The organism is Tropicimonas marinistellae (assembly GCF_001509585.1).
In the GTDB taxonomy this organism is placed as follows: Bacteria; Pseudomonadota; Alphaproteobacteria; order Rhodobacterales; family Rhodobacteraceae; genus Tropicimonas; species Tropicimonas marinistellae.
Window position 1 is genome coordinate 1 of the sequence record NZ_LNCI01000013.1, and the last position, 111464, is coordinate 111464.

Annotated in this window: 112 protein-coding genes (1 of these 112 running past the window's edge); 61 read left to right on the top strand and 51 right to left on the bottom strand. The window is 64.8% G+C overall.

Annotation, left to right across the window (positions count from 1 at the left end; all coding sequences use genetic code 11):
- Positions 1-189: 189 nt before the first annotated feature.
- Positions 190-834: a sulfotransferase family 2 domain-containing protein gene (locus ARC39_RS22000; protein WP_068118022.1), complete on the bottom strand. Its 645-nt coding sequence runs from the start codon at positions 832-834 to the stop codon at positions 190-192.
- Between the two features lie 81 nt (positions 835-915).
- Positions 916-1467 carry a hypothetical protein gene (locus ARC39_RS22005; protein ID WP_149866520.1) on the bottom strand — a complete coding sequence of 184 codons (552 nt, stop codon included), beginning with the start codon at positions 1465-1467 and terminating at the stop codon, positions 916-918.
- 134 nt (positions 1468-1601) lie between these two features.
- Between ARC39_RS22005 and ARC39_RS22010 the strand changes: the two genes are divergently transcribed.
- Positions 1602-2360 (top strand): pyridoxine 5'-phosphate synthase, encoded by a 759-nt coding sequence (locus ARC39_RS22010; RefSeq protein WP_068118028.1) that lies wholly within the window; start codon positions 1602-1604, stop codon positions 2358-2360.
- An 18-nt stretch (positions 2361-2378) separates the two neighbouring features.
- On the opposite strand, the gene ARC39_RS22015 is transcribed toward ARC39_RS22010, so the two are convergent.
- Positions 2379-3275 (bottom strand): LysR substrate-binding domain-containing protein, encoded by an 897-nt coding sequence (locus tag ARC39_RS22015; protein ID WP_068118032.1) that lies wholly within the window; start codon positions 3273-3275, stop codon positions 2379-2381.
- Between the two features lie 273 nt (positions 3276-3548).
- Here ARC39_RS22015 and acpS point away from each other — a divergent pair, with 273 nt between their 5' ends.
- The 4 genes from acpS (at position 3549) to ARC39_RS22035 (ending at position 6313) form a co-directional block, all read left to right on the top strand.
- Positions 3549-3959 carry a holo-ACP synthase gene (acpS, locus tag ARC39_RS22020; protein ID WP_068118035.1) on the top strand — a complete coding sequence of 137 codons (411 nt, stop codon included), beginning with the start codon at positions 3549-3551 and terminating at the stop codon, positions 3957-3959.
- Positions 3960-4179: 220 nt separating this feature from the next.
- On the top strand, positions 4180-4956 hold the full coding sequence (lepB, locus tag ARC39_RS22025; RefSeq protein WP_068118037.1) for a signal peptidase I: 777 nt from the start codon (positions 4180-4182) through the stop codon (positions 4954-4956).
- Positions 4953-5636, top strand: a complete 684-nt coding sequence (gene rnc / locus ARC39_RS22030) for a ribonuclease III (RefSeq protein WP_068118039.1) — start codon at positions 4953-4955, stop codon at positions 5634-5636. Before lepB ends, rnc begins: the two co-directional genes overlap by 4 nt.
- A 179-nt stretch (positions 5637-5815) precedes the next feature.
- Entirely contained in the window at positions 5816-6313 is a 498-nt protein-coding gene (locus ARC39_RS22035) for a bacterioferritin (protein ID WP_068118041.1), read from the top strand.
- Positions 6314-6346: 33 nt separating this feature from the next.
- Here the strand turns inward: ARC39_RS22035 and ARC39_RS22040 are convergent, their stop codons facing one another.
- Positions 6347-7588 carry a DEAD/DEAH box helicase gene (locus ARC39_RS22040; RefSeq protein ID WP_068118047.1) on the bottom strand — a complete coding sequence of 414 codons (1242 nt, stop codon included), beginning with the start codon at positions 7586-7588 and terminating at the stop codon, positions 6347-6349.
- Between the two features lie 364 nt (positions 7589-7952).
- Between ARC39_RS22040 and era the strand changes: the two genes are divergently transcribed.
- The 5 genes from era (at position 7953) to ARC39_RS22065 (ending at position 11353) form a co-directional block, all read left to right on the top strand.
- Positions 7953-8861, top strand: coding sequence for a GTPase Era (gene era / locus ARC39_RS22045; protein WP_068118048.1), 909 nt, complete (start codon positions 7953-7955; stop codon positions 8859-8861).
- Entirely contained in the window at positions 8858-9184 is a 327-nt protein-coding gene (locus tag ARC39_RS22050) for a DUF1491 family protein (RefSeq protein WP_068118051.1), read from the top strand. The genes era and ARC39_RS22050 overlap by 4 nt, the downstream gene beginning before the upstream one ends.
- A gap of 61 nt (positions 9185-9245) precedes the next feature.
- The gene (gene recO / locus ARC39_RS22055) at positions 9246-9980 is read left to right on the top strand and encodes a DNA repair protein RecO (protein ID WP_068118056.1); all 735 of its coding nucleotides are present in this window, start codon (positions 9246-9248) and stop codon (positions 9978-9980) included.
- Complete coding sequence (locus ARC39_RS22060; protein WP_068118060.1) at positions 9977-10642, top strand: DNA-3-methyladenine glycosylase I; 666 nt, start codon at positions 9977-9979, stop codon at positions 10640-10642. The genes recO and ARC39_RS22060 overlap by 4 nt, the downstream gene beginning before the upstream one ends.
- 90 nt (positions 10643-10732) lie before the next feature.
- Positions 10733-11353, top strand: coding sequence for an NUDIX hydrolase (locus ARC39_RS22065; RefSeq protein WP_068118066.1), 621 nt, complete (start codon positions 10733-10735; stop codon positions 11351-11353).
- A gap of 512 nt (positions 11354-11865) precedes the next feature.
- Here the strand turns inward: ARC39_RS22065 and ARC39_RS22070 are convergent.
- Entirely contained in the window at positions 11866-12825 is a 960-nt protein-coding gene (locus ARC39_RS22070; protein ID WP_078059416.1) for a proline dehydrogenase family protein, read from the bottom strand.
- Between the two features lie 200 nt (positions 12826-13025).
- A complete protein-coding gene (locus tag ARC39_RS22075; RefSeq protein WP_068118068.1) occupies positions 13026-14723 on the bottom strand; it encodes an acyl-CoA dehydrogenase family protein in 1698 nt (565 codons plus the stop codon).
- 152 nt (positions 14724-14875) lie between these two features.
- On the opposite strand from ARC39_RS22075, the gene ARC39_RS22080 reads away from it, so the two are divergent.
- Complete coding sequence (locus ARC39_RS22080) at positions 14876-15649, top strand: sulfite exporter TauE/SafE family protein (RefSeq protein WP_068118071.1); 774 nt, start codon at positions 14876-14878, stop codon at positions 15647-15649.
- A gap of 28 nt (positions 15650-15677) precedes the next feature.
- Here the strand turns inward: ARC39_RS22080 and modC are convergent, their stop codons facing one another.
- The 5 genes from modC to ARC39_RS22105 all read right to left on the bottom strand — a co-directional run bounded on the left by modC (position 15678) and on the right by ARC39_RS22105 (position 22066).
- Positions 15678-16763: a molybdenum ABC transporter ATP-binding protein gene (modC, locus tag ARC39_RS22085; RefSeq protein WP_068118072.1), complete on the bottom strand. Its 1086-nt coding sequence runs from the start codon at positions 16761-16763 to the stop codon at positions 15678-15680.
- Positions 16760-17506 carry a molybdate ABC transporter permease subunit gene (gene modB / locus ARC39_RS22090; RefSeq protein ID WP_068118076.1) on the bottom strand — a complete coding sequence of 249 codons (747 nt, stop codon included), beginning with the start codon at positions 17504-17506 and terminating at the stop codon, positions 16760-16762. The genes modC and modB overlap by 4 nt, the downstream gene beginning before the upstream one ends.
- Positions 17460-18233 carry a molybdate ABC transporter substrate-binding protein gene (gene modA, locus ARC39_RS22095; RefSeq protein WP_068118078.1) on the bottom strand — a complete coding sequence of 258 codons (774 nt, stop codon included), beginning with the start codon at positions 18231-18233 and terminating at the stop codon, positions 17460-17462. The genes modB and modA overlap by 47 nt, the downstream gene beginning before the upstream one ends.
- A gap of 144 nt (positions 18234-18377) precedes the next feature.
- Positions 18378-19976, bottom strand: coding sequence for a phosphoenolpyruvate carboxykinase (locus ARC39_RS22100; protein WP_068118080.1), 1599 nt, complete (start codon positions 19974-19976; stop codon positions 18378-18380).
- A gap of 221 nt (positions 19977-20197) precedes the next feature.
- Positions 20198-22066, bottom strand: a complete 1869-nt coding sequence (locus ARC39_RS22105) for a phosphoenolpyruvate carboxykinase (GTP) (RefSeq protein WP_268874356.1) — start codon at positions 22064-22066, stop codon at positions 20198-20200.
- Between the two features lie 335 nt (positions 22067-22401).
- Here ARC39_RS22105 and ARC39_RS22110 point away from each other — a divergent pair, with 335 nt between their 5' ends.
- The 7 genes from ARC39_RS22110 to ARC39_RS22140 all read left to right on the top strand — a co-directional run bounded on the left by ARC39_RS22110 (position 22402) and on the right by ARC39_RS22140 (position 27892).
- Positions 22402-23103: a response regulator transcription factor gene (locus ARC39_RS22110; RefSeq protein ID WP_068118084.1), complete on the top strand. Its 702-nt coding sequence runs from the start codon at positions 22402-22404 to the stop codon at positions 23101-23103.
- Positions 23072-24814 carry a sensor N-terminal transmembrane domain-containing protein gene (locus tag ARC39_RS22115; RefSeq protein WP_078059417.1) on the top strand — a complete coding sequence of 581 codons (1743 nt, stop codon included), beginning with the start codon at positions 23072-23074 and terminating at the stop codon, positions 24812-24814. Before ARC39_RS22110 ends, ARC39_RS22115 begins: the two co-directional genes overlap by 32 nt.
- Before the next feature lie 57 nt (positions 24815-24871).
- Positions 24872-25348 (top strand): HPr kinase/phosphorylase, encoded by a 477-nt coding sequence (locus ARC39_RS22120; RefSeq protein WP_078059418.1) that lies wholly within the window; start codon positions 24872-24874, stop codon positions 25346-25348.
- Positions 25345-26271 carry an RNase adapter RapZ gene (gene rapZ, locus ARC39_RS22125; RefSeq protein ID WP_068118090.1) on the top strand — a complete coding sequence of 309 codons (927 nt, stop codon included), beginning with the start codon at positions 25345-25347 and terminating at the stop codon, positions 26269-26271. Before ARC39_RS22120 ends, rapZ begins: the two co-directional genes overlap by 4 nt.
- A gap of 1 nt (position 26272) precedes the next feature.
- On the top strand, positions 26273-26674 hold the full coding sequence (locus ARC39_RS22130) for a PTS sugar transporter subunit IIA (protein WP_068118091.1): 402 nt from the start codon (positions 26273-26275) through the stop codon (positions 26672-26674).
- Positions 26675-26953 (top strand): HPr family phosphocarrier protein, encoded by a 279-nt coding sequence (locus ARC39_RS22135; protein ID WP_068118094.1) that lies wholly within the window; start codon positions 26675-26677, stop codon positions 26951-26953.
- An 81-nt stretch (positions 26954-27034) separates the two neighbouring features.
- Entirely contained in the window at positions 27035-27892 is an 858-nt protein-coding gene (locus ARC39_RS22140) for a lysophospholipid acyltransferase family protein (protein ID WP_068118097.1), read from the top strand.
- Positions 27893-27995: 103 nt separating this feature from the next.
- On the opposite strand, the gene ARC39_RS22145 is transcribed toward ARC39_RS22140, so the two are convergent.
- On the bottom strand, positions 27996-28871 hold the full coding sequence (locus tag ARC39_RS22145; protein ID WP_068118100.1) for a 3-hydroxybutyryl-CoA dehydrogenase: 876 nt from the start codon (positions 28869-28871) through the stop codon (positions 27996-27998).
- 184 nt (positions 28872-29055) lie between these two features.
- On the opposite strand from ARC39_RS22145, the gene ARC39_RS22150 reads away from it, so the two are divergent.
- A complete protein-coding gene (locus ARC39_RS22150; protein WP_068118103.1) occupies positions 29056-29874 on the top strand; it encodes a DUF6473 family protein in 819 nt (272 codons plus the stop codon).
- 72 nt (positions 29875-29946) lie between these two features.
- Here the strand turns inward: ARC39_RS22150 and ARC39_RS22155 are convergent, their stop codons facing one another.
- The 6 genes from ARC39_RS22155 to ARC39_RS26310 form a co-directional block, all read right to left on the bottom strand.
- Positions 29947-30873, bottom strand: a complete 927-nt coding sequence (locus tag ARC39_RS22155) for an electron transfer flavoprotein subunit alpha/FixB family protein (protein WP_068118105.1) — start codon at positions 30871-30873, stop codon at positions 29947-29949.
- Positions 30873-31634, bottom strand: coding sequence for an electron transfer flavoprotein subunit beta/FixA family protein (locus ARC39_RS22160; RefSeq protein ID WP_068118107.1), 762 nt, complete (start codon positions 31632-31634; stop codon positions 30873-30875). Before ARC39_RS22160 ends, ARC39_RS22155 begins: the two co-directional genes overlap by 1 nt.
- A gap of 349 nt (positions 31635-31983) precedes the next feature.
- The gene (locus ARC39_RS22165; protein WP_068118110.1) at positions 31984-32556 is read right to left on the bottom strand and encodes a cob(I)yrinic acid a,c-diamide adenosyltransferase; all 573 of its coding nucleotides are present in this window, start codon (positions 32554-32556) and stop codon (positions 31984-31986) included.
- Positions 32557-32558: 2 nt separating this feature from the next.
- Positions 32559-32762 carry a twin transmembrane helix small protein gene (locus tag ARC39_RS22170; RefSeq protein ID WP_068118114.1) on the bottom strand — a complete coding sequence of 68 codons (204 nt, stop codon included), beginning with the start codon at positions 32760-32762 and terminating at the stop codon, positions 32559-32561.
- 59 nt (positions 32763-32821) lie between these two features.
- Complete coding sequence (locus tag ARC39_RS22175; RefSeq protein ID WP_068118118.1) at positions 32822-33652, bottom strand: SDR family oxidoreductase; 831 nt, start codon at positions 33650-33652, stop codon at positions 32822-32824.
- 59 nt (positions 33653-33711) lie between these two features.
- Positions 33712-34413, bottom strand: coding sequence for an SH3 domain-containing protein (locus ARC39_RS26310; protein ID WP_068118121.1), 702 nt, complete (start codon positions 34411-34413; stop codon positions 33712-33714).
- A gap of 140 nt (positions 34414-34553) precedes the next feature.
- Here ARC39_RS26310 and ARC39_RS22185 point away from each other — a divergent pair, with 140 nt between their 5' ends.
- A complete protein-coding gene (locus ARC39_RS22185; RefSeq protein WP_068118123.1) occupies positions 34554-36902 on the top strand; it encodes a DNA topoisomerase IV subunit A in 2349 nt (782 codons plus the stop codon).
- A 171-nt stretch (positions 36903-37073) separates the two neighbouring features.
- Here the strand turns inward: ARC39_RS22185 and ARC39_RS22190 are convergent, their stop codons facing one another.
- The 4 genes from ARC39_RS22190 to folK are packed head-to-tail and all read right to left on the bottom strand — an operon-like array spanning position 37074 to position 40995.
- On the bottom strand, positions 37074-37781 hold the full coding sequence (locus ARC39_RS22190) for a DUF2062 domain-containing protein (RefSeq protein WP_068118125.1): 708 nt from the start codon (positions 37779-37781) through the stop codon (positions 37074-37076).
- A gap of 17 nt (positions 37782-37798) precedes the next feature.
- Complete coding sequence (locus tag ARC39_RS22195) at positions 37799-39934, bottom strand: RelA/SpoT family protein (protein WP_068118128.1); 2136 nt, start codon at positions 39932-39934, stop codon at positions 37799-37801.
- A gap of 39 nt (positions 39935-39973) precedes the next feature.
- On the bottom strand, positions 39974-40330 hold the full coding sequence (gene rpoZ / locus ARC39_RS22200; RefSeq protein ID WP_068118132.1) for a DNA-directed RNA polymerase subunit omega: 357 nt from the start codon (positions 40328-40330) through the stop codon (positions 39974-39976).
- A gap of 38 nt (positions 40331-40368) precedes the next feature.
- Positions 40369-40995, bottom strand: a complete 627-nt coding sequence (gene folK, locus ARC39_RS22205; RefSeq protein WP_236545355.1) for a 2-amino-4-hydroxy-6-hydroxymethyldihydropteridine diphosphokinase — start codon at positions 40993-40995, stop codon at positions 40369-40371.
- Positions 40996-41087: 92 nt separating this feature from the next.
- Here folK and ARC39_RS22210 point away from each other — a divergent pair, with 92 nt between their 5' ends.
- From ARC39_RS22210 to rnhA, 6 genes are all read left to right on the top strand, one after another.
- Entirely contained in the window at positions 41088-41666 is a 579-nt protein-coding gene (locus ARC39_RS22210; protein WP_068118137.1) for a LabA-like NYN domain-containing protein, read from the top strand.
- A gap of 136 nt (positions 41667-41802) precedes the next feature.
- On the top strand, positions 41803-42756 hold the full coding sequence (gene ispH, locus ARC39_RS22215) for a 4-hydroxy-3-methylbut-2-enyl diphosphate reductase (protein ID WP_068118139.1): 954 nt from the start codon (positions 41803-41805) through the stop codon (positions 42754-42756).
- Entirely contained in the window at positions 42753-43367 is a 615-nt protein-coding gene (locus tag ARC39_RS22220) for a LysE family translocator (protein WP_068118140.1), read from the top strand. Before ispH ends, ARC39_RS22220 begins: the two co-directional genes overlap by 4 nt.
- On the top strand, positions 43364-43816 hold the full coding sequence (locus ARC39_RS22225) for a DUF3429 domain-containing protein (RefSeq protein ID WP_068118144.1): 453 nt from the start codon (positions 43364-43366) through the stop codon (positions 43814-43816). The genes ARC39_RS22220 and ARC39_RS22225 overlap by 4 nt, the downstream gene beginning before the upstream one ends.
- Positions 43816-44409: a class I SAM-dependent DNA methyltransferase gene (locus ARC39_RS22230; RefSeq protein WP_068118147.1), complete on the top strand. Its 594-nt coding sequence runs from the start codon at positions 43816-43818 to the stop codon at positions 44407-44409. Before ARC39_RS22225 ends, ARC39_RS22230 begins: the two co-directional genes overlap by 1 nt.
- 39 nt (positions 44410-44448) lie before the next feature.
- On the top strand, positions 44449-44901 hold the full coding sequence (rnhA, locus tag ARC39_RS22235) for a ribonuclease HI (protein ID WP_068118149.1): 453 nt from the start codon (positions 44449-44451) through the stop codon (positions 44899-44901).
- 224 nt (positions 44902-45125) lie between these two features.
- Here the strand turns inward: rnhA and fmt are convergent, their stop codons facing one another.
- From fmt to def (ARC39_RS22255), 4 genes are read right to left on the bottom strand one after another with little or no spacing between them, the layout of a single operon-like run.
- On the bottom strand, positions 45126-46025 hold the full coding sequence (fmt, locus tag ARC39_RS22240) for a methionyl-tRNA formyltransferase (protein WP_068118152.1): 900 nt from the start codon (positions 46023-46025) through the stop codon (positions 45126-45128).
- A 3-nt stretch (positions 46026-46028) separates the two neighbouring features.
- Positions 46029-46526: a peptide deformylase gene (def, locus tag ARC39_RS22245; protein WP_068118153.1), complete on the bottom strand. Its 498-nt coding sequence runs from the start codon at positions 46524-46526 to the stop codon at positions 46029-46031.
- Complete coding sequence (def, locus tag ARC39_RS22250; protein ID WP_068118156.1) at positions 46523-47017, bottom strand: peptide deformylase; 495 nt, start codon at positions 47015-47017, stop codon at positions 46523-46525. The genes def (ARC39_RS22245) and def (ARC39_RS22250) overlap by 4 nt, the downstream gene beginning before the upstream one ends.
- A 5-nt stretch (positions 47018-47022) precedes the next feature.
- Positions 47023-47544: a peptide deformylase gene (def, locus tag ARC39_RS22255; protein ID WP_068118329.1), complete on the bottom strand. Its 522-nt coding sequence runs from the start codon at positions 47542-47544 to the stop codon at positions 47023-47025.
- A gap of 103 nt (positions 47545-47647) precedes the next feature.
- Between def (ARC39_RS22255) and ARC39_RS22260 the strand changes: the two genes are divergently transcribed.
- Both ARC39_RS22260 and ARC39_RS22265 read left to right on the top strand, forming a co-directional pair.
- Complete coding sequence (locus ARC39_RS22260; RefSeq protein WP_068118160.1) at positions 47648-48817, top strand: MalY/PatB family protein; 1170 nt, start codon at positions 47648-47650, stop codon at positions 48815-48817.
- Positions 48817-49359, top strand: a complete 543-nt coding sequence (locus tag ARC39_RS22265; RefSeq protein ID WP_068118163.1) for a L,D-transpeptidase family protein — start codon at positions 48817-48819, stop codon at positions 49357-49359. Before ARC39_RS22260 ends, ARC39_RS22265 begins: the two co-directional genes overlap by 1 nt.
- A 12-nt stretch (positions 49360-49371) precedes the next feature.
- On the opposite strand, the gene ARC39_RS22270 is transcribed toward ARC39_RS22265, so the two are convergent.
- Positions 49372-49725 (bottom strand): hypothetical protein, encoded by a 354-nt coding sequence (locus ARC39_RS22270; protein WP_068118166.1) that lies wholly within the window; start codon positions 49723-49725, stop codon positions 49372-49374.
- 142 nt (positions 49726-49867) lie between these two features.
- Complete coding sequence (locus ARC39_RS22275) at positions 49868-50233, bottom strand: response regulator (RefSeq protein ID WP_068118168.1); 366 nt, start codon at positions 50231-50233, stop codon at positions 49868-49870.
- A 191-nt stretch (positions 50234-50424) separates the two neighbouring features.
- Between ARC39_RS22275 and cobD the strand changes: the two genes are divergently transcribed.
- A complete protein-coding gene (gene cobD, locus ARC39_RS22280; RefSeq protein ID WP_236545357.1) occupies positions 50425-51402 on the top strand; it encodes a threonine-phosphate decarboxylase CobD in 978 nt (325 codons plus the stop codon).
- A 199-nt stretch (positions 51403-51601) separates the two neighbouring features.
- Positions 51602-52813, top strand: a complete 1212-nt coding sequence (locus ARC39_RS22285; RefSeq protein ID WP_068118171.1) for an aminopeptidase P family protein — start codon at positions 51602-51604, stop codon at positions 52811-52813.
- Positions 52814-52819: 6 nt separating this feature from the next.
- Here the strand turns inward: ARC39_RS22285 and ARC39_RS22290 are convergent, their stop codons facing one another.
- The 4 genes from ARC39_RS22290 to uxuA all read right to left on the bottom strand — a co-directional run bounded on the left by ARC39_RS22290 (position 52820) and on the right by uxuA (position 57258).
- Positions 52820-53956 (bottom strand): MFS transporter, encoded by a 1137-nt coding sequence (locus ARC39_RS22290; RefSeq protein ID WP_068118173.1) that lies wholly within the window; start codon positions 53954-53956, stop codon positions 52820-52822.
- Positions 53949-54716 carry a DeoR/GlpR family DNA-binding transcription regulator gene (locus tag ARC39_RS22295; protein ID WP_068118176.1) on the bottom strand — a complete coding sequence of 256 codons (768 nt, stop codon included), beginning with the start codon at positions 54714-54716 and terminating at the stop codon, positions 53949-53951. Before ARC39_RS22295 ends, ARC39_RS22290 begins: the two co-directional genes overlap by 8 nt.
- 139 nt (positions 54717-54855) lie before the next feature.
- A complete protein-coding gene (locus ARC39_RS22300; RefSeq protein ID WP_068118179.1) occupies positions 54856-55989 on the bottom strand; it encodes an alpha-hydroxy acid oxidase in 1134 nt (377 codons plus the stop codon).
- A gap of 57 nt (positions 55990-56046) precedes the next feature.
- Positions 56047-57258 (bottom strand): mannonate dehydratase, encoded by a 1212-nt coding sequence (gene uxuA, locus ARC39_RS22305; protein WP_068118181.1) that lies wholly within the window; start codon positions 57256-57258, stop codon positions 56047-56049.
- A gap of 141 nt (positions 57259-57399) precedes the next feature.
- Between uxuA and ARC39_RS22310 the strand changes: the two genes are divergently transcribed.
- From ARC39_RS22310 to ARC39_RS22335, 6 genes are all read left to right on the top strand, one after another.
- Positions 57400-58119: a GntR family transcriptional regulator gene (locus ARC39_RS22310; RefSeq protein WP_068118333.1), complete on the top strand. Its 720-nt coding sequence runs from the start codon at positions 57400-57402 to the stop codon at positions 58117-58119.
- Positions 58116-59093, top strand: a complete 978-nt coding sequence (locus ARC39_RS22315) for a TRAP transporter substrate-binding protein (RefSeq protein WP_068118184.1) — start codon at positions 58116-58118, stop codon at positions 59091-59093. The genes ARC39_RS22310 and ARC39_RS22315 overlap by 4 nt, the downstream gene beginning before the upstream one ends.
- Positions 59094-59159: 66 nt before the next feature.
- Complete coding sequence (locus ARC39_RS22320) at positions 59160-59666, top strand: TRAP transporter small permease (protein ID WP_149866521.1); 507 nt, start codon at positions 59160-59162, stop codon at positions 59664-59666.
- A gap of 4 nt (positions 59667-59670) precedes the next feature.
- Positions 59671-60948, top strand: a complete 1278-nt coding sequence (locus ARC39_RS22325; protein ID WP_068118186.1) for a TRAP transporter large permease — start codon at positions 59671-59673, stop codon at positions 60946-60948.
- A 9-nt stretch (positions 60949-60957) separates the two neighbouring features.
- Positions 60958-61998 carry an L-idonate 5-dehydrogenase gene (locus ARC39_RS22330; RefSeq protein WP_068118189.1) on the top strand — a complete coding sequence of 347 codons (1041 nt, stop codon included), beginning with the start codon at positions 60958-60960 and terminating at the stop codon, positions 61996-61998.
- 194 nt (positions 61999-62192) lie between these two features.
- Positions 62193-62576, top strand: a complete 384-nt coding sequence (locus ARC39_RS22335; RefSeq protein ID WP_068118192.1) for a DUF6165 family protein — start codon at positions 62193-62195, stop codon at positions 62574-62576.
- 56 nt (positions 62577-62632) lie between these two features.
- On the opposite strand, the gene hisG is transcribed toward ARC39_RS22335, so the two are convergent.
- Genes hisG through hisS form a run of 3 tightly spaced genes read right to left on the bottom strand, consistent with a single transcriptional unit; the run spans position 62633 to position 65925 of the window.
- Positions 62633-63331, bottom strand: a complete 699-nt coding sequence (gene hisG, locus ARC39_RS22340) for an ATP phosphoribosyltransferase (protein WP_068118195.1) — start codon at positions 63329-63331, stop codon at positions 62633-62635.
- Entirely contained in the window at positions 63328-64440 is a 1113-nt protein-coding gene (locus tag ARC39_RS22345; protein ID WP_068118338.1) for an ATP phosphoribosyltransferase regulatory subunit, read from the bottom strand. Before ARC39_RS22345 ends, hisG begins: the two co-directional genes overlap by 4 nt.
- 6 nt (positions 64441-64446) lie before the next feature.
- Positions 64447-65925, bottom strand: coding sequence for a histidine--tRNA ligase (hisS, locus tag ARC39_RS22350; RefSeq protein WP_068118198.1), 1479 nt, complete (start codon positions 65923-65925; stop codon positions 64447-64449).
- Positions 65926-66009: 84 nt separating this feature from the next.
- Between hisS and ARC39_RS22355 the strand changes: the two genes are divergently transcribed.
- On the top strand, positions 66010-66222 hold the full coding sequence (locus ARC39_RS22355; protein WP_068118201.1) for a SlyX family protein: 213 nt from the start codon (positions 66010-66012) through the stop codon (positions 66220-66222).
- On the opposite strand, the gene ARC39_RS22360 is transcribed toward ARC39_RS22355, so the two are convergent.
- A complete protein-coding gene (locus tag ARC39_RS22360) occupies positions 66188-66727 on the bottom strand; it encodes a GNAT family N-acetyltransferase (protein ID WP_078059421.1) in 540 nt (179 codons plus the stop codon). The genes ARC39_RS22355 and ARC39_RS22360 overlap by 35 nt on opposite strands.
- A 176-nt stretch (positions 66728-66903) precedes the next feature.
- Here ARC39_RS22360 and ARC39_RS22365 point away from each other — a divergent pair, with 176 nt between their 5' ends.
- On the top strand, positions 66904-67572 hold the full coding sequence (locus ARC39_RS22365; protein WP_068118204.1) for a DUF8692 domain-containing protein: 669 nt from the start codon (positions 66904-66906) through the stop codon (positions 67570-67572).
- A gap of 20 nt (positions 67573-67592) precedes the next feature.
- Here ARC39_RS22365 and ARC39_RS22370 read toward each other — a convergent pair whose 3' ends face one another.
- A complete protein-coding gene (locus tag ARC39_RS22370) occupies positions 67593-69176 on the bottom strand; it encodes a lysine--tRNA ligase (RefSeq protein ID WP_068118341.1) in 1584 nt (527 codons plus the stop codon).
- Between the two features lie 144 nt (positions 69177-69320).
- Between ARC39_RS22370 and ARC39_RS22375 the strand changes: the two genes are divergently transcribed.
- Complete coding sequence (locus tag ARC39_RS22375; RefSeq protein WP_068118206.1) at positions 69321-69743, top strand: tellurite resistance TerB family protein; 423 nt, start codon at positions 69321-69323, stop codon at positions 69741-69743.
- 16 nt (positions 69744-69759) lie between these two features.
- Here ARC39_RS22375 and dacB read toward each other — a convergent pair whose 3' ends face one another.
- Both dacB and ARC39_RS22385 read right to left on the bottom strand, forming a co-directional pair.
- Entirely contained in the window at positions 69760-71268 is a 1509-nt protein-coding gene (gene dacB, locus ARC39_RS22380; protein ID WP_068118213.1) for a D-alanyl-D-alanine carboxypeptidase/D-alanyl-D-alanine endopeptidase, read from the bottom strand.
- A gap of 107 nt (positions 71269-71375) precedes the next feature.
- Entirely contained in the window at positions 71376-71972 is a 597-nt protein-coding gene (locus tag ARC39_RS22385; protein ID WP_068118215.1) for a nicotinate-nucleotide adenylyltransferase, read from the bottom strand.
- A 130-nt stretch (positions 71973-72102) separates the two neighbouring features.
- Between ARC39_RS22385 and ARC39_RS22390 the strand changes: the two genes are divergently transcribed.
- Positions 72103-73062: an MBL fold metallo-hydrolase gene (locus ARC39_RS22390; RefSeq protein WP_068118217.1), complete on the top strand. Its 960-nt coding sequence runs from the start codon at positions 72103-72105 to the stop codon at positions 73060-73062.
- Between the two features lie 93 nt (positions 73063-73155).
- Here the strand turns inward: ARC39_RS22390 and ARC39_RS22395 are convergent, their stop codons facing one another.
- Entirely contained in the window at positions 73156-73632 is a 477-nt protein-coding gene (locus ARC39_RS22395) for a cupin domain-containing protein (RefSeq protein WP_068118220.1), read from the bottom strand.
- A 156-nt stretch (positions 73633-73788) separates the two neighbouring features.
- On the opposite strand from ARC39_RS22395, the gene ARC39_RS22400 reads away from it, so the two are divergent.
- From ARC39_RS22400 to ARC39_RS22410, 3 genes are all read left to right on the top strand, one after another.
- Entirely contained in the window at positions 73789-75378 is a 1590-nt protein-coding gene (locus ARC39_RS22400; RefSeq protein ID WP_068118221.1) for a winged helix-turn-helix domain-containing tetratricopeptide repeat protein, read from the top strand.
- 401 nt (positions 75379-75779) lie between these two features.
- Positions 75780-77435 carry an energy-dependent translational throttle protein EttA gene (gene ettA, locus ARC39_RS22405; protein ID WP_068118226.1) on the top strand — a complete coding sequence of 552 codons (1656 nt, stop codon included), beginning with the start codon at positions 75780-75782 and terminating at the stop codon, positions 77433-77435.
- 605 nt (positions 77436-78040) lie between these two features.
- Positions 78041-78937, top strand: a complete 897-nt coding sequence (locus tag ARC39_RS22410; RefSeq protein WP_068118229.1) for a GIY-YIG nuclease family protein — start codon at positions 78041-78043, stop codon at positions 78935-78937.
- A 413-nt stretch (positions 78938-79350) separates the two neighbouring features.
- Here the strand turns inward: ARC39_RS22410 and ARC39_RS22415 are convergent, their stop codons facing one another.
- The gene (locus ARC39_RS22415; RefSeq protein ID WP_068118231.1) at positions 79351-79593 is read right to left on the bottom strand and encodes a hypothetical protein; all 243 of its coding nucleotides are present in this window, start codon (positions 79591-79593) and stop codon (positions 79351-79353) included.
- 320 nt (positions 79594-79913) lie between these two features.
- Between ARC39_RS22415 and ARC39_RS22420 the strand changes: the two genes are divergently transcribed.
- The 3 genes from ARC39_RS22420 (at position 79914) to ARC39_RS22430 (ending at position 81674) form a co-directional block, all read left to right on the top strand.
- Positions 79914-80495, top strand: coding sequence for a beta-class carbonic anhydrase (locus ARC39_RS22420; RefSeq protein ID WP_068118234.1), 582 nt, complete (start codon positions 79914-79916; stop codon positions 80493-80495).
- Positions 80496-80695: 200 nt separating this feature from the next.
- Entirely contained in the window at positions 80696-80902 is a 207-nt protein-coding gene (locus tag ARC39_RS22425) for a cold-shock protein (protein ID WP_068118238.1), read from the top strand.
- 184 nt (positions 80903-81086) lie between these two features.
- The gene (locus ARC39_RS22430) at positions 81087-81674 is read left to right on the top strand and encodes a L,D-transpeptidase (protein ID WP_068118240.1); all 588 of its coding nucleotides are present in this window, start codon (positions 81087-81089) and stop codon (positions 81672-81674) included.
- Here the strand turns inward: ARC39_RS22430 and ARC39_RS22435 are convergent.
- A complete protein-coding gene (locus ARC39_RS22435) occupies positions 81661-82557 on the bottom strand; it encodes a YegS/Rv2252/BmrU family lipid kinase (protein ID WP_068118243.1) in 897 nt (298 codons plus the stop codon). The two genes, ARC39_RS22430 and ARC39_RS22435, sit on opposite strands and share 14 nt — an antisense overlap.
- Positions 82558-82636: 79 nt before the next feature.
- Entirely contained in the window at positions 82637-83023 is a 387-nt protein-coding gene (locus ARC39_RS22440; protein WP_068118245.1) for an acyl-CoA thioesterase, read from the bottom strand.
- A gap of 318 nt (positions 83024-83341) precedes the next feature.
- On the opposite strand from ARC39_RS22440, the gene ARC39_RS22445 reads away from it, so the two are divergent.
- The gene (locus tag ARC39_RS22445; RefSeq protein WP_068118248.1) at positions 83342-84109 is read left to right on the top strand and encodes a metallophosphoesterase family protein; all 768 of its coding nucleotides are present in this window, start codon (positions 83342-83344) and stop codon (positions 84107-84109) included.
- Positions 84110-84128: 19 nt separating this feature from the next.
- On the opposite strand, the gene parA is transcribed toward ARC39_RS22445, so the two are convergent.
- A complete protein-coding gene (parA, locus tag ARC39_RS22450) occupies positions 84129-84767 on the bottom strand; it encodes a ParA family partition ATPase (RefSeq protein WP_068118251.1) in 639 nt (212 codons plus the stop codon).
- Between the two features lie 96 nt (positions 84768-84863).
- Positions 84864-85481, bottom strand: coding sequence for an SOS response-associated peptidase (locus tag ARC39_RS22455; RefSeq protein ID WP_068118253.1), 618 nt, complete (start codon positions 85479-85481; stop codon positions 84864-84866).
- A 99-nt stretch (positions 85482-85580) separates the two neighbouring features.
- Between ARC39_RS22455 and ARC39_RS22460 the strand changes: the two genes are divergently transcribed.
- Together ARC39_RS22460 and ARC39_RS22465 are read left to right on the top strand one after the other, a co-directional pair.
- Complete coding sequence (locus tag ARC39_RS22460) at positions 85581-87458, top strand: autotransporter assembly complex protein TamA (protein ID WP_068118256.1); 1878 nt, start codon at positions 85581-85583, stop codon at positions 87456-87458.
- Positions 87458-92005: a translocation/assembly module TamB domain-containing protein gene (locus ARC39_RS22465; protein ID WP_068118259.1), complete on the top strand. Its 4548-nt coding sequence runs from the start codon at positions 87458-87460 to the stop codon at positions 92003-92005. Before ARC39_RS22460 ends, ARC39_RS22465 begins: the two co-directional genes overlap by 1 nt.
- Before the next feature lie 152 nt (positions 92006-92157).
- Here the strand turns inward: ARC39_RS22465 and uraH are convergent, their stop codons facing one another.
- Positions 92158-92511 (bottom strand): hydroxyisourate hydrolase, encoded by a 354-nt coding sequence (uraH, locus tag ARC39_RS22470; RefSeq protein WP_068118262.1) that lies wholly within the window; start codon positions 92509-92511, stop codon positions 92158-92160.
- A gap of 101 nt (positions 92512-92612) precedes the next feature.
- On the opposite strand from uraH, the gene puuE reads away from it, so the two are divergent.
- Positions 92613-94031, top strand: a complete 1419-nt coding sequence (gene puuE / locus ARC39_RS22475) for an allantoinase PuuE (protein WP_068118266.1) — start codon at positions 92613-92615, stop codon at positions 94029-94031.
- Positions 94028-94519: an ureidoglycolate lyase gene (locus ARC39_RS22480; RefSeq protein WP_068118268.1), complete on the top strand. Its 492-nt coding sequence runs from the start codon at positions 94028-94030 to the stop codon at positions 94517-94519. The genes puuE and ARC39_RS22480 overlap by 4 nt, the downstream gene beginning before the upstream one ends.
- A 20-nt stretch (positions 94520-94539) precedes the next feature.
- Here ARC39_RS22480 and ARC39_RS22485 read toward each other — a convergent pair whose 3' ends face one another.
- From ARC39_RS22485 to ARC39_RS22495, 3 genes are all read right to left on the bottom strand, one after another.
- Positions 94540-95988, bottom strand: coding sequence for a TRAP transporter large permease (locus tag ARC39_RS22485; RefSeq protein ID WP_068118271.1), 1449 nt, complete (start codon positions 95986-95988; stop codon positions 94540-94542).
- 3 nt (positions 95989-95991) lie between these two features.
- Positions 95992-96792 carry a TRAP transporter small permease subunit gene (locus ARC39_RS22490; RefSeq protein ID WP_068118274.1) on the bottom strand — a complete coding sequence of 267 codons (801 nt, stop codon included), beginning with the start codon at positions 96790-96792 and terminating at the stop codon, positions 95992-95994.
- Positions 96793-96900: 108 nt separating this feature from the next.
- Complete coding sequence (locus tag ARC39_RS22495) at positions 96901-97947, bottom strand: TRAP transporter substrate-binding protein (protein ID WP_068118277.1); 1047 nt, start codon at positions 97945-97947, stop codon at positions 96901-96903.
- A gap of 745 nt (positions 97948-98692) precedes the next feature.
- Here ARC39_RS22495 and ARC39_RS22500 point away from each other — a divergent pair.
- The 4 genes from ARC39_RS22500 to arsB all read left to right on the top strand — a co-directional run bounded on the left by ARC39_RS22500 (position 98693) and on the right by arsB (position 103198).
- Entirely contained in the window at positions 98693-99550 is an 858-nt protein-coding gene (locus ARC39_RS22500; protein ID WP_068118279.1) for a metalloregulator ArsR/SmtB family transcription factor, read from the top strand.
- Positions 99551-99628: 78 nt separating this feature from the next.
- Positions 99629-100639: an ArsJ-associated glyceraldehyde-3-phosphate dehydrogenase gene (locus tag ARC39_RS22505; RefSeq protein ID WP_068118281.1), complete on the top strand. Its 1011-nt coding sequence runs from the start codon at positions 99629-99631 to the stop codon at positions 100637-100639.
- Positions 100639-101907 (top strand): organoarsenical effux MFS transporter ArsJ, encoded by a 1269-nt coding sequence (arsJ, locus tag ARC39_RS22510; RefSeq protein ID WP_068118284.1) that lies wholly within the window; start codon positions 100639-100641, stop codon positions 101905-101907. The genes ARC39_RS22505 and arsJ overlap by 1 nt, the downstream gene beginning before the upstream one ends.
- Positions 101908-102163: 256 nt before the next feature.
- On the top strand, positions 102164-103198 hold the full coding sequence (gene arsB, locus ARC39_RS22515) for an ACR3 family arsenite efflux transporter (RefSeq protein ID WP_068118293.1): 1035 nt from the start codon (positions 102164-102166) through the stop codon (positions 103196-103198).
- 29 nt (positions 103199-103227) lie between these two features.
- Here the strand turns inward: arsB and ARC39_RS25735 are convergent, their stop codons facing one another.
- Both ARC39_RS25735 and ARC39_RS22525 read right to left on the bottom strand, forming a co-directional pair.
- Positions 103228-104199 carry an NUDIX domain-containing protein gene (locus ARC39_RS25735; RefSeq protein WP_068118296.1) on the bottom strand — a complete coding sequence of 324 codons (972 nt, stop codon included), beginning with the start codon at positions 104197-104199 and terminating at the stop codon, positions 103228-103230.
- Between the two features lie 72 nt (positions 104200-104271).
- A complete protein-coding gene (locus tag ARC39_RS22525; RefSeq protein ID WP_068118345.1) occupies positions 104272-105459 on the bottom strand; it encodes a GAK system CofD-like protein in 1188 nt (395 codons plus the stop codon).
- 73 nt (positions 105460-105532) lie between these two features.
- On the opposite strand from ARC39_RS22525, the gene ARC39_RS22530 reads away from it, so the two are divergent.
- The 6 genes in view from ARC39_RS22530 to ARC39_RS22555 are tightly spaced (at most 10 nt apart) and all read left to right on the top strand, a layout consistent with a single transcriptional unit that may run on beyond the window.
- Entirely contained in the window at positions 105533-105982 is a 450-nt protein-coding gene (locus tag ARC39_RS22530; RefSeq protein WP_236545359.1) for an NUDIX domain-containing protein, read from the top strand.
- Entirely contained in the window at positions 105975-107609 is a 1635-nt protein-coding gene (locus tag ARC39_RS22535; RefSeq protein WP_068118302.1) for an aminoglycoside phosphotransferase family protein, read from the top strand. Before ARC39_RS22530 ends, ARC39_RS22535 begins: the two co-directional genes overlap by 8 nt.
- Positions 107606-108490: a GAK system ATP-grasp enzyme gene (locus tag ARC39_RS22540; RefSeq protein ID WP_068118304.1), complete on the top strand. Its 885-nt coding sequence runs from the start codon at positions 107606-107608 to the stop codon at positions 108488-108490. Before ARC39_RS22535 ends, ARC39_RS22540 begins: the two co-directional genes overlap by 4 nt.
- The gene (locus ARC39_RS22545) at positions 108487-109593 is read left to right on the top strand and encodes an HprK-related kinase B (RefSeq protein WP_068118309.1); all 1107 of its coding nucleotides are present in this window, start codon (positions 108487-108489) and stop codon (positions 109591-109593) included. Before ARC39_RS22540 ends, ARC39_RS22545 begins: the two co-directional genes overlap by 4 nt.
- Complete coding sequence (locus ARC39_RS22550; protein ID WP_068118313.1) at positions 109590-110291, top strand: histidine phosphatase family protein; 702 nt, start codon at positions 109590-109592, stop codon at positions 110289-110291. The genes ARC39_RS22545 and ARC39_RS22550 overlap by 4 nt, the downstream gene beginning before the upstream one ends.
- 10 nt (positions 110292-110301) lie before the next feature.
- Positions 110302-111464, top strand: the 5' portion of a protein-coding gene (locus ARC39_RS22555) for a metallophosphoesterase (RefSeq protein ID WP_236545360.1). The gene runs 163 nt beyond the window's last position; the window shows 1163 of its 1326 coding nt (coding positions 1-1163); the start codon lies at positions 110302-110304; its stop codon lies beyond the right edge, outside the window.

A 111464-nucleotide genomic window follows, 5' to 3' on the forward strand; every position in this document is an offset into this window, starting at 1 on the left:
TACGCTCAAACTTTTCCTTTGCCATTTGCGTGGCGCCTCGTCGTTAGGGGGCTCCCTGCGGCCCGGTTCTACATCGCGCGCGAAGTATTGCGTATGGGCCGGAAAATCAAGCGCCTTCGGCGTGCCGGGCGCGGAAAGACAGCCGCGAAGCGGCCAATCCGCCTGCCGCGCCCCCGGCGCCCGCGCGGGCTAGAAAAACGCGCCGAAAATCTCGCGATCTTCCGCGAACATCTCGTCGACGCGCTGCCGGTCAGCCTCGGTCAGCTCCGCGGCCGCGGCCCGGCTCCGGCTTTTCTGCGAATGGCGCAGGTCCGGGACATCGCCGACGATCGCGCGCACGTAGTCGCAAAGATCGGGCAGTTCGCGCAACGAGAACAGGCGGTCGAAATAGGCCGGGTCGCGCCCGAGAAAATGCGACAGCGGCTGCGAATGGTGCCGGATACCGGGCGCCGCATTCTGGTACAGGGGAAGGTCCTGGATGAACTGCCCGACCGTCGGCATCGAGGGCATGTCACGCTCCTCGAGGAACGCCGCGGAACCCGGCCGCTCCAGAAGACGCTCGTCCACGACCTTGTTGGCATAACACGAAACCACGCGGTCGACCGGATCGCGGACGACGGCGATCTTGCGGTGACCGCGCATCTGTTTCTTTTGCAGCGCGTCGAATGCCACGCTCTTGGCAAATTGGTGAATGTAGTAGCTGTGGCCGTTCAGCCTGAATCGCCGGAATTCGAACCCGTTGCTGATTTGGAAGAAAAAATGCTTCAGCGACGTGCATCCGCATTTCGGCACGCTCACATAGGTCAGCGCGTGCTTGGGCAGGTAAATCGTCATGGCCTAGTTCCTGGGAGTATTCGGAGTACCGACACCAGGCCCGGCAGACCTGCGCGGTTGTTCATTCCGGCGCGACACCGGTCACTCTTTCCGTTCAAACCAACCCTCGTTTTCCCGCATCCACTGCTCGATCTGGTAGGCTGCATTCGCCGACAGGTTGGCAACCTGCTCGGACTTGCTCTTGGTCAGCCCCGACCCGACAACGAAGTTCTCGTCCACCGATTCAAAAATCGTGAACTGGCGCGGTTCCGCGTTGATCTTCCCGCCGGCGGCATCGTCCCAGATCGACGCCTCGATCACCATCACCGATTTCGGCGCCATCACCACCGGCACACCGGGGACGGCCACCGAATAGCCAAGCACCGCGACGGCGATATGATAGAACTGGTCGCCCGGGTACCCGGAGAACCGCTGCTCCAGGGCGCTCTTCATGGCGCTCTCCCACTCGTCGATCGACACGTCGCGGGAGGGTTGAACGCGCTGCACATTGTCGGCCACGACAACGACGTGGCCCAACTTGAACGCTCCGAGCGGATCCCGCTCCGCCATACCGGCCATGTCCGACGTATTCGCACACCCCGCGAGCAACGCGGCGGCGGACAGAGTAAAGAGGCGTCGGGAGAGTGCTTTCATCTTGGGCTCACGGCTGGCGTCGGGCGCATCGTCCATCCGCAATAGCCGAGCCACTGGCGAGGTGCAATTTCACCTTCGGACTTTCGCCTGTCCGCAGGCGGGTTTATGTCTGCCGGGCAACATGGAGGAACCGGATGAGTGACGCGGGATTCGTCGGGCGGCTGCGCCTTGGAGTGAACATCGACCATGTTGCGACGGTGCGGAACGCGCGCGGTGGCGCCGTCCCCGATCCGCTGCGCGCGGCCCGGCTCGCCGAAGCCGCAGGCGCCGACGGCATCACGGCGCACCTGCGCGAGGACCGCCGCCACGTCACCGATACCGATATCGAGGGGCTCGCGCGCGACCTGACCGTGCCGCTCAATTTCGAAATGGCAGCAACCGAGGAGATGCAGGCCATCGCCCTGCGCCATCGCCCCCATGCCGTCTGCATCGTTCCCGAAAAGCGCGAGGAACGGACGACCGAAGGCGGGCTCGAGGTCGCGCAGGACGAAAACCGGCTGGCGCATTTCATCGCGCCGCTGCGGGATGCCGGCATACGGGTGTCGATTTTCATCGCCGCCGACGCCCGGCAGATCGAAGCCGCCCACCGGATCGGCGCGGCCGTGGTGGAACTCCACACCGGCGCATATTGCGATGCCCATGCCGAAGGCCGGTTCGACGACCGCGACGCGGAACTTGAACGCCTCCGCAAGATGTCCGCCTTCGCCCATTCGCTCGGGCTCGAAGTGCACGCCGGACATGGGCTCACCTATGACACCGTGCAGCCGATTGCGGCCTTCCCGGAGGTCGTGGAACTCAACATCGGCCATTTCCTCGTGGGCGAAGCGATTTTCGTGGGGCTGGAAGCGTCGATCCACGAAATGCGGCGGCTGATGGACGCGGCGCGCGACTAGCGCGGCGCCGCTCCTGCCTTACGCGCCCAGGCCGCTGGCCGCGAGCTCCCCCTTGATCCAGCGGCGAAACGCCCGCTGTGGCGCGGTGCGCGGCCCCTCTGCCCCGGTGATCAGCCAGTAGGCGAAGCCGCTCGGCCGGCGGCAGCCGGGGAACGGCTCGGCAAGGTTGCCCCGGTCCAGCTGGTCCTGTGCCAGCGTCTCCCAGGCCAGAAACACACCTGCACCCGTCATGACCGCGTCCAGGCACATCCCCGCGTCGGAAAAGGCCGGGCCATCCCGCAGGATCTCGCTGGTCAGCCCTTCGGGTCCGAGCCAGTCGGCCCAGTCAAACATCGTCCCGTCGTCGCGCACCACCGGAACCTTCGCCAGATCGGCCGGCACGGAAAGGCGCTCCGCCGTCGCCCTGGAGCAGACGGGAAACACGCGGTGGCTCAGCAATCGTTCCGCTGTCACCCCCGGCCAGCCGCCGCGCCCGACGCGGATGCAGAGGTCGATATCGGCAATATCCGGGTTGAGGTGCTCGGAATCGGCCGACAGGCGCACCTTGATGTCCGGATATTGCTCCGAGAACCGCGCCAGCCGATAGACGAGCCACCGGGCGGCAAAGATCGGCGGTGCGGAAATGGTCAGCCGCGCATCCGCGCGTTCGAATCCGCGCCCGACTGCCTTGGCAATGCGCGCGAACCCCGCGGAAAGGTGGGCAGACACCTCGACGCCGAGGTCGGTCGGCACCATGCCCGTCTGGCGGCGGTCAAAGAGCTTCGCGCCGAAGATCCGTTCCACGCGCATGACCTGCTGGCTCACCGCCCCCGGCGTCACGCCAAGTTCCGCGGCCGCACGGGACAACGAGCCGCAACGGGCCACCGTCTCCACGGCGCGCAGTCCGGACAAGGGAATACGGTTCAGAGTATCCATATAGAAATACTAAACCCTCCTTGAGCGCGTTTCGATCATCTGTTGCGGTTTATCGGGCATATTCTCTGAGACATGAAGCATGCACTTTCAACTTTTCTCAAGTTCCTCCGGACCCGCGCCATACCGGCGCGCGCCCCCTGCCCCGATCCTGCCGATCACCCGGCTCTGAAGAATATGTCCCTGCGCGAACTTGCGGATCTGCCCATGCCGCGGCCCGCATCGGCCGAGTTCGATAGCTGTTGACGGCCCGGCTCGTTTGACCCACCAAAGGGCATGATCCTGGGCATCGGCACCGACCTTGCGAATATCGAGCGTATTGCCGGCACGCTGGAGCGTTTCGGCGACCGGTTCCGCAACCGCGTCTTCACCGAGATCGAACAGCGAAAGGCAGAGCGGCGGGCCGATACTCCCGGCACCTATGCAAAACGCTGGGCGGCGAAGGAGGCCTGCTCGAAGGCGCTCGGAACCGGCCTCCGGATGGGCATTGCCTGGAAGGATATGGCGGTCAGCAACCTCGAAACCGGCCAGCCGGTCATGACCGTCACCGGATGGGCCGCGGAACGTCTGGCAGAGATGACCCCGCCCGGCCACGAGGCGATCATCCACGTCACGCTGACCGACGATCATCCCTGGGCGCAGGCCTTCGTGGTTATCGAAGCCCGCCCCCTGGCCCCGGCGGGCTGACGCGCGCGCCCCCCGGTAATCGGCCGAAGGCCGGCGAAACTCGGCGCTTCGCGCCGGTCAGCCGGTGTGGAAAAGCAGGGGCGGCACACCCACCGGGGCCGTGCCTGAGTGGGTTCCGGCCCGCCCCGGCCCGCGCGAGCCGCTTGACAGTCTCACCTCCCCTGCCCATGAAGCGCCGTGTCCGATGCAACGGACAGGACAGGCATGAGCAGGACAAAACATGGGCAACGCGGTCGAAGGCATCTGGGAAACGATCAAGACGGTCTTCTGGGCCCTTGTGATCGCGGGCGTATTCAGAACGCTGTTCTTCCAGCCCTTCTGGATTCCCTCCGGCTCGATGAAGGACACGCTGCTCATCGGTGACTTCCTGTTCGTCAACAAGATGGCCTACGGCTATTCCCGCTACTCCTGCCCCCTCGGGCTCTGCCCGATCGACGGGCGGCTGCTCGGCTCCGAGCCGGAGCGCGGCGACGTGGTGGTCTTCCGCCACCCGGTCAACGAGACCGACTTCATCAAGCGGCTGATCGGCCTGCCCGGCGACCGGGTCCAGATGAAGGACGGCGTGCTGCACATCAACGACGCGCCGGTGCAGATGGATCCCGACGGCCTCTTCATCGAGGAAATGGCGCCGCAAGGCCCCCAACAGCTCATGCCGCGCTGCGCGAACGGGCCGGTCGGGGCTGGCGGCACCTGCGAGAAGCAACGCTACACCGAGACCCTGCCCAACGGCGTCAGCCACTCGATCCTGGATATCGGCCTCGGCCCCAATGACAACACCCCGGTCTTCACCGTGCCCGAGGGCCATTACTTCTTCATGGGCGACAACCGCGACAATTCCACCGACAGCCGGGTGAACCAGCTCGCCCGCGGCGTCGGCATGGTCCCGGCCGAGAACCTCATCGGCCGCGCCGACCGGATCATGTTCTCCTCCGCCGGCCGCTCGCTCTTCTTCGTCTGGACCTGGCGCGCGGACCGTTTCTTCAAGAGGATCGATTGAAGCTCTCGGCGGATCTGAAAGATTTCGAACAGCGCCTCGGGCACCGGTTCACCCGCCCCGAGCTGCTGGTGCGCGCGCTGACACACCCCTCTCTCGCCTCGCAGACCCGGCCGTCCAACCAGCGGCTCGAATTCCTCGGCGACCGCGTGCTGAACCTGGTGATCGCCGAAGCGCTCTTCCGGCACGACCGGCTGGCCGACGAGGGCCAGCTCGCGCCGCGCTACAACGTGCTCGTGCGCAAGGAGACCTGTGCCGATGTCGCCCGCCAGATCGACCTCGGAGCGGCGCTGAAGCTCGGACGCTCGGAAATGATGTCCGGCGGCCGGCGCAAGAACGCCCTGCTGGGCGACGCCATGGAGGCGGTCATCGCGGCGATCTACCTCGACGGTGGGCTGGAGGCCGCCAAACCCATCGTGCTCCGGCTCTGGGGAAAGCGCATCGAAGCCGCGGAAGATCAGGCGCGCGATCCCAAGACGGCGCTGCAGGAATGGGCGCAGGCACGCGGCATGCCGCCGCCGCGCTACGTGGAAACGGCGCGCTCCGGGCCCGACCACGCGCCGCAATTCACCATCGCCGCGCGGCTCGAAAACGGCGAGGAGGAAATCGCCACCGCCGGTTCCAAGCGGCAGGCCGAACAGGTGGCGGCAACCGCGCTGCTCTCCCGGCTCGAAGGCGACTAGGCCCGGACGGGCATGGAGTGCCCCGCCTCGCGGGCACGGGTGCGGGTGCGGCCGTGCCGGGCCGGACCGTCACCTGCGACAAGATGAGTAAATGATATATCTTTGATGCGACATATATCGACCCGTGTCGATACCCGCTGCCCGTGCAGGGCGGCGCAACGTTTTCACGGGAGATCCAGATGTCCAACGACCAGACGATCCAGAACCTCCAGACCGCGCTGGAGATGGAAATGACCGCCGCCCACCAATACCAGTTGCATGCGCAGGTGCTCGACGACTGGGGGCTCAACCTGCTGGCGGCAAAGATGCGCGAGGAGATGCAGGAGGAGATCGGCCATTCCGACCTCTTCATGGAGCGCATCATCTACCTCGGCGGCACCCCCGAGCTGCGTTTCCAGAAACAGCCGAAACGCGCGGAGACGCTCCAGGAGATGTTCGAAATGGACGCCGCCGACGAGCAGGAGGCGATCGAGGTCTACACCAAGGGCGCCCAGCAGGCCGGCGAAGTCGGCGACATCGGCAGCCGGGTGCTGTTCGAGAAAATCGTGCTCGACGAGGAAGGCCACAAGGGCTGGCTCGACCTGCAACTCAGCCTGCTCGCACGGCTCGGCGAGCGAGCCTTCAGCGCGAAGTGGATCGCGTTGGGTGACACAGGGGCCGCGCCGGCGGAGGCGTAACTCCGCCAGACTCCGGCTCGCTGCAGGCCGCGATCACGCGGCCTTGCGTCCGCGCGACCGGCGGCGGGGGCGTCGCTTCGCACCGGCATTGCCGCCCGCGCCCTTGCCAGCCTTGCCACCCCGGCGCGGCGCCGGCGCGTCGCCGCCGCCCCAACGGGTGCCGCCATGCACCGGGATCTCGCGGCCCATGGTCTTCTGGATCGCCTTCAGCTCCGACATCTCCGCCGGCGCGCAATAAGCAACGGCCCGGCCATCCCGCCCGGCGCGCGCCGTGCGGCCGATCCGGTGCACGTAATTGTCCGGCACGTTCGGCAGGTCGTAGTTGTAGACGTGCCGCACGCCGGGAATGTCGAGCCCCCGCGCCGCCACGTCGGTGGCCACCAGCACCTTCAGCTTGCCCGCCTTGAAGGCGTCGATGGCGCGCTGCCGCTGCCCCTGGGACTTGTTGCCGTGAATCGCATCGACCGCGTAGCCCGCCCCGTCCAGCGCCTTCATCAGCCGGTTTGCACCGTGCTTGGTGCGCGTGAAAACGAGTGCGAGCTCTTCGCGGTGCGCGTCGAGATGCTCGATCAGCAGCGGCGTCTTGCCGGCCTGCTCGACGAAGTGCAGCCCCTGGTCGATCTTGTCCGCCGGCTTGCCCGGCGGTGCCACCTCCACGCGCACGGCGTCGGTCAGGTAGGTGCGCGACAGCTCTTCCATCAGCTTCGGCATGGTGGCCGAGAACATCATCGTCTGCCGCTGCTTCGACAACAGCGGCGCGATCCGGCGCAGGGCATGGATGAACCCCATGTCGAGCATCTGGTCGGCCTCGTCGAGCACCAGGAACTGCGTCTGGTCGAGCCGCACGGTCTTGCGCTCGATATGGTCGATCAGCCGCCCCGGCGTCGCCACCAGCAGGTCGGTGCCCCGATGCAGCCGGTTGGACTGCGCGTTGAGCGAGGCGCCGCCTACCACGAGATTGACCTTGAGGTGGGTGTCGCCGGTATAGGCAGCGAGATTGTCGGCGATCTGCTTGGCCAACTCGCGGGTCGGCGCCAGGATCAGGCCGCGCACCGTCTTCGGCTCGGGCTTGCTGCCGGCCTTGATCAGCCGATGCGCCATCGGCAGGCCGAAAGCGGCCGTCTTGCCGGTGCCGGTCTGGGCAATGCCCATCACGTCGCGCCCTTCCAGCGCGAGCGGAATCGCCTGTTTCTGGATCGGCGTCGGGTCGGTGATGCCCTGCTCGGCAAGGCGTCGGACGAGGCGGGGCTGCAGCCCCATGGTGTCGAAAGTCATAAGCGTAGAATCCTAGGGCCGAACGGCGATACCGCGGCCGGAGTTGGTCGCCGCCTCACCCCGAACGGGCGGACGGTCGCATTGGGGTTGCGCGACATGCGGGCCGGGGGCCGGATTGCCCGAACGGCCGTCATCGCGCCGGACCCCTGCGTGACGTGGGAACCTGGGAAGATGGTGTCGTTTCGCGCCAACCGCTTCGGGTGGCTGCTTGTTGCTCACGCGGCAGAAACGACCCGCCGCACATGCGGGCTGCCAGCGGACAAGTCAAGGCTTTTCGCGTAAACGCATCTTGCGCGCTGGCGCTTTTTCGCACGATCCGCTAGACCCGGTGCCTGCATTCGAGGTCTTCACCCATGAGCACATTATGAGCACACGTTGCGGATTCGTCGCCCTGATCGGGGAGCCCAACGCCGGCAAGTCGACGTTGATGAACCACATGGTCGGGGCAAAGGTCTCGATCGTCACCCACAAGGTGCAGACGACCCGCGCGCGCATCCGGGGCGTGGCGATCGAGGGCGACGCGCAAATCGTCTTCGTCGATACGCCCGGCCTCTTCCGGCCGCGCCGCAGGCTCGACCGCGCCATGGTGGCCGCGGCCTGGGGCGGCGCGGCGGATGCCGATCTGGTGGTGCTGCTGATCGAGGCGCACCGCGGCCTGACCGACGGCGTCCGGGCGATTGTCGAGGCGCTCAACGAGCGCGGCGGCACGCAGCCCGTGGCGCTGGCGATCAACAAGATCGACAAGGTGAAATCCGAGACCCTGCTGGCACTCACGCAGGAGATGAACGACGCCTACCCGTTCCAGCAAACCTTCCTGATCTCCGCCGAGAAGGGCTACGGCGTGCAGGATCTGCGCAACTGGCTGGCCGAGAGCCTGCCCGGCGGGCCGTGGCTCTACCCGGAAGACCAGATCGCCGATCTGCCGATGCGGATGATCGCCGCCGAGATGACGCGCGAGAAGCTCACCCTGCGGCTGCACCAGGAGCTTCCCTACCAGCTCACCGTGGAGACCGAGAACTGGGAGGAGCGCAAGGACGGCTCGGCGCGGATCGACCAGGTGATCTATGTCGCCCGCGACGGGCACAAGGGGATCGTGCTCGGCAAGAAGGGCGAGACGATCAAGGCCGTGAGCCAGGCGGCGCGCGCGGAACTGGAGGAATTCCTCGACCGGAAAATCCACCTGTTCCTGCAGGTGAAGGTGCGCCCGGGCTGGCTCGAGGAGGCCGAGCGCTATTCCGAGATGGGGCTGGATTTCAAGGACGGCAACGCGTGAGCCGACTGGCCGCGAGCCTCTGGGTGCAGGCCTACCTGATGCGGCTGCAAATCGAGGCGATCCCGGCCTATGTGCTGGCCCACGGCGACGACACCGCCGGCGCGATCCTGGTGAAACTCGCCCCGCGCGACGGCACCGCGCGGCTCTTCCAGCGGGTGATGGCGATGGACGGCTCGCGGCCCTGGGACGTGCTGGCCGAGGGGGCGGAGGACGAGGTCGACGCGGCCATCGCGCGGCAGCGCCGCTCCGACCCGGATCTCTGGGTGATCGAGGTCGAAAGCCCGGCCGGGCGCCACATGCTGGACGAACCGGGCCTGGAGTGACAGGCTGCGCCGGAGTTTTCTTGCCTCCGGCGGGGATATTTCCGGACAGAAGAAGGGCGCGATGGACTGGCGGGACGAAGGCGCGTTGCTGGCGGTACGGCCGCATGGCGAGAGTGCCGCGATCATCGAGGTCTTCACCGCCGCGCATGGCCGCCACGCCGGCGTGGTGCGCGGCGGCGCCTCGCGGCGGATGGCGCCGGTGCTGCAGCCCGGCGCTCAGCTCTCGGTGGAATGGCGGGCGCGGCTGGAGGATCATCTCGGCGCCTACCGGGTGGAGTTGCTGCGCTCCCGCGCCGGGGCGGTCATGGCGGAGCGGCGGGCGCTTTACGCGCTCGGGGCCGCCTGCGCGCTCCTGAGCTTCGCGCTGCCCGAGCGGGAGCCGCATTCCGGGCTCTACGGCGCGACCCAGCATCTCTTCGATGCCTTTGGCACCGATCCGCGCTGGCCGGCGCTCTACCTGCTCTGGGAGAAGGCCTTGCTGGAGGAGCTCGGCTTCGCGCTCGACCTCTCCGCCTGCGCGGCCACCGGCGCGACCGACGATCTGGTCTATGTCTCGCCGAAATCCGGCCGGGCGGTGAGCCGCGCGGGCGCCGGTCAATGGGCCGACCGGCTGCTGCCGCTGCCCGGCGCGTTGCGGGGGGAGCCGGTGAATGCGCCGGGCGACATACTGGAAGGATTGCGGACGACCGGCTATTTCCTGGAGCATTGGCTTGCACCGTCGCTCGGCGACCGCCCGCTTCCCCCGGCACGCGCGCGGTTCGTACATTACCTGGCACGCAACGAGGACCGGACATGAAACGTTTCGCGGAAATCCATGAGATGGCGCTCGCCCGCAAGGGCGCCGCCGAGCTGGAAGCCCTCCTGCCCGCGCCCCCCGCGCAGCCGCTGCGGGATCTGCCGGACGACCGCATCCTGTCGGATTTCACCAAGCGGATCTTCCAGGCCGGGTTCAACTGGGCGCTGATCGAAACCAAGTGGCCGGGCTTCGAGGAGGCGTTTCACGGCTTCGACATCGGCCGCAACGCGATGATGTCGGATGAGGATCTCGATGCGCATCTGAAGAACACCGCCATCGTGCGCAACGCCGCGAAGATCCTGACGGTGCGGGACAACGCCATCTTCCTCGGCGATCTGGCGCGGGAACACGGGTCGGCCGCCCGGTTCTTCGCCGATTGGCCGGTGGAGGATACCGTGGGGCTCTTCGAACTTCTCAAGAAACGCGGTGCGCGGCTCGGCGGGCTGACCGGGCAATATGCGCTGCGGTTTCTGGGCTACGACGCGCTCATCCTGTCGAAATCCGTCGTCGCCGGGCTCAACATGGCCGGCGCGATCGAGGGCGCGGCAACCTCCAAACGCGCGCAGCGCCAGGCGCAGGAGGCGTTCAACGCCTGGCACGCCGAAAGTGGTGCGCCCTATGCTGTCATCAGCCGGACACTGGCGCTCGCCGTTCCGGACTAGCCGCGCGTGCCGTGGCGAATGGCAGCATTGCCCGCGCGCCGCGCCGGCCGCAGGAGATGCATAACGAAACCGCAGACCGGGAGGCCCCCCGTGGAAGACATCTGGCTCGGCTATGCCAAACGTTTGCAGGCGCTCGCCGCCACCGGGCTGCATTACAGCCCCGACGCCTTCGATCAGGAACGGTTCGCCGAGATCGACACGATTTCCCGCGAGATGATCGCGCGCCTCGGCCAGGTGCCAATCGGCCACCTCAAGGGGCTCGCGGAACCGCACGAAGGCTATGCCACGCCCAAGATCGACATTCGGGCCGCTGTCTTCCGCGACGAGAGGATCCTGCTCGTGCGGGAGAAGGTGGACGGCAAATGGACGATGCCGGGCGGCTTTGCCGATATCGGCTACACCGCCGGCGATGTCGCGGTGAAGGAGACCTGGGAAGAAGCGACGCTCCGGGTCCGGATCGCGAAACTCTACGAGATCCGTCATCGGGCCAGGCAACCGGGCGAGCCCGATCACCGGGATTTCTACAAGCTGTTCTTCCTCTGCACGCCCGAGGATGACGCTCCCCCGCAGCCCGGCCCGGAGACCACCGACGCGCGGTTCTTCGAGACCGATGCGCTGCCGCCGATGTCCGTCGGCCGCTCGAACCCGAGAGACGTGGCGCGCGCACGTGAGCATCTCAATGCCCCGGAAACGCCGACCGACTGGGACTGACTGACCGGCCGCGCTCGGACGCGCATTCGGTCTCTCGCCAACGGAGCAAGCCGCGCGTCGACGGTCCGCGGGGCGGCGATGCTCGGATGGGTGCTGGTGCTTTATGCCCGTGTTCCTGGAAGACCTCGGAGCGTTGCGATGACGGTAACGTATCGCCGGCCCGTCCGGGCGGACCGGCGACGCGCGGCGGCCTGACGGCCTTGTTCCGCGCGGGAAGCGGAGTGCCGAGACGGGGTCTACGCTCGCGGTTTCGCATCCGGTCCAGCCGCGTCCCGTGCAAACCGCGCATCGGCGGTCCGGGGGGCGGCGACCGGCATTGGGCCAGCAGCGGTTTATCCGCGTTTTCCCGGAAGACCTGATAGCTTCGCGCAAGCGTCAACGTATCGCCGGCCCGTCCGGGCGGACCGGCGATGCGCGGCGGCCTGACGGCCTTGTTCCGCGCGGCGACAAAGGAGGAGATTCTGCGCCCGGTCATCCCGCCCGATGGCGACAGACATGCCAAGGCGCCGTCCCTATCCGCCCAGCAGCGAGCGCGCCAACAACAAGGCGTTGCCCGGATACTCCCCGATCCGGCGCACCGCATGGGGCCACCAGTTTTCGCCGAACGGCACGTAGAGCCGCACTTGCTCGCCCCGCCCGGCCAGCGCGCGGGCCACGTCCTCGCGCACGCCCAGCAGCATCTCGAATTCGTAGCTGCCCTTGGGCCAGCCGCCCGCTTCCGCCGCGGCAATCGCGTGGTCGTGCAACGCCGTGTCATGCGTCGCCACGATGGGGTAGAACCCTGCCGCCCGCGCCTCGGCGGAAAACATCGCATCCAGCAGCCGCCGATAGCTGTCCTTGATGTCCGGCGTCGTGGTGTAGGCAATCTCGCGCCCCTCGGCAAAGGCGCCCCGCACGAGCCGCACGCGGCTGCCGCGCGCTGCCTGTGCCGCCATGTCGGCCTCGGTTCGCCGCAGGTAGGCCTGCAATGTCAACGCGGTTGGCAGGCCGGCGTCCTGCAACGCGTCATGCATCGCGATGGTCGGGCCGGTGACGCTCGCGTCTTCCATGTCGAACATCAGGCAGGTTACGCCGCCGCGCCCGTCCGCCCGCTCGGCCATCGCCCGCGCGATGCGCTCGGCACGCGGCTGAACCAGCGACGGGTCGATCTGGTAGCCGATCTGGGTCGGATCGACGGAGACGTGGATATCGAGCGTCGTCGCGCCGAGCGCGTCGACCGCCGCCAGTTTCTGCGCGACGTTCTCTTCGACCAGGTCGAGCCGGTCGACATATTCGCCCATGTAGAAGAGGGAGGACCGGATGCCGGCCTCCTCCATCAGGCGCCGCGCCCGCGCCACGCCGTCGGCGGCCGTCTTTCCGGCGACGTATTTGTCGGCAAGGAAGGACGTCGCGCGCGAGGTTTGCATGAAGTGCTTGATCCGCGGCGACCGGGCCGCCGCGATCATGGACGATTGCCAGGCCCGTCTCAGCATACCCGCCTCTCCTGTCGCCGTGATGCGAGGCGACCCTATTGCCGCCTGCGCGCCGAGCGAAACGTGTCGGGATGCCGCGCCGCCGCCTCGCTGCCAGCCGCCGTCACCGGCACAGGTTAAGATCCGGTTAAAGAGATCTCGTAACCCATTGAAACATATGGGGCCGGACGGTGTCTCACGGTGAGACACCCAGGTCCGGCTCAGCCCAGCAGCCGCCGCGCGATCACCTGCGCCTGAATCTCTGCGGCCCCCTCGAAGATGTTCAGAATCCGCGCATCGCAAAGCACCCGGCTGATCGCATATTCCTGCGCGAAGCCGTTGCCGCCGTGGATCTGCAAGCCATTGTCCGCCGCCGCCCAGGCGACGCGCGCCCCCAGAAGCTTGGCCATGCCTGCCTCCAGGTCGCAACGCTGGTCGTGATCCTTCTCCCAGGCCGAGAAATAGGTCAACTGCCGGGCAATCATGATCTCCACCGCCATCATCGCCAGCTTGCCCGAAACACGCGGAAACTCGATCAACGCCTTTCCGAATTGCTTGCGATCCTGCGCGTATTGCATGGCGATATCGAGCGCCGACTGCGCCACGCCGATGGCACGGGCGGCGGTCTGGATGCGCGCCGCCTCGAAGGTCTTCATAAGCTGCTTGAAGCCCTGCCCCTCGACACCGCCGAGCAGGTTCTCGCCCTTGACGTGAAAATTGTCGAAGCCGAGCTCGTATTCCTTCATGCCGCGATAACCCAGCACCTCGATCTCACCGCCGGTCATGCCCTCGGTCGGGAAGGGGTCCTCATCCGTACCCGGCGTCTTCTCGGCCAGGAACATGGAGAGCCCCTTGTGATCGGTCGTGTCCGGATCGGTCCGGGCGAGCAGCGTCATCACATGGGTCCGCGCGGCATGGGTGATCCAGGTCTTGTTGCCGGTCACCGTGTAGTCGCCATTCTCGTCCTTCACCGCGCGGGTGCGCAGGGAACCGAGATCGGAGCCGGTGTTCGGCTCGGTGAAGACGGCGGTGGGCAGGATCTCGGCGCTGGCCAGCTTCGGAAGCCAGTGTTCCTTCTGCGCGTCCGTGCCGCCCGCCAGGATCAACTCGGCCGCGATTTCGGAACGCGTTCCGAGCGATCCGACCCCGATATAGCCCCGCGAAAGCTCCTCCGAGACGACAACCATCGAGGCTTTCGTGAGGCCGAAGCCGCCGAACTCCTCCGGAATGGTCAGGCCGAAAACCCCCATCTCGGCCAGTTCCTCGATGATCTCCATCGGGATCAACTCGTCCTTGAGGTGCCACTCGTGGGCATTCGGCTCCACACGTTCGACCGCGTAGCGGCGGAACTGCTCGCGGATCATCTCCAACTCGTCGTCGAGCCCGGTCGCGCCGACGGTGATATTCGCCGCCTGCTCCTGCATCAGCTCCACCAACCGCGTGCGCGCGCGCTGCGAATTGCCGTTCTGGCAGAGGCGCGTGATCTCGGTCGTGTGCAGCCGCTGCAGGTCCTCCAGCTCGTCCAGCCCCATGTCGCGCACCCGGACGATCTCCGTCTGGCTCATCGGGATGCCGCCCTGGATCTGCAGAAGATATTCGCCAAAGGCGATCTGGTGGAGGAGCTGTTCGATCTCGCCGAATTTCCCATCGGCCTCCAGACGTTCCGCCCAGGCCTGCATCTGGGTGAGCGACTGCGCATAGGTTGCCAGCCACGCCAGCGCATGGGCGGCGGTCTGGTTCTGTTCAAGAAGCGCGCCCGAGACCCGATCCCCGTCAACGACACGCGCCTTGACCGCCACTGTTGCGGCATCGACCAACTCGTTTACGGGTGAAATCGCCGCCCTCGTCAGCGTCAGCAGATCGTCGAGAATAGCGCTCCCGGCCTCCGCCTGGGGCAGGTCTTGTCCATCATGCGGCATGACTCGAATCCTTCATCTTCGCGTTCCGTAAGGACATAGGTTGTTTGCAGGTGCAGCGCAACATAATTTCAATTACGGCCGATATTTACACCCTTTATGTCTCGTTGGATTTTGCAAGTGCGAGATCGCAGCGGATCGGCTAAGGGCAGCCCATGATTGCAGCTTTGTCCGCCGACGGCCTCACCCCCGCGTTTCTGGCCCTTGCACTCGGCATCACGTTTGTCGCCGGTTTCGTGAAGGGAACCACCGGATTCGCCATGCCGATGATCATGATATCGGGCCTGGCATCCTTCCTGTCGCCCGAACTGGCGCTGGCCGGGCTGATTCTTCCGACATTGGTGACGAATGTGATGCAGGCATTGCGTGACGGCATTGCCGCCGCGTGGCGGGCGGTTCGCCGTTTCAGGATCTATTTCGCTGTTGGCGGCGCGTGCATCCTGCTGGCTGGGCAATTGGTGACAGCCTTGGACCCGCGCATTGTCTATGCCCTCATCGGCATTCCGATCACGGGGTTCGGGCTCCTGCAGATCGTGGGTTGGCGGCCGCGGATCGCGCCGGAGAACCAGCGGGTCGCAGAGGTCGGTCTGGGCGCGGCGTCCGGGATCGTCGGCGGTATTTCCGGCGTCTGGGGACCGCCGCTCGTGATGTACCTCACCGCGCTTGGCACGCCCAAAGCCGAACAGGTGCGCACGCAAGGCGTCGCCTTCGCTCTGGCTGCGGTGCTGTTGGTTGCCACACACCTGCAATCCGGCGTCCTGAACACGCGCACATTGCCCTTTTCCGGGCTCATGCTTGTGCCCGCCCTCGCGGGAATGTGGATCGGGCAAAGGGTTCAGGACGGGCTGGATCAGGAAATGTTCCGCAAGGCGACGCTTGTCGTTCTGATGCTGGCCGGGCTCAACCTGCTCCGCCGGGCAATCATGTGACCCCGCAAATCGCCGATAGGGCGAGAGGTCATTCTGTCATGCCGGACCGTGCAACCGCGACTGATTTCACGATTGCGTGGCATGCGACGCCGGGTTCCAGGGCCAGCGCGCGCACCGAACGGCGCGTAATGCGCGACAGCAGCCGGTCGCGGCCGGATGCGAGCTGAACGACAACCCCGCCGTCGCCATCGTCGCGCATCGCAATGACAGTCGCAGGCAGGATGTTGAGCGCCGACAATCCCTCCGGGCGCGCGCGCGACAAGATGACCTCGTGCGCGGGGATACGTACGCGCAGCAAACGCCCGGGCGGGCCGGAGACCCCCGGCAGAAGGAGGGTCCCCTCCGAGGTGCGCAATTCGCTCAGACCGTCCCCGTGGTGCGCAACGATCCGGGCCTCAAGCACGGCGCCGGCGGCCCGCGGACCGAAGCTCGGCACGACGTCGGGATCGGAAAGGACCTCCGCGGTGGAACCGGCGCGAACCACCCTGCCCTGTTCCAGCACCACGACGGTTGTCGCAAGGCGCGCCACCTCGGGCAACGCGTGGCTGACGTAGAGGATTGGCAGACGGATCTCGTCGCGCAGGCGTTCGAGAAACGGCAGGATCTCGGCCTTCCGAGCCTCGTCCAAAGCGGCCATGGGCTCATCGAGCAGCAGGAGACGCGGCCGGGCGAGCAGAGCGCGGCCGATGGCGACCCGTTGTTTCTCACCGCCCGAGAGCCCCGCAGGCCGCCGCGCGAGCAGGTGCGCTATTCCGAGCATTTCAATGATGCGGTCGAACGCCTCGCTATCGGGAGATCGACGTTGCGCGCGCAATCCGTAGGCCAGATTGCTTCGAACGTTCATATGTGGAAACAGCCGCGCATCCTGAAAGACGTAGCCGACACCACGCCGATGCGGCGGCAGCCATTTCCTGGCGGATGTGTCCCCCATGACCCAACCGTCCACAGCGACGTAGCCTTCCTCGGGCCGGAGAAGGCCGGCGACCGCCTGCACGATGGTCGTCTTGCCGGCACCCGAATGGCCGAAAAGCGCCGTCACCCCGTCTGGCGCGTCGAATGCCGCGTCGAGATAGAACCCCGGCAGGCTGTGACGGAGGCGGATCACGAGCGTCATTGCCCCTCCATTCGCCGCCGGACCCGTCGGGCGAGCAACTCGGAGGCGAGCAACGCGCCCATGGCAAGGCAGATCGAGATCCCCACAAGGATCGCAGCCTGAACCTCGGCGCCCGGAACCTGCAGGAACGTGTAGACAGCCGACGGCAAGGTTTGAGTCTGGCCGGGGATGTTCGAAACGAAGGTAATCGTGGCTCCAAACTCGCCCATAGCCTTCGCAAAGGCGAGAATGGCGCCGGCGATTATCCCCGGCAGAATGAGCGGCAGGGTGATGGTGGCGAAAACACGAAGCCGCCCCGCCCCGAGCGTGGCCGCGGCTTCTTCGAGACCGGAATCGACGGCCTCTATGGACAGCCGGATCGCCCGCACCATGAGCGGAAACGCCATGATGGCCGCCGCGAGCGCCGCCCCCTTCCAGTTGAAGGCGAAGGTAATGCCGAAGGTGTCGTAGAGAAATGCCCCGACGGGGCCTCGTCGTCCGAAGGCGAGAAGCAACAGGTAGCCGGTGACAACCGGTGGCAGGATCAATGGCAGGTGCACCACGCCGTTGAGCAATTGCCTCCCGGGAAAACTGCCGCGTGCCAACAGCAGCGCCACCGCGATTCCCAGCGGCAGGCTTGCCAGCATGGCCCAAAACGAAACCTTGAGCGAGAGCGCAACGGCTTCCCAGGCCTCCGGAGACAACCCGCCCGCCACGTCAGCCGTCCGCCCCAGCGAGCCCGAAACCGTGGGCAACAAAGGCATGGCCCGCCGCAGGGCTTGCGAGATACTCCGCGAAATCCTCCGCCACCCTCGACGTGCCGTCGTGCAACAGGACCATGGGGTAAACAATTGGCGGGTGGCTTTCCGGTGGAAATACTCCAATCGGCGTTACCCGTGGTTCCGCGAGCGCATCGGTTGCGTAGACAATCCCGAAGGGCGCCTCTCCGGTCGCGACGAGCGCCAGCGCGGCACGCACGTTATCGGCCTGTGCGACGTTCGGTGAGATTTCCTCCCACCATCCCAGCGATTGCAGCGCCGCCTTGCCGTAAACCCCGGCAGGGACGGCCTCCACGAGCGCCATGGCGAGGCGGTCGTCACCGAGGCGCAAGGCGAGATCATCGTTGCTCTCGAAATCCAACGGTTTGGCGGCGGGATCGTGGGCCACCACGACAAGCGAATTTGTGAGCAGATCGCGCCGGCCCTCCTCCCGGACCAGCCCTTTTCGCCCGAGCGCGTCCACCCAGGCCGCGTTCGCCGAAATGAAGAGATCGGCGGGAGCACCCGCTTCGATTTGACGGGCAAGCGTCGAGCTTCCAGCGAGCGAGAGGATTACCCTGTTCCCCGTTGCCCGTTCCCAATCCGAGGCGACCGCCTGCATGGCATCGCGCAAGCTCGCCGCGGCGAAGACGAGCACCTGCCCGGCATGCGCAGGCAGCGCCACCGAAATGACCAACAGGATGGCCAGCAGGATTGAAGGACTTGATCTCATAGGGCGTTCACGAGGGCGAATGGCCGCCAAAGTGTGCGCTGCCAGTCAGCCCGCGGCAAGGGCGCTCCGGTGTCGCACGGCGGCAGACGGAAAGAGACGGCCCGGAAAAACCGGGCCGTCCGAATGCGCAGAACGCGGAGGGGATCAACCGATCGCGACGGCTTTCACGTCATCGCTCACGTAAGGCATGTATTGTTCGAAGTTGTCCTTGAACATGCCCACGAGCTTTTCGGCCTGCACGTCGAAGGCGGCCTTGTCCTTCCAGGTGTCGCGCGGGTGCAGCAGGTCGGTCTCAATACCAGGTACTTCCACCGGCACGTCGAAGCCGAAGAACGGATCCTTCTTGAAGGCAACGGATTTGAGCGTGCCATCGAGCGCGGCGGAAAGCAGCGAGCGGGTGGCCTTGATGGGCATCCGCGAACCGGTTCCGTAGGCGCCACCGGACCAGCCGGTGTTGACCAGCCAGCAGGTCGCGCCGCTGTCGGCGATCTTCTTCATCAGCAGGTCGCCATAAACTTCCGGACGCCGCGGCATGAAGGGCGCGCCGAAGCAGGTGGAGAAGGTCGGCTGCGGCTCCGTGATGCCCCGTTCGGTACCGGCCACCTTGGAGGTGAAGCCGGACAGGAAGTGGTACATGGCTTGCTCCGGCGACAGCTTAGCGATCGGGGGCAGCACACCGAAGGCGTCGCAGGTCAGCATGATAACGTTCTTGGGCTGGCCGGCAACGCCCGTCGCCGAGGCATTGTCGATATAGAACAGCGGATAGGCGCAACGCATGTTCGGCGTCAGGCTGTCGTCGTCGAAATCCAGCTTCAGGCTGTCCTCGTCGTAGACCATATTCTCGATAACCGTCCCGAACATCCGCGTTGTGGCGTAGATCTCGGGTTCGGCCTCGGGCGAGAGGTTGATGGTCTTGGCGTAGCAACCGCCCTCGAAGTTGAAGATGCCCTTGTCGTCCCAGCCGTGCTCGTCGTCACCGATCAGCACACGTTTGGGGTCGGCAGAAAGCGTGGTTTTGCCGGTGCCGGACAGGCCGAAGAACACCGCCGATTCCTCGGTTTTTCCGACGGCGTGGTTCGCCGAGCAATGCATCGCCATGACACCCTTCTCGGGCAGCAGGTAATTCAACGTTGTGAATACCGATTTCTTGTTTTCGCCGGCATACTCGGTGCCGCCGATCAAGATCAGCTTTTCCTTCAGGTTCAGCGCGATCACGGTCTCGGAGCGGCAGTTGTGGCGCTCGGGATTCGCCTGGAACGACGGGCAGTTGATGACGGTTAGTTCAGGCACGAATGCGTCGAGTTCGACGCGGGCCGGACGGCGCAGCATGTGGCGCATGAAGATACCATGCCAGGCAAACTCGGTGACCATCCGGACATTGAGCCGGTGCACGGGATCGGCGTTGGCGTAAAGGTCTTCGACGTAATAGTCTCTGCCCTTCATGTGCTCGAGCATGTCGGCCTTGAGGTTGGCAAACCCCTCTTCCGTCATCGCCGTGTTATTTTCCCACCAGATGGTGTCTTCGGTCACGTCGTTGCGGACCACGCGCTTGTCCTTTGGGGACCGTCCGGTGAATTTCCCGGTATTGACTAGCACGGTGCCGCCAAGGCCGATGTGGCCTTCGCCCTTCGAGACCGTGTGCTCCAGAAGCTGCGAAACGAGAAAGTTGTAATACACATTGCCGAGGCCAGTGATACCCTGGTCCTCCAGGCGCATCGCCGGGTTAACACGTCCGTTCGTCATGTGATCGCTCCTATGGACCGCACCAGCGGTCGTCCATTTTCAGTCTAAACGGCTGGCGGGAAATGTGCCTGCCAGCAAGGCCACCTCGGCCCGGCAGGACCCGTATAGCACTGCGGATTCGATCTTGGACTGCGACAAGTGCCACGCGTTAGCGCGAACACGGCGGCCTTTCGGCCGCCGTGCAGGAAATCGGCGGCGGACTGAGCCGCCGCCAATCGAGTTTACTTCGTGGGTTCGCCACGCGGCGTCGCCAGTTCCCAGTGATCCGGGGAGCGCCACAGCCGCGAGCGAAGGAGTTCGCGCTCGAAGATGAATTCCTTCGGCAAGCGGTCGAAGAACTTGTCGAATTGCTCTTCGTGGGCATGCGCTTCCTTGGCACCCGCCTCGCGACCGACTTCCATCAGCTCGTAGAACGTCTCAGCCGGGAAATCGAGACCGGCCCATTCGATGTCCTCGTGACGCGGCATCCAGCCGATCGGGCTCTCGACAGCGTTTCCACGGCCGTGGACACGGTCGACGATCCACTTCAGCACGCGCATGTTCTCGCCGAAGCCCGGCCAGATGAACTTGCCGTTTTCGTCCTTGCGGAACCAGTTGACGCGGAACATCCGCGGCGGGTTCGAGACCTTGCGGCCGACGTTCAGCCAATGGGAGAAATAGTCGGCCATGTTGTAGCCGCAGAACGGCAGCATCGCCATCGGGTCGCGCCGCATGGCGGCTTGACCGATCGCAGCGGCCGTAGCTTCCGATCCCATGGTGGCGGCAAGGTAGACGCCGTGGCTCCAGTTGAAGGCCTGGTAGACCAGCGGCATTTCCTTGGACATCCGGCCGCCGAACACGAAGCCGGCAATCGGAACGCCTGCGGGATCTTCCCATGCGGGGTCGACGGACGGGCAATTGGCAGCCGGCGCCGTGAAGCGGGCGTTCGGGTGCGCGGCCGGGGTCTCGCTTTCGGGAGTCCAGTCGTTGCCTTTCCAGTCGATCAGGTGCGCGGGCTTCTCCTTCGTCATGCCTTCCCACCAGACGTCGCCGTCGTCAGTGAGCGCGCAGTTGGTGTAGATGACGTCCTTCTCGATCGTGTCCATGGCGATCGGGTTCGTCGCACGGTTCGTACCCGGAGCCACGCCGAAGAACCCGGCCTCGGGGTTGATCGCGCGCAGTTCGCCTTCCGGACCCTTCTTGATCCAGGCGATGTCGTCGCCCACCGTCGAGACCTTCCAGCCATCGAAACCCTTCGGCGGCAGCAGCATGGCCAGGTTGGTCTTGCCGCAGGCGCTCGGGAAGGCGGCGCCAAGATAGGTCTTCTCGCCTTCCGGCGACTCGATGCCCATGATCAGCATGTGCTCTGCGAGCCAGCCTTCGTCGCGGGCCATCACCGAGGCGATCCGCAAGGCCAGGCATTTCTTGCCGAGCAGCGCGTTGCCGCCATAGCCGGAGCCGTAGGACCAGATTTCGTAGGTCTCGGGGAAGTGGACGATGTACTTTTTCTGGATGTCACTTTCGCAGGGCCACGGCACGTCTTCCTGTCCGGGCTCGAGCGGCGCGCCAACCGAGTGAATGCATGGGATGAAGTCGCCGTCCGCGCCGAGCGCATCCAGCACTTCCTGGCCCATGCGGGTCATGATGCGCATGTTGGTGACAACGTAGGGGCTGTCGGTGATCTCGAACCCGATCTTCGAGATCGGCGAGCCGATCGGGCCCATGGAGAAGGGAATGACGTACATCGTACGGCCCTTCATACAGCCGTCGAACAAGCCGTTCAGGGTTTCCCGCATCTCGGCCGGCGCTGCCCAGTTGTTGGTGGGGCCTGCATCGTCCTTGTTATTGGAGCAGATGAAGGTCCGGTCCTCGACCCGGCCGACGTCGGACGGGTGGGAGCGCGCGAGATAGCTGTTGGGTCGTTTCTCGGGGTTGAGGCGGATGAACGTTCCGGCATCTACCATCGCTTGGCAAAGCCGGTCGTACTCTTCCTGGGAACCGTCACACCACACGACCTGATCGGGCTTACACAGGGCCTGCATGTCGTCGACCCATTTGATCAGCCGGGCATTGGTGGTTGGTGCTTCCATGCTTTCCTCCTCGGATTGCAGTCAGATTGCGCAGGGGGGGGACCTGCCGGCCTGGGCCACCTTGGCCCGGCGAGGCTCGTATAGCAGCGCCAAAGTGAGAATGGACTGCGACACGACCGGCATGTTACCGCTAACGACGCACTTTCGGGCCTGTCGAATGGCGGGGTTTCCTTTGCTGCATGCCGTGGTACATTGTGGGTTCGGGGCAATGTGATGCAAATTAGTCATTCGCATCCGAAATAGCGGCCACCGCCGACACCGACCCGCATGCGATTCGCATTCCTTGTTGATTCCGCAGCGTCGAAGCGAGAAAATGTGCCGAAAAATGGATCATGAGCAGTACAAGGAACACCGCCATGTCGCGTATCGCGCTCGTTGACGACGACAGGAATATCCTGACCTCGGTATCCATGACCCTCGAGGCGGAGGGTTTCGAGGTCGAGACCTATAACGATGGACAGTCTGCACTGGACGCTTTCAACCGAAGGCTTCCGGACATGGCCGTGCTCGACATCAAGATGCCTCGAATGGATGGGATGGACCTTTTGCAGAGGCTCCGACAGAAGACCGCGATGCCGGTGATCTTCCTGACGTCCAAGGACGACGAGATCGACGAGGTACTCGGACTTCGCATGGGCGCCGACGACTACGTCAAGAAGCCCTTCTCGCAGCGCCTTCTGGTCGAACGGATCCGGGCCCTGCTTCGCCGTCAGGAAGCCATCAACGCGGATGAGGCCGGTGAGCCCGACACGGCGCAGATCATGGTGCGCGGCGACCTTACGATGGACCCGCTGCGCCACGCGGTGAGCTGGCGGGGTCTCGACGTCTCGCTCACGGTCACGGAGTTCCTTCTGCTGCAGGCGCTGGCCCAGCGGCCGGGGTTCGTCAAGAGCCGCGATCAGCTGATGGATGTCGCCTACGACGACCAAGTATATGTCGACGACCGGACCATCGACAGCCACATCAAGCGCCTGCGCAAGAAGATGCGTAGCGTTGACCCAGAATTTTCCGCAATCGAAACACTTTATGGTATTGGGTACAGGTATAACGAGGAGTGATCCTCAAGCCCCGAAGGGGAATACGCGCGTGCGCGATAGTCGCAATGTAGTGAATAGTGACGTCGTTCTTGGCGAGGACTGGGTGAGCCCGGACGCCTCGGATGCCGATGTGCGCCGCAAGCGCGAGAGGCGGGGGTACCTGACCCTCAACCGCTCGCCGTTGGCGCGCAAGATCATCACATTCAACCTGATCGGGCTGCTGATCCTTGTCGGCGGCGTCTTCTACCTGAACCCTTTCCGGGACAGCCTGACGGAACAGCGGGTCAGCGGACTGCATTCCGAAGTCGGGCTGATCGCCAACGTCTTCGAGGCACAATTGCCGCGAAATGCGCCGGTCAGTCTGGCCGGCGGGGACGGGATAAACCCGCAGGCTACGCTCGACGCGCTGGCACTTTCGCGCGGAGTGGAGGTCTACGTTTTCGACACCGCCGGGCAAAAGGTCGCCCACCGCTCCGGCCCGCCTCTCGATCTGGAATCGCCGGGCGGCGTGACGATCATCACGGACTTCCTGAACGCGATCTGGGAAGGCACGTCGCGATTGCTGACGCCCGACAGCCGGGAGACCACGGGCGCCGATGGCGAGGCTCTGGCGCAAACGCTTGTCGATGACATCGCATCAGACCCGTCGCCGTTCGCGACCGGTCAGGACGCCGCGGGCGAGACGCTCTTCGCGGTCGCGGCGCCTGTGCTGCAGGGCGAAAACCTCGTCGCGTCTGTCGCTGTCTCCTCCGCCGCGGGCGAAATCGATTATCTCGTCCGCAAGGAGCGCGAACAGGTCTTGCAGATGTTCGTCATCGCAATTCTCGTATCGATCGGCCTGAGCCTGGTGCTCGCGTCGACGATTGCCAACCCGCTCTCCGACCTTGCTGCGGCGGCTGAAATCGGACGCGACCGCAACGCCCGCAAGATGACGCCCGGCCGCGTGCGCATCCCTGATCTGACCGGCCGGCCCGACGAAATCGGGCGGCTGTCTGGCGCACTTCGCGGAATGGTCGCGGCGCTCTACGACCGGATTGACGCAAATGAGCAATTCGCGGCCGACGTGGCACACGAAATCAAGAACCCGCTGGCCTCGCTGCGCTCGGCGGTGGGCACCATGCGCGTCGCCAAGCGCGATGACCAGCGGGAAAAGCTGCTTGACGTTATCGACCACGACGTGCGCCGCCTGGACCGGCTGGTCAGCGACATTTCCAACGCCTCGCGTCTGGATAGCGAACTCGTCCGGGAAGACGAGGAGCGGTTCGACCTCCTGCACATGTTGACGAACCTGACCGACTACCTCGGTCAGGAAGCCAACGAGAAGGGTGTGGAGTTCATCACCGATCTTCCGCGGCAGCCAATCATGGTGTTCGGCCTGGAGGCGCGCCTTGCTCAGGTTTTCGTCAACCTGATCACCAATGCCATCAGCTTCTGCGAGGAAGGCGACGCGGTGCGCGTCTGGGTCCGCAAGCGCGAGAACCGGGTTCTCGTGGTGTTCGAGGACACCGGCCCGGGTATCCCGGAACAAGCATTGACCAAGATCTTCAACCGCTTCTACTCCGAGCGGCCCGCCGGTCAGTTCGGCGATCACTCCGGGCTCGGCCTTGCGATCTCAAAGCAGATTGTCGAAGCCCATGGCGGCGTCATCTGGGCGGAAAACATTCGCCCGACCGAAGCGGACATTACCTCAGATCCCCTGGGAGCCCGTTTCGTGGTCGGTTTGCCGATCTGACCCATGACCGGGCCGGCGTCGCCTCCTCCCCCACAGGGTGACAACGTGCGGACCGACATGGCCAATGGGTCCAACTCTGAAAAGGCATCGACCGATGCGGGCGGCACCGTCGCGCATGAAACGATACTGCATGCGAGCTGCGTCGCGGTCGACGGTCGAGCGCTACTTGTTCTCGGCGCATCGGGCAGTGGAAAATCCACCGTCGCACTGGACCTCATCTCCCTCGGAGCCACCCTCGTCGCCGATGACCGGACCGTGGTTCGCAGCGACACGTCCGGTTTGATCGTATCGCCCCCAAGTCCCATCGCAGGGAGAATCGAGGCCCGGAACGTCGGCCTTTTGCGCCTCCCCTATTGCGCGGAAGCCGAGCTTGTGCTGGCTTTGGATCTCGACCGGACGGAAGAGCACCGCCTGCCGCCTCGGAGGGAGACAACCATCCTTGGCCAAACGGTCACCTTGCTCTACCGCCCTCCCGCTGTGCATTTCGCAAGTGCATTGCTCCACTGTCTTCGAAACCGGCGTGAAACCCCATGACCCAAACGGACACCCCGATATTCGCTGCCGCCCCGGCGCCGGCACCGCGGATCGTCCTTGTTACCGGGCCGTCAGGCGCCGGCCGAAGTACCGCGATCCGCGCCCTGGAAGACCTCGGATTCGAGGTGATCGACAACTTGCCGCTCAGCCTCGTGCCTCGCCTGATGGACGGTCCGCACGCCGGCCCGCCCCTCGCACTCGGTATCGACACGCGAAACCGCGATTTCTCGACCGAGGCCTTTCTCGAACTGGTGGACGGTCTGGGCGACCGGGACATGGAACTGCTCTACCTGGACTGCCGGCCGGATGTGCTCTTACGCCGGTATTCCGAGACGCGCCGGCGCCACCCCATGGCCCCTGCGGAAAGCCCCACCGTCGGCGTCGCACGCGAATTCGATCTGCTGCAACCGATCCGCCAGCGGGCGGATATCATGATCGACACGTCCGAGCTTACCGTTCACGACCTCAAGGCAGAGATCGCCCGCTGGTTCGGGGCCGGCGGCGTCGATACGCGCCTCGCCCTGTCGGTCCACTCGTTTTCCTACAAGCGCGGCCTTCCGCGCGGGCTGGACATGGTGTTCGACTGCCGCTTTCTGCGCAATCCGTACTGGGAACCAGCATTGCGCGGGTGCGACGGGCTTTCGGACGAGGTTTCAAGCTACGTCATGGAGGACCCGCGCTTCGCCTCCTTCTTCGCGCAGGTGCGGGATTTGACGCTGCTTCTGCTGCCGGCCTACGTGGAAGAGGGGAAATCCTACCTATCGATCGGCTTCGGCTGTACCGGAGGGCAACACAGGTCGGTGACACTGGCGGAACGTCTCGGGAATACGCTTGCGGATGCCGGTTGGCAGGTGTCAATTAGGCATCGGGAACTGGAGCGACGTGCCGCGCAGGGCGGTAGCGCAGCGCAAACGGGGTCTTGAGGTGATCGGTATCGTGATCGTCGCCCACGGCGGCCTGGCGAACGAGTATCTTGCTGCGGTCGAGCATGTCGTCGGCAGACAGGATGGCATGCGCGCCATCGCCATTGCGCCGGAACACGATCGTGTCGCGAAGCAGGCCGAGATCCTCGATGCAGCCAATGCGGTGGACACGGGCGACGGCGTGGTTGTTGTGACGGATATGTTCGGTGGGTCTCCTTCCAATCTCTCGCTCAGGGCCTGCGACAAGGCCAACCGGATGATCCTCTACGGCGCCAACCTGCCGATGCTCATCAAGCTGGCCAAGTCACGGCAGATGGCGGTTGACGATGCCGTCCGAACGGCATTGAAAGCGGGCCGCAAGTACATCAACTCTTTCGACGGAACGCCGGGGGCCAGCCGCTGAATGCCGAATACCGTCACCCAGGTTCTGGACATCATCAACGAAAAAGGTCTGCACGCCCGCGCGTCGGCGAAGTTCGTGGAAACCGTTGAAGCCTTTGACGCAACGGCAGAGGTTCGCAAGGATGGGCTGGACGCTGCCGGCGACAGTATCATGGGCCTTTTGATGTTGGCAGGTTCCCGTGGAACCTCTATTGAAGTCGAGACCAGCGGCCCGCAGGCTGAGGAACTTGCGAAAGCCCTGGCGGACCTCGTCGCAAACCGGTTCGGCGAAGATATGTGAGACGGATGAATTCGGAGTTCATGCTCTTTGGTGGAATCGACCCAGCATAGGCCTGTATTCGCGCGCCGTCCGACCCGTCAGTTGCTTGGACAGGGAGACGGAAACCTTGCCGACCAGCCGTATGACAGGCGGCGGCTCTCCTATGCCAATACCTTTGAAAACCCGGTGCAGGTTGGGCTCATCCACGCAATGGAGGCGGTCACCGGGAAGTTGCGTCTTCTGCGCCTGATCCGCAAGTTCGAAGCGATGGGTGTTCCGAATGGCCAGGCTTTCTGGAAACAGGCGCTCGACGTCATGGGGATCGCGCTCAAAACCCCACAGGTGCAGATCGACCGCATCCCACAATCGGGCCCGCTCATAATCGTTGCCAACCATCCCCACGGGCTGGTGGATGGCATGGTGCTGGCCGAATTGATCGGTCGCCGCCGGACGGATTACAAGATCCTGACGCGTTCGCTGCTCACCGGTGTCGGGGAAATCGACCCTTTCATGATCCCCGTGCCTTTCGCGCACGAGGAAGACGCATTGCAGCAGAATCTGGAAATGCGCCGCAAGGCGATGAAGCATCTCAACGACGGCGGCTGTATCGTGCTGTTTCCGTCCGGCGTGGTGGCGTCTTCGGATACGCTGTTCGGCCCGCCGGTCGAAAGGGAATGGAATCCGTTCACCGCCAAGATGATCCAGCGATCCGGCGCGCGCGTGCTGCCGATCTTCTTTCCCGGCAGCAATTCACGCTGGTACCAGATGGCCAACTGCATTTCCGCCACGTTGCGCCAGGGCCTGCTGCTCTACGAGGTGGTGCATGCGCTCAACAAGCCACAAGCGCCGGTTGTCGGTCACGTCATTGAGCGCGAGGATCTGGCCTCGTGGTCCAGCAACCCGCGTGGATTCATGGCGTGGCTGCGCGAGCGGACACTGGCCCTGAAATCCAGCCAATAACGCCGAGGCACCTCTCGAATATCTTCCGCCCCACCTTTGGGTCCGTGAGACATTCGCGGGGGGCGACGCCCCCCGGTCGATAGGATTACAGCCCTGAATGCGCTCAGCGGGACGGAACCGGCGTATCGCCGCGATAATCGTAGAACCCGCGCCCCGATTTCCGACCCAACCAGCCTGCGTCAACGTATTTCACAAGCAACGGGCAAGGCCGGTACTTTGTGTCCGCCAGGCCGTCGTGGAGCACGTTCATGATGGCAAGACAGGTGTCCAGACCAATGAAATCGGCCAGCTCAAGGGGTCCCATCGGGTGCCCGGCTCCCAGCTTCATGGCGGTGTCGATCGATTGCACGTTACCGACGCCTTCATAGAGCGTGTAAACCGCCTCGTTGATCATCGGCAGCAATACCCGGTTGACGATGAACGCGGGGAAATCCTCGGCGCTGGCCGCGGTCTTTCCGAGCTTGTTCACCACGTCCAGCAGAAGTTGATAGGTTGGTTCATCCGTCGCAATGCCGCGGATCAGTTCCACCAGTTTCATCATCGGCACGGGGTTCATGAAGTGTAGTCCCATGAACCGTTCCGGGCGGTCGGTGCGGCTTGCGAGCCGGGTAATCGAGATCGACGACGTGTTGGAAGTCAGGATCGTCTCGGGTTTCAGATGCGGCTGCAAATCCTCGAAAATCGCGTTCTTGATGGTCTCGCGTTCAGAGGCGGATTCCACCACCAGATCCATCTTCCCGAGATCGGCGAGCGTCAGCGTCGGATGGATACGCGCCAGTGCCGCATCCCGATCCTCTGCCGATATCTTCTCTTTCGAAACCTGCCGGTCCAGGTTCTTGCGGATCGTTCCCAATCCACGGTCCAGCGCCTCCTGGCTGATGTCGTTCAAGGTGACATCGTACCCGGAGAGGGCAAACACATGCGCGATGCCGTTGCCCATCTGCCCCGCGCCAACGATGCCTACGGTTTTGATTTCCATGTTTCCATCCTTCCGTGGATGCAGGCCTGCGAATTCCAGGGGATCATATTCTGCACCTGCAAAATGATCCAGCGCGACCGACCCCGCATGATCGCTGTAAATCGTCTCAACATGTCCGTTTAGCGAATTCGAAACGCCATCGGGAGACTCTGCTGCCCGGGTGTGAAAAAAACGAGGTGGAGGGATGGCTTTCGAGCATCCGGGCGATGGAGCCCTAGACTATTTTCCGTGTCATTACGGCGGGTCCAAACTGCTGTTTCGGGGGCCGCGAAAACCCCTCGACGGCCGATTCGCGGTATTCTTCGGCGGAATCGAGACCTACGGCAAGTTCATCGAGCGACCGTTTCCGGATCTGCTCGGCGACGCGCTCGAGTGCACGACGGTGAACATGGGCTGCGTCAACGCGGGCATCGACGCCTATGTGCAGGACCACGCTCTGCTTGGCGTCGCGGAGCAGGCACGAGCCGCCGTAATTCAGGTGCTTGGAGCGGCGAACCTGTCGAATCGGTTCTACTCCGTCCATCCGCGCCGGAACGACCGGTTTATCAAACCCTCTGCGCTCATGCAGACCATATACCGAGACGTCGATTTCTCGGAGATCACCTTTACCCGCCACCTTCTGCAGGCGCTTGAGGCGGAATGCCCGAGGCGGTTCGACCTGCTGGCCGATGAGCTGAAGGCGGCTTGGGTTGCCCGAATGAAAACCTGGCTCGGCAGAATCCGCTGCCATCGGGTGCTTCTATGGCTGGCCGACCATGCGCCGGAGGAAACGGGCGGCGATTCGGACCCCCGCTTCATCGACCGCCAGATGATCGAGCAATTGCGGCCCCATGTCGACGACATCGTCGAGGTCGTCTACCGCACGCCCAGCCAAGGCTGGCCCTCTGACGGAATGGCCTATTCGGAACTGGAAGCACCTGCGGCACATCACACGCCAGGCGCCGGCGTCCATGCGGAGGCGGCAGCAGCGTTGGCGCCGGTTCTGAAAAACATGGTGCGGTAGGTTTTCGGCGGGCGGTAAGAAAAAAAGGGGCCCGCGCACAAGGCGGGCCCGCTTCACACGCCATGGTGCGATTCAGAGCTTCTCGGTCAGTTCCGGCACGGCCTGGAACAGGTCGGCGACGAGCCCGTAGTCGGCGACCTGGAAGATCGGCGCTTCCTCGTCCTTGTTGATGGCGACGATCACCTTGCTGTCCTTCATGCCCGCCAGGTGCTGGATCGCGCCGGAGATGCCGACGGCGATGTAGAGCTCCGGTGCCACGACCTTGCCGGTCTGGCCAACCTGCCAGTCGTTCGGCGCGAACCCCGAATCGACCGCGGCACGCGAGGCGCCCACTGCCGCACCCAGCTTGTCGGCCAGCGCTTCGATCAGCTTGAAATCGTCTTCCGAACCGACGCCCCGGCCACCGGACACCACGATGCCAGCCGAAGTCAGTTCCGGACGATCGCTTTCGGCCACCTTGTCCTCGACCCACTCGCTGAGCGTCGGCGCATCGGCCGCCGAAACGGTTTCCACCGGCGCGCTGCCGCCGTCGCCCGCAGCGTCGAAGGTCGAGGTGCGGACCGTAATGACCTTCTTGCCATCGCTGGATTTGACCGTCTGGATGGCGTTGCCGGCATAAATCGGCCGCTCGAACGTGCTTGCGTCGACAACAGCGGTGATATCGGAGATCACCATCACGTCCAGCAGCGCGGCAACACGCGGCATGACGTTCTTTGCGTCTGTCGTCGCGGGCGCCACGATATGCTCGTAGTCGCCGGAAAGGCCCACGATCAGCGCCGCGGTCGCTTCCGCCAGGCGATGCCCCAGCGATGCGTCCTCGGCGACGAGCACCTTTGCCACGCCGTCGATCTTTGCCGCGGCGTCGCCAGCGGCCGCGGCGGAGGCACCGGCGCAGAGCACGGTTACCTCACCGAGCGCCTTTGCCGCCGTCACCGCCTTGGCGGTCGCATCCAGCGCAAGTTCGCCATTCGTCACTTCGGCAAGTAGAAGAACCGCCATCAGAGAACCCCCGCTTCGTCCTTGAGTTTCGCAACAAGTTCATCCACCGATCCGACGATCACACCGGCCTTGCGGGTCTCCGGCTCGGAGGTCTTCACGACCTCCAGACGCGGTGCGACATCGACGCCGTAGTCGGCTGGCGTCTTGGCATCGAGCGGCTTCTTCTTGGCTTTCATGATGTTGGGAAGCGACGCATAGCGCGGCTCGTTCAACCGCAAATCCACCGTAACGATGGCCGGCAACTGCACCTTGATGGTCTGCAATCCACCGTCGACTTCGCGGGTCACCACGGCCTGATCGCCGTCCACGCCGACCTCGGAAGCAAACGTCGCCTGCGCCCAGCCCAGCAATGCCGCGAGCATTTGACCGGTGGCGTTCATGTCGTTGTCGATTGCCTGCTTTCCGCAAAGGACCAGACCGGGCTCTTCTTCCTCCACGATCCCCTTGAGGATCTTGGCCACGGCAAGAGGTTCGATATCGGTGTGAACATCGTCCGTCGCCTCGACGAGGATCGCCCGGTCGGCGCCCATGGCGAGGGCGGTCCGCAGGGTTTCCTGCGCCTGCTTCACGCCGATGGAGACCGCGACGATCTCGCTCACCACACCCTTTTCCTTCAGCCGGATCGCCTCCTCGACGGCGATCTCGTCGAATGGGTTCATCGACATCTTCACATTGGCAAGATCGACGCCGCTACCGTCCGCCTTCACACGGACCTTCACATTGTAGTCGATCACGCGCTTGACGGGTACGAGGACCTTCATTCACGTGTCTCCCTAATCGCCAGCCTCCCCGGCCGGCAGTTGCAATTCATTTCCATCGGACCACTTCCTAGCGGAGCGTCCGTCGCTGCAACAGCAAAAAAGCGACAGGTGATACGCCGCAGACGCCGCGTTTTTTGTCGCGCCCCCCGCAAGAATGTTTCGAGTTTCACCGGCGTGATGCACGAATACCACCGTGCGAACGCAGCATCCGCGTGAGGTTTCCCCCCTTCCAAACCGGCCCCGAGCCTTCCAAATCCGCAAGCGTCTGACCCGTTCGACGCGCGCAATCGGAAAACCGGACGGCCGCTAACATCCTGTCTGTCAGCGCGATTTTCGACTGCCGATCCGCCTATCGGTTCGCGCCGGGAACCCAAAGGACATCGGCTGTACCGTTGTCGTTCGCCTTGCGTGCGGCAACAAAGAACCAGTCCGACAGGCGGTTGAGGTACTTGACCGCATGCTCGTTAACCGACTCCTGTTCGGCGAGCGCGACGGCCAACCGCTCCGCACGCCGCGAGACCGTCCGGCAAAGGTGCAGATGCGCCGCGAGTGCGGAACCTCCAGGCAGGATAAAGCTTCGCAGCGGTGCAAGATCGGCGTTCATCGCGTCGATTTCCGATTCCAGACGCTCCACCTGCGCCGCATTCATGCGCAGCGGCGGATACTCGGCATCGGCGTCTTTCTCCATCTCTGGCCGGCAGAGATCGGCGCCGAGATCGAACAGGTCGTTCTGGATCGCCGCCAAGCGATCCGACATCTCCCCATTTGCATGGAGACGCGCGACGCCGATCGTCGAATTGCATTCGTCCACCGTGCCATAGGCGTCCACCCGTTGGGCGTATTTCGGTACGCGGGTGCCATTGCCAAGCGCCGTGGTGCCCTTGTCACCGGTTCGGGTGTAGATCTTGTTCAGAACGACCATGTTCAGCCTCCACGGCGCAGGTAGACGTACAGAAGCACAAGGAGGATCGCCACGAACTGGGCGGCGATCCGGTACCGCATGATACGGTTTGCGTGCTTTCGGTTGAACGCACCGCCCTTCGCAAACCCGCCGATTCCGGTCAGCAAGATCAGTAGCACCACCGCGACGGCGATGACGACGATGAGGAAGAGCGGATCAGACAGCATGGTTTCTCCCTAGGCTGCGAAGGGACATAGCCCTTGCCGCGCCGATTGCGAAGCCCTCTTCAACCTTTCTGTATGATCGCATCCAATGCGCGGGTCGGCAGCAACCGGCGCAACGCACCCATGATGTGAGTCGGCGTTGTCACGTAGTAGCGCGGGCGCGGGTTCGCGCTTTCGAGCGCATGCAGGAGCTTGCGTGTCACCGCTGAGGGCGGAAGCTCGAACATGTCAGGACCGCGATCTTCATAGAGGCGCTTGAGCAGGCTGGCCTTGTATTGTGCGGCACGCGGGGACGCCTCCCAGTCGATCCAGCGTTCGAAATGCGGGATCGAATTCACCCGTATCTTGGAGGTCACCGGGCCGGGCTCGATCAGCACGACCTTGATGCCGGTACCCGCCATTTCCAGCCGCAGCACATCCGTCATCCCCTCGATCGCGTATTTTGACCCGACATATGCGCCGCGCCATTTCATCGGAACGAGCCCAAGGACCGAAGAGCATTGTACAATCCGTCCATGGCCTTGCGCCCGCATGACCGGGATCACGTGGCGGACAAGCTCGTGCCAGCCGAAGACATTGGTCTCGAACAAGGCTCGAAGCCCGTCAGTCGGCAGGTCCTCCAACGCACCGGGCAGCGCGAAGGCACCGTTGTTGAAAAGCGCATCCAGGGTGCCATCGGTGCGGTCCACGGCCTCGCCAACCGCCTCGGCAATGGACGCTTCATCCGTGTAGTCGAGACGGAAACTCTCCAATCCCTCGCTGCGAAGTCTCTCGCAATCCGCGTCGGCGCGGCAGGTGGCAAAAACACGCCAGCCTCGCGCCGCGAGGTCATGTGCCACACCATATCCGATGCCGGACGAACAGCCGGTGATGAGTATGGATTTTCCTGCCATCGAGGGAACCTGCCTTTGCCGGTCCCCTCATGGCGCGTCCGCCGCGCGGGCGCAAGTCGTCAGCCGTCGCCGAGACTCCGCGCAAGAAAACTGCGCGACATGAACCCGGGTTCCGTGCCCTCGCTTGTGCGTACTCGGGCCCAATCGGCCCCCTCGTACGACACCAACTCCACAAGATCGCCGCGCGCGACCGTGCCCACGACACGATATGCCGTCGACGGCCCGGCCCGCACGTTAACGCGCGTGCCCGTCACGTAGAGCAGGGTGGCCTGTGCTTGTTGTGCCTCCTCCTGCGCCGCGCTGCGCCCGCCGTCTCCGACCGCAAAGAAACCCGGGTCGGACAGGCCCGCCAGCACACCGCCTTCCGATTGACCGGACGGCGCAAGGCTGTCTCCCGCGAGCGCCAGAATCGCCGCCCCATTGCCAACGCCCGCATCCTCTTCCTGCGCGAGGTCAACCTGCTCGCTTTCATCGAGGTTCAACGCCTCCATAACGGCAGCTTCGACGCCGCCAGGGGACGCACTTGCAGGCGTCGGCTCCGGCACCGACGGTTCTGCCGTGCCTGTGCTCCGCGTGCTGGTGGTTTCCACCAATGCAACGGGCGGCTTGCTCACGGTCTGGCGATCTGGAGCAATCAACGTTGAAGGCGCGGTATCCGCGCGCGTCACGGCGACTGCATGCGTATCGTCCTCCGCGGGCGGTGCCATCAACATGGCGACACCCAGAACAAGCAGCGTGCCGGCCACATACCGTCCCAGCATGAAAAGTCCTCCAAAAAAATAAACTTGGTGGGAATCACCCCCCGGTCCCGACAGCATACCATGTTGACGTTGCCAAATGCGAAAACGGTGCGTTTCGGAACCGCTTGTTCGCGCCTGCGGCCTTGGATACACAACGATCCATGAGCGACGAAGCGGACCGCCCCGACAACGAGCCCCTGGAGAGTTCCGAACCCCTGCGCCGGGCGATTGGCGAGCGCTACCTGACCTATGCGCTCTCCACGATCATGCACCGGGCACTGCCGGACGCCCGCGATGGCTTGAAACCGGTGCACCGGCGCATCCTCTTCGCCATGCGCGAGTTGCGCCTCACCTCGAGCGGCGCCTTTCGGAAGTCGGCCAAGATCTCTGGCGACGTGATGGGTAACTACCATCCGCATGGCGATGGGGCGATTTACGACGCGATGGCGCGACTGGCCCAGGATTTCGTGATCCGCTATCCGCTCGTGGACGGACAGGGCAACTTCGGCAACATCGACGGCGACAATCCGGCGGCCTCGCGCTACACTGAAGCCCGCCTGACCGCCGCCGCCGAAGCGCTGATGGAAGGCCTTTCCGAGAACGCCGTCGATTTCCGCGAGAACTACGACGGCACCCTGACCGAACCCGAAGTTCTGCCGGCCGCCTTCCCGAACCTGCTCGCGAACGGCGCCAGCGGCATTGCCGTGGGCATGGCGACCAATATCCCGCCGCACAATCTCGATGAACTGGTCGGCGCCTGCCTGCACCTGATCAAGACGCCCGATGCGCGTGACGATACGCTTCTGAACTTCGTTCCGGGACCGGATTTCCCAACCGGCGGGGTGATCGTCGAACCCAGGGAGAGCATTGCGGAAACCTACCGAACTGGCCGCGGTGCGTTCCGACTCCGCTCCCGTTGGGAAATCGAGGAAATCGGCCGCGGACAATGGCAGGTCGTGGTCACAGAGATCCCCTATCAGGTCCAGAAATCGAAACTCATCGAGAAACTGGCCGAACTGATCCAGACAAAGAAAGTGCCGATACTGGCCGATGTGCGCGACGAGAGCGCAGAGGATATCCGCATCGTTCTGGAGCCGCGCTCGCGCAATGTCGACGCCGATGTGCTGATGAACATGCTGTTCCGAAATTCCGACCTGGAAACGCGGTTCTCCATGAACATGAACGTGCTGATCGACGGGCGCACGCCCAAAGTCTGCTCGCTCAAGGAAGTGCTGCGCGCCTTCCTCGACCATCGCCGCGACGTGCTGGTGCGGCGATCGCAACACCGGATGGAGAAGATCGACCACCGTTTGGAGGTACTCGAAGGCTTCGTGATCGCCTTCCTGAACCTCGACCGGGTGATCGAGATCATCCGCTACGACGAAGCGCCGAAAGACGCGTTGATGCGCGAGCAATGGGGGCAGGACTTCCCACGCGCGCTCAGCGAGGCCGACTACGTGCCACCTGCCCCGCTTCGCGATGGCGAGGAAGGGTCGTTGTCGGAAGTCCAGGCGGAAGCGATCCTCAACATGCGCCTGCGCTCGTTGCGCAAGCTCGAAGAGATGGAGTTGCTCTCCGAGCAGGAAGCGCTGATGGAAGAGCGCGCCGGCCTGCAGGATCTGCTCGATGACCCGGAATTGCAATGGGGCCGGATCGGCGAAGAACTCAAGGAGATCCGTGCCAAGTTCGGCAAGAAGGCGCCCGGCGGCGCACGGCGCACGGGCTTTGCAGAGGCGGTCGAGGTGGCGGAAGTGCCTCTCGAAGCGATGATCGACCGCGAACCGATCACCGTCGTCTGTTCCCGTATGGGGTGGATCCGCGCGATGAAGGGCCATATCGCGCTTGATTCCGAATTGAAATTCAAGGACGGCGACGAAGGCCGCTTCCTGTTCCACGCCGAAACCACCGACCGGCTGCTGGTCTTCGGCACCAATGGACGGTTCTACACGCTCTCGGCCTCGCAATTGCCCGGCGGCCGCGGCATGGGCGAGCCGGTGCGCCTCATGGTCGATCTGCCCAACGAGGTGGAAATTGTCGCGCTGATGATCCACCGCGCCGGACAGCGTTTGCTGGTCGCTTCCTCGGCTGGCGACGGCTTCGTCGTCCCCGCCGATGATGTGCTCGCCCAGACCCGCAGCGGCAAACAGGTGCTGAACGTGAAGGGCGAGGTCTCGGCGGTGATCTGCAAGGCCGTGAACGGCGACCACGTCGCCGTGGTCTCCAAGAACCGCAAGTTTCTTGTCTTCCCGATCTCCGAGCTTCCGGAAATGACACGAGGCAAGGGCGTTCGAATCCAGAAATACAACCAGAGCCGTGGACGCCAGGGGACCCTCGAACTGGATGGCGGGCTGTCGGACCTCACGACCTTCCAGGAAGAGGAGGGTCTCAAATGGACCATGCCGAACGGCCAGACGCGCCATGAGAAGGACCTCTCGCCCTACATTGGCAAACGCGCGTCTGTCGGCCGCCAGCCGCCTTATGGCTTCCCGCGCGACAACAAGTTCAGCTGATCGCCGTTCCCCGCCGGCGCCTTTTTAGGGGGCGCTGCCCCCGTCGCGGCACGCCGCGACTCCCCCGGGATATTTGCGGACAGAAGAATGGTCGGAATATCGCGCCATGGTTTTCTTCTGTCCTGAAATATCCCCGCTGGAGGCATTCAGACTCTGCTCAGGTGGACCTCATCAATGCCCGGCTTTCTTGGCCTTCGACAGCGACGAGGACGCGGCCCGAAGTTCCTCGATCCGTTTCTTGAACTGCATCTGCCGCCGGTTCTGGTAGGCGGTGATGATCGGCAGGGTGATATGATAGGCGACGAGGCCGGCGATGAGCCCCGGAACGATCCCTCCGACGAGAAACGGCAGGAAGACTTCGTGGTAGAACAGCTCCAGGCGGTGCCAATTGGCCACGTCGTCCGTGAAGATCGCACGGAAATTTGACCACAGATCGGCGAAGGCACCGGAGAACTTCGTCATCAGGTTGGAGTTCATATGCTCGTGGAACTCCCCGTCCTCGATGCTCCGTTGCATCTGGTGGCGGAAATGTGCGTCCGGCTCCAGCCCGAGGATCCAGTATCCGGTCTTCAACGAAATCGCCGCGATGAAGGGAAAGGTCAGCGGGTTTCCGAAGAAGGTCGCGAGAACCGCGGCCAGGATATTGCCGCCGATGATCCGCGCGGTCACGAATGCCGTGATGAAGTGCAACCCGTAGAACGGCGTGAAGGAGACGAACACGCCGGAAAAGATGCCTCGCGCAATTCGGTGCGGCTTGTCCGGCAGGCGCCTGATACGATGTTGAACATAGATCGCGGCGCGTCCCCAGCCGCCACGCGGCCAGACGCTTTCGGCCGCGATCTGCAGCCAGCTCCGCTTGTCCCGTCTCTTGAAGACCACGCCTCAAGAACTCCCAGCTACTGTGCGGCGCGCATCTCCTCGGAGCGCTCCGCATTACGCACTCGTGCCACCTCGGCCACGTCGTTGTCAGCCTCCAGTGCCGTCATCACCATATGAAGGTGTTCAACGTCGCGCAGATCCACGTCGATTTCGAGGCGATAAAAGTCTGGCTTCCTGTCCATGAAGTGCAGGTCAGAGATATTGGCCTTCTGCTCGCCGATCAATGTACAAATCCGCCCCAGCACCCCGGCGTCGTTGCTGATGGTCATCTCGAGCGTAACGGTGTAGATGGCCGCGTGAAGCCCGGTATGCCAGTGCAGGTCCACCCAACGGTCCGGCTGGTTTTCCAACTCGACGAGCGTCGGGCAGTCGATCGCGTGGACCACCACCCCTTGGCCTCGGTAGGTGATACCGACGATGCGTTCGCCAGGCACCGGCTGGCAGCATGTGCCACGCGTGGGGGTCTGGTCGGAGGCAAGGCCGAGCACGGCGCGTTCCTGCTCAACCTCCTCCCCCTCGCGAGCCGCGAGTTCCGGATAGAGCGTGCTCACCACGTCCCGTGCCGACAGTTCCGCGCTGCCCAGACGCGCCAGCAACTCCTCGCCGTCCTCCAGGCCCATTTGCTTTGCGGCCGTCCTGAGTGCCTTGTCGGTGGCCTTTTTGCCAACGTGGTCGAAGGCAACCCGTGCCAGTTCGGCGCCAAGCTTGATGTAGCGTTCGCGGTTTTCCTCGCGCAGGCTGCGGCGGATCGCCGATTTCGCCCGCCCGGTCACAACAATGTCGAGCCAGGTCGCCTGCGGCCGTTGTCCTTCTGCGGTGATGATCTCCACCGACTGGCCGTTCTTCAAACGGGTCCAGAGCGGGACCCGGACACCGTCTATCTTGGCGCCGACGCAACTGTCGCCGATGCGGGTGTGAATGCCGTAGGCATAGTCGAGCGGCGTCGCCCCCTTGGGCAGCTTGATGACGTCGCCCTTCGGCGTGAAACAGAACACCTGGTCCGAGTACATCTCGAGCTTCATGTGCTCGAGGAAATCCGTGTTGGAGCTGTCGTCGAACCGCTCCGACAAGGTCGTGATCCATTTCGCCGGGTCCACCGCGAACGGGTTTTCGGCCCGCACGCCATCCCGGTAGGACCAATGCGCCGCCACGCCCGATTCGGCGACCTCGTGCATCTGCCGGGTGCGGATCTGGATTTCCACCTGCTTGCCGTCGCGTCCCGAAACCGTGGTGTGAATCGAGCGGTAGCCGTTCGACTTGGGCTGGCTGATGTAGTCCTTGAACCGACCAGGCACCGCTTTCCACCTCTGGTGAATGGCGCCGAGGACAAGGTAGCAATCCAACTCGTCCTCCGTGATCACGCGGAAGCCGTAGATGTCGGAGAGCCGGGAGAACCCCTGCCCCTTTTCCTGCATCTTGCGCCAGATCGAGTAGGGTTTTTTCGCGCGTCCGAAGACTTCGGCGTCAATCCCGACACGGTCCAGTTCCAGGCGGATATCATGGGTGATCTTGTGGATCACGTCGCCGGTCTCACGCTGCAGCGTGATGAAGCGCCGGATGATCGAGGAGCGGCCCTCCGGGTTGAGGACCCGGAACGACAGGTCCTCCAACTCCTCGCGCATCCACTGCATGCCCATGCGCCCTGCGAGCGGGGCGTAGATGTCCATGGTCTCGCGGGACTTCTTCACCTGCTTGTCGGTCTGCTGGTACTTGATCGTCCGCATGTTGTGCAGACGGTCCGCAAGCTTCACGAGGATCACGCGAAGATCCTTCGACATCGCCATGAAAAGCTTGCGGAAGTTCTCCGCCTGCTTGGTCTCCGACGAGGAGAGCTGCAGGTTCGTCAGCTTGGTGACGCCGTCCACCAACTCGGCCACTTCGGTGCCGAACCGACGCTCCACATCGGAATAGCTTGCGCGGGTATCCTCGATCGTGTCGTGCAGAAGCGCGGTGATGATCGTCGCATCGTCCAGCCGCTGCTCGGTCAGCAGCGCCGCCACCGCGACGGGGTGGGTAAAATAGGGCTCGCCGGAGTGGCGCATCTGTCCCGCATGCATATCCGCCCCGAAGGCATATGCCTCTCGGAGTTTGTCCGTGTTGCTGTGCGGATTGTAGGCTGTGACCAGAGCGACGAGGTCTTCGACATCAATCATGACGCGCTGGTCCCAACCCTTCTGGCGCTGGCCCCGGCCCTAGCGGGACTCCTGCGCTTCCATCAGCGCGCGCAGAAGCTTTTCTTCGTCCATGCCATCGTCCGCCGGCTTGTCGGGCGTCTCGGCCCCCATCAGCAGCGCCATGGAATCTTCTTCCGGCTCGTCCACCTCGATCTGGGTCTGGTTCGCCTCGATCATCCGCTCGCGCAGGTCGTCGGCCTGCTGCGTCTCCTCGGCGATCTCGCGAAGGGCGACAACCGGGTTCTTGTCGTTGTCGCGGTCAACCGTGATCTGAGCACCGGAGGACACTTCGCGCGCACGATGGGCGGCGAGCATCACCAATTCGAAACGGTTGGGAACCTTGTCAACGCAATCTTCGACCGTCACGCGGGCCATCGGCAACTCCAGTCCTGCCAGGGGTGGGAGCGCGTTAGTTAGCGCCCCTTGGCAAAAAGCGCAAGGGATTCGGCAGATTCGAGTGGCACGATCCCCGAACGATCTGCCTCGGTCAAGTCCCGGCACATCTGCTGCGCGCTCATGTCAAGCACAGGGTGCCGCCACTCCGGCGCGATATCGCAGAGCGGAATCAGCACGAAGGCCCTGTCCTGGATGCGGGGATGCGGTAGGATAAGGCGGTCCGGCGCGGCCTGTGTCTGGCGATCGAACGGCAGATCGTGCCAGGACTGCCATACGTCCGGATCCGGTAGCACCACGCCGCCAAAATCGAGCAGGTCGAGATCAAGCGTTCGTGCGCCCCACCGTTTTTCCCGGCGACGCTCGAATCGGCCTTCGATCTGGTGGAGGAAGGAAAGCAGCTCTCCGGCACCGAGTGTCGTCGAAACGGATACAACCGCGTTGATGTAGTCGGGCCCCGCCCCTGCCGGCACGCAAGGTGTGGCAAACAGGCGGCTGGCGGCAACAACCCGTGTCTCGTCGCCATCCAGCGCCGCGATTCCCGCCAAAGCGAGTTCGGCCGGCCCCGTCATTCCCAACGCGACATTGGAACCGACCGAAATCGTCGCCTTTGTGTCGCTTTTGTAACGTGATATATCTTGCGGCAAGCCGAGATTTCCCTATTTTCACAGTGCTGTCTGGTTCGATCCACTCAACCACTCACTCTTAGAGCCGGGCAGATATATCGGAAGGATATTTAATGTTCTACAGAGACGAGCGACTTGCGCTCTTCATCGACGGCTCCAATCTCTACGCTGCCGCAAAATCCCTGGGTTTCGACATCGACTACAAGTTGTTGCGCCAGGAATTCATGCGGCGGGGTAAGCTGCTTCGGGCCTTCTACTACACGGCTTTGCTGGAAAACGACGACTATTCACCCATCCGTCCCCTTGTCGACTGGCTGCATTACAACGGCTTCACGATGGTGACGAAACCGGCGAAGGAATACATCGACAGTCAGGGCCGCCGCAAAGTCAAAGGCAACATGGATATCGAGCTTACGGTCGATGCCATGGAACTGGCTCCGCATGTCGACCATGTTGTGCTGTTTTCCGGCGATGGCGACTTCCGTCCGCTCGTGGAAAGCCTGCAACGCTCCGGCGTCCGCGTGTCGGTGGTGTCGACCATTCGCAGCCAGCCGCCGATGATCGCCGACGAGCTGCGGCGCCAGGCGGACAACTTCATCGAACTCGACGACCTGAAGGATGTGATCGGGCGGCCCCCGCGGGAGCCTCGCCATTCGGAACAGGCGGATTCGGAAGAACTCGCGCGCAGCTGATCGCAACACCCGTTGTATCAGGAACCGGCCCGCCCCTTCGGCGGGCCGTTTTGCGTTCGCCCCTGGCACCCTCAGCCAAGCGGGGCTGGACGCGAGGCCCCGGGCGACATAGGTCTTTCACTCGGAGGCCGAGACCATGACGCAACCAGCTCTGAAACTCTATCTCGCGGCACCCCGTGGCTTCTGTGCCGGGGTGGATCGTGCGATCAAGATCGTCGAGATGGCGTTGGAGAAATGGGGAGCCCCTGTCTTCGTCCGCCACGAGATCGTTCACAACCGGTTCGTTGTCGACGGCCTGCGGGAAAAAGGTGCCGTGTTTGTCGAGGAGCTGGATGATTGCCCGCTGGACCGGCCGGTGGTTTTTTCCGCGCACGGCGTTCCGAAATCGGTACCAGCGGAAGCGGAACGCCGGAACATGATCTATGTCGACGCCACCTGCCCGCTTGTCAGCAAGGTTCACATTGAAGCCGAACGCCATGCCGAGCAGGGCTTGCAGATCGTCATGATCGGCCACGCCGGCCACCCGGAAACGATCGGCACCATGGGCCAGCTGCCGGCCGGTGACGTGCTGCTGGTTGAACGTGCCGACGACGTGGCCGGGCTGGACGTCCGCGACCCGGACAAGCTGGCCTATGTCACCCAGACCACGCTGTCCGTCGACGACACAGCCGACGTCGTGTCCGCGCTGCAGGCCCGGTTCCCGAAGATCGTCGGCCCGCACAAGGAAGACATTTGCTACGCCACGACCAATCGGCAGGAAGCGGTGAAGGCCATGGCGCCGAACGTCGATGCGATTCTCGTGATTGGCGCGCCGAATTCTTCCAATTCCCGGCGCCTTGTGGAGGTCGGTGCGCGCGCCGGATGCGCCTATGCCCAGCTCGTGCAGCGCGCCACCGACATCGACTGGCGCGCATTGGAAGGGATCGAGTCTCTCGGGATCACGGCCGGAGCGTCCGCCCCCGAAGTCCTCGTGCGCGAGGTCATTGATGCCGTGAAGGCACGCTACGACGTCACGCTGGAGCAGGTGGAAACGGCCGTGGAGCGCGTGGAATTCAAGGTGCCAAAAGTGCTGCGGGAGACCGTTGCGTGATGTCCCTTCAGTTCCTCTTGACCGCTCTTGTCGTCGTGGTCGCCCCGGGCACCGGCGTCGTTTACACCCTCGCGACGGGGCTCGGACAAGGACGGCGCGCGGCGATCTGGGCGGCGCTCGGCTGCACATTCGGGATCGTCCCGCATCTCGCGGCTGCGGTGCTCGGGCTTGCGGCGGTGCTTCACACCTCGGCGCTCCTGTTCCAGATCGTCAAGTTCGCCGGTGTCGCCTATCTGCTCTGGCTTGCCTGGCAGGCGTTGAAGTCCGGAGGCGCGCTTGCGATCTCACCGTCCAAGGGGGCGCCGCAACCCTGGCCGATCGCCCGCCGCGGTGCGTTGATCAATATCCTCAACCCCAAGCTCTCGATCTTCTTCCTGGCGCTTCTGCCGCCGTTCCTGAGTGGCGATCCAGCCGCCGCGACGCGTGAAATGGTGCTGCTCGGGGCGGTCTTCATGGCAATGACCTTCGCCGTGTTCGTGCTCTACGGCGCATTCGCCGCGGCGGCGCGAAAGGCGATTCTCTCCAGCGACCGCGCAATGCGCTGGCTGAACCGGTCCTTCGCGGCCATCTTCGCCGCCCTCGGCGCACGACTTGCATTGGAACGCGCATGAAGGCGATCCCCAGAACCGCGCTACTGCTCGGGCTGGCCGGGTTGATTCCGTTTCTGTGGGGTGTCGTCACTCGCTTTTCGCCAGCGATGCACGATCTCACGCTCGCCCTGGCAGGCCCACGCTTCGTCGCCCCCTACATCCTGCTCTACTACGGCACGATCATCCTGGCGTTCATGTCCGGCGTGCTCTGGGGCTTCGCCGCGCGCGCCGATACACATGCCGCCAGCCTCGGCTACGCGTTGTCGGTGGTCCCGGCTCTCTGGGCGTTCCTCTTCACCGGCACCGGTCCGGTCAGCACCGCGCTCTACCTCATCGTCGGCTTCGTCGGCGTGCTGGGTATCGACTGGCTCTTCTGGTCAAACGGCCTGACCCCGTCGTGGTGGATGGCCCTGCGCATCCCGCTTACGGTTGTCGTTGTCGGCTGCCTGGCCGTCGTGGCCTTCACCTGATGCCCGACGCCCGTACGATATCCCTCTACGACACCGAGGCGGAAGGGTACGCCGACCTCGTTTCCAGCGACAAACCCTACCCGAGGCTCGAAGCATTCATCACATCCATGCCGCCCGGTGGAACCGTGCTGGACCTCGGCTGCGGCCCGGGAAACTGGGCCGCGCGCATGATCGATTGCGGACTGACCGTCGACGCGCTGGACGCCTCGGCCGGCATGGCTACGGTCGCGCGAAAAACCTATGGCATCGAGGTCCGGGTCGGGACGTTCGACGACGTGTCGGGCGAGGCGATCTACGACGGCATCTGGGCGCATTTCAGCCTTCTGCACGCGCCGCGCAACGCGCTGCCGCACCATCTCGCAACGCTCGGTCGCGCGCTGAAACCCGGCGGGCGCTTCCTGCTGGCGATGAAACTCGGCGAAGGGAGCGGCAGGGATGGGAAGGACCGCCTCTACACCTACTACGCGGAGCCGGAGCTCCTGCGCCTGACGACAGAAGCCGGATTCGAGATCCTCGACCGCGAACTCGGAACTGGCACCGGCTTCGACGGATCTTCACACGCGTTCATTGTGCTTCACGCCACGCGCCCGTGATCCCTTGCTCCCGGCCGCCAGCTGACGTATCCGCCGATCATGCCAGATCTTTTCGCCTTTACCGACGGAGCCTGCTCCGGAAATCCCGGCCCGGGCGGCTGGGGCGCGCTGCTGCAAGCCAGGGACGGCGAGACAATCGTCAAGGAACGTGAACTTCAGGGCGGCGAGCCTGCAACCACGAACAATCGCATGGAATTGCTGGCCGCGATCTCCGCACTGGAAAGCCTCTCGCGGCCGACATCGATCACCATCGTCACAGATTCGGCCTATGTAAAAAACGGCGTGACGAGTTGGATCCATGGCTGGAAGAAGAACGGCTGGAAGACCGCGGCAAAGAAACCCGTGAAAAACGAGGAACTCTGGAAACGCCTGGACGCCGCCCAATCCCGCCACCGGGTCACCTGGGAATGGGTGAAGGGCCACGCCGGCCACCCGGAGAACGAACGCGCGGACGCCCTGGCACGGGCAGGAATGGCACCGTTCAAGGCCTGAATCGCCCTTCGGGCGATGCCTCCGGCGGGGATACTTTCGGACAGAAGAAACCGGTACGGTGCGCCCGGCCACGTGAACCGGGCCGGGCGGCTTCTCCTGTCACGGTCATCGGCGTCCCCGCCTGTACCGTGGTCCGATGCTGCTTCAGCAGTGGTTAACAGCGGGTTTCTTCTGTCGCGAAATATCCCCGCCGGAGGCATTGAATCCTTGCCACCGTGCCGGGATCAGGTCAGCACGTCCGGAAGGGTGAGCCCGCGCAGGATTTCGTCCGCCGACATGGGGCGCTTGCCCTGGCGTTGGGCCTCCAGGATTTCCACCGCCCCTTGGCCGCAGGCGATGCGGAAGTCTCCCACGACCGCGCCTGGGGATCCGGTGCCGTCGGCGAGGCGGGAACGCAGGAGCTTGATCCGCTCGCCAGCCACCTCGCACCAGGCTCCGGGAAAGGGCGAGAGGCCGCGGATTTGCCGGTCGAGTTTCTGCGCCGGACGGGTCCAGTCGATCCGTGCTTCCGACTTGTCGATCTTTTCCGCGTAGGTCACGCCATCGTCGGGCTGCGGCTGCGGCACCAGGTCGTCGAAGCGCTGCAGCGCGTCCACGATCAGCCGCCCCCCCATGTCCGCCAGCCTGTCGTGCAGGTCCGCCGTGGTGTCCTCCGGGCCAATGGGCGTCGCCTCGCGCAGCAGGACGGGGCCGGTGTCGAGCCCCGCTTCCATCTGCATGATGCATATGCCGGTCTCCGTGTCGCCTGCCATCACCGCGCGGTGGATCGGCGCCGCGCCACGCCACCGCGGCAGCAGGGAGGCGTGGATATTCAGGCACCCACGCGCCGGCGCTTCCAGGATCGCGCGCGGCAGGATCAATCCGTAGGCGACGACCACCGCGATATCGGCGCCGAGCGCGGCAAAGGCATCCTTCTCTTCCTGCGGACGAAGCGACACCGGGTGGCGCACGTCGAGCCCGAGCGCCTCGCCGCGGGCCTGTACCGGGCTTGGCCGGGGTTTCTTGCCACGTCCCGCGGGCCGGGGGGGCTGCGTGTAGACCGCGGCGACCTCGTGGCCGGCCGCCACCAGCGCGTCGAGCGCAGGCACGGAAAAATCCGGCGTTCCCATGAAGACAAGCCGCATTCGCTACCCCTTCGCCTTGCGCGCCCGGCGCAATACCATGTCGCGTTTCGTCCGGCTCAGCCTGTCGAAGTACATCCGGCCGTGGAGGTGGTCGATCTGGTGCTGGACGGAGATGGCCCAAAGTCCCTCGAAGGTCTGCCGCACTCGGATGCCCGCGTGATCGGTAAATGCCACCTCCACCCGCTCGGGGCGCTCCAGCCGGGCATGGACGCCGGGCAGATTTGGGCTCGCCTCGTCGTGGGCCCGCAATGTCGCGCTGGCGGAGAGGATCTCCGGATCGGCGAGACGTACCGCCCTGCCCCGCTCCTCCGAGCAATCCACCACGGCCAGGCGCAGCATCACGCCGATCTGCGGCGCCGCGAGGCCGAGGCCGGGCATCGCTTCCATCGTGTCGATCATGTCGTCCCAGATCGCGCGGATCTCGTCGGTGATCTCGCCCACCGGGCTGGCCGGTTCCCGCAGCCGCCTGTCCGGCCAGGGGACGAAGGGGCGCACACTCATGAACGGTACGCCTCGATAAGCGCCCGGCGTGTATCGCGATCCACGCGGTCGAGGGTGACGATCCCGTCGAGGTGATCGAGCTCGTGCTGGGCACAGATCGCCTCTATCCCGCCAAGGTCGGCTTCGCGCTCCGCGCCATCGATGCCGGTCCAGCGCATGTGAACCTGTGCCGGGCGCTCCACGCGCGCGACGATTCCCGGAAGCGAGAGGCATCCCTCGTCGGCGCAGGCCAGTTCGGGAGACGTCCAGGTGATTTCGGGATTGATGCACACAACCGGTTCGGGCGCGCGTTCCTTCCAGGTCGTGTCCATCACGAACATCCGGAGCGCCCGGCCCACTTGCGGCGCCGCAAGCCCGCGCCCCTCGGCGGCATAGAGTGTTTCCAGCATCTGCCCCGCCAGGTGCCGCACACCATCGTCGATCTCGCGCACCCGGTCGCAGACATGGGTCAGCACCGGATGCGGCCAGGAGAGAATGGACAGCACTCCCATCCCGCTCAGGCCCTCGCGCGTTCGCGCTTCAGTTTCTGCATCTTGCGGGTGATCATCTGGCGTTTCAGCGGCTTGAGGTAGTCGATGAAGAGCACTCCGTTCAAATGGTCTATCTCGTGCTGCACGCATGTTGCCCAGAGCCCGTCGAAAGTCTGCTGGCGCTCGTGCCCGTCGCGGTCCAGCCAGCGCACCGTCACCTCCGAGGGGCGCTCGACCTCCGCATATTGGTCCGGGATCGACAGGCACCCCTCCTCGTAGACGTTCCTTTCGTCCGACGCCTGGAGCACCTCGGGATTGAACATGATATGCGGGTGCGGCTCTTCCCCGTCCTCCTTGACGCAATCGAGAACGATCAGCCGGGACGTCACGCCCACCTGCGGCGCGGCCAGCCCGATCCCGGGGGCCTTGTACATGGTCTCAAGCATGTCATCGGCCAATACCCGAAGCTCGTCGGTGATATCAGCCACCGGATCGCACACCTTCTTGAGGCGCGGGTCGGGATGGATCAGGATCGTACGCAGGGTCATGCTCGGCATTTAGGCCAAGGGTCGGATTTGTGCAACATCCGCCCCTTGCCCCCGGCCGCCGCCGCAGTAGCTTGGCGTGACTGAATCGCAGGAAGGAACGTCCATGTCATTCGACGAGATCATCGACCGCTCCGGCAGCCACTCGCTGAAGTGGGACATGATGGAAAAGCGCTATGGTGTTTCGGCCGACGACGGTATCGCCATGTGGGTGGCCGACATGGATTTCCGCCCGCCCGCCTGTGTGGCCGAGGCCCTTCAGCGCATGATCGACCACGGTGTCTACGGCTACTACGGCGACGACCGGAGCTACCGGGCGTCTATCTGCTGGTGGATGAAGGAGCGTCACGGCTGGGAGGTCGACCCATCCTGGATCTTCACCACATCCGGCCTGGTGAACGCCGTCGCGGTCAACCTGGACGCGTTCACCGCGCCCGGCGACGGAATCGTGCTCTTCACGCCGGTCTACCACGCCTTCGCGCGCGTCATTCAGGCGGCGGAGCGGCGCGTGGTCGAGTGCGAAATGGCCATCGACGATGGCGTGTATCACATGGATTTCGACGCCTGGGATGCCCGCATGACCGGCGAGGAAAAGGCGCTTGTCCTCTGCTCGCCGCATAACCCGGGCGGGCGGGTCTGGACACGGGCGGAACTGGAGGGCGTTGCGGATTTCGCCCGGCGGCATGATCTTCTGATCATCTCCGACGAGATCCACCACGACCTCGTCTATCCCGGCGCCGCGCATATCCCGATGGCGACGCTGCCGGGGATCGCCGACCGGCTGGTGACGCTGACAGCGCCGTCCAAGACCTTCAACATCGCCGGCTCCCACACCGGGCAGGTCATCATCGAGGACCCAACGCTTCGCGAACGCTTTGCGCGCCGCATGGCGGGGCTCGGGAAATCGCCGAACTCCTTCGGGCTTGTCATGACCGAGGCGGCCTATTCGCCCGAGGGCGCGGAATGGGTGGACGCGCTCGTGGCCTATCTGGACGGCAACCGACTGCTCTTCGACGACGCGGTAAACCGGATCCCGGGGCTGCGCTCCATGCCGATGCAATCGACCTTCCTGGCCTGGGTCGACTTCGCCGGCACCGGAATGGCGCGGGACGAATTCACCGCGCGGGTGGAGAAGCAGGCGCGCATCGCCGCGAACCACGGGCCCACCTTCGGCAAGGGCGGCGAGAGCTACCTGCGGTTCAATTTCGGCACGCAACTGTCCCGCGTTCACGAGGCGACCGAGCGCCTGGCCGCCGCCTTTGCCGACCTGCAGTGATGCCGGGGCTCGGGCACGCCATATTGCTTGCGATGGCACTCGGCCCGCCGGTCAGCCTCGGCCAGTCGTTGTGGGATCGGTTCGAACCCTGGGACATGACCCCGCCCCGGCAACTCACCGGCAGCATAGACCGGATCGAGATCGACAAGCGCCGCCGGGTGATGCGCGCCTATAGCGACGGCAAGATCCGCAAGGTCTACCGCCCGATCTCGCTTGGCTTCGCCCCGGAAGGCGACAAGTTCCAGGAAGGCGACGGGCGCACGCCAGAGGGCATATTCCGCGTAGACCGGCGAAATGCCGACAGCGCCTATCACCTGTCGCTCGGCATCGACTATCCGCAGCCACGGCACCGCGCCCGCGCGCGCGCGGCCGGCCTGTCGCCCGGCGGCGATATCTTCATTCATGGCCAGCCCAACCAACGCTCCGGCCGTCCCGATCTGCGCGGGGATTGGACCGCCGGCTGCATCGCCATCAGCGATCCGGACATCGCGGAGCTCTTTCGCTACACGCCCATGGGAACGGTGGTGGAAATCCTGCCCTGACGGGGCGCGCGCCTACCGCTTTGTCAGCAAGCCGGCGGGCTCCGGCCGTTCCCGGACGAAATCCGCGGCTGGTGCGCGCCGCACCGCCGGGGTCGCGCGCTTCACCTCGAATACCCGCTCGCCGCCACTTTCGGACGACGTCACGATCAGCGCCTGGCAGAAATGCTGTCCATCGGAATAGAGATCGACAAGGCCGCGCAGCCTGGGGCTCGTTTCCACCTTGAGAGAAAACCCGCCATCCCAATGGCGAAGGGTCACATATTCGCGCCCATCCGCGCACACGGTCATGCGGCTCCGGTTGCGCTGGCTCCGTTTGCGCGCCAGCTCCAGTTCATCCAGCACGGCTCGTGGCAAAAAATCGGTCATCGTTACTACCTCCACACACGCGCCCCATTGGAGCGGCTCCGGTGTGGCGCTGTCAAGAATTTCGCTGCGTTTCCAGCCAATACGACCGAAAACGCGCCGTTTTTCTTCGAGCCTAGGCACGCGGGGCGTTAACTTTCGAAGCTCAACGTCCGCCACCACCGTAGTGTTCGACCATCACCGTCAGATCCTCCGGAGACGTCTGCGTCTGCACGTAGGCGCAGGCATTCGGCGCGAGCTGGAAGATCGAACCGTCGGAGAAAAAGGTCGTGTTGGTTACGAAGATCACCTTCACATCCGGGAAGCGGTAGGAGGCGAAATCCGACACCGCAAATGCGCTGCCTTCGTCCAAAACCACATCCAGAACAATCACATCCACGATGTTTTGCCGTAATACTTCGATGGCGGCGTCCTGTCCTCTGACCAGGGTAACCCTATGCCCCTGACGCTCCAGATGTCTTTTCCACAGCCAACCAAGCTCTCTGTTGCTTTCTACAATCAATACGAGCATGAGCCCTCCGTGCCGCTAAATCCCGGCACTGCTACGTTGAGCCTAACTGCGCTCAAATTGCTAATCAAAGGTTAACAGAGCAGTCGAATTTATTAACACCTTAATAATCAAGCCGATTTTCGCCTGTACGATGCCACCACGATTCCGGTACCAACGCCGCACGGGCCAGTTTCCCAAGGATCGATTCTCGATTGACCGCGTTGAACGACATCTCCGACAGTCCTCGGGACCACGGCGGCGGCATCGATGCAGCCGCACAACGCTGGGGCGGGCACAGAGATGCGTGGCTCGATCTGTCGACGGGGATCAATCCGTGCCCTTACCCGCTGCCCGCGCTGCCAAACGGCGCATGGACAGCGCTGCCGGACGCTGCGGCGCATGCGGCTCTGGTGGCGGCGGCACGGGCGTTCTGGACGGTGCCGCGCGAGCTGGACGTTCTCCCCTGTCCCGGCGCATCCTCGGCAATTGCACGGCTCCCCACGCTCGGTGCGCCCGGTCGCGTCTACATCCCCCTGCCGACCTACAACGAACATGCGGCCGCGTTCCATGCGGCGGGGTGGGAGATCGCGACGGACGCCGAGACTTCGGCTGATGCAACGGTTCTCGTTCATCCCAACAATCCCGACGGTCGGTGGTGGAGCGCGGAGTCGCTTCCGCGCACCGGGTGGCTGGTGCTGGACGAAAGCTTCTGCGATGTGGCTCCCGAACGGAGCCTGGTTTCAGCCGTCGAAAGCCGACCAAATACGCTGATCCTGAAGAGTTTCGGCAAGTTCTGGGGCCTTGCCGGCCTGCGGCTCGGATTCGTGATCGGTGCGCCGGATCAGGTCGGCCGCTTGCGGGATAGGATCGGCCCCTGGGCCGTTTCCGGCCCGGCACTCGCCATCGGAACCGCCGCCTTGCGCGACGTGGGCTGGGCCAGCGCAACACGCGCACGGCTCGCAACAGACGCCGCCCGTCTTGACCACGTCATGCAAACCGCCGGCGCAGCATACGTGGGCGGGACATCGCTCTTTCGGCTTTACGACGTGGGCGACGCGGTCGCGATGCAGGAACGGCTCGCTGCCGCCCATATCTGGACCCGGCGCTTTCCCTATTCGGACAGCTGGCTTCGCCTGGGCCTGCCAGGGTGCGAGGCCGACTGGAACCGGTTGGAATCCGCGCTCGGATAGGGCGCTGCCCTGAGGCGCTGCCACTGCGCTTACCGCACGGATCGCACAGAACGGGTCTGGCGCCGCCCCCTCGCCTCTGCCAGACTATGCGCGGCCGGGGCGATGGCGTCGCCCCAATCCGCGCCCATTCCGTCCTGAACGCCGGGACCTTTCTTGCGAGGGGTCCAATGCACGTGCGGCCCCGAACGGAGGTCGACACATGACGACAGATCGTCCCCAATCCTATCGGATTCACAATGGCGAGAAGGCGGCCCTGCCATTCACGGACGCCGAATACGCGCAGCGGCTTGCGGGCCTGCGGCAGCGCATGGCGGAGCACGGCGTTGACGCCTGCGTCTTCACCTCGATGCACAACATCGCCTATTACTCCGGCTTCCTCTATTGCAGCTTCGGTCGCCCCTACGGCCTCGTTGTCACGCCCGGCGACTGCGTGACCGTCTCCGCCGGCATCGACGCCGGCCAGCCCTGGCGCCGTTCGGTGGGCGACAACGTCACCTACACCGACTGGACACGGGACAACTTCTGGCGGGCCGTCCGGGACATCGCCGGAACCGGTGCGGTCGTCGGTCTGGAGGAGGATCACCTCACACTTCAGCAGATGGGCAAGCTGCAAGCCTTCCTCACACCCCGATCGGCCGTGGATATGTCCGGCATCTGCATGGCGCAGCGGATGCGCAAAAGCGCCGCCGAGATCGCGCTCATCCGCGCCGGGGCGGCCGTGGCGGATGCCGGCGGCTATGCCATCCGCGAGATGCTGCGCGAAGGTGTCCGCGAGATCGACGTCGCCATGGCAGGACGCGACGCGATGGAGCTGGAAATCGCCGAACGCTTCCCCGAGGCCGAGTATCGCGATACCTGGGTCTGGTTCCAGTCCGGTCTCAATACCGATGGCGCCCACAACCCGGTCACCGGCCGCAGGCTTCAACGCGGCGACATTCTCTCGCTGAATACCTTCCCGATGATTTCCGGCTACTACACGGCGCTTGAGCGGACCATGTTCCTCGGCGAGGTCGATGCGGCCTCTCTGGCAATCTGGGAGGCCAATGTCGCGGCACACGAACTGGGGATTTCGCTGCTGAAACCGGGGGCGTCCTGCGCGGAGGTCACATCCGCCATCAACGCCTTCTTCGCCGAACGCGACCTGTTGCAGTACCGCACCTTCGGCTACGGCCACTCCTTCGGCGTGCTGTCCCATTATTACGGGCGGGAGGCCGGGCTGGAGCTGCGCGAGGACATCGACACGGTTCTGGAGCCCGGCATGGTGATCTCGATGGAGCCGATGCTCACCCTGCCCCAGGGCATGCCGGGCGCCGGCGGCTACCGGGAGCACGACATCCTGGTCATCACCGAGGACGGCAACGAGGACATCACCGGCTATCCATTCGGCCCGGGGTTCAACGTCGTCGGATGAACCGCGTTACTCGGAGCGCAACACGCCCGCCAGCAGCGTGATCAACAGCGACAACCCGGCGAGAAGCGTGAACGCGGCGCGCAGGGAGGCTGTTTCGGCGATGAACCCGATGATCGGCGGCGCCAGCAGGATCGCGCTGTACCCCAGCGTGGCCACGCTGGCGATCGCCTGCCCCGGCGGCACATCCGGATCGCGGGCGGCCCGGCTGAAGGCGAGCGGGTAGACGGCCGCATATCCCACGCCCATCAGTCCGAATCCCGCCAATGCGACGCCGAGCCCGGGCGCCAGGATGACAAGCAGCAGGCCGGCGACGGCGGCAAGCCCGCTGGCCCGCGCCACCGTCACCGGGCCAAGCCACGTCACCAGCCGATCCACCGTCAGCCGCATCGCGACCATCACCACGGAAAACACGGTGAACCCGAGCGCCGCGCGTGCCTCCGTCGCGCCGATATCCTTGAGCAGGTAGACAGCACTCCAGTCGGCCACCGCTCCCTCGCCCGCACCCGATGCCAAAGCCATGAGACCGACCAGGACCAAAACCCCCCGCGGCAAGGCAAACGCGGGCGCGTCCGGATCGTGCGGCTGCGTGACGGAGGTCCAGGGGATATAGGCGAACCACAGGAAAAAAGCGCCGAAGACGATCGCGGCCAGCGCGAAATGCGTCGTGACCGACAGCCCCAGCCCGGTCGCGAGCGCTCCCGCGGCGGCCCCGGTCCCTGTCCCGAGGCTCCACATGGCGTGAAACGAGGACATCACCGAGCGCCCCATGTGCTTTTCCACCTCGGTGGCCCAGCTGTTCATCGTGACGTCCATCGACCCGTGGCACATGCCGAAAAACAGCATCGCGCCGGCAAGCCAGATCGGCCCGGGCGCCAGCGCGAGCAAAACCAGCGACAGCAGGTAGACCCAGCTGAGGCGATGCGTCACCGTCACGGCCCCCATCCGGTCGGCAAGACGCCCCGCCAACGGGAAGGATATCAGCGCGCCGACGCCCATGACCAACAACAACAGCCCGAAGCGCCCCTCGGAGAGCCCGTGTGTCTCCATCACGGCCGGGATGCGCGACGCCCAGGACCCGAGCAAGACGCCGTTAAGCGCAAATGTCGCCGCGACGGCCCGCCACGGGGTTCGAATGTCAGGCATGTCGGATCTCCAGACCGGTTTCGGCAAGCGGGGCCGTCTTGGCGCCGCCCGCGTCGGTGACAAGTACATCAAGCGCGTCGCAGGGCAGAACCCGATGCCGCGCGCGGCGGCCAAGCTTCGGCTCGCCCGTCAGCACGGCGGTCTTGCGGCTCGCGCCATGCATCGCGCGCCGCACCGCCGCCTCGTCCAGATCGTCGGCAGACAATCCGAACGCCGCATCCAGGCCGCAGGCGCCCAGAAAGCACACATCGACCGAGACATTCGAAATCGCCTCGCATGTGCCCTGCCCGACAGCGATGCCGCCAAACGCCGACAGGCGCCCGCCGATCAGAAGCGTCTCGATCCCTGCCGCAAGCGTCGCCGTGGCCACCACGGGCGCCGGTGTCACGACGAGCGACCGCGGCAGCGGTGGCAGGGTCGCGGCCAGCTTCGCCACCGTCGTTCCGCCATCGAGCATCAGCACCATGCCATCTTCGATCAGTCCAAGCGCCGCGGCGGCAATGCGCTCCGCGGCCGGGCTGGGGGTGCGTATCCGCGTTGACATGGGGTCGGAAACCGGCATGACCGGCAGCGCGCCGCCGCGCACGCGCTGAACCATACCGGCGGCTTCCAGCGCCAGCAGATCGCGCCGGATCGTATCCACCGACACGCCGAATTCCTCGGCCAGGGTGCCAAGCACGAGAGGCGCGCCGGACGTTGCGCGCACCCGCAGGATCGCCTGCCGGGCTTCGGGCGAATTTAGGAGCGTTTCGGGTGCCACTGCCGATTCCTGCAATATTTTGCCGACAAATGCAGCGTTTTGCACCGAATTGCAACATGTTCTTTCGCAGGAGTCGGAACACGCCCTCGCGGAGCGCTCCACCCAGACGCTGGATCGGAGGTGGAGCCCGGCGGATCGTTCAGTCTGACCTGCGAAGGTCCGCGATCGACGCAGCGCCGTATTGGATCATGTTGGTCTCAAGGTCCGCCCGCAGAATGTCGTACACATGATCGCCCCCACGGGCGCCAAGCGCGGCGGTTCCATAGAGGAAACCGCGCCCGAGCAGGCAAAAATCGGCGCCGAGATGCAGCGCCCGCATGATGTCGAGGCCGCTCTCGATCCCACTGTCGAACAGGATTCGCAGCTTGCCGCCCACGGCTGCGACGATCTCGGGCAGAACCTCGATCGTGGGCGGAGCGGCATCGAACTGACGCCCGCCGTGGTTCGATACCACGATCCCATCGACCCCGGCCTCAACCGCAAGATGCGCATCCTCCGTCGACAGCACGCCCTTGAGGACCATCGGACCTTTCCACATGTCCCGCAGTTGCCGCAGCATCTCCCAGTCCGGCCGCCCGTCGACAACCTGCCCGACAAGCCGCGCCGCGCCGGCAAAGGACTTGGTCGGAAAGTAGGTTTCCAGCGTGCGGAACTTGGGAATGCCGTGCCGCAGCGTGGCCAGCGACCACGTCGGGCGTATCGCGGCCCGAAACAGCGTCGCTGGCGTGAATTTCGGCGGCACGGAGACCCCGGCAACCAGTTGCCGCTCCCGGCGGCTGCCAACAGGCACGTCGACCGTGACCACGAGGACCGTGAATCCGCTATCGGCCGCACGCTTGAGCAGATCGGCGCGGATCTCCGGGTCCACCGGCGTGTAGAGTTGAAACCAGCCATTGCCCGCCGCCAGTGGCCCGATGACCTCGGGGGATTCATTGGCGGTGGTACTGAGCGCGTAGGGCATGTTCTTCCGCGCCGCGGTTTCCGCAAGGAAGATCTCGGTTCGGGGCCACATCAACCCCGAGAGCCCAACCGGCCCGGCGCCGAAGGGAACGGAGTAGCGCCGGCCGAACAGCTCTGTCGAAAGGTCCAGCGAGAACCGGCCTTTCAGGATTCGCGGCACCATCTCCACGGCATTCATCGCGTCGCGATTGCGCTTCAGCAGCGCCTCGTGCCCCGTTCCGCTCGCAAGATACTCCCAGGCGAAAAACGGCGCGCGCCGCCGCGCCCGCTCCGCAAGATACGGGATCGACGGGTAACGGTTTTCCATGGACATCGGGTAATCCTCCGTCAGCCCCGCAATTCCTTGCGGCACACGCGGGGCCGCTTGGCGCTAGGCCGCCTCGGTTGCATGCGACAGGGCGGCAACGATGCCGCGCAGTTCCGCAAGCCCCTTCAGGCGCCCGATGGCCGGATATCCGGGCTGCGCCTGTCGCTTCTGATCGTCGAGGATGTCCTGGCCGTGATCGGGCCGGAAGGGAATGGACCAATCCGCCCGCCCTGCCGCGCGCCGCCGGGCTTCCTCGGCCAGCGCCGCCCTGACAAGCGCAACCATGTCGGTGCCGCCGCCCAGATGCTCCGCTTCGTGGAACGAACAGGGCGTGCCCTCTGACTCCCGGGTGACATTGCGCAAATGCAGGAAATGTACCCGGTCGCCCAGGCGCTCCATCATTCCCGACAGATCGTTGTCCGGCCGCGCGCCGAGCGAGCCGGAGCAGAGCGTGATCCCGTTCGAGGGCAAATCCACAGCCTTTACCAGCCACGAGTAATCCGCCTCGGTCGACATGATTCGCGGCAGTCCGAGCAGTGGAAACGGCGGATCGTCCGGGTGGCAGCAAAGCCGAAGGCCCAGTTCCTGCGCCAGCGGCGCAACCTCTTCCAGAAATGCGGCCATGTGGGCGCGCAGACGGTCCGCACCGATGCTGCTGTATTCGGCCAGGTGGGCGCGCACATCGTCCAGCGTGAAGGATTCCGCCGCGCCCGGCAGGCCGAAGACGACGTTCCGCGCCAGCGCATCCCGTTGCGCATCGTCCATCGCCGCATTTCGCTCGGCGGCGAGCGCCCGCACCTCTTCGGGAAAATCGTCCTCTGCCCCCTTGCGTTGAAGGGTGAACAGGTCGAAAGCCGCGAAATCGGCCAGATCGAACCGCATGCAGGTCGCGCCGGTCGGCAGGCGATAGGCAAGGTCGGTCCGCGTCCAGTCGAGCACCGGCATGAAGTTGTAGCAGATCACCTCGATCCCGGCCGCTGCCAGATTGCGCAGGCTGGTCCGGTAGTTGTCGATATGCGTCCGCCAGTCGCCCGATTGCTTCTTGATGTCCTCCGACACCGGAAGGCTTTCGACCACATCCCAGGTCAATGTCGACGCGGCGCCACCGGACAATGTCGCGATCTGGGCCTTCCGGGTCTCGATCTCGTCGGCAGTCCAGACGTCCCCGGTTGGCACGTGGTGGAGTGCAGAGACGATCCCCTCGGCGCCGGCCTGCCGCACATCGTCGATCGACACGAGATCCTTCGGACCGAACCAACGCCACGTCTGTCTCATCCTATCCTCCTTGGACGCAAAGCCGGCGGCCCGGCCGCGACTCCGTATGCCACATCTTTACCACCGAGGGGAATCCTTGACTAGTATGGAAGTATGGTGAAAATGGAGCGCGACCGGATTCGCTCCGAGGGATGGGACACAATGCAACTGGATCAGACGGCAGCGATCGGCCCGCAGTTGCATGCCCTGTTGCGAGATCGCGTGGTGCGGAACGACCTGCAGCCGGGCACCCGTATCTCGGAATCCGAAATCGCGCGCGAGTATTCCATCAGCCGGCAGCCAGTGCGCGAGGCATTCATCAAGCTCGCCGAAGAAAACCTGATAGAAATCCGCCCGCAGCGGAGCACCATCGTCTGCAAGATCGACTGTGCCGCGGTGCTGGACATCCGTTTTGTCAGGGAGGCGATAGAAGCCGATATCGTGCGGCTGCTGGCGAAGGACCCCGACCAGCACCTCATCGCGAAATTGCGGTCCATCGTCTCCGAACAACGGGCAATTGCAACGCACTCCCCGGGCGATTTCATCGTCTCCGACGAAGCGTTCCACGAGGCGCTGGCAACGGGCGCCGGCAAAAGCTCGGTCTGGAAGATCGTCCTGAGCCTGAAATCGCAGATGGACCGCGTGCGGTACCTGAGCTTCGAGATGTTCCCGCTGCAGCGGCTGATCGACCAGCACGTGACCATCATCGACGCGATCGAAGCGGGCGACGTATCGGCGGCGGACCACGCGATACGGCGCCATCTGAGGGAGGTGCTCAGCGATCTGCCCGAAATCATGAAAGCAAATCCGGAGGCGTTCACGACGCCCATGACGGATCAACCCAAAGGCGAAACGAGTCACATCCAGAGGAGGACCCCATGACTCTCAAGACCGCTTTCGGAAGCCTGCTGGTCGCCGGCCTGGCTTCTACCGTAGTGTCGGGCACGGCATTTGCCGCCGACATGACGCTGAAGCTTGGCCACCTGGCCAACGAGGAAAACCCCTGGCACCTGGCATCGGTGAAGTTCGGGGAAGAGCTGGCCGCCCTGACCGACGGCCGGATCGAGGTCGAGGTCTTCCCCAACGAATCCCTCGGCAAGGAAATCGACCTGATCAACGGCATGCAGCTCGGCACCGTCGACATGACGATCACCGGCGAGAGCCTGCAGAACTGGGCGCCCATGGCCGCGCTTCTGGCCGTTCCCTACGCCTACAAGTCGCTCGATCACATGGACGGGGTCGCCTCCGGCGAGATCGGCGACCAGATCGAGGCGCAGATCATCGAGAAGGCCCAGATCCGCCCGATCGCGTTTTTCGCCCGCGGTCCGCGCAACCTGACCTCGAATGAGCCCTTCGTTTCGCCGGACGACCTGAACGGCCTGAAGATGCGCGTGCCCAACGTGCCGCTCTTCGTCGACGTCTGGTCCTCGCTCGGTGCACAGCCGACCCCCATGGCCTTCTCCGAGGTCTTCACCTCGCTGCAGAACGGCACCATCGGCGCCCAGGAAAACCCGCTCGCGCTTATCCGCTCCGCGAACTTCAACGAAGTGCAGAGCCATGTGAACATGACCGAGCACGTGCGCTCCTGGATCTACCTGACCATTGCCGAGCAGACCTGGGCCAAGCTCTCCGAGGAAGATCAGGCTGCCGTCATGGAAGCCGCTGCGACCGCTCAGGCCTACGAGCGCGAATTGTTCCAGAAGAGCCTGGATGACGACCGCGCCTATCTCGAAGAGAAGGGCATGACCTTCGTCGAGGTCGACGGCGCCGCCTATGCCGCCAAGGCCAAGGACGCCGTGCTCGCCAACGTCAACGACGAGATCAAGCCGATCGTCGAAGGATTGTTTGACGAGTAACCCCATCCACTCACGAACCCGGCCGGCGCCGCCCGTTGTGGCGCCGGCCCCAGGCAGGGGACATCCATGCAAGCGCTGGCACGGCTGACGAACCTTCTTTCCGCAATCTGCAAGGTCGGTGTCGGCCTGTCGTTCGCCACCCTCATCGCCGTCGTCCTGATCCAGGTGGTCGGCCGCACCGTCGGGTCCTCCCCGGTCTGGACCGAGGAATTGACGCGCTTCGCGCTTCTCTACCTCGCCGCATTCGGTGTCGGCCTCTCGTTCCGCAGCGGCGATCTGGTCAACGTCGACGTGATCTGCGAAAATCTGCCAGCGCCATTACCGTGGCTCCTGCGACTGATCTCGGCGTTCCTGACCGGTATCCTGGCACTCGTCCTGATACCGCACGCCTGGAAATTCACGTCCATCGGCAAGATGCAAACTTCTCCGGCCCTCGGCCTGCGCATGGATGTGGTGCATTTCACCGTCACCCTCCTGCTTGCGATGCTCTTCGTCTTTGCCACCCTGCGCGTCATCAACATGCTGTCCGGCCGCAGTGACGGGCTGCCGCTGAAGGCCCGCGAAGAAAGCTGAATCCATGGAAGTCTATGTCCTTTTCGCGGTCTTCGTCGGTGGCCTGATCATCGGCGTGCCGGTCGCCGTGACGCTCGCGCTCTCCTCGCTCGTCTACCTGCTGCTGTCCGACATCCCGCTCGTCGTGATGCCGCAGAAGATCTACGCCGGGATGGATGTCTTCGTCCTGCTTTCGATCCCCGGCTTCATCCTCGCCGGCAACCTAATGAACCGCGGCGGCATCACCAACCGCATCATCCGCTTCGCCAACGCGCTTGTCGGCTGGATCCGCGGCGGGCTGGGCCTGACCAATATCGCCGCCTCCATGCTCTTCGGCGGCATCACCGGCACCGCCGTGGCCGATGCCGCCTCCATCGGCGGGGTGATGATCCCCGGCATGAAGAAGGCCGGCTACCCGGCCGATTTCTCCGCCGCCGTCACCGCCGCCTCCTCCACGGTCGGGCCGATCATCCCGCCCTCCGTGCCGATGATCATCGTCGGCGCGCTTTCCGGCATCTCCGTGGGCAAGATGTTCATGGCCGGCGCCGTGCCCGGCATCCTGATGGGCCTGGCGATGATGGTGACCTGCTACCTCATCTCGGTGCGCAAGAATTTCCCGCGCCAGTCCTGGCAGGGCTTCGGCGAGGTCGCCCGCGCCTTCGCCGCCGCTTTCTGGGCGCTCGCCATGACCGCACTCATTATCTACGGTCTTCTCAGCGGGCTCGCGACGCCCACCGAAACCGCCGTCGTCGCGTCGCTCTACGCCTTCATCGTCGGCTGCTTCGTCTACCGCGAATTGCCCATTCGGGAATTGCCAAAGGTCCTCGTGGACAGCGCAATCTCTTCGGCCGCGATCCTCTCGCTGGTGGGCTTCGCCAACGTGTTCGGCTGGATTCTCGTCTCCGAGCGCATTCCGCAGGCCATTGCGGATGCCGTGTTGTCCTTTACCGACAACCGCATCCTCGTGATCCTCATCATCAACGTCCTGCTGCTTTTCGTCGGCATGTTCATGGAGACGATTGCCGCGCTGATCATCCTCTTCGTGCCGCTCCTGTCGCTGGCGCAGGCCGTTGGCATCGAACCGCTGCACTTCGCCACCTTCGCGGTGCTGAACCTGATGATCGGCCTCACCACGCCGCCCGTCGGCGTTTGCCTCTTCGTCTGCGCCGGTATCGCGAAACTTCAGCTCACGCCGGTCGTGCGCGCGATTGCCCCCTTCCTCCTGACGAACATCCTCGTGCTTTTGGCCGTGTCCTTCTGGTCGCCGCTCGCCACGTGGTTGCCGTCCCTGCTCATGCCCTAGGAGCCCGCCATGGATACACGTGTCTGCCGCCTGTACGGAGAACGCGACATACATGTCGAAACGCAACCCGTGGACGCGCCCGAGGCCGGATACGTCCTCGTCGCGATCGGGGCGGGGGGGATCTGCGGCTCCGATCTCCACTATTACCAGGACGGCGGGTTCGGCCCGATCCGGGTACGCGAGCCGATCATCCTCGGCCACGAAGCGGCCGGCACCATCATCGAGGTCGGGCCGGGTGTCCCCGGGCTTGGCACGGGCGACCGCGTGGCGATCAATCCCAGCCACCCCTGCGGCGCGTGCAAGTATTGCGCCGAAGGCCTCTTCAACCATTGCCTGAACATGCGCTTTCTCGGCTCCGCCATGCGGATGCCGCATGAAAACGGCTTGTTCCGGGACCGCGTGGCGGTGAAGGCAGAGCAATGTTTCAAGGTCGCCGACACCGTGTCGATTGGCGAAGCGGCCTGCTCCGAACCGCTGTCGGTCTGCGTTCACGCGCGCTCCCTCGCGGGCGACCTCTCCGGCAAGAAGGTCCTGGTGACCGGATCGGGGCCCATCGGGGCGCTGTGCGTGGCGCTCGCGGCCGAAGGCGGCGCCACCGAGATCGTGGCCACCGACCTTCAGGACGCCCCGCTTACCGTCGCCGGGCAGATGGGCGCCACGCGCACCATCAATGTCGCCCGCGACAGCGATAGCCTCGCCGCCTATGGCGCCGAGAAAGGCCACTTCGACGTCTGCTTCGAATGCACGGCGGCCGAGCCGGCAATCCGCTCGGCCATCGACACGCTCCGGCCTCAGGCGACGCTGGTGCAGGTGGGCGTGGCAGGCGATGTCACGGTGCCGCTCAACTACATCGTCAGCAAGGAGATCGTGCTGAAGGGCACGCATCGCTTCCATCCGGAATTCGGACAGGCGGTGGAACTGATCAACACGGGCGCGGTGAACGTGCGCCCGATCATCACCCAGACCTTCGATCTGACCGACGCCCGGGACGCGTTCGAAATCGCCGGCGACCGCAGCGCAGCGGTCAAGGTGCAACTCAGCTTCGCCTAGGCGACGCGCGCACCAGCCACGCGTTCTTGCCACAAGCGGGCGGGTTTGGCACAAGTGTTGCCTGATGTCGTTGAGGAAACCGATGTTTCGTACCGCGCCCCTGCGCGGCGCTCGGTGGTGCGCCGGCACCGCGCCGCGCGTCCCGCACGCGTATCGCCCGTGCCGGCATGCTCCGGAAGGACGGGGAGGCGCTAATGCGCGTTGATATTCCCGTCTCCTTCGGCGAGCTGATCGACAAGATCACCATTCTCGAAATCAAGTGCAGGCAGATCGAGGATACGGCCAAACGCGCGCTCGCGGAGGCCGAACTGGCGGAGCTGCGCGCGATCCTCGACGCCCTGCCCCGGCCCGAGGGGTACGCCGCGCTCAAGCAGGACCTGTTCGACGCGAACATGGCGCTCTGGGTGGCCGAGGACCGGATTCGTGCCTGCGACGCGGCCGGGGAGTTCGGCCCGGAATTCATCGCGCTCGCCCAATCCATCTACCGCCAGAACGACCGGCGTTTCAGGATCAAGACCCGCCTCAGCCAGGCCGCGGGATCGGTGATCCGCGAAGTGAAGTCCCACGTCCCAACCTAGCGCGTTTCGCGCCCCCCGAACCGCGCGCACCGGCCGCCGGTCCCGCGAGATCCGCGTCACATCTTCGCCGCCAGGCGCTCCTGTATCGCGTCCAGCGCAGCGCGGGTCTGCCTCGTCCACGGGGCCGACTTGGAGCGGAACAGCGTCGCCTGGCTCCGGTGGATCAACCCGTCCGACAGCAGCTTCAGGTGATTGGCCCGCAATGTCTCGCCGGTCGAGGTGATATCGGCCACGGCCTCCGCCGTCAGGTTCTTCACCGTGCCCTCGGTCGCGCCCTGGCTGTCCACCAGCTGATAATCGGCCACGCCCGCCGCCTGCAGGAACTCCCGCACAAGCCGGTGATACTTCGTGGCGATCCTCAGGCGATGCCCATGCGCCGCCCGGAACGCCGCCGCCGCGGCGTCCAGATCCTCCAGCCGGTCCACATCGACCCAGCATTTCGGCACGGCAATGATCAGGTCGGCCTGGCCGAACCCCATGCGGGCCAGCTCCTCGACCCGGTCCGTCCAGCTCGGAATACGCTCGCGGACGAGGTCGGAGCCGGTCACGCCCAGGTGGATCCGGCCAGCGTTCAGCTCCCGTGGGATCTCTCCGGCCGACAACAGCACCAGATCGACACCGTCGATCCCGCCGACCGACCCGGCATATTCCCGTTCCGACCCGCTCCGCCGGACGTCCATGCCGCGCGCGCCGAACCAGTCGAAAGTCTTTTCCATCAACCGGCCCTTCGAGGGCACCCCGAGCTTGAGCGTCATGCCGCGCCTCCCGTTGCAAGCTCCAGTACCAGGCCGGGGCGGATCATGCCGCCAACCGCCGGCATTTCGCGGCCCTGCCCCAGAACGCGCGTCAGGGCATCGTAGCGCCCGCCCGAGGCCACGGGGGGCAAATGCGGCTGGCCGCCGGCATAGAAGCCAAACACGAACCCGTCGTAATATTCCATCGTGGTCCGGCCGTAGCTCGCCTCGAACTCCAGCGCTTCCAGGTCGACGCCATGGGCACGCATCACGTCCAGCCGCCGCTCCAACCGATCGAGGGCCGGGTCGAGGGCAGGCATGTCGACGGCAATGTCGCGCAGGCGCGCGAGCGCGTTGACCGGCGCCGCCCGGATCGCCAGCAGGTCGTCGATCAGCGTCACCTGCGCCGCCGGGATCGGCGGTTCCGCCGCATCCGCCGCCAGCCGCGCCAGACGCGCGGCGATTTCCTCCGGCGCCCGCAAGCCGATCTGCGGCCCGGTGGCCGCCATGATCTCCGCCGCCGGTTCAACCGCCAGCCGCTTCAGCAGCGCGGCGCGCGCGGGCGGCACGGGAACGCGCCCGCTGTACCGGTCCAGCAGGGCGCGGAACCTCTGCGGGCGCCACGCATGACGCAGCAGCGCCGCCTTGCGCGGGGCACTTGCCTCCAGCCCCGAGATCGCCGCGGTCAGCAGGCCGATATCCCCCATCGCCGCCCGCAACCCCAGCGGCGCAAGGGCGCTCGCGAAGCGCACGAAAACCTCCGCCTCGGCCTCTTCCGGGTCGGCGGCGTCGAAAATCTCCAGACCCGCCTGGAAATACTCGTTGGCCCGCCCCGGCTCCGCCACCTCCTGCCGGCGGAACACCTCGCCGGCATAGGTGTAGCGTGCCGCACCTTGCCCCGCGGCCATGTGCATCTGCACCACCGGAACCGTGAAGTCGGGCCGCAGCATCTGCTCGCCCTGCAGCGGGTCGGCGGTCACGTAGGCGCGCGCCCGGATATCCTCGCCATAGAGGTCGAGCAGCGTATCCGCGGGTTGCAGGATGTCGGGGTCGACCGCCGTCGCGCCCGCCTCAAGGAAAAGCCCCTGCAACCGCCCCGCTTCGGCGCGGACCTGATCCTTCGTCGGCATCATCGCTCACGCCTCCGCGCCGAGGATCTTCGCGATCTCCGACACCAGATCGGCCCGCGCAACCTCGCGTTGCGCCGGCTGGCTCTTCCATTCCTCAAGGCTCGCGCTCTCGGCGATCTTCGCACCCAGCACAAGGTCCTTGATCTGCACGACGTCGCGCGCCGCCTCGTCCTCGCCCTGGATCACCGCGACCGGCGATTGACGCTTGTCCGCGTATTTGAGCTGGTTGCCGAAATTCTTCGGATTGCCGAGATAGACCTCCGCCCGAATCCCCGCCTGCCGCAGCTCGCCAACCATGCCCTGATAGTCGGCCATGCGGTTGCGATCCATGACCGTCACGATCACCGGGCCTTGCGACACGCCGTCCATCCGGCCCTTCGCGCGCAGCGCGGCAAGCAGCCGGTCCACCCCGATGGAAACGCCGGTGGCCGGAACGGCCTGCCCGGTGAACCGCTTCACGAGGTCGTCATACCGCCCGCCGCCCGCGACCGAGCCGAACTGCCGTGGCCGGCCCTTCTCGTCGGTGATCTCGAAGGTCAGCTCCGCCTCGAAAACCGGGCCGGTGTAGTAGCCCAGGCCCCGGACGACGGAGGGGTCGATCTCCGTCCGGTCGGCGCCATACCCCTGCGCTGCCAGCAACGCGCCGATCTGTTCCAGCTCGTCGACACCGGCCGTTCCGGTTGCCGATCCGGCCACGACCTCGCGCAATGCGCGTATCGTGGCGCCGGCATCCGCGCCCTTCGCCTGCATGAAGGCCAGAACCGTGTCCGCAACATCGTTGCTTAGCCCGACACCGTCGATGAAGGCGCCGCTCTGGTCCTTGCGGCCGGTTGTCAGCAACTCCCGCACACCGCCGGGGCCGACCTTGTCGAACTTGTCGATCGTGCGCAGCACGGCGTCGGCCGTCTCGGGGGCCTCCGCGGGGCTCACGCCCACGGCCTCCAGAACCCCGTTCAGCACCTTGCGGTTGTTGATCCGCACGAGGTAGTCTCCGCGCGGGATGCCAACGGCTTCCAGCGTGTCGCTCAGCATGGCGCAGATCTCGGCATCGGCGGCCACGCTCGGCGCGCCCACCGTGTCCGCATCGCATTGGTAGAATTGCCGGAACCGCCCCGGCCCCGGCTTCTCGTTGCGCCAGACCGGCCCCATGGCATAGCGCCGGTAGGGGTTGGGCAGGTCGTTGCGGAACTGCGCGGCCACCCGCGCCAGCGGCGCGGTCAGGTCGTAGCGCAGCGCCAGCCAGTCGCCCTCCTCCTCCCAGGCGAACACACCGTCGTTCGGCCGGTCCACGTCGGGCAGGAACTTGCCGAGCGCCTCCACCGTCTCCACGGCGGCCGTTTCCAGCGGGTCGAACCCGTACCGGTGGTAGACCTCCGCGATCTGCCGCAGCATATGGTTGCGCTCGGACACTTCGGCGCCAAAATAGTCGCGGAACCCCTTGGGCGTGATTGCCTTGGGGCGACGGGGCTTCTTGTCCTTGGCCATATGGGCGATCCTCGGGTCGTCTCGTCGCGGCAGCGTCTAGCCCAAGGGAGGCAAGCCCGCAAGGAGCCCGGAGAAAACGCCGCAATGGAAAGGGACACGCAGGTGAGCAGCGAGCGCATCGAGGAAGAACTGGCACATCTGCGACGGGTGACCGAAGAATTGTCGGAGGTCGTGGCCCGCCAGCAGGGAGAGATCGACAGGCTCACGCGCCGGGTGCGATTGCTCATGGAGCGCGCCGCCGAGCAGGAAGCCGACGGCGGCGTCATTCTGGGCGACGAGCGGCCGCCCCACTATTGACGCCTGTCCCGACGCAACCGGCGTTCCTGCGCCCCGCCTCGCGCGGTCCCAGCGCGAGGCGTTTGCAAATCTTGCCCTCGGGCGTCCGGTAGGTCTCGAATCCCATGGCCGCGTAATAGGCCAGGCCATCCGCGTTGTCGGCGCCGATGCTCGCGTCGATTGCCACGAGTCCGGCGGCAAGCGCGGCTTCCCGCGTCACGGCGAACAAGGCCTTCCCGCACCCCTTGCGGGCCGCCCGGGGGCTGACATGCGTGCCGATGATGCCCCACCCCTCCGCGACGCCGTAGGGGTTGCCCGGGCGGGCGCGTGCCAGCGACTGCAATCCAAGGATGGTGCCATCCTCGTCCACCGCGACAAGGCATTCCACGCGGTCGGGGGCGCAAATGTAGGTCTCCAGAACGAAGTCGGGGTCACTCGGCCGGCTGCGTTTCCCGGCGGCGGCCAACGCCTGCAACATCCGGCTGGCGCCCGCTGCATCGTCTGCGGTGGCTGGGCGGATCTTCATGACAACTCCTGTGTTTGCGTGGGCTGGCGAGACATGCGATGGGCCACGCCCCCCGCAGCGACCGTCCTTCACGCCCCGGCGCGGCGCCTGCCGGCGCACGCTGTTCTGTCGATTGTGGCTGTCACCGCAATGTAACTGTTGTATGAAGGTTTTGTAACACGAAGCCCAATTGCCACATGATACACCTCGACAATCACGCCCACCTGGACGACGGCGACACGGCCCGAAAGCCCTCGGCCTCCATCTGGGCCGTCCCGCTGATCGCCGCCATCGCGTGCCTGATCGTCGCCGCCGCCCTGCTGGCGGTCGCGGACGGGCGCGGGCTGGACGTCTCCTCGCTCCTGCGCGATCCGGCGGTGGAATTCGACATCCCGGTCTATGCCGGCGGCATATCCTTCCTCGGCATCTCGCTGCTGCTCCTCAGCAGCGGCTGCACCGCGCTCGCCGCCTCCGTTCTGCCGAACGACAGGGGTCTCCTGCTGGCCCTGTCCGCCTTCTCGCTGCTGCTCGCCTATGACGACCAGTTCATGCTGCACGAGCGCGTGTTCAACCGGATGGGTATCCCCGAGATCGTGGTGCTGGCGACCTACGCGATAGCCGGCTGCGCGCTCCTCGCCGCATTGTGGTTCAGCGACAGGCGGGTCTGGACCATCGGTTTCCTGGTTGCCGTCGGCTTCATGGGCATCTCCGTGCTCGCCGACCTCGTCGAGACGTCCTACGTCATCGAGGACCTTCTGAAAGTGGCCAGCTTCGCGGCCTGGCTGGGCTTCTGCCTGTCCTTCTCGCGGCAATCGCTGATCGACGCGACCCATTCGCCGGACGCCGCAGGTCCGGCGCGTCCGTAACACGCCGGACGCGCCGCGGTTCAGGCGTCGGACAAAGCCCCGGACAAGGCTTCGTCGATCAGCGCAACCGTTTCATCCACGCCATAGAGCGCGATGAACCCGCCGAAGCGCGGCCCCTGGCTCGCCCCCAGCAGCACCTCGTAGATCGCCTTGAACCAGTCGCGCAGCGGGTCGAACCCGTGCGCCTTGCCAACGGCGAAGACCTCGCTCTGCAAGGCTTCGGCATCGAGCCCGCCCTGCCAGTCGCGCAAGCGTTGCGCTAGATCCGCCAGCGCCACGCGTTCCTTTTCGTCCGGCGCCCGGAACACCTTCGTGGGCTTCACGAAGTCGTTGTAGTAGCGCACCGCGTATCCCGCCGCCTGGTCGAGCTGCGGGTTGCCCTCGGGGCTCGCCTCCGGCGCGTAGCGGCGAATGAAACCCCAGAGCGCGTCCTTGTCCTCGGCGCCCGCAACCGAGGCGAGGTTCAGCAGCATCGCGAAGCTCACCACCATGTCGGAGGCCGGCACGTTGTGGCCGTGAATGTGATAGACCGGGTTCGCAAGCCGCGCCTTCTCGTCCTGATCGGCATAGGCCCGCAATTGCTGATGGTACTCGTCCACCGCCTTCGGGATCACGTCGAAATAGAGCCGCTTCGCCGTCTTCGGCTTGAGATACATGAAATAGCTCAGGCTCTCCGTCGAGGCATAAGTCAGCCATTCGTCGATGGAAATCCCGTTGCCCGACGACTTGGAAATCTTCTGCCCCTTGTCGTCCAGGAACAGCTCGTAGGTGAAATGCTCCGGTGCACGCGCACCGAGAATCCGGCAGATGCCGTCATAGATCGGCGTGTTGGTCGAATGGTCCTTGCCATACATCTCGAAATCGACGCCCAGCGCCGCCCAGCGGGCACCGAAATCCGGCTTCCACTGGAGCTTCACGTTGCCGCCCGTCACCGGAAGCGTCCATTCGCGCCCGTCCTCGTCGTCGAAGGTGATTGTGCCATTCTTCGCATCGACATGCTTCATCGGCACGTACAGCACGCGTCCGGTCTCGGGGTGAATCGGCAGGAAGATCGAATAGGTCTGCTGGCGCTCTTCCCGCAGGCTCTTGAGCATGACCTTCATCACGTCGTCATAACGTTCGGCGGCACGCAGAAGCACCTCGTCGAACTGGCCCGACTTGTAGAAGTCCGTGGCCGAGTAGAACTCGTAGTCGAATCCGAACGTGTCGAGGAAGCGGCGCAGCATGGCGTTGTTGTGATCGCCAAAGCTCGGAAATTCGCCGAACGGGTCCGGCACCGAGGTCAGCGGCATCTGCAGGTGCTCCGCCAGCATCTCCTGGTTCGGCACGTTGCCGGGCACCTTGCGCATCCCGTCCAGATCGTCCGAGAAACAGATGAGCCGCGTCGGAATGTCGGAGATCACCTCGAAGGCGCGGCGGATCATCGTCGTCCGCAGCACCTCCCCGAAGGTGCCGATATGCGGCAGGCCCGAGGGGCCATAGCCGGTCTCGAACAGCACGTGTCCCTTCTCCGGCGGCGCCTTCTCGTAGCGTTTCAACACCCGGCGCGCCTCTTCGAAGGGCCAGGCCTTGGAGGTCATAGCAGTGTCGCGCAGATCGGACATTGAAACGGTCTTTCTTGTCATGGCGCGGCCCCATGCCGCGCGCTCGTACCGGGCCTTCCGCGGCCCGACCGGGCCACTCCCTATTGCGGCGGCCGCCTTGCGTCAATAAATCTGCGTGCACCATGCACCGCGAAGGAGCCGAAGATGCCCAACGATCCGCAGCCGCTTTCCGCCCAGGACGCGCTTGTCGCCGTAATGATCGCCACCTCGGTCTCCGACGAGAATATCCGCACCTCGGAGCTGGTCACCATCGAGCGTATCGTCAATCACCTGCCGGTCTTTGCCGACTACGACGCCGACCACATCGCGGCCATGGCGAATCTGGTCTTCGATCTGTTCGAGGAAGAGGACGGTGTCGATGCGCTGCTCGGGCTGGTGAAGGATTCCATGCCGGAGCCGCTCTATGAAACCGTCTACGCGCTCTGCTGCGATGTCGCCGCCGCCGACGGCCGGCTGACCGACCAGGAACTCCGCATGCTGGAGGAAATCCGCCACCAGTTCGAGATTCCGCGCCTGAACGCGGCCGCCATCGAACGTGGCGCGCGCGCACGCCACATGGTGCTCTGAAGCCGCCGAAGCGCGATCAGCTCGCCGCGTCGTAAAGCGTCACCCACCGGTCGATCAACCGAAGCTGCAACGTGCGCGCACGCGCCGTCCAGGGTTTCACGCCCTGCGGGCGCTCGCGTTCGGCCACGGGGATCGCGTCGCGGCGCGCGGGGTCGGCGACGAAGGTCGCGAAAGCGAGCCGCCCGCCGCCGGGCAGCGCGATGTAGCCCGCCAACGCGCTCACGAAATTCAGCGTGCCGGTCTTTGCCATGATCGTCGCCGGGTAGCTCTCCATCGGGCGCCCCTTTGAATCCTTCATGCGTATCGGTTTCAGCAGTGGCTCAAGCCCGTGCGGCGGTCCGAGCGTCACCAACGCGCGCACCATGTCACGCGCCGTGATCCGGCTGCCGCCCCCAAGGCCGGAATGGTCCACGAGCGCGGGGCGCGGACTGCCGATTTCCGAGCCCAGCCACCGCGACATCCGGCCCGCCGAGTCCACGAGCGAGGTCGGGTCCGGTCCGCGCGCCACCGTGGCGGACATCCCGATGGCCTCGGCCGTGACGTTGGTGGAGTATTTCAGCATGTCCCGCAGCAATGAACGGAGGTCGTTGCTTTCCACCCGCGCGATTTCGGTCCCTTCCGGAAGCGTCGACACCGGTTTGGCCGCACCCAGCCGAATGCCCTCCGAATTGGCAATGATCTGGAAAACCTCGGCGGTGTACGCCGTGGGCTTGCGCACCGGCAGCCACCGGCTGCCGCTCTGGCCAAGGGCACCGCTGGCAACGGTCCAGATGTCCGCCTGACCGTCGTCCTCGTAGGTGTAGATCGGGTACCGCCGCTTGGCGATCGACATGCGCGCCACCTGCACGTCCGGCCGGTAGCCCTTCGCACGCGCGTCCATCGCCGTGGTCCACCCGGCGCCGGCGCGGCGCCACTCGAAATGCACGCGGTTGAAATTCAGGTTCAGCCCCGACACGGCGGGGTTGTATCCCACCTGTACAGGCTGCTCCGGATCGATATGGGTCACGTTGGGCAGCGCCCCGTCCCAGGCCAGGAAGCTGCCGTCCACGGTCACGACACCGGCCGCCTTGAGGGCCGCGACCAGCTCGGCCAGCCGCGTCGTGTCGAGTGTCGGATCGCCCGCCCCCGCCAGGATCAGATCGCCCTTGAGCGCCCCGGCCTCGATGGGGCCGGTCGCGATGAGCCGCGTCGGGAAGCGGTGTTCAGGGCCCAGCGCATCGAGCGCGTAGAGGGCCGTCAGCGCCTTGGCGGTGCTCGCCGGCGGCTGCGGCAGCAGCGGTTTCATGACCTCCAGCACTTCGCCGTTCTCGGCATTCGCCACCACGAACCCGACCTTGGCACCGTCCAGCCGCGCGCGGTCCACGAGGTTTTCGGCGGAAGGCGCCATTCGGCCGGTCGCGCCACGGCCCCGCGGCGCCGGCCTCAGGGAACGTTGCGGCGGCCCGGCCAATGCCACGTTCGCGCTCGCCGACAGAAGGCCGGCTACCAGCATGCGACGGGTCAGAAAGGGAAGCGTGTCCGACATAGAGGAGTCCTAGCCGTATCGTTCCGACCGCCGCAAGCGAGCAGTTCCGAAGCTCACCGCATTGTCACGGGCCGTGGCCCGCAGGCGCCAGAACGCCCGCCCGCCCGTCACCAATGGCCCCGCGCGCGCAGCTGTGTCGACGAAATGTCAACCATCGGAACGTTGACGAAACACCACGCCGGCGGCACCGCGTGGGCGAGCCTGTGGCTGTCGCGCGCCGGAATCCGCCAGCGCCCGTAGAGCGCCGCCGCCTTGGAGGTCCGGGCCGGCAGCCGATCCCCCGGCCGGGCCAGCACGCCCACGGGCACCATGTCCATGATCCATTCCCACCGTTCCCACCGGTGCAGCTGGGCGAGGTTGTCGGCGCCCATGAGCCAGACGAAATGCGCGCGCGGGTAGAGCGCGTGCAGCCGCTCCAGCGTTTCCGCCGTGTAGCGCGTGCCGGTCCGCGCCTCGACATCCGTCACCTCGACGCGCGGGTGGCGCATCAGGCTCCGGGCCGCGGCGAGGCGGCGGTCCATGGGCGCGGGCCCATTTTCCTTCAGCGGGTTTCCGGGGCTCACCAGCCACCAGACGCGGTCGAGCCCGAAACGCTTCAGCGCCTCGCGCGTGATATGCACGTGGCCCGCGTGGGGCGGGTCGAACGACCCGCCGAGCAGCCCGATGGCCTGCCCGTCTCCGGCAAAAGGCATGTCGTGTCTCACGAGACCAGGGGCTCCTGTCGGCGACGTCGCATCCGCCGTGTAATGTTGTCGATACACGGCGGAGTCAATGTTGCGCTATCATGTCGGCGGCCGCTCCGTACCCGGACGGGCCAGAATCAGGGAGGAAATCATGAAGAGACGAGACCTGTTGAAATCCGCTCCCGCCGCGCTGCTGGCCGCCGGCACCGGGGCGCTTGTTCCGCTTCGTGCCCGCGCCGCGGAGGGCGGCCTGCAAGTCCTCGGCGCGCAGCGGTTCCAGGTCGGCGAGATGCTGGTGACGTCGATCCTCGACGGCTTCCTGACGCTTCCGCCCGACGTTCTCCAGGGCACGACGCCCGACGAGGTCGCGACGCTGCTCGAAAACGCCTACCAGGACCCCTCGCAGCCGCGCGGATCGATCAACGCCTTCATCATCGAGACCGGCGGCGAAACCTGGCTCGTCGATTCCGGCGCCGGGGGGTATTTCGGCCCCAACGCCGGCCATCTTCCCGACATCCTCGCCGCACTCGGCATCGACCCCGCCTCGGTGCGCAAACTGCTGCTGACCCACCTGCACGCGGACCACACCGGCGGCGCCACGGTGGATGCGTCGCTCGCCACCTTCCCGAACGCCGAACTCGTGGTCACGGAGGCCGACAGGGCCTTCTGGACGTCCGAGGAGATCCAGGCCCAGGCGCACGACATGATGAAGCCGAACTTCGACCTGTCGCGCGCGACCATCGCGGCCTATGGCGACCGGGTCACGGTGATCGAGGGCGAGGCGGAGGCCGCACCCGGCATCACCGCGCGCCCCCTGCCCGGCCATACGCCCGGCCATACCGGCTATCACGTCGAATCCGGCGGTGAGAGCCTCCTGATCTGGGCCGATATCGTCCATGTCCCGGCGGTGCAGTTCGCCCGGCCCGAGGTCACGATCCCGTTCGACGTCGATCAGCAACTGGCCGCCGCGACCCGCGCCGACCTGATGGCCTCGCTGGCCGACAGCGGTCAGCGGATCGCCGGCATGCACCTCACCTTCCCCGGAACCGGCTATGTGGAGCGCGCTGGCGAGGGCTACCGCTTCGTCCCCGCACCGTGGGAGTATCTCTGACCCACCGCGTTCCGGTACGAAGCCGACACCGCGCATTGGGGCGGCTCTTCCCCGAAGAGCCGCCCGGCGCTTGACCGTCGATCAGGCGATCCCTCACTCGCCCTCAAGCGGCGGTCCGGTGAAGATTTGCCCGTACTCGGCCGAAATGGCGTTCAGCGTCTCGATCTCGTCCGGAAGCTTCAGGTGCTTGGTTGCGTCGAAAAACCCTTCGAAGCCACCGGGCGCAACGATGACCATCAGCTTGCCGCCACCGTCCTCAAGCACCCGAAACGTGTGATCGACGCCTTTCGGAACAAAGGCGATTTCCCCCGCGCCCAGCACGAAGGTCTCGTCGCCGGCAAGAAACTCGGCCGATCCCTCCATGACGTAAAGCGCCTCGCCCGCATCCTCATGCACGTGGCGCGGCGGCCCCCCCGGCGCCGGGAACCGGGTCGTGAATATCCCCATGTCCCCACCGGTATCCTCCCGGCTCAGCAAGACCTGGATCTCCGAGCCGTTCCAGTCGATCGGGTCATGGGCGGCGGCTGTGGTTGCGACGGACATCAAAGCGATTGTCAGGATCTTCTTCATGGCATGTCTCCCTATTGCGCGGTTTTCCAGGCAGCCAAGTCTGCCGGTTGGATTGCCGGCTCGCGGTCCACGCGCGGGGATCGTTTGGCGCAAACAGCCAGCATGGCGTATGCTGAGTGTGCGGTCAGGGAGGGCCAATCTGGCTAACGAAAACCGGTGAAGATTTACGAATTCGAAGAATCTGGCGTTGTTCTCGACGCTTCGAGCGGGGTTCTCACGAAAGCGTCGGGGGAGCCGGTCGAACTGCGCCCACAGTCGCGCGAGGTTCTTCGCGTCCTCGTCACGTCGCCAAACCGGACCGTTACGAAGCAGGAGTTCTCCGACGCCGTCTGGGATGGTCGGCAGGTCGGCGACGACAGCCTGGTGCAATGCATCGCCGAAATCCGCACGGCACTCGGCGACGATCAGCGCAGTATCGTGCAGACGGTTCCCCGGAAAGGCTATCGGTTTTCCCCGCCCCAAGCGCCAAAGGGGCACTCGAAGATCAGCCGCAAGACGCGCCTCGCCCTTCCCGTTGTCGGCCTCGTTCTCGCCGTGCTCGCGGTTCTTTTCTGGATGAGAGGAACCGAGGAAAAGGGGCTCCCGGTCGTGGCCGTCCTCCCGCTTGACGACTTGAGCGCCGAGCCGCACCAAGGCCATCTGAACGACGCGTTGAGCGAAGGCATCATCACCGAACTGGCGCGGTTTCCGCAATTCCGCGTTGTCGCGCGGAATTCGAGCTTCCAGTTCCGCGACAAGCCGACAGATGTCCGCGAGATTGGGCAGGTCTTGGGCACCGACTACGTGCTGGAAGGAAGCCAGCAATTCGACGGGATGCGCCTGAGGGTCACCGCGCAGCTGGTTGAAACGGAAACCGGTGCGCATGTGTTTGCGGACAAGTATGAGCGCGACATCAGTGACCTGTTCGTCGTTCAGAGCGAGATCGTCCGCCACGTCGCATCGGAGGTCGGGCAGGCGCTCTTGTCGGACATGCCGGAGAGGTCGCCAGCAAAAGACGTGGATTCTCGCCTGCGCGGACTTCAGGCGCGAAACATCATGACGCAACTGACCCGCGAAAACTGGCAGAAGGCGATCGCGCTGGAAGAAACGTCGATTCGCGAAGAGCCGGATTCTGCCTGGGGATACATCGGCAAATCCCTGATGCTCATTCCGGCGGCGGTTCTGGGGTGGATGCAACCGCGCGACGAGGTTCTTGCGGATGCCTCCGAACTCGCAAAGACGGCACTTCGGATCGATCCCGAAAACTACCTGTCGCACTATGCGCTTGCGCGGGTCTTGTCGCGACAGGGGAAACACGCCGAGTCGATCCTCCACTTCGAACGCGCTGCAAAACTCAACCCGTCTGACTCCATCGTCTATATCGGCATGTCGGTACCCTTGCTCTACTCCGGCCGGACCGACGAGGCCCTCGCCGCGCTTCACAAGGCGCAGGAAGTCGATCCGCTGCACGGCGACTGGCTTCGGTGGCAGCTGGGTCTGGCCTATTGGCAGAACGATGAGTGCGAGAAAGGGCTTGAGGCCATGCAGAGCATGGCATCGCCTCCGATTGCCTCGAACAAGGCCCTGGCGGCGATCCTTGTATGCCTCGACAAGACACAGCAGGCGATCGAAGCAATGGCGAAGTTTCTCGAAACACGCCCGGGGTATACGCTGGAGATCGAGGCCAAATCCATTCCCTCCGACTGGAAACCGGACGGCATGTATGACCTCTGGTTGACCAGCATGAAGCGTGCCGGGATGCCTTGAATCCCGGCCACGCGTTTGCCCGTCCGCGCATGGCGCCCACTCCGCTGCGGCGCTGCCGGGCCGGGCCACACACCGTCACCCGGCATGTCGACACATCGGTCAGTTGATGCCCGGCACGTGCGGCCACACTCCGGGCAAAAGCCTGCAATCGAAGCGCCGCCTTCGGCGGCAACGCCTGCCAAGGCGGCCGGCAATCCGGCCTTTCTTTCCCCCAGCGCGTGTTTCGCGGCGCGGGCGATCCTTAAGAATTCGTGAATCCGCGCCCGTAACCCATTGAAAACACGCCCCCGGCCTTCTGTCTCACCGTGAGACATCCGGCCCGTCCGACGCCTAGATTGAATCCGCCGCCGCCCACCGCTAGAACCGCCGGCAACACCAGATTTCCAAACGCGAGCTAACCCATGGCAGCCTATCAATACGTCTACCACATGGATGGCGTCTCCAAGACCTATCCGGGCGGCAAGAAATGCTTCGAGAACATCCGCCTGAGCTTCCTGCCCGGCGTGAAGATCGGCGTCGTCGGCGTGAACGGCGCCGGTAAGTCGACCCTGATGAAGATCATGGCCGGGCTCGACAAGGAGTTCACCGGCGAGGCCTGGGCCGCCGAGGGCGCCCGCGTCGGCTACCTGCCGCAGGAACCGCAGCTCGACGAGAGCCTGACCGTCCGCGAGAACGTCATGCTCGGCGTGGCGGAAAAGAAGGCCGTGCTCGACCGCTACAACGAGCTGGCGATGAACTACTCCGACGAGACCGCCGAGGAGATGGCGAAGCTCCAGGACGAGATCGACAGCCAGAACCTCTGGGATCTCGATGCCCAGATCGACGTTTCCATGGAGGCCCTGCGCTGCCCACCCGACGACGCCATGCCCGAGCACCTCTCGGGCGGTGAGCGCCGCCGCGTCGCGCTCTGCAAGCTGCTGCTCGAGGCCCCCGACATGCTGCTGCTCGACGAGCCCACCAACCACCTCGACGCCGAGACGGTCGCCTGGCTCCAGCAGCACCTGATCGACTACAAGGGCACCTGCCTGATCGTCACCCATGACCGCTACTTCCTCGACGACATCACCGGCTGGATCCTCGAGTTGGACCGCGGCCGCGGCATCCCCTACGAGGGCAATTACTCCGCCTGGCTGGAGCAGAAGGCCATGCGGCTGGAGCAGGAGGCCCGCGAGGACAAGGCCAAGCAGAAGACGCTGGAACGCGAGCTTGCCTGGATCCGGCAGGGCGCCAAGGCGCGGCAGGCCAAGTCCAAGCACCGGATCGCCGCCTACGAGGAAATGGCGAACCAGTCCGAACGCGAAAAGGTCGGCAAGGCGCAGATCATCATCCCCCACGGCGCGCGGCTCGGCGGCAAGGTCATCGAGGTCGAGGGGCTCGCCAAGCACTACGGCGACAAGCAGCTGATCGAGGAGCTCTCCTTCGCCCTGCCCCCCGGCGGCATCGTCGGGGTGATCGGCCCCAACGGCGCCGGCAAGTCCACGCTCTTCCGGATGCTCACCGGGCAGGAGCAGCCCGACTCGGGCGCCATCACGCTGGGCGACACGGTGCAGCTCGCCTATGTCGACCAGTCTCGCGATGCGCTCGACGCGGACAAGACCGTCTGGGAGGAAATCTCCGGCGGCGGCGAAGTGATCGAATTGGGCGACGCCCAGATCAACTCCCGCGCCTATTGCGGCGCCTTCAACTTCAAGGGCGGCGACCAGCAGAAGAAGGTCGGCCTGCTCTCGGGCGGCGAACGCAACCGCGTCCACATGGCCAAGCTCTTGAAGGAAGGCGGCAACGTGCTGCTGCTCGACGAGCCGACCAACGATCTGGACGTGGAAACTCTGCGGGCGCTGGAAGACGCGCTGGAGGATTTCGCCGGCTGCGCCGTCATCATCTCCCACGACCGCTTCTTCCTCGACCGCCTCTGCACCCACATCCTCGCCTTCGAGGGCGAGGCGCATGTGGAATGGTTCGAGGGCAATTTCGAGGCCTACGAGGAAGACAAGGCGCGCAGGCTCGGACCGGACGCGCTGGAACCGAAGCGGGTGAAGTACAAGAAGTTCACCCGGTAAGCCACCTGGCGGAATAACTGCGCCTTCTAGTCGCCCTCGCGGCGATCGTGGATAGTCTCGGCAACCTGCCGATGTTCCTGCAGCGCACCGGCGGCATGACATCGGCGGGCGGACGACGACAGCCCCGACGGCGGCCATTGCGACCGGCGTCGCCCTCTTCGCACTCTTCGGCGAGGCAACCCTCGCCACTTTCGGGATCACCATCGCCGCCTTTCGCGGTCTCGGCGGGCTGGTGACCCTGCTGATGGCGCTGGAAATGCTGGGGCTGCCGGGCGACCCGGCGGCCTGCTCGCCGCGAACGCCGTTGCCATCTCGTCACGCCGCTGATGCAGGACGTGCTGAGCCCGGCCGGGTCCGGCCCGTCCAGACCGCCCCACGCACCAGAGGGCCGCGCCCTCCCTCGGGCGGGCGCCGCAACGCCTGTGGTCGATGCTTTATCTCAAAAGCCCCGGACTCGCTCCCTTCGGTACGCGACATCGCCAAAGCGCCCTCCCAAGGGGGAGGGAGGGCGCGGCCCGGCGGGCTTCGCCCTTGATTCCGGGCCGGATTGGGAGTGTATTTTCGATCAAGCTACGTGGATTAAGAAGTTTCCGAGGTCATATCCGATGGGACGTTCGGTCCGGCTATATCTTGCAGATGGGACCGCAACAGGGATTCTGACGGCGGAAATCGTCAACTGGACGGGTCATGTCCTTTCGTCACCACGAACGAGGGTGGACGTGGCGCTAAAACGCGACGAGGTCAAACGAACCGGCGTCTATCTTCTCTATGGATTCGAAACCGACAACGACCTTCCAAGTGTATACGTCGGGGAAGGCGACAGCATCGCGTCACGTTTGTACTCACATTCAAAGGACGACGAAAAGGACTTCTGGGAAAGGTTTGTTGCGATCACCAGTAAGGATTTGAACCTTACCAAGGCTCACGTCAAATACCTTGAAGGGCGGATTATCACCCTGCTCAAGGCTGCTAAGAAAAGTTCGGTTACGAACAAAACCGACCCTTCCTTTGACCGCCTGCCGGAAGCCGACATTTCCGACATGGAAGCATTCTTGGAAGAGCTACAGCTGGTTTTACCTGTGATTGGCGTGGACTTTCTTCGAAAGCCCAAGCAAGGCAATTCTCAAAGCTCCGATAGCAAACAAAGCCAAACAGTTTTCACTATCCAGAATCCCAAAAAAGGGATCGACGCCATGGCGATTGAGTCTGAGGGCGAGTTCGTGATCCTTGCCGGTTCTGTAGGTAGCCTGCATCAAGCCATTTCTTTCGGCGAAAAGCGTCGATCATTCCGGAAGCAAGTTCTTGAAAGTGGTCGAGCTGAAAAAGTCGATGACAAAACCTTCCGTTTGGTGGACGACGTCGCATTTTCAAGCCCGAGCGCAGCCTCTGTGTTCCTACATGGAACTGCCAGAAACGGGCGAACGGACTGGTTGGTTAGCGGGCAATCTAAGAACTACGCGGATTGGAAAGACGAAGCACTGGGGGGAGACCAAGCTCAGTAGAGTGCCCGGGCGACCAGCCCGGGCCGCGCCCGACCCGCCCCCCGGGAGGGCGCAATGGCGATGCCACACACCGCACAGTCCGAGTCCGGGGCTTGAAAGATAAACCGCCCATCAAAAGCGTTCCAAAGCGCCCACCCAGGCTCGGGCGCGCCCCTCAGCGCAGCAATCGCCCCTCGTGGGAAGCCCGCGCAATACGCAGCCTGCGCCCGTTCGTCGGGCTTTCGCGGCGGCACTGCGGCCACGGTTCCTCCTCATCACCGGCAGGGCGCCGAGGCGATGCCCCGCGCTGCGCAGCCCCTATGCGGCTCTGAGAGCATTCCGCCCACCGGGAGCGCCCCGACGCGCCGCCAGGGCGCGGCGCTTCGCGTATCGCGGGGACCTCCTGTAGCCACCGGAAACCGTGACCGGCCCCGTCAGCGATAGGCCTGCAGCGCCAAGCGGTCCCGCGCGTCGCGGGCGGAGGCGGACATGCCGTCCTCGCGGGCATAGCCGATGTCCTTGAGCATATGGGCATCGAGGTGGCGAATATCGCTGATCCGGGGCGCCCTGTGGGCGGGGTCCGGGTGCCGGAACTGAACCGTCATGGCGGCGGCGACCGACCGGAATGCGGCGGCCATTGCCAGGGCAGGCGAAGATGAAAATGCAGACGCGAACATCCTGTGTCCTCTATGTGTTGTTGCGTGATCTCGGAGGCGGGCTGGCAGCGCCCGGCCTTGTCATGCCGCCTTTCTGCGCCGCCAATGTTGCAGCGGGATGTCCGGGACCGGGGTTTCGTGTTTCAGTTCCGTAGCAGGTGCCAGTCGTGTCCACTCCCTAACAAATCGTGAATCCGCGCCTGCAACCCATTGAAATATATAGGTCTGAGATGTGTCTCACGGTGGGACATCCCACCCGCCCCCGCCAGCGCCCCCCGGATTCCCGTTTGAGTTGCCTTTCCCCCGCGCTACGCTCCCCCCTTGCAACCAGGGAGGACCACATGTCTCAGATCAAGACCGAGGTGGAGAGCGCCAACGCCGCCTATGCCGGGAGCTTCGACAAGGGCGACCTCGCCCTGCCGCCCGCCCGCGGCTTTCTCATTCTCACCTGCATGGACGCCCGGCTCGACCCGGCGAAATATGCCGGCCTCGCCGAAGGTGACGCCCATGTCGTCCGCAACGCAGGCGGCCGGGCCAGCGACGACGCGATCCGCTCGATGGTGATCAGTCACAAGCTCCTGGGCACGCGCGAGTGGTTCGTGATCCATCACACCGATTGCGGGATGCTCTTCTTCGACGACGACACGATGGGCAACCTTCTCGCCGGTTCGCTGGAGACCGCGGAGTTGACCGACGAAGGGTTCCGCAACGCGTCCGAACCCGGCGGCTCCCCCGAGGGTCATTTCATCAAATGGCACTGTATCAAGGAACAGGAGCAGTCGGTTGTCGAGGACGTGCAGCGCATCCGCGCCCACCCGCTCGTCAACCCGGCCATCCCGATCTACGGCTACGTCTACGACGTGAAGACCGGCAAATTGATCGAGGTGGAGGCCGCCACGGACGCCGGCCAGCCAGTGCTCTGAGCCGGGCGCGGCGGTGCAGGATCAGGCGACTCCGCGCAGTTTCTTCTTGCAATGCTGCACCACCGCCGCCATATGCCACCAGCGACCGTTACCGCATTTCGACCAACTGTCTCCCTTAGCGGCTTCAGTCTCGACCGCGACGACCGACGCCAACGCTGCCGCAGTTCCGCGGGCAGCGAACACAAGCTAGGAGACAACGGATGGCCACTGGCACCGTGAAATGGTTCAATACCACCAAAGGCTACGGCTTCATCGAGCCGGAAGGCGGCAAGCGCGATGTATTCGTGCACATCAGCGCCGTCGAGCGTTCTGGCCTGACCGGCCTCGCAGACGGACAAAAGGTGTCCTTCGACATCGAAGCCGGACGCGACGGCCGCGAATCGGCGACCAACCTGCAGGCGCTCTGACGCGCGGGCCCGCCGCAACCGGCGGGCCGATCTGCCCCTCGGATGCCTGTCAGGGCACCACGCAGGCGTGTTCTTGCGGCGACGTGATCGCACGTTATCGCGGCCATTTCGGTCGCTATATTGATTTCTTTCGAAATTCAGGGGCAGGCTGAATCGAAATCAGAGAGATATCGGTTCCGACTCCATGTTCACACGACGCACATTTCTAGCCACGGCCATCGCCAGCAGCGCCGTACCGGCCCTTTCCCAGACGCCGGCGCCCGCGCCTGCACCCGCGGCCCAGCCCTTTTCGCTCGATCCGCGGTTCGAGCCGCAGTTCGTCAAGATCAAGAAGCAATTCCTGCCCGGTCAACTGCTGATCCTGCCACGCAGCCACTACCTGTATTTCGTAACCGAACCCGGCAACGCGATCCGCTACGGCGTTGGTGTGGGCAAGGCAGGCCTGGAATTCACGGGTACGGCCACCATCGACGTCAAGAAGGAATGGCCCACCTGGCGCCCGACCCAAGAGATGATCGAGCGTGACCCGGCTACGTACTCCAAGTTCGTGAACAACGACTACGTGATGCCCGGTGGCCCCGGAAATCCGCTGGGCGCCAGAGCACTCTACCTGTTCCAGGACGGGCGCGACACGTTCTTCCGCATTCACGGTACAACGGAGCCGCAATCCATCGGCCGATCCGTCTCGAACGGGTGTATCCGCATGATCAACGGGCATGTGATCGATCTGTACGAACGGGTTCCGATCGGTACGATCGTTACGGTTCTCTGACCGCGCGGACCACGTTCAGCGCGCTTGGCAACACGGAGATGTCGAACCGCTGTGCAACCATCGGTTCCCCGTCGAGGTTGAGGTGGAAATCCCGCTCGGTCTCGATGACCCCGTGTTCAAAGGTCCGATAGACCAGGGCTTCTGCCTCGGCGCTCCCGGGCTCGATCAGTTCGCGCAGGAGAAACCCCGGCGCGCCCTGCCAGTCGTGGCTGATAACGGCGAGATCGAGCGCCCCGTCGTCCAGCATTGCTTCCGGCGTTACACCAAATCCACCACCCGCAAATCGCCCGTTTCCGATGGCCATGAACGCCAGCGGGATCTCGCGCGCCGCGCCGCCATCCATCGTTAAGCGACATGACTGGGCTTCGAAGTCACTCAGCCTGGACAGCCCGTGCAGAGTATAGGCAAGGCCGCCGAGCCGCGCCTTCATGTCGGTAGGCGTCGTTGCGGTGACCATTGCGCCAAAACCGCCCGACGCCACATTCGCGAACCAGACCTCGTTGACACGCCCGGCATCGGTCGGCTGGGACGGCGCCGTCAAGGCATACGTCATTGCCGCGGTGAGATCGTCGGCTGGTAAGAAACAACTCCGGGCGAAATCATTTGCGGTTCCCAGAGGGAGCAGGCCCAGCGAAACCGCCCCGCCCATATCCAGCCGCAAGAGTGCATTGACCACCGCATTCACGGTCCCGTCGCCACCCCCGGCGATGATCCGACGGCAACCGTTTTCCACCGCACGTTCGATATCCCTGCGCATCTGTTTCTTGGACCAGGGGATGCGCACGTCCAGATCGTGTTCTTTCTGAAACGACTTGACGAGCCGTCTGAGATCGGCGCGCGCGCCGGATTTCCGGTTGAGGATCAGGAGGCTTTTTTCCGTCATCTCGCAAATCCGATTGTCTCTCGCATTGCCCGGACACTCACAGGGCGATGCGGCTGGGCGCGGTCTCTGGCAAAGGCGTTCATTCTGCGGGAACGGGGCGTGGCCGGCCATTTTCGTCGATGGCGACGAAGGTGAAGATCGCTTCGGTCACCTTTTCTCGGGCATTATAGCCGCCGCGCCGCACCCAGGCTTCGATACCGATTCCCATAGAACTGCGACCGACACGCGAAACCTCCGTGTAGATGCACAACACATCCCCAACCTTGACTGGCCGGATAAACTTCATCGCATCGACGGCGACCGTTGTGACGCGGCCATTCGCCCGATCCCGCGCCGTGATCCCGGCTGCGATATCCATTTGGCCAAGCACCCAGCCGCCGAAAATGTCACCGTTGGTGTTCACGTCGGCAGGCATCGCGAGTGTACGGAGAGTCAACTCGCCGTGTGGCGTATCCGGATCGTTCATTTGGCCTCCAGGCTGATGCGGGCATGTCACGGATCACCGGTCCGGTTCAAGCGCGTTGACTGCAATGCCGCCGAACGGGGCGCGCAATCCATTCAGCGCACGCGCAGTCCGCAGTTCACGATGTTGTTCCATTCCACGGCCGCGCCGAAGGGCCGGCGCCTCTTGTTGCCGGGCTTGCGACACACCATAACGACGTCTTGATAGCGCACTCCAGCGACTTTGCGGTGAGCCGGTTTTCTTAACCGTGATAAGGGTATTATATATTGCGCAATCGCTACAAAAATGATCCCCCAGCGAGGGAGATGACTTGAGGCCAAGATGATCCGCAGGTTTCTGCACCGACGAACGCCCAGGGAATTGGGTCCGCCGAAGCTTCCTGCTCCGGACGAGCGATTGTACGTTGTCGGCGACATTCATGGCCGTTTCGACCTGCTGAAGGCACTGATGGCCAAGCTCGCGGAAGACCACGATTCGCTTCCCAGGGATGGCAGGAAGCCGCGCCTGATCTTCCTTGGAGACTATGTCGACCGTGGTGACCGCTCGCGCGACGTGCTTGAGGCCCTGGTCCATTTCGGCGACGACGCAATCATGCTCAAGGGCAACCACGAGGTGGCGCTGCTTAACTTCCTCGACGACCCGGAGGGGAATCGTTCGTGGCTTCGGTTCGGCGGCTTGCAGACACTGGCGAGTTACCACGTGCCGATCCCTTCCGTGAACGGACCGCGGCACAAGTTGCGCGACACTGCCGCACAGCTTCGCGAACACATGGGGCGGCACGCGGATTTCTTGCGCACGCTGCCGCTGTCGTATCTCTCCGGAAACGTCTTGTGCACCCATGCCGGCGTGGACCCGAGCAATCCGATGAAGCTGGATGAGGAAGCGATGCTCTGGGGACGCTCCGAATTCGTGGAGATGGACGGCGTGGACGACTTCCTTGTTGTACACGGTCACTACGATGCGCCCGAACCGGTTGTTACCCAACGCAGAATTTGCCTCGATACCGGCGCCTATTACTCGGGACGACTCACTGCCGCGCGGATCGACGACGGCGTGAAGCTCATTTCCGTTGATGTCATGAACGGCTAAAGAGGGCGGTCGCGCGGGATCAGACCCGCAACATCACCACAATTTCCTCTGCCAGCGCGGCGATCTCGCTCGCCGCAGCGCTCGTGCGCTGCCGTTCCGTGACGCCGAAGCCCTGACCAAGCGCCTCCGCGAAGATCACCCGGTTTCCCAGAACGGTTTCTGCGACCGGCGCGGCGAGGTCCTGCATCTGGGCGACAATCTCGCCGGACAACCGCGTGCCGGCGCGGGCGCGGTTCAATACCGTCAATGCCGGTTTTCGCGCACGGTCGATCAGTTCCAGCACCGCTTCCGTCGCCCACAGGTCCAACTGGCTGGCCGAGACAGGGACGATGACCAGATCCGCCTCCCGCAGGGCCGGGCGCAGGTCGCTGTCGGCCTTCGGAGGCGTATCGACGATGACGAAATCGTTGGACCTCTTCAGCTTGTCGCACTCGTAGCCCACGCCCCAGGCAGATGCGGTGGAAAATTCCATCCCGGGGTCGCCGCCGGTCGCCTCGTGCCGCGTCATGAACCAGCGCCCCATGGAACCCTGCGGATCAGTGTCGAGCACGGCAACGGAATGCCCAGCGTCCCGAAGGTGGACGGCCAGGTTCACGGCCACCGTCGTCTTGCCGGACCCGCCCTTCTGTTGTGCCACGGTGATCGTGTATCCGGCCATTTCGGTCTCCACGCCTGACCTGCGATTCTCCAACATATCGTGGCGCACTTACGTTCGGTCCACAATAGGCTGGGGCCGACATGGTCGCGGTCGCTTTCAGGGCGCGTTCCAGTCCACATCGTCGGCCGCCTCGACCTCCAGCGCGCCCGCTTCGGGAGTTTGCAGCAAGCCGCGGGCCTCTTCGACCGGCGCATCCATCCAGCGCCGCCAGTCCACCGGTGCAAGCAGCACACCCATCCTGTCGTGCACCTGCGCCACATCAGCGTTCGGCGGGCAGGTGACAATCGCGGCCTGCGGCACCGCCTGCCCGCCCGGTGCATGCCACGTGTCGGTGATCGCGGCGAACCCCAGAAGCGCGCCGTTCCGAGGGCGAATGCGCCACGGTGTCTTGCGCCGTGCCGTGCCGGTCCACTCGTACCAGCCGTCGGCGACAACGACACCGCGTCCCACGCCGTCGAAGGCGGTCTTCTCGAACAGCGTCTCCGAACGGGCATTGACGATCGTTTCCATCACCGGTCTCCCGCGGGCATTTTTCCGCCCGACGGGAATGATCCCCCACCGCATCAGGGCGCATCCCTGCGGCGTCAGCACGACAACATCCTGCCCCGGTTTGATGTTGCGGCGCGGCGAATACGTCGGCCCCCCGGCCGGCTCCAAACCAGCCATTGCGGCGACCTCGGTGTATCCACGGGTGAGAAACAATCGTCCCGGCATGCGCCTGTTGTATCGCTGTAACAAGCGGATGCCAAAGCCCATGTGTCTGCGTGCAAGCGCACTGGCGCAATAACCGATCGCAGGCTAAGCATTTTAACAATGCGGTATTCGAACGCCTCTCTCGCACGGTCCGGTGCGCTCGCCGTTCTCCTGCTATCGGCCATGCCGGCGGCAGCGCTGGACACCGTGACTGTCTCCGTTTCAGGCGGTGACGAGGCGCTCGAGAAAAAGCTGTCGGCTTCGTCGATGCTGATGCGTCAGCTGAACGAACAGGAAGCTTCCCAGAACCAGTCGCGCTGGACTCGCTGGTTGCGGCGGAACCAGCCCCCGCCCGAGCCTGCCGATCCCTCCGAAACGCTCGCAGCCGCGCGCGCTGAGTACAAAAGGCTTCTGTCGGTTCTCTACAGCGAAGGCCGCTACGGCGGCACGATCAGCGTGAAGCTCGACGGGCGTGAAGTTGCCGATATCTCACCGCTTGAACCACCGTCCCGCGTCCGCAATGCCGTGATCGTTGTGCAACCAGGCCCGGAGTTCAAGTTCTCCGAGGCCGGCGTCGCGCCGCTCGCCCCCGAAACCGAGATTCCGGAAGGCTATGCACGCGGCGAGATCGCGAAATCAGCTGTCATTGGCGATGCGGCGCGCGTTGCCACGAACGCCTGGCGCGATGCCGGCCACGCAAAGGTGGACCTCGCCGCCGAAGACATTTCGGCCAACCACGCCAGTTCGACGGTCGCGTCGAACCTCACGCTCGCCCCCGGCCCGCGCCTTCGCTTCGGCCCGACGGTGGTGAGGGGTAACGAGCGCGTACGCACCGAGCGCGTTGTCGCCATCGCCGGCGTTCCCACGGGGGAGGTCTATAGCCCCGAGGAGTTGAACGACGCGGCCGAACGCCTGCGCCGGTCTGGCGCCTTCAGGTCCGTGTCCCTGCGGGAGGCCGAGACTGCCGGGCCCGGCGATCAGATCGCCATCGAAGCCGATGTGCTGGAAGACAAGCGCCGACGTCTCGGTTTCGGCGCCGAGATCTCAACCCAGGAGGGCGGTCGTTTCAATGCCTACTGGATGCACCGCAACCTTCTTGGTGGCGCGGAAAACCTCCGGTTCGATCTGGATATCGAGAACATTGGCACCACCGCACCGAACAACGGGATGGACTATATCCTGAGCGGTATCCTCTCGCGGCCGGCCACGTTCCATTCCGACGTGGACGCGCTGCTGCGGGCGTATATCGAGCATGAGGATGAGCCCGGCTACGTCGCCACCACGGCCGAGGCCGGCGGGGGCTTCACCTGGCATATCTCGAACGAGCTGGAATTCTCGGCCGGACTCGATTTTCGCCTTTCGGAAGTGGAAGACGCCTTTGGCGAGCGGGAATACTCCATGGTCTCCTTCCCGCTGGATCTGGAGTGGGATACCCGCGACAACGAGTTCGACGCCACCGAAGGTTTCTATGTCGACACCGAATTGCGGCCCTTTACCGGGATCGACAACATGGAGAACGGCGCGCTTCTGGAGATCGACGCCCGCACCTATTGGGGCTTTGGCGAGAGGAAGAACACCGTTCTTGCCGGGCGCGTCCAGTGGGGTAGCCTCTTCGGGCCGGACATCCCCGACGCGCCGCAGGACTACCTCTTCTTCGCGGGCGGCGGCGGCTCCGTGCGCGGCCAGCCGTACCAGTCACTCGGAACCGGCGAGATTGACGATACGATCATCGGCGGACGTTCCTACGTGGCGCTGTCCGGCGAAATCCGTAGCTATGTCCGTGGCAATCTCGGCGTCGTCGGCTTCATCGACGCGGGCTACGTCGGCGCCGAAGAGGTCTATGACGGGTCCGGCGAATGGATGTCTGGCGGTGGAATCGGCGTTCGATACAGGACGGGTTTCGGACCGATCCGGGTAGACATCGCGACGCCCATCGACGGCGGCCCCGACGACGCGGACTCGGTCCAGCTCTATATCGGTGTCGGACAGGCTTTCTGATGAAACATCTGCGTAACGCCGCCCTGCCTGCCGCTGCCGTTGCAATCGTGCTGCTCATGCCGTCTGCGCAAGCGGCGGACGACGACGACGGCGGGATGATCCAGCGTTTTCTGCAGGACAAACTGTCGGGCGCCGGACGTGAGGTTTCGATCAGTGGTTTCGAGGGGCTGCTCGCCGGGCAGGCGCGCCTCGCGGAGATGACAATTGCGGATCAGGACGGGGTCTGGCTCATCCTGAGGGATGCGGTGCTGGACTGGAACCGCGCGTCGCTTCTTCGCGGCAATCTCACGGTGCGCGAACTGACCGCGGCAGAATTGATCGTGGTGCGCAAGCCGGCTCCCGGGCCGGATACGACCACTGCCGCTGCGCCGGAGGCTGAGGCCTCGGGGTTTGCCCTGCCGGAGCTCCCGGTTGCAATCCGGATCGACAAGCTGGCGATCGAGCGGGCCGAACTTGGGGAACCCCTGCTCGGACAGGAAGCTATCCTGTCGCTCGACGGCGCCGTTACGCTGGTCGAAGGCGAGGGAGCCGTCGACATTCGCACCGAACGACTGGACCGCGAGGGCGATTTCATTGCGCTTCAGGGCGGCTTCGTGAACGAAAGCCGCAATCTGACGATCAATCTGGAAGTGGTCGAAGGCGCGGGCGGGCTCATCTCCACGCTGTCGAAACTGCCCGGCTCGCCCTCGGTGGACCTCAGCGTCAAGGGCGACGGACCACTCAACGACTTCGGCGCCGACATTGCCCTACGTACGGATGACGAGGACCGCATTGCAGGGAGCGTCTCGACAACGGCAACGGCGTCCGGCGGCACAGATTTCGCCGCCGACATCGGGGGCGATATCACGCCGCTCCTGCCACCAGAATTCCACGAGTTCTTCGGCGACGATCTTCGCCTTGTTGCCCGTGGCAATCGTGATGCCGAGGGCGCAATCGATCTCTCGGATCTGACGCTCGATGCGGAAAGCCTCGATCTGAACGGCACCGCGCAAATCGGCGCCGACGGCCTGCCCCGGTCCTTTGCCCTGACGGGAGAATTGGCGCATCGCGATGGGCAGCCGGTGCAATTGCCCGTGGCGGGCCCGGGGATCTTCCTCGATTCGGTACAGCTCGACGCGGCATTCGATGCGGCGCAGAGCGACCGCTGGACGCTGGACGCGTCCATCGACGGTCTCGACACCGAAAGCGCCGACCTCGACCGCCTGGAATTGAATGGTGTCGGCAGCATCACGCAAGACCCACAGGCCGTGACGGCGGACCTCCTATTCGATGCCACGGGGCTCGGCCTTGCCGAGGCGGGGCTGGCCGAGGCGGTCGGCGAGGCCATCAGCGGCGGCGCATCGCTGGCCTGGGAGGCCGGCGGTCCGCTCAACCTGACTCAATTCTATGCGGACGGGGCGGATTACGGTGTGACGGTGCTGGGCGACGCCCGCATCAGTGGGCGCAGCGTCCAGCTTTCGGGCGAGGCGCGTGTTCGCGCCGACGACCTGTCCCGTTTCTCGACGATTTCCGGTCAGCAACTCACGGGACGCACGAGCGCAACGGTCACCGGACAGGGTGATGTGCTTGGTGGTCAATTCGCCGTGTCGGTGGACCTCGAGGGCGACGGGCTGTCGATCGGCCAGGAAACCGCCGACCGGCTGCTGACCGAGCCCGTGACCCTTTCGACCGCCATCCGGCGCGATACCGGCGGCACGGAGCTCGACATTTTCGAGTTTCGCAGCCGCGCCATTACGGCCGATGCCAAGGGCCGGGTTGGCAGCGGGAATTCGGATATCGGGTTCACCGCTGCTTTGAGCGACATCGGACTCGTGATGCCCGGGCAGGAAGGCGCCGTCGCGCTTGAGGGGAAGGCCCGCGAATCCGCGCCCGGCGACTGGCTGGTCAACCTCGGCCTCGACGCGCCCTGGGACCTGACCGGCACGGTGGACGGTCGGATCAAACCGGGTGAAAGCGATGTGACGCTCGACCTCTCCCTTCCGGATATCGCACCGTTGGTGCCCGGCCACAGCGGCGCGGTGACGGTAAAGGGGCAGGCCGCGGAAACCGGCGAGGAAGGCGCGTGGGGGCTCGACCTCGACGTGACAGCGCCCTACGACCTGTCGGCCGGTGTCGACGGGGTCTATGCCCCCGGCGCAACGGATGTCGGGCTCCAGATCGACCTGCCGGACGTGGCACCGCTGGTGCCGGGACACACCGGTGCGGTGTCGCTGACCGGTACGGCAAAGGAAACCGAAGCAGGCGGCTGGCAGGCCGCGTTTGAGGGCAGCGGTCCGTATGAGGCCGCGCTCGACCTTGTCGGCGACATCACGCCCGGCGCACCGAGCAAGGTCACGCTCTCGGCCGGGCTGCCGGATATTTCGCCGCTTGTGCCGAGCCTTTCTGGACCGGTGCGCGCCGAGGGCACCGCGAGCGATGCCGGCGACGGTCTGTGGCAAATCGACTTCGACGCAGGCGGGCCACTCGATGCGACGGCGACTGTCGACGGCGTGGTCGGTGGCGGCCAGAGCGATGTGGCCCTCGATGTGTCGGTGCCGGATATCACGCCGCTGGTGCCGCAACTCCCCGGCGCGGTCCGCGCGACGGGAACGGCGCGCGAGGCAGGCGGTGGCCAGTGGGACGTGGATTTCGACGTGGACGGGCCCGTGGGTGCCACAGCCGCCCTGACAGGCGCGGTGGGCGGCACCGGAACGGATGTGAATGTGACGCTCGACGTGCCGGACATTTCTCCGCTGGCGCCGGGCTTCACGGGCGCACTTCGCGCCCAGGCCGCGGCCGCGCAGACCGACTCCGGTGCATGGGACCTCTCGGTCGATGCAAACGGCCCCTACAGCAGCACCCTCCGCGCCGGCGGCACCTATGGCGACGGCGCCTCCGATCTCTCCATCGAGGCCGCCCTGCCGGATATCGCACCGCTTGCCAGCGGCCTTTCCGGCCCGCTCTCGCTCAACGGCACCGCGCGCGAGGCCGAGGCTGGCGCCTGGGATGTCGCGCTGGACGCCGGAGGGCCGTACAGTTCCAGCGTGAATGCAACCGGCCGGATCGCACCTGAGGAAACGGCGCTCGACCTGGACATCTCCGTGCCGTCCGTATCGCCGTTTGCGCCGGGCGTTACCGGCGGATTCGATGCCAACGGGACCGTGCGCCAACAGGATGGCGACTACGCGGTCGACCTCACCACAAACGGGCCCGAAGGTGTCTCCAGCGCCGTTGCGGGCACCGTGGCAGGCGATTTCTCTACGATGAACATCACCGCCGACGGCAGCGCACCGCTCGGCATCGCCAATCGTTTCATCACCCCGGCTTCGGTTCTTGGCACCGCGAATTTCGACCTCGCCATCGATGGCGCCCCGTCGCTTCAGGCGGTCTCCGGGACGGTCAATATCGCGGGCGCGCGCCTGACCATCCCGGGCGTGCTCCGAACGCTCGACGACATTGGCGTCCAGCTCAACCTGAACGGCGAATCGATGCAGATCGACGCATCCGCGAACGGACCGGATGGCGGCAGCGTCGCCGCGAACGGATCGCTTCAGCTCACCGGCGACATGAACGCCGATCTGACCGCATCGCTGAACGAGTTCGTCCTGTATGATCCGCTCCTCTATCGCACGTCGTTGAACGGTCGCGTCGAAATCGCGGGCCCCCTGGCCGGGAACGCGGCGATTGACGGCACGATCAACGTCGGGCGCACAGAGGTTCGTATTCCCGACGGTGGCCTTGGGTATGGCGGCGCGATCCCCAATGTAAGCCACATCAATGAACCTTCCGACGTTTTCCTGACCCGCACCCGCGCCGGGCTGGTGGAGAAGGAGAAGGAAGAAACGTCCGGAGGTGGCGGCGGCGGCGGTCCGGCCTATGGGCTGAACCTTCGGGTCAATGTTCCCGGCCAGGTCTACATTCGCGGCCGCGGGCTCGACGTGGAAATGGGTGGCGCGATGCGGGTTACAGGGACGACCGCAGCCCCCAACCCGGTCGGCGAGATCGAAGTGATCCGCGGTCGGCTTGACGTGCTCGGACAACGCCTGAACGTGGACGAAGGCCGCGTTTCCCTCGCGGGCGGACTCCAACCGTATCTCGACATCCAGGCCTATTCGCAGCGGGACGATTTCGAGTTCATCGCGCTGATCACCGGCCCGGTGGATGACCCGGAGTTCGACCTGACCTCCTCCCCCTCCTTACCCGAAGACGAAGTGCTTGCGCAGTTCCTGTTCGGCAAGGGGCTCGATGACCTTTCGCCCCTGCAGGCGGTGCAGCTGGCAAATGCGGTCGCAATGCTCACCGGACGCGGCGGTATTGGCGTTCTGGGAAATCTGCGGGAGGGTCTGGGCCTCGACGATCTGGATCTCGCCACCAATGCCGAAGGCGATACGGAAGTCCGCGCCGGGCGCTACCTCAGCGACAACGTCTATACGGAATTCGTCGCCGACAGCGAAGGCGACACGGAGATCGACATCAATATCGACGTGTCCCGGAATTTCACCGTGAAGGGCACGACCTCATCCAGCGGCGACAGTTCCATCGGCATCTATTGGGAGCGCGACTACTAGGGCGGGACGAGGTTCCCGCAAGTCGTTCCGCCATCACCTAATCCATCTTGCGCCGCCGTGGCCACGCCGCGCGCATGGTGCAAAACGCCGGAAAGTGGGGTCGATCTGGCCCCTGCGGTTCGATCCGGACGCATCCGCTTCCCGGGTCTGGACTAGCTCCCTCGGTATGTCGAATACCCGTATGGCGAGACCAGCAATGGAACATGGTAATGGACCGCCTCCGACATGCCAAACCGGATCGGTATCGCATCGAGGAACAGCGGCTCTCCCCCTGCCTGCCCGGTCCGGCGAAGGTAATCGCCAGCGAAGAAGATCAGCTCGTAGGTACCGGTCTTGAATTTTCCCTCCGGGAGGATTGGCGCGTCCGTTCGCCCGTCAAAATTGGTGACAGCCTCGGCGATCTTTCGGTGGGAGTTGCCGGACACCCTGTAGAGTGCAATCCCGATCCCCTCCGCCGGCAATCCGAGGGCGGTGTCCAGCACATGCGTTGTCAGGTATCCCGCCATCTGGTCCCTCCGGCTTGCGTCGCCCCCATGAAGGCGTGAAAGTACGGGGCAGGCAAGCCCTTTGCGGCAACGCAGCACAAATCATCCAGGAGATTGACGCAATGGATCGCTACCCCCGCGACATGCACGGCCACGGCGAAGAGCCACCACATGCAGGTTGGCCCAATGGCGCGAAAATCGCCGTGCAGATCGTTCTGAACTACGAGGAGGGCGGCGAAAACTGCCTGCTGCACGGCGACGCGGCCTCGGAGGCATTTCTGTCGGAGATCGTCGGCGCGGCGCCATGGCCGGGGCAACGACACTGGAACATGGAGTCGATCTACGAATATGGCGCACGCGCCGGGTTCTGGCGCCTGCACCGGTTGCTCACGGCCCGAGGTATCCCGATCACCGTCTACGGCGTCGCCACGGCGCTGGCCCGTGCACCGGCGCAGGTGAAGGCGATGCAGGAAGCGGGTTGGGAAATCGCGTCGCATGGGCTGAAGTGGATCGAGTACAAGGATTTCACCGTCGAGGACGAACGCGCCCATCTGGAGGAGGCGATCCGGCTGCACAGGGAAGTCACCGGCGAACGCCCCCGCGGCTGGTACACCGGGCGCTGCTCCATGCAGTCGGTGGAAATCGCAGCGCGGGAAGGCGGCTTCGACTACATCGCCGACGTCTATTCGGACGACCTGCCCTATTGGATCGAGGTGGATGGGCGCGACCAGCTCCTCGTGCCTTACACGCTCGACGCCAATGACATGCGCTTTGCCACGCCGCAGGGGTTCAACTCGGGCGATCAGTTCTTCGCCTACCTGAAGGACAGTTTCGACTGTCTCTATGCAGAGGGTAGGGCCGGCGCACCCAAGATGCTCTCCATCGGCCTGCATTGCCGCCTCGCCGGCAGGCCAGGGCGTGCCGCGGCGCTCCAGCGCTTCCTCGACCATGCGGCAAGTCATTCCGGCGTCTGGTTCGCCCGCCGCATCGACATCGCACACCATTGGGCGGACCGGCACCCGCCTCGCAAGGGACTGCGTCCGAGCCGGATGGACAAGGACAGTTTCGTCGCCCAATTCGGCGGGGTCTTCGAGCATTCTCCGTGGATCGCCGAACGCGCCTTCGACCTGGAACTCGGCCCCGCACACGATACGGCCATTGGCGTGCATTCCGCGCTGGCGCGCGCGTTTCGCTCCGCCAGCGACGAGGAGCGAACGGGTGTCTTGCGGGCGCACCCCGATCTGGCCGGAAAGCTCGCGCAGGCAAAGCGCCTGACCGCCGACAGCACGGCCGAACAGGCCAGCGCCGGGCTCGATGCGCTGACCGACAGCGAACGCGACACCTTCACCCGGCTCAATACCGGCTACACGGAAAAATTCGGCTTTCCCTTCATCATCGCCGTGCGCGATCACGACAAGGCAGGGATTCTCGCGGCCTTCGAGCGCCGGTTGGCACATGACGCCGCGGCTGAATTCGCCGAAGCCTGTCGACAGGTGGAACGGATTGCGGAACTGCGCCTGCAAGCGATGGATCTGCCATGAGCCGGATCACGCCCGAGCCGCTGACACCGGCCGCCTTCGCCCCGTTCGGCGACGTTCTGGAAGTGACGGGCGCGCCGGACAAGCTGATCAACGCCGGGATGTGCGGCCGCTTCCACGACCGCGCCCGGCTCGATTTCGCAGACGGGCGCGCCGGTCTCAGCCTGTTTCATGCCGAACCGCGGCAATTGCCGTACACGTTCGATTTGGTCGAGCGCCACCCCGACGGAAGTCAGGCATTCGTCCCGATGGCGCTCGACCCGTTTCTGGTGATCGTCGCGCCTGACCAAAACGGCCGGCCGGGCATGCCGCGTGCCTTTGTCACCACGCCCGGCCAGGCGATCAATTTCCACCGTGGCACATGGCACGGGGTGCTGACGCCGCTCCATGCGCCGGGTCTGTTTGCCGTTGTCGACCGGATCGGACCGGGTGCGAACCTCGAGGAGTTCACCTACACCGCTGCCTTCACGGTGGACGCGCCCGCAGCCTGACCCGACGCGGGCGCGCGCCGTCAGTTCCCGTAGGCCACCGATGGCAACCACGTTACCAGTGCCGGGACCTCGAAGACGATGAAGAGCCCCAGCAGCTGCAGCAGCACGAAGGGCACCACGCCCTTGTAGATATGCGCAAGCGTCACGCCGGGCGGGCAGACACCCTTGAGGTAGAACAGCGCGAAGCCCACGGGCGGCGTCAGGAACGAGGTCTGTAGCGTCACCGCCACGAGGATCGCGAACCAGACCACCGAGGGATCGTTGACCACCCCGAAGCCGGGCACCGCAAGCTCCAGCCCTTTGATGATCGGCAGCATCAGCGGCATGATGATGATGGTGATCTCGATCCAGTCCAGCAGGAACCCGAGCAGGAAGACGATGAACAGGATGAAGCCGACGACCATGTAGGGATTGTCGAAGGCCGAGAGCACCAGATGCTCCACGATCTCGTCACCGCCGTAGCGGCGCAGGATGAAGGAGAAGAAGTTCGCGGCAAGGAAGATGCCGACGATATAGCCGGAGGTATTGAGCGTGGACCGGCTCACCTCCTTCAACACCTTGAAACTCAGCTTGCCGTTGAAGAGCGCCAGCAGCGTCGCACCGAGCGCGCCGAGGCCGGAGGCTTCCGTGGGCGTCGCGATACCGGCGAAGATCGAGCCGAGCACCAGCAGGATCAGGAACATCGGCGGCACGACGGCCAGCAGCACCTCCTTGATCACCGGCCAGCCCACATGTTCCGACTGCTCCGGCGGCGGCATCGCACTGGGGGAGATGAGCCCGTAGATGATGATGAAGACGATATAGAGTGCACCGAGGATCAGGCCCGGAAAGAGTGCCCCCATGAACAGGTCGCCGAGCGAAATCGCGAGCTGGTCGGACATGATCACCAGCATGATCGACGGCGGGATCAGAATGCCCAGCGTGCCCGCGCTGGCAATCGTGCCGGTAGCGATGGGCTTGGAATAGTTCTGCGCCATCATCGAGGGAAGCGCCATGACGCCCAGCAGCGTCACCGAGGCGCCGATAACCCCGGTCGAGGCGGCGAGGATGATGCCGATCAGCAGAACGGTCAGAGACAACCCGCCGCGCAGCCCGCCGAAGAGCCTCTGCATGGAGTGCATCATGCGTTGCGCCACGCCCGATTGATCGAGCATGAGCCCCATGAAGATGAACATCGGCAACGCCACGAGAACCGGGTTTTTGACCGTCGAGCCAAAGAGCCGGCCGGAGAGCGCGGCGAGCTTGCGGTAGTCGATCCCCGTTCGGTCGAACTCGATGATATCCTTGAAGGCGGAGCGGTAGGGGTCGAGCAGGATTTCCGCCACGAGCACGAATATCAGGCTCACGCCGACGAGCGCGAAGGCCACCGGAACGCCGCGGAACAGCATGAAGATGAAGGTGAGGAACATCGCCGCCACGGCGAGTTCGTTCAGGGTCAGAACCTGACCGATCGCTTCGAGAAGAAACATGCCTCAGACCTCCTCGCCACGATCCATGAGCCGCACCAAACCGATCAGGGCCAGCGTGGCGACGAAGGTAATGAGAATGGTGTAGGGGATTTCCTGGCTCCCCAACTCCCAGGCACCGAAAATGGGCTCCTTCACGATGGCCCGGTCCGCGACCTCTTCCGAGACGGTCATCCGGGTGAACCACCACAGCGCGTAGTAAATGACCAGGTTCACGGCATACATCGTGGACGGAAAGGCATAGAGCAGGCGTTTCCACCGCACCGGTCGCGTCAGACGCCCAAGCATGCGGACGTAGGCGGCCCAGGCGGCCGCCGCCATCAGAACGAAGCAGAGGTTCATGAGAACCTTCAGGATCCACAGGTTGTGCAACCCGTTGGGGCTGTCGGAGCGCTCCCAGGCAGAGACCGAAGAAATCGCGTAGTGCAATGTCATGTCCCAGCACAGGATCACGAAGGGCAGGAAGAGCCAGACCAGCCCGAAGATGTCGATGCGTGTCTGCCGTGCCTTCGAGTAATTGTCGAACAGGATATCCACCCGGACATGGCTGTTCGTGGTGACGGCATAGGCCACACCGGTCAGCACCGCGATCCCGTAAAGCCACCACTGCAGGTCGTCGAGCCACGCCTGGTTGTGCCCTGACGAGCGCAGCACCACCTGGGCGCAGATCGCGACCATCAGGATCGGGAACAACCAGGCCACCACATTGCCGACGCCGACAACGAAGCGATCCGCTCTGTTGTGCTCCTTGCGCCCGATTTCGCCCGGATCGTAAAGGGCGACGACGGTTTCCTGCTGCTCCGACATTATGGATCCCCGGTTGGGTTAGAAGTGTCGCGCGCCGCGGCAGGTGAGCCGCGGCGCGTCCGGCCGGATCCGCTGCGATCCGGTCGATTTCAGTTATGGTTCAGCGAATTAGCGCGGGCGCGGCAGGTAGATATTGTTGAACCAGGTCTTGTAACCCTCGCGGAACTCCTGAAGGTCGGCCCAGGTTTTCGCGAAGTGCTCGTCCTCGGCGGCCAGTTCGCCAGCCACTTCCAGCCAGGCAGCTTCAAACGCGTCCAGTTCCTCCGGCGACCACTGCTTGATGGTCACACCATGCTTCTCGACGTTCTCCACCATGGCGGGGAAGTTCTTGGCCTCGCCTTCGGCGAAGTTGGTCGCCAGGTTGGCGGTGCAGGCCACGTTGATCTGGTTCTGCGACAGCTCGTCCAAGTCTTCCCAGCGGTCCTTGTTGACGAGCAGTTCGAAGATCGTCGCGGGCTGGTGCCAGCCGGGGAAGTAGTTGAACTTCGCGATCTGGTAGAAGCCGAGGCGCGCATCGACGAGCGGCATCGAGAACTCGGTCGCATCAATCGCACCACGTTCCAGAGCCGGGAAGATGTCACCACCCGCCAGCAGCGACGTCGAAACACCCATCTTCTGCATCACTTCGGCGCCGAGGCCGAAGAAGCGCATGTTGAGCCCCTGCAGGTCGTCAAGCGAGGTGATCTCCTCCTTGAACCAGCCGGAGGTCTCGGGCGCATACATGCCGCAGGGGATCACGTGAACGTCGTAGCCGTTGTTGTCGTACATCTCCTGATAGAGAGTGAGCCCGTCGTCATAAATCATCCAGGCCAGCATCTCGCCGGGCTCCGGGCCGAACGGTACGGCGGCGAAAAGCCCCGCAGCCGGCATCTTGCCCTGCCAGTATCCGGCGGTCGTGAAGGCTGCGTCCACCGAGCCGTTGGAAACAGCGTCGAGGGCTTCGAGCGTCGGGACCAACTCGCCGGGATCGAAGTGCTCGAACTCAACGCCTTCGGAGATCGAGTTGATCTTGTTGACGAAGTCGACACCCGCGGTTCCCAGGATCGGCAGGTTCTTCCCGAAGGCCGACGTCATTTCGAAGGCTTCCTGGGCGCCCGCCGCACCTGTCACGGCAATCGTTGTCCCGGCCACGAGGCCGAAGAATCTGGTGTTCATTGATTTCCTCCCTTGGATATTCGGTATCTGATCGGATCTTCCGTCCGCACTCATGTTCTGGAGAATACGCTGCGGCGACATCCTGTCGGCACCAGCAGCATTCTACCTGCGCCCGTGGTATCGGGCGTGAAATTTCGGTGTCCTCCCCATTTCGGCACGAGACGAACTCGCCGGAACGATATGAGATAAGTTCCGGTAAGTTGCGGCGGTGTCAACACCTGCGAAAGATTATTGTCGAGATTGCCGGGCAGCCAGTGAATTCTGGCCCAAACCTAACGTAGCGGCAACGCTGGCTCGCCTGTGTTCGTGCGAGAGAAAAGGGCGTCGGGCGAAAAATTGTGCTTGGGCCGCCGGTAATGCCGACGACCCTCCGCACGTCATGAGTGGCTTGATTTGAACACGTTGCGCAGGGGCGCGAAGAATCCCCTCATACTGCCGAACATGATGCGAGCGCGATGACGCCGGACGCCGTTCAGCATCTGGTAGCCATGAATCGGGTGCATGGTACTCTCCTCAATGCAATTCGTCCTTGTCGAACAAGATAGACCTCTCAAAAAACAGATCAACCCACCGGGCCACAAAATTGTACATTGAGTATACTATTCGCGCCATGCGCGTGCCCCTGTTGCATCCTCGTCACGAGATCGGCTCGCCAGCCCAGTATCTCAACACCTCCGCCGCCAGGCGGAAACCTCTCGCCAGTCTCCGTATTGCCCACGCCCAATATATCCATTATTCATGAAGTATGGAAAAGAATCAGGTCGCCAATGCATTTTTCGCGCTGTCGCAGCCGACCCGGCTGGACATCTTCCGCATGCTCGTTCAGGCCGGAGAACATGGCAGGCAGCCGGGCGAGATCGCGGAAATCCTCGATATCCGTCAGAACACGCTGTCGAACAATCTTTCCGTCCTCTTGAACGCCGGCCTGATCAAGCGTGTCCGCGAGGGACGCAACCAACGCTACACCGCCAATACCGACGAGATTCGGGACCTGCTGTCCTTCCTTCTCGAAGGCTGCTGCCAGTCCCGCCCCGAACTCTGCCACCCCCTGCTCGAACGGGCGGTGCGCCAATTGGAGACGCCCATGGCACGAGAGAATTACACCATACTCTTTCTCTGCACCGGCAATTCCGCCCGGTCACTGATGGCCGAAGCGATCATGAACCGCGAAGGAATGGGGCGGTTCACCGCCTATTCCGCGGGCTCGCATCCGGCGGCAAGCGGCCCGCATCCCTACACGCTGGAATTGCTCGGCAACCTCAATCACGATGTCTCGCAGGCCCGCACGAAAAGCTGGGATGAATTCTCGCACCCCGGCGCCCCGGCCCTCGATTTCGTCTTCACGGTCTGCGACAAGGCCGCCGCGGAGATCTGTCCTGTCTGGCCCGGACAACCGATGAGCGCACATTGGGGCGTACCCGATCCCGTACCAGTGGAGGGCAACGAGGCCGAGCGGCGGCTCGCATTCTCGGAAACCTACCGCATGTTGCGCAACCGGATCTCGATATTCGTGAACCTGCCCCTCGATACTCTGGACAAGTTCTCCCTGCAGAAACGCCTCGACGAGATCGGACGCACCAACGACCTCGCCGAGGAAACCTGACGCGCGGGCCACCGCCGCTCCCCGCGCGGCACCACACTACGATAAAGCGCGGCGATACGGCGCGCGATGGAGACGGAAATGACAAGAATTGCGCTGAATGGCCTGGGCCGGATGGGAAAGCTGGTCCTGAGATCGTTCTTCGACCTCGGCCTGGACGCGGAGATTGTCCTGCTGAACGACGCCCAGGGCGATCCGGAGCAACATGCGCTGCTGCTCGAATTCGACACGGTCCACGGCCGCTGGAAGGCAGACATCTCCCATGACGACAGCAGCCTTTCGATCAATGGCCAAACCATGCGCCTGACCCGCGAACGGCGGATCGAAGACCTGCCGCTGGCGGATCTTGGCGTTGACGTGGTCGTCGATTGCACCGGGGTCTTCAAGACCGGCGGCAAGGTACAACCATATTTCGATGCCGGCGTGAAGAAGGTCGTTGTCTCCGCGCCGGTGAAGGACGGCGGCGCGGTGAACCTCGTCTACGGCGTGAACCAACAGATCTACCGCCCCGAGGAGCACAAGCTCATCACGGCGGCCAGTTGCACCACAAATTGCCTCGCGCCTGTCGTGAAGGTCATTCACGAGGGAATCGGCATCAAGCACGGCTCGATGACCACGATCCATGACGTGACCAACACGCAGACCATCGTCGACAAGCCGGCCAAGGACATGCGCCGCGCCCGATCGGCGCTCAATTCTCTCATCCCCACCACCACGGGCTCTGCAACGGCCATCACCCTGATCTATCCGGAACTGAAGGGGCGGCTGAACGGCCACGCGGTGCGCGTGCCGCTGCTCAATGCCTCGCTCACGGACTGCGTGTTCGAGGTCGAGCGGGAGACCAGCGTCGAAGAGGTCAACGCGCTCTTCAAAGCCGCCGCCGACGGAGACTTGAAAGGCATCCTCGGCTACGAAACTCGTCCGCTCGTTTCCTGCGACTACCTGAACGACGCGCGTTCCTCGATCATCGACGCGCTGTCGACGATGGTCGTCAATGGCACCCAGGTGAAGATCTACGCCTGGTACGACAACGAATACGGCTACGCCTTCCGGCTGGCCGATGTCACCCGCCTCGTCGTGGACAGCCTCTGATGCAGAACCACAAACAGGGTCTTTCGGCCTATATTGCCGTCACAGCCGCCTATTGGGCTTTCATGCTCACCGACGGCGCGCTCAGGATGCTTGTTCTGCTGCACTTTCACACGCTTGGGTTTTCGCCGATCCAGCTCGCCTATCTGTTCCTGCTCTACGAATTCATGGGCATGGTGACGAACCTCTCGGCGGGGTGGATCGCCGCGCGGTTCGGGCTGACCTCCACGCTCTATGCGGGGCTTGGCATCCAGATATTGGCATTGCTGGCGCTCGCCGGACTCGATCCCGAATGGGCGCTGGTCAGCTCGGTCATCTACGTGATGATCGTTCAGGGGCTGTCCGGCGTCGCCAAGGATCTCGCCAAGATGTCCTCCAAAAGCGCCGTCAAGCTGCTGGCCCCGTCCGAGGGCGACGGACTCTTCCGCTGGGTCGCCTACCTGACCGGCTCCAAGAATGCCGTGAAGGGTTTTGGCTTCCTGCTCGGCACAATCCTGCTCGGGACGGTCGGGTTTACCGGCTCGGTGCTCGCCATGGCCGCCGTTTTGGCCGCAATTCTCGCGGCCATCGTCGCCTTCATGCCGGCCGGTCTGCCGCGCGGCAAGAAGGGAACGAAATTCACCGAGGTCTTCTCCAAGGACCGCAACGTGAACCTGCTCTCGCTGGCGCGCGTCTTCCTCTTCGGGGCGCGGGACGTGTGGTTCGTCGTCGGCATCCCGATCTACTTCTATGCCGTGCTCTCCGACGGGTCGGAGGCCGGCAACCGCATGGCCTTCTTCCAGATCGGCACCTTCATGGCGCTCTGGATCATCGCATACGGCGCGGTGCAGGCCTGGGCGCCGGGACTGCTGAAGGCGAAGGAGAAGACGACCGACCAGATCGTCGCGCTGGCGGTGCAATGGGTCGGCGTTCTGGCCCTGATCCCGGCCGCGCTTGCGCTCTGCGCGCTGGTGGCGGGCAATCCGGCACCTTGGCTCACGATCACGCTGGTGGCGGGGCTGATGGTCTTCGGCTTCGTCTTCGCCATCAACTCCTCGGTCCATTCCTACCTGATCCTCGCCTTCACGCGGCACGACCGGGTGACGATGGACGTGGGCTTCTACTACATGTCGAACGCCGCCGGGCGGTTGATCGGTACGCTGCTCTCGGGCCTCTCCTACCAGATCGGCGGCCTTCCCCTTACCCTCGGCACTGCCGCGCTGATGGCCGGCCTGTCATGGCTCGCTGCCCGCCGGCTTCAGACCACGTCGCCGGCAGAGGTCGCGCCATGACACGCGCCCGAACCGACCTGCCGCGCAAAGGGCGCTCCGCGGGGTTGTCCGCGCCGCCCCAGCCGCGCGCCCGGCGTGTCCGGACGCCACGCCATGCCCGACCCTCCCCCCGGGAGGGCATTTTCTCCGTCGCACGCCGCACCAACGCTTCAATGGTTTGCGGCAACTCGCAGAACACGCCCGTCTCAACGCCCTCCCAGGGTCGGGCATGGCGCGCCGACCCTCCGGTTGCCCAGCATCTCAATGGAGCAACAACATGAGCAGTTTCGAACGCTACCTCACCCTCTGGGTCGCGCTGGCCATGATCGCCGGCCTGATCCTCGGCAACATCGCCCCCGCCCTCGTCAGCTTCGTCGCGGCGGCCGAGGTGGCCTCGGTCAACCTCGTCGTCGCCGTGCTGATCTGGGCCATGGTCTACCCGATGATGGTGGGCGTGGACCTCTCCTCCATTCGCGACGTTGCCAAGGCCCCGCGTGGGTTGGTCATCACGCTCGTGGTGAACTGGCTGATCAAACCCTTCACCATGGCCTTTCTCGCGGTGCTCTTCTTCGAGCACATCTTCGCGCCATGGATCCAGCCGGAGGACGCGTCGCAATACATCGCCGGCCTGATCCTGCTCGGCGCCGCGCCGTGCACGGCGATGGTCTTCGTCTGGTCGAACCTGACAAAGGGCGACCCGAACTACACGCTGGTGCAGGTGACGGTGAACGACCTGATCATGGTTTTTGCCTTTGCGCCCATCGTCGCCTTCCTGCTGGGCGTGACCGACATCGCCGTGCCGTGGGAGACGCTGCTGCTCTCGGTCGTGCTCTATATCGTTCTGCCGCTGGCCGCGGGGATGCTCACCCGCGCGCGCCTCGGCAGTGCCACGGCAATCGCGGCCTTCAAGTCGAAGGTCTCTCCCTATTCCGCCATGGCGCTGGCCGTGACGGTGGTCATCCTCTTTGCGCTGCAAGCCGAAACCATCGTGTCCCGGCCGACCGTGATCCTGCTGATCGCCATCCCGATCGTCATCCAGAGTTATTCGATCTTCGCCGTGGCCTATGCCTCAGCCTGGATCGCGAAGGTCCCCCACCGGATCGCCGCCCCCTGCGCCATGATCGGCACATCGAACTTCTTCGAACTGGCCGTCGCTGTCGCAATCTCGCTCTTCGGGCTCGGCTCGGGCGCGGCATTGGCAACGGTCGTGGGCGTGCTGGTGGAGGTACCGGTGATGCTATCCCTCGTGGCTTTTGCCAACCGGACGCGGGACCGCTTCCCCGGCGACGCACCTGCACGCCGGAAAGCCTGACGCGCGCCGCTTTCAACAGGCGCGCGGCGTCACTCCGTGACCGCCGCCGCCCCGGCCCGCGCATCCCGGCCAAAAGCCTCCACGATCCGCGCAAGCTCCGGATGGCGCAATTGCTGCGCCGCCGCCTCGGGAGGCATCCACCGTCGATCCCGGTGGCGCTCTTCCCAATCGTCCCCCTCCAGAACCTCCGTGACCTCCATTGGAAAGACGGTCACGGTGCAGGTCGCCCCCCATTTCTCCTGCGTGAATTGCCCGACGGGCCGTTCGGAGACGGTCCCCAGCACGCCCGCCTCTTCACGTGCCTCCACGGCGGCGGAGGCCTGCGGCGACAATCCTGGTTCGCAAATCCCCTTCGGCACGACCCAGTGATTTCGCTTGCTCGACGAGATCGTCAACACCTCTAGTTCGCCCGCGCCCCACCGGTACGGGATCACCGCGGACTGGGTGTAGTAATAGGCTGGTCTGTCGCGCCAATCCGACCCGCCCGGACCGGGCCAGGGGAATTTTGCGGGCAGATCCGCAGGCCGAACGATTGTCAGGAGCTGCGCAGACCCGCGCACCAGATCCGACCAATCCTCCGGCATCGAAAGCTGAAATAGCGTGCCGGTCTTTGGCGCACGCGCCTCGTCCGGACGTTCGCGCAGCAGCGCCTTCAGCGTTGCGGCCACGGCGCGTCGATGGCCCACGGCGAGGACGTCTCCCGACGCATCGTCAAATCGCGCGAGTGCCGCCAGCACCGCGTCCGGATCGGAGCGGCCAAGCGCCGGGTCGAGGACCAACCCCCGCGCCCCTGCCCCGCCGGCCTTCATGGTCTTCTGGGCGGTCACGCGTGCCCGCGCCGACGGCGCCGCAATCGCGTATTTCGGCATCTCCCCCCGCCCGGCCAGCCAGGTGCCTATTCGCTGCGCCTGCCGCTTGCCCGCATCGCGGAGCGGCCGCCCCGCCGACCCTGCCGCCGGCTCGGCCTTGCCGTTGCGCATGAGGAACAAGCTGCGTGTCATCTGCCATGCCCTTTCGTGGCTACGCGCGATGCGGCGGTGCGCGACCGGGAAGGCCCGCCCCCTGTGGGGGTGTCACGTCAGCGAAACCAGCGCTTCGCAGACCTGCGGCGGATCGTAGATGTCTCTCTCGCCGCCAGCCCGGAGCGGACGTTGCACGCATTTGAGCCCGTGGCGCCGTTCCAGCTCGCGTGCCGACGCCGCATCATACCCGCTCTTGTCGCAAATCACGAGGTTGAGCAGCCGGTTGGCCGCGCATTCCGCGCCCGCGTCCTGCCGCAGCGCGGTCAGGAGCGCCTCCACGCGGTCGGCGAGATTCATGCCGGGGCATTCCGGGTCCGTTCCCAGGCTTGGCAGGTAAACCTTCGGAACCTCGCGCGCCGCGATGCTACGAGCCACCCCGGCTGGCAGAAGATTCGCGATGACACTGCTGTAGAGGCTGCCCGGCGGGTAGCAGATCAGGTCCGCCTTCTCGATCAGCCGCCGGTTTCGCTTGGGCAGGCGCACCTCCTCCCGTGACAACTCCGTTTCGCCATCCGCCAGAAACAACCGGCTGATCTGCTGCGAAAGCGGCGGCACTTCTTTTCCCGTCAGGTTTCGCTGACCGACCACCACGCGGCCGTCGGTCAATTCCGCGCCGATCTGCAGGTTCGCGTCGACCACCGCCCGCACCGTTCCCTGCACGGCCACCATCTTGGACATCAGGAACAGCACCGGCTCCAGCGCGCGGTCATTCGCGAGGTATCCCCCGGCAAGGATCAGATTGCCGACGCTGGCATTGCGGAGATCGAACCCCTCCGGCATCCCGCGGGCAAAACTCCGAAGCTGCTTGAGGATCAACCGCCGCATCGGCTGCGATATCGCGCGCATGAGCTTGTGGCTGCCGTCGAACAGCGCCTCCGCTTCCGTGCGCAGCGCCTCGGGCGTGCCGTCGGCGGGAAGCCGGTGATGAAACAAGCGGAAGATATCCGGTTGGCCAAGCTCGCTTTCGTCGGCGAGCGCCATCAGCCGGCTGCGCAGATCGCCCACCGCCGGCATATCGAATGCCGCGCGCAACTCCTGAGAGCTGCCGCCACTGTCGAACGGCGTGATCAGATGGGCCGAGTTGTGCGTGTACCCCTTCAAGCAGCGCGAGATCTCGTTGAGCGCACTGCCGCCGGAAAAAAAGATCAATCGCGGCCCGAGGTTCGGCAGGCTGCGGCACCGCGCAACCCGAAGCGGGTCGGGGATTTGGGCGTTGCGCGTTATTGTCAGACCTGACACCTTGTGCTCCTTCGCCGACGCCACGGGCGTTCCCCACCAGTCTCTTGTCTTATAGGCCTCTCCGATGACCGCAATGAACCGTTTTCTGGCGCCGATCCGGCCCACGGTTCGGGCCGTTATCCTCAGCGACGGCCGGCTACTGGTGCAGTTGAAACAAAAACCCGCTGGCACACCCTACCTGACGCTGCCGGGCGGAAAGCAGGAGCCCGGCGAGACGATGGAGGCGAGCCTGCGCCGCGAATGCGCCGAGGAGATCGGCGCCAACGTGCAGGTAGGCCCGTTGTTGCATGTGGCCGAGGTCCACAAGCCCAAGGCCGACGGGATCCGGCATCAGACCGAAATGCTCTTCTCCTGCTCCGTTCCGCCCGGATACGTCCCATGCGTCGGTCCGTTGCCAGACCCATCGCAGATCGACACGATCTGGGCCGATCCGCTCACCCCGCAGGCCCCGTTTCGTCCCGACTTCGCACGCCATATACTGCGCCCGGAGTCGCCGACCTATCTGGGGGTCTTTCATGGGTAGCCTGCCGAGCGCGGTCGAAGAGAACCTGCACTTCCTCACGGCGGAGGTGGACGGGCAGCTGGCATCGCTGCAGTCCTATTTCGACGCGCCGTCCGAAGAGGCCGCGCAGAAAGTGATCCAGCGCGCCGGATACAGCTTCAACCTCCGCTCGCGCGTGGAAAAGGCGTGCCAGCGGGGGCTCGGTCGCAAGAACGCCAGTTCGACGAACCGTCTGACTCTGCAAAGCCTCGATGTGGTGGCACGCAGCCTGGACCAGACAAGCCGACACGCCCGTCGCTGCCTCATTCACTGTCAGGAGGTCCGGCGTCCGGAATTGCTACGCCCGGAAGCCTATCCAAAAACGATCAAGGCCATTCGCGCCGCCGTGCAGGATGTTCCCCGCGCGGTATCCACCCGAGACAGCCGCCGGGCCGTGCGGATCGGTCAGACCAGAGGACGAACCGAAACCCTCTACGATCAGCTTTTCCGGACCTACACGCGCGACATGCGCAAATCCAAGCGGACCGAGGATCTCGCCAATGCCCTGCTCGCCGCCAGCGAGCTGCGCCTGATGGGCGATGCGCTCCAGACCGTGAGCGAGGCGATCCTGTCGGTCAGCATCGGCCAACCGGTGCAGTTCGAGCGGTATTTCACGCTGCGCAGCATCCTTTCGGACGGCGACTCGCTCGGGGAAAAGCTGGAACTGGAGCCGCTTGCCGAGACGCGCTCGGGCAGCGCCATCTCCGGAGTCCACTCGAAGAAAGGCAATGGCGATACGCCTGCGGCCGTCTTCAAGGACGGCGAGGCGCGCAAGGTGCGCGACGAGCGCGCGGGCGTGAAGAGCTGGCACTCGATCTATCCCGGCCTCGCGCCAAAGATCCTGTCATACGAGAAACGCGGCGGGTCGGCGGCGATGCTGATCGAGCATCTGCCCGGCCAAACCTTCGAGCACATCCTGCTGAACGAAAGCGAGGCGCGACTGCAGGCAGCCCAGAAGGCCCTGTCCAAGACCCTGCGCGACATCTGGCGCAGTACGCGCACCGATGAGCCCGCCAAAATGCGATCGATGCAGCAGCTTGCCAGCCGCATGAAGGAGGTGCACCGCGTCCACCCGGATCTTGCCGCCGGCGGGAGCTGCCTGGGCGGTCTGGAGATCGCGGGGTTCGACGACCTGCTTGCGCAGGCGACAGAGCGCGAGGCCGCCCTGCCGGCGCCGTTCTCGGTCTATATCCACGGCGATTTCAACCTCGACAACATCATCTACGACCGTCCCGAGGACAAGATCCGGTTCATCGACCTGCACCGCTCGCGATACATGGACTACGTGCAGGACGTGTCGGTGTTCATGGTCTCGACCTACCGGCTCCAGATCCCGGATATGCCGATCCGCCGCCGGATCACCCGCGTGGCGTGCGATTTTCACGCGATGGCGGCGAAGTTCGCGCGCGGGCAGAAGGACGGGATGTTCGAGTACCGTCTCGCCCTCGGTCTGGCGCGGTCCTTCGCAACATCGACGCGTTTTGTGTTCGACAAGGATCATGCCCGAAGGATGTTCCTGCGCGCCCGCTTCCTGCTGGAACGCACGCTGGAATGCCCGAAAGGGAAGGAAAACCGGCTGAAACTGCCGATCGAGGAGTTGTTCTCGTGAAAAACCTGCGGATCGGGGTGGTGGGCGTCCCCGGCAAATGGTCAACCGAGGCGCTGGCCGACGCCCTTGAGGCGCGCACCGGGTATCGCCGGGTGATCGACATGGCGGCGGTGACCGCGGACCTTGCCAGCGGCGCGTTGTGGCACGAGGGTGCGGATCTCTGCACCCTCGACGGGCTGGTGATCAAGAAGATCTCCGAGATCTACTCGCCACATGCGCTCGACCGACTGGAATTGCTGCGATGGGCCGAAGCGCGCGGCGTCCGCATCTTCAGCCGCCCCGAACGGATCCTGCGGCTGATGGACAGGCTGGCCTGCACGGTGACGCTGGCGTCATCCGGCGTCCCCATGCCCGCCACGCGGATCACCGAGAGCCAGGGCGACGCGCTGACGGCCGTCCGGGACTTCGGCGCCGCCGTCTTCAAACCGCTCTTCTCCACCAAGGCGCGCGGCATGTGCGTCATCGAGGCGAACGATCCCGCAGCCGCGGAAAAGATCGCCGGTTTCGCGGCCGCGAACCCGGTGATGTATATCCAGCAAAAGCGCGAACTGTCCGGCCAGGACCTCGGCATGGTCTTCCTCGGCGGAGACTACCTGTGCGCCTATGCCCGCGTCTCGCACTCCGGGAGCTGGAACACCACGATCAACAGCGGCGGAAAATACGCCGGCTTCGAACCCTCACCGGAACTGATCGCGCTTGCGCGGAACGCACAGGCCCCCTTCGGCCTCGACTTCACCACCGTCGACGTGGCGCTCACCGCCGAGGGGCCCATCGTGTTCGAGGTCTCCGCCTTCGGCGGGTTCCGGGGCGTGCGCGACGGTTGCGGCATGGATGCCGCCGGCCTTCTGGCCGACCATGTTCTCAAGGAGTTACCGGCATGAACACGCCGCATCGAACCGTCGCCGACGTGCTCGCGGCGCTCGACCTTGCGCCACTCAACGCGGTCGCACCGCTCCATCTCGGCGTCGGTCCGGTAAGGCTCGCCATTCGCGCCTCCGATCCGCTACGGGCCGAACTGGAGGCCTATTTCCACGAGGCGCTTGCCGCCCCTGCCCCGACCGCGATCACCATTGACGTTCTGGAAGGCCAGCAACTGGCCCCCGCCCCCGCCTGGGTGGACTGGGCCCGAGAGCCGGGAAAGACCGGGCGCAAGGACGCCTATTGCAATCTCGCGAACGGCCGCCTCGTGCACAAGCTGCGGACCGGCGTCACCTTTCTGCAATCGCCCGACGCGGTCGCCGCCTTTGGCCCCTGCGCGGCCCATCCCAACCAGATCGTGAATTTCGTCAACACGCAGATCCTGAACGCGTGCCTGCGCGACGGTTGGCAGATCTGCCACGCCGCCGCGGTCACCGACGGGGCGCGCACGCTGGCAATCGCCGGCTTCTCGGGGGGCGGCAAATCCACCGCGATCCTGCGCATGATGGAGCTGGCCGGAACGGCTTTTGTCGCCAACGACCGTCTGCTCGTACGGCCCGCCGCGCCCGCTCCCGAGGCCCTCGGCATTCCCAAGCAGCCCCGGATCAACCCCGGCACCATCGTGACGAACGCCCGCCTTCGGCCGATGCTGGCGCCGGAACGGATCGCCGAGCTTGAGGCCATGCCCCCGGAAACCCTCTGGAACCTCGAAGAGAAGCACGACCTTATCGTGCGCGACATCTACGGCCCGGACCGGGTTCGCGTCTCGGCCCCACTCACGGATTTCTGGGTACTGAACTGGCAGCGCGGCAGCGCCGATCCAACGGAAATCCGCCCGGTCACGCTGTCCGAGCGGCCCGACCTGCTCGGCGCGATCATGAAGAGCCCCGGCCCCTTCTACCAGAAGCCCGGCGGCACCTTCCTGCGCGACGACGAACCGCTCGATGCGCCCGCCTATCTCGCGGCGCTCGACGGCGTCCGCGTGAGCGAGGTGACGGGCGGCGTGGATTTCGACGCGCTGCAATCGGCCGGTGCGCGGCTCCTCGCGGCCCGGACGGCGGCATGAGCCCACGCTACGCCGCGCTTGTCCGCCACGGCGCCTACCACCAGCGCGCCGGTGCGCCGAGCGCCCTGCAACCCTTTCCGCTCACGGACGAAGGAGAAGAGCAAGCCCGCGCATGTGGCGACGAACTGGCCGCACATATCGCGCGGGACGGGCTGGACCTCGACCCGGTCGTTCACTGCTCCTGCCAGCTCCGGGCATGGCAGACCGCGACGCTCGCCTGCGAAACGCTTGGCCGGCACGGGCTGCGCATCGCGGAAATCCGCCAGTCACCGGCACTGGCCGAACGCGGCCTGGGGTCCGCGGCAAACCTGACGCTGGCGGAGATCGAAGCAGTGCTCGCCGCGGACCCACGGTTCGCCCCGCCGCCACCGGGATGGAAATCGGACAACTACTATCGTCTGCCGCTACAGGGCGCGGAATCGATGGAAGACGCGGGAAAACGGGTCGCGGCCTATCTGCGCCAGACCATCGGACGCCCATCCCCCAACGAAAATCCCCGGCTGACCCTCTACTTCGGTCATGGCGCCGCCTTCCGCCACGCCGCACACCAGCTTGGCGTGCTCACGCTCGACGCGGTCGCCGACCTCAGCATGTTTCATGCCAGGCCGTTACACCTCTGTTACATGGCAGATGGTACATGGTCCCACTACGGCGGCGACTGGAAGCAGCGTGCGCGCGGAAGGACCGGTCTGGACTGAGGGGAGCATCGTGGGAGAGATCGCACAGACATCTTTCTCCCCCATGTTCGCGGCACTGGCCACCGGCTCCAACCTGCCAATCGCCTGTGAACCATGGCCCACCGATGCCGCGCATTCCGGCGCCGGCGTACAGCCGGTGATTGAAAGCCTGAAATCGACTGGCCGACACGGCGCATGGCACTGGCCGGACCGCCCCCTCGTCTTCGTCTCAGACCCCCATGCAGACGCCGAGAGCTTTCTTCGGTCCCTCTCCGGTGCCGGGGTGATCCAGCGCCACGGCGCGGGCGCGACCGCATTCTCCTTGACAGGCTTCGGGCACGCCTGCCGGATCGTCATTGGTGGCGACTGCCTCGACAAGGGTCCGTCGAACCTCGACATGCTGGACGCGCTTGCCGCGTTGATCGCCACCGGCGCCGACCTTCACCTGATAGCGGGCAACCACGACCTGCGGATGCGCGTGGCCATACAGGCTCTGGGCGGCCCGCGGTCGCCGCTGACCGACCATCTCTTCGTCCGGATGGGGCGCAAGATCGTGCCGCTCCTGCGGGAGGTCTTCGACCGCTACGTCGCGCCCCGGGGGATTTCAGCGCGCATTCCCGACGAGGCTGCCTGCCGCGATCGTATCTTCCCGCCTGAGGATTGGCCGGATCGGTTCCCGGCTCTCGCAGCCGCGCACCTGTCGCGCGAAGCGATTGCGCGGGAAGTATCCCGCCTTGAACGCAAGCGAGAGGCCTTCGACGCGGAGGTCGCGCGCACCGGCCTGTCCATGCGCGACCTGTTCGCCGCCACACGCGTCTGCCACCAGTTGTTCCTGGAACCCGGGGGAGACTATGCCTGGTTCTATCGGGCCATGGAGGTCATTTGCCGGTGCGGTTCGCTGCTGTTCGTTCACGCGGGGCTGGATGATTCCGTCTGCGCCCTGCTGGCGCATGGCGGAACAGAGGAGGTCAATCGCCGTTTCCGAAACGAAGCCGCTCGGGACCCGTTTGCTTTCTATACCGGCGCGGTCGCCAACCTCGCCCGCACCAAGTACCGCACCACTGACCCCCGGTTGACGCACGAAGGTGTGGCCCGGCTACACGCGACCGGTGTAAAGATGGTGGTCCAGGGACATGTCAACAACCACGCCGGCCAACGGCTTCTGGCGAAGCATGGGCTTCTGCATCTGGAAGG

Excerpts from the sequence above, each read along its gene's own strand:
- ARC39_RS22135 (WP_068118094.1), top strand. The coding sequence starts at position 26,675 with ATGCCGAATACCGTCACCCAGGTTCTGGACATCATCAACGAAAAAGGT.
- ARC39_RS22420 (WP_068118234.1), top strand. The coding sequence starts at position 79,914 with ATGTCTCAGATCAAGACCGAGGTGGAGAGCGCCAACGCCGCCTATGCC.
- ARC39_RS22290 (WP_068118173.1), bottom strand. The coding sequence starts at position 53,956 with ATGCCTGACATTCGAACCCCGTGGCGGGCCGTCGCGGCGACATTTGCG.
- rpoZ (WP_068118132.1), bottom strand. The coding sequence starts at position 40,330 with ATGGCCCGCGTGACGGTCGAAGATTGCGTTGACAAGGTTCCCAACCGT.
- ARC39_RS22375 (WP_068118206.1), top strand. The coding sequence starts at position 69,321 with ATGCCCAACGATCCGCAGCCGCTTTCCGCCCAGGACGCGCTTGTCGCC.
- rnhA (WP_068118149.1), top strand. The coding sequence starts at position 44,449 with ATGCCAGATCTTTTCGCCTTTACCGACGGAGCCTGCTCCGGAAATCCC.
- ARC39_RS22460 (WP_068118256.1), top strand. The coding sequence starts at position 85,581 with ATGCGGTATTCGAACGCCTCTCTCGCACGGTCCGGTGCGCTCGCCGTT.
- ARC39_RS22455 (WP_068118253.1), bottom strand. The coding sequence starts at position 85,481 with ATGCCGGGACGATTGTTTCTCACCCGTGGATACACCGAGGTCGCCGCA.
- ARC39_RS22435 (WP_068118243.1), bottom strand. The coding sequence starts at position 82,557 with ATGACGGAAAAAAGCCTCCTGATCCTCAACCGGAAATCCGGCGCGCGC.
- ARC39_RS22100 (WP_068118080.1), bottom strand. The coding sequence starts at position 19,976 with ATGACGAACGGACGTGTTAACCCGGCGATGCGCCTGGAGGACCAGGGT.
- ARC39_RS22120 (WP_078059418.1), top strand. The coding sequence starts at position 24,872 with ATGGCCAATGGGTCCAACTCTGAAAAGGCATCGACCGATGCGGGCGGC.
- ARC39_RS22485 (WP_068118271.1), bottom strand. The coding sequence starts at position 95,988 with ATGTTTCTTCTCGAAGCGATCGGTCAGGTTCTGACCCTGAACGAACTC.
- ettA (WP_068118226.1), top strand. The coding sequence starts at position 75,780 with ATGGCAGCCTATCAATACGTCTACCACATGGATGGCGTCTCCAAGACC.
- dacB (WP_068118213.1), bottom strand. The coding sequence starts at position 71,268 with ATGTCGGACACGCTTCCCTTTCTGACCCGTCGCATGCTGGTAGCCGGC.
- ARC39_RS25735 (WP_068118296.1), bottom strand. The coding sequence starts at position 104,199 with ATGACACGCAGCTTGTTCCTCATGCGCAACGGCAAGGCCGAGCCGGCG.
- recO (WP_068118056.1), top strand. The coding sequence starts at position 9,246 with ATGGACTGGCGGGACGAAGGCGCGTTGCTGGCGGTACGGCCGCATGGC.
- ARC39_RS22225 (WP_068118144.1), top strand. The coding sequence starts at position 43,364 with ATGAAGGCGATCCCCAGAACCGCGCTACTGCTCGGGCTGGCCGGGTTG.
- ARC39_RS22370 (WP_068118341.1), bottom strand. The coding sequence starts at position 69,176 with ATGTCCGATCTGCGCGACACTGCTATGACCTCCAAGGCCTGGCCCTTC.
- rapZ (WP_068118090.1), top strand. The coding sequence starts at position 25,345 with ATGACCCAAACGGACACCCCGATATTCGCTGCCGCCCCGGCGCCGGCA.
- ARC39_RS22230 (WP_068118147.1), top strand. The coding sequence starts at position 43,816 with ATGCCCGACGCCCGTACGATATCCCTCTACGACACCGAGGCGGAAGGG.
- hisS (WP_068118198.1), bottom strand. The coding sequence starts at position 65,925 with ATGGCCAAGGACAAGAAGCCCCGTCGCCCCAAGGCAATCACGCCCAAG.
- ARC39_RS22500 (WP_068118279.1), top strand. The coding sequence starts at position 98,693 with ATGGAAAAGAATCAGGTCGCCAATGCATTTTTCGCGCTGTCGCAGCCG.
- ARC39_RS22015 (WP_068118032.1), bottom strand. The coding sequence starts at position 3,275 with ATGGATACTCTGAACCGTATTCCCTTGTCCGGACTGCGCGCCGTGGAG.
- ARC39_RS22035 (WP_068118041.1), top strand. The coding sequence starts at position 5,816 with ATGTCCAACGACCAGACGATCCAGAACCTCCAGACCGCGCTGGAGATG.
- ARC39_RS22345 (WP_068118338.1), bottom strand. The coding sequence starts at position 64,440 with ATGCCGACGAAGGATCAGGTCCGCGCCGAAGCGGGGCGGTTGCAGGGG.
- ARC39_RS22425 (WP_068118238.1), top strand. The coding sequence starts at position 80,696 with ATGGCCACTGGCACCGTGAAATGGTTCAATACCACCAAAGGCTACGGC.
- fmt (WP_068118152.1), bottom strand. The coding sequence starts at position 46,025 with ATGCGGCTTGTCTTCATGGGAACGCCGGATTTTTCCGTGCCTGCGCTC.
- ARC39_RS22075 (WP_068118068.1), bottom strand. The coding sequence starts at position 14,723 with ATGCCGCATGATGGACAAGACCTGCCCCAGGCGGAGGCCGGGAGCGCT.
- ARC39_RS22410 (WP_068118229.1), top strand. The coding sequence starts at position 78,041 with ATGGGACGTTCGGTCCGGCTATATCTTGCAGATGGGACCGCAACAGGG.
- uraH (WP_068118262.1), bottom strand. The coding sequence starts at position 92,511 with ATGGCGGGATACCTGACAACGCATGTGCTGGACACCGCCCTCGGATTG.
- ARC39_RS22365 (WP_068118204.1), top strand. The coding sequence starts at position 66,904 with ATGATACACCTCGACAATCACGCCCACCTGGACGACGGCGACACGGCC.
- ARC39_RS22080 (WP_068118071.1), top strand. The coding sequence starts at position 14,876 with ATGATTGCAGCTTTGTCCGCCGACGGCCTCACCCCCGCGTTTCTGGCC.
- acpS (WP_068118035.1), top strand. The coding sequence starts at position 3,549 with ATGATCCTGGGCATCGGCACCGACCTTGCGAATATCGAGCGTATTGCC.
- modC (WP_068118072.1), bottom strand. The coding sequence starts at position 16,763 with ATGACGCTCGTGATCCGCCTCCGTCACAGCCTGCCGGGGTTCTATCTC.
- ispH (WP_068118139.1), top strand. The coding sequence starts at position 41,803 with ATGACGCAACCAGCTCTGAAACTCTATCTCGCGGCACCCCGTGGCTTC.
- ARC39_RS22395 (WP_068118220.1), bottom strand. The coding sequence starts at position 73,632 with ATGAAGAAGATCCTGACAATCGCTTTGATGTCCGTCGCAACCACAGCC.
- ARC39_RS22000 (WP_068118022.1), bottom strand. The coding sequence starts at position 834 with ATGACGATTTACCTGCCCAAGCACGCGCTGACCTATGTGAGCGTGCCG.
- arsJ (WP_068118284.1), top strand. The coding sequence starts at position 100,639 with ATGCAGAACCACAAACAGGGTCTTTCGGCCTATATTGCCGTCACAGCC.
- ARC39_RS22040 (WP_068118047.1), bottom strand. The coding sequence starts at position 7,588 with ATGACTTTCGACACCATGGGGCTGCAGCCCCGCCTCGTCCGACGCCTT.
- ARC39_RS22270 (WP_068118166.1), bottom strand. The coding sequence starts at position 49,725 with ATGACCGATTTTTTGCCACGAGCCGTGCTGGATGAACTGGAGCTGGCG.
- ARC39_RS22530 (WP_236545359.1), top strand. The coding sequence starts at position 105,533 with ATGAACCGTTTTCTGGCGCCGATCCGGCCCACGGTTCGGGCCGTTATC.
- ARC39_RS22115 (WP_078059417.1), top strand. The coding sequence starts at position 23,072 with ATGGTATTGGGTACAGGTATAACGAGGAGTGATCCTCAAGCCCCGAAG.
- parA (WP_068118251.1), bottom strand. The coding sequence starts at position 84,767 with ATGGCCGGATACACGATCACCGTGGCACAACAGAAGGGCGGGTCCGGC.
- ARC39_RS22005 (WP_149866520.1), bottom strand. The coding sequence starts at position 1,467 with ATGAAAGCACTCTCCCGACGCCTCTTTACTCTGTCCGCCGCCGCGTTG.
- era (WP_068118048.1), top strand. The coding sequence starts at position 7,953 with ATGAGCACACGTTGCGGATTCGTCGCCCTGATCGGGGAGCCCAACGCC.
- ARC39_RS22355 (WP_068118201.1), top strand. The coding sequence starts at position 66,010 with ATGGAAAGGGACACGCAGGTGAGCAGCGAGCGCATCGAGGAAGAACTG.
- ARC39_RS22145 (WP_068118100.1), bottom strand. The coding sequence starts at position 28,871 with ATGGAAATCAAAACCGTAGGCATCGTTGGCGCGGGGCAGATGGGCAAC.
- ARC39_RS22210 (WP_068118137.1), top strand. The coding sequence starts at position 41,088 with ATGTTCTACAGAGACGAGCGACTTGCGCTCTTCATCGACGGCTCCAAT.
- ARC39_RS22390 (WP_068118217.1), top strand. The coding sequence starts at position 72,103 with ATGAAGAGACGAGACCTGTTGAAATCCGCTCCCGCCGCGCTGCTGGCC.
- ARC39_RS22195 (WP_068118128.1), bottom strand. The coding sequence starts at position 39,934 with ATGATTGATGTCGAAGACCTCGTCGCTCTGGTCACAGCCTACAATCCG.
- ARC39_RS22150 (WP_068118103.1), top strand. The coding sequence starts at position 29,056 with ATGGCTTTCGAGCATCCGGGCGATGGAGCCCTAGACTATTTTCCGTGT.
- ARC39_RS22545 (WP_068118309.1), top strand. The coding sequence starts at position 108,487 with ATGAACACGCCGCATCGAACCGTCGCCGACGTGCTCGCGGCGCTCGAC.
- ARC39_RS22170 (WP_068118114.1), bottom strand. The coding sequence starts at position 32,762 with ATGCTGTCTGATCCGCTCTTCCTCATCGTCGTCATCGCCGTCGCGGTG.
- ARC39_RS22505 (WP_068118281.1), top strand. The coding sequence starts at position 99,629 with ATGACAAGAATTGCGCTGAATGGCCTGGGCCGGATGGGAAAGCTGGTC.
- uxuA (WP_068118181.1), bottom strand. The coding sequence starts at position 57,258 with ATGAGACAGACGTGGCGTTGGTTCGGTCCGAAGGATCTCGTGTCGATC.
- ARC39_RS22175 (WP_068118118.1), bottom strand. The coding sequence starts at position 33,652 with ATGGCAGGAAAATCCATACTCATCACCGGCTGTTCGTCCGGCATCGGA.
- ARC39_RS22155 (WP_068118105.1), bottom strand. The coding sequence starts at position 30,873 with ATGGCGGTTCTTCTACTTGCCGAAGTGACGAATGGCGAACTTGCGCTG.
- lepB (WP_068118037.1), top strand. The coding sequence starts at position 4,180 with ATGGGCAACGCGGTCGAAGGCATCTGGGAAACGATCAAGACGGTCTTC.
- modB (WP_068118076.1), bottom strand. The coding sequence starts at position 17,506 with ATGCCTTTGTTGCCCACGGTTTCGGGCTCGCTGGGGCGGACGGCTGAC.
- ARC39_RS22160 (WP_068118107.1), bottom strand. The coding sequence starts at position 31,634 with ATGAAGGTCCTCGTACCCGTCAAGCGCGTGATCGACTACAATGTGAAG.
- ARC39_RS22320 (WP_149866521.1), top strand. The coding sequence starts at position 59,160 with ATGCAAGCGCTGGCACGGCTGACGAACCTTCTTTCCGCAATCTGCAAG.
- ARC39_RS22495 (WP_068118277.1), bottom strand. The coding sequence starts at position 97,947 with ATGAACACCAGATTCTTCGGCCTCGTGGCCGGGACAACGATTGCCGTG.
- ARC39_RS22185 (WP_068118123.1), top strand. The coding sequence starts at position 34,554 with ATGAGCGACGAAGCGGACCGCCCCGACAACGAGCCCCTGGAGAGTTCC.
- ARC39_RS22325 (WP_068118186.1), top strand. The coding sequence starts at position 59,671 with ATGGAAGTCTATGTCCTTTTCGCGGTCTTCGTCGGTGGCCTGATCATC.
- ARC39_RS22010 (WP_068118028.1), top strand. The coding sequence starts at position 1,602 with ATGAGTGACGCGGGATTCGTCGGGCGGCTGCGCCTTGGAGTGAACATC.
- arsB (WP_068118293.1), top strand. The coding sequence starts at position 102,164 with ATGAGCAGTTTCGAACGCTACCTCACCCTCTGGGTCGCGCTGGCCATG.
- hisG (WP_068118195.1), bottom strand. The coding sequence starts at position 63,331 with ATGACGCTCAAGCTCGGGGTGCCCTCGAAGGGCCGGTTGATGGAAAAG.
- ARC39_RS22535 (WP_068118302.1), top strand. The coding sequence starts at position 105,975 with ATGGGTAGCCTGCCGAGCGCGGTCGAAGAGAACCTGCACTTCCTCACG.
- ARC39_RS22300 (WP_068118179.1), bottom strand. The coding sequence starts at position 55,989 with ATGTCCATGGAAAACCGTTACCCGTCGATCCCGTATCTTGCGGAGCGG.
- ARC39_RS22310 (WP_068118333.1), top strand. The coding sequence starts at position 57,400 with ATGCAACTGGATCAGACGGCAGCGATCGGCCCGCAGTTGCATGCCCTG.
- ARC39_RS22285 (WP_068118171.1), top strand. The coding sequence starts at position 51,602 with ATGACGACAGATCGTCCCCAATCCTATCGGATTCACAATGGCGAGAAG.
- ARC39_RS22070 (WP_078059416.1), bottom strand. The coding sequence starts at position 12,825 with ATGCTGAGACGGGCCTGGCAATCGTCCATGATCGCGGCGGCCCGGTCG.
- puuE (WP_068118266.1), top strand. The coding sequence starts at position 92,613 with ATGGATCGCTACCCCCGCGACATGCACGGCCACGGCGAAGAGCCACCA.
- ARC39_RS22335 (WP_068118192.1), top strand. The coding sequence starts at position 62,193 with ATGCGCGTTGATATTCCCGTCTCCTTCGGCGAGCTGATCGACAAGATC.
- ARC39_RS22260 (WP_068118160.1), top strand. The coding sequence starts at position 47,648 with ATGTCATTCGACGAGATCATCGACCGCTCCGGCAGCCACTCGCTGAAG.
- ARC39_RS22550 (WP_068118313.1), top strand. The coding sequence starts at position 109,590 with ATGAGCCCACGCTACGCCGCGCTTGTCCGCCACGGCGCCTACCACCAG.
- ARC39_RS22060 (WP_068118060.1), top strand. The coding sequence starts at position 9,977 with ATGAAACGTTTCGCGGAAATCCATGAGATGGCGCTCGCCCGCAAGGGC.
- ARC39_RS22330 (WP_068118189.1), top strand. The coding sequence starts at position 60,958 with ATGGATACACGTGTCTGCCGCCTGTACGGAGAACGCGACATACATGTC.
- ARC39_RS22360 (WP_078059421.1), bottom strand. The coding sequence starts at position 66,727 with ATGAAGATCCGCCCAGCCACCGCAGACGATGCAGCGGGCGCCAGCCGG.
- def (WP_068118153.1), bottom strand. The coding sequence starts at position 46,526 with ATGAGTGTGCGCCCCTTCGTCCCCTGGCCGGACAGGCGGCTGCGGGAA.
- def (WP_068118329.1), bottom strand. The coding sequence starts at position 47,544 with ATGACCCTGCGTACGATCCTGATCCATCCCGACCCGCGCCTCAAGAAG.
- ARC39_RS22415 (WP_068118231.1), bottom strand. The coding sequence starts at position 79,593 with ATGTTCGCGTCTGCATTTTCATCTTCGCCTGCCCTGGCAATGGCCGCC.
- ARC39_RS22315 (WP_068118184.1), top strand. The coding sequence starts at position 58,116 with ATGACTCTCAAGACCGCTTTCGGAAGCCTGCTGGTCGCCGGCCTGGCT.
- ARC39_RS22430 (WP_068118240.1), top strand. The coding sequence starts at position 81,087 with ATGTTCACACGACGCACATTTCTAGCCACGGCCATCGCCAGCAGCGCC.
- ARC39_RS22465 (WP_068118259.1), top strand. The coding sequence starts at position 87,458 with ATGAAACATCTGCGTAACGCCGCCCTGCCTGCCGCTGCCGTTGCAATC.
- ARC39_RS22265 (WP_068118163.1), top strand. The coding sequence starts at position 48,817 with ATGCCGGGGCTCGGGCACGCCATATTGCTTGCGATGGCACTCGGCCCG.
- def (WP_068118156.1), bottom strand. The coding sequence starts at position 47,017 with ATGGGAGTGCTGTCCATTCTCTCCTGGCCGCATCCGGTGCTGACCCAT.
- ARC39_RS22490 (WP_068118274.1), bottom strand. The coding sequence starts at position 96,792 with ATGTCGGAGCAGCAGGAAACCGTCGTCGCCCTTTACGATCCGGGCGAA.
- ARC39_RS22445 (WP_068118248.1), top strand. The coding sequence starts at position 83,342 with ATGATCCGCAGGTTTCTGCACCGACGAACGCCCAGGGAATTGGGTCCG.
- ARC39_RS26310 (WP_068118121.1), bottom strand. The coding sequence starts at position 34,413 with ATGCTGGGACGGTATGTGGCCGGCACGCTGCTTGTTCTGGGTGTCGCC.
- ARC39_RS22110 (WP_068118084.1), top strand. The coding sequence starts at position 22,402 with ATGTCGCGTATCGCGCTCGTTGACGACGACAGGAATATCCTGACCTCG.
- modA (WP_068118078.1), bottom strand. The coding sequence starts at position 18,233 with ATGAGATCAAGTCCTTCAATCCTGCTGGCCATCCTGTTGGTCATTTCG.
- ARC39_RS22275 (WP_068118168.1), bottom strand. The coding sequence starts at position 50,233 with ATGCTCGTATTGATTGTAGAAAGCAACAGAGAGCTTGGTTGGCTGTGG.
- ARC39_RS22165 (WP_068118110.1), bottom strand. The coding sequence starts at position 32,556 with ATGGTCGTTCTGAACAAGATCTACACCCGAACCGGTGACAAGGGCACC.
- ARC39_RS22440 (WP_068118245.1), bottom strand. The coding sequence starts at position 83,023 with ATGAACGATCCGGATACGCCACACGGCGAGTTGACTCTCCGTACACTC.
- ARC39_RS22480 (WP_068118268.1), top strand. The coding sequence starts at position 94,028 with ATGAGCCGGATCACGCCCGAGCCGCTGACACCGGCCGCCTTCGCCCCG.